Origin of the sequence: Allokutzneria multivorans, from assembly GCF_039537405.1 — a bacterium.
In the GTDB taxonomy this organism is placed as follows: Bacteria; Actinomycetota; Actinomycetes; order Mycobacteriales; family Pseudonocardiaceae; genus Allokutzneria; species Allokutzneria multivorans.
The window spans coordinates 692,913-803,672 of record NZ_BAABAL010000018.1 but is presented as its reverse complement, the minus strand read 5'-3'; the positions used below and the strand labels follow the sequence as shown (position 1 = coordinate 803,672).

Sequence of the window (110,760 nt, the reverse complement as noted above, 5' to 3'; positions counted from 1 at the left end):
TCGGCGTCAGCGCGATGTCGCCCTACCGGCACGTCGACGGCAAGGACGAGCTGGTGCTGCTGATGGTGGACGCCACCTACGGCACGTTGGCGCCACCCGATCCGAAGATCACGAGCTGGCGGGCCCGCGCCGAGGCCGGCTCGCGCGGGCTGTGGGCGCTCTACCGGCGGCACCCGTGGCTCGCGCAGTACACGACGCTGACCCGCCCGGTGATGCTGCCCAACCTCGCCGTGCACGCCGAATGGATGATCACCGCGCTCAGCGCGCCCGGCCGCACGCCGACGCAGGTGATGAACCTGCACGTGCTGCTGTTCAGCTACGTGCAGGGCCTCGCGGTGAACCTGGAGCGCGAGGCGAGCGCGCGGGCCGCGACCGGGCTCACCGAGGAGGAGTGGCTGGAGACGCAGGCCGAGCAGTACCGCTTCTACGTGGAGTCCGGCCGCTTCCCCGCCTTCAGCGGACTCATGCGCTCCTTCGACTCCGACGGCTACGACCTGGACCTGGACCTCATCTTCGAACTCGGTCTGGCCGCCCTCCTGGACGGCATCCGCTAGCCCCTCATCCGCCCCGCTAGCGCCTGTCCTGTTCCGGTCACGGTGTCGCTGGGGAGTTGGGGTGTCTTCAAGACCAGCAAACCCTCCTGTTGATCATCGTTAACCGCCGCAAACCCAGCAGCTTGATGAGGTTTGCCGTCGTTGGAGACCGCTGGGGCGGGGGTTTGTGGGTCTTGAAGACTGCCGAACCCGGTGACCTACAGGACAGGCCCTAGCCCAACGTGCCCGGCTGCGGTCTAGACCTCTGTCGGGGTTGAGCGGGGTGCCGGGGGCTATCGGGCCGTGTGCGCGAGGACGGCAGCGGCGAGTTCGGCGTGGATCTCGGGCGGGAGGGTGTGGCCCATGCCCTCGATCTCCAGGTACTCCGAGCCCGGGATCGCCGCCGCGATCAGCTTGCCGTGGCCGGGTTTCGCGGGTTCCTCGCTGCCCTCCACGACCAGTGTGGGCACGGTGATCTCGCCGAGCCGGCCAACGGGCTCGAAGTCCGGGTCGGCCGCCCACGCCTTCTGGTGGTTGGCCACGGTCGCCGGATCGCGGTCCCGCTCGCGCAGCCGCTCCTCCACCTCCCGCTGCGCGTCGGCGTCGAAGGGCAGCACCGTGCCGTGCAGCATCCGCGCCACGTCGACCGCGAAGTCCTCCCCGGGCGGCGAGGTGAGCACCCGCACGAACTCCGGCTTCGGCTCGGGCAAGCTCCCCGGGGGTTGCGGCTGCCCGCTCAGCGCCCGCATCACCACCACGCCCTCGCCGCCGCCGAGCGGGGAGGACCCGATCGCGGTCAGGCTGGCGATGCGCGAAGGGTGCTCCAGCGCGATCCACTGGCCGAGCAGCCCACCAGCGGAGTGCCCGACCAGGTGCGCCCGCTCGATGCCGAGCGCGTCCAGCACGCCGAGAACGTCGTCCTTGATCGCGGCCCAGGTGTAGGGCCGCTCCTCGAAGTTCAGCGCGCTGGAGCGGCCGGTGTCGCGGTGGTCGTACCGGATGACACGGCGCCCACCTGCGGCGATCCGCCCCACCAGCTCGTCCGGCCACAGGTGGCCCTGGGACATCGACCCCATGACGAGCAGCACGGCAGGATGGGTCGGGTCGCCGAACTCCTCGACCCACAGTTCCACGTCGTTGACCTCGATGATTGGCATGCCACCAACTCTCGTCGCCGTGGTACCCGGTGCCATCCGTAGGACCACTGGTGATTACTGGGCCAGTAGCCGCGCGAGTTCTGTGCGGGAGCTGACACCGAGCTTCGGATAGATCTTGTACAGGTGGTACTCGACCGTGCGCGGGCTGAGGAAGAGCCGCTCGGCGACGTCCTTGTTCGACACGCCCTCGGCCACGAGCTGGGCGATCCGCAGCTCCTGCGGGGTCAGCACCGACGGCTCGGCCAGCTCCCGCGACTCGCCCGCCGCGCGCAGCTCGCCCAGCGCGCGCCGCTCCCACGGCCGTGCGCCGAGCCTGCCGAAGACCTCCGCCGCGGCTCGCAGGTGCGGCCGGGCCTCGCTGACCTTGCGGTCCCGCCGCAGCCGCTCGCCCAGCAGCAACGCGGTCCGCGCGCGCTCGTAGTCGGAGTCGGTCTCCAACGCCTGTTCGAGCAGCGGCACCGCGTCGTCCTCGACCAGCGCGCGGCAGCGGGCGACCAGCGCTCGGGCTCGCGCGGTCGTCGCGTTCACCGACCACTGCGTGATGAACTCGACGCTTTCCCTTGCCACGTCGAGGTTTCCGGTCGCCACGGCGGCTTCGACGCGGTCGGCCGTCGAGCCCCAGACCGCGATCGGATGCCCCGCGCCCGGCCCCGCCGTGGTCATCGCGGAGAGCCGCTCGTGCGCCTCCTGGAAGCGGCCCGCGCCGAGGTCGAGCAGCGCCAGCGCGTAGTGCGCGACGCCCACGCGCAGGCCGACGCGGTGGGGGATCGCGATCGCCAGCGCCTCGTTCGCGAAGCCCCGGCAGTCGTCCTCGCGGCCCTGGATCGCCGCGACCATCGCGAGGTTGGCCAGGTGCGCCGCCGCGCAGTTGACGTATCCGGCCTCCTTGGCCAGCGCCAGGCCTTCTTCGGAGAGCGCGGCGCTGTGCGCGAGGTTGCCGTTCATCCGCTCAGCGGTCGCGGCGAACTCCAGCACCACGGGCAGCGTGCCCACCATTCCCGACACGCGCGCCACCCGCCCGGCCCGCGCGGCGAAGTCGGCCGCCGCGTCGCCCTCGCCAAGGTGGCTCGCCGCCGCTGCCGCCCAGAGCAGCTCGCTCGCGTCCTCCTTCGGCTTCGCGTTGCGCAGGATCGCCGTTCCCTTGGCGGTGTCCCCGGCTTGCAGTGCGGCCGTTCCGACGAGCACGTCGCGGAGGAAGCTGGGTTCCAGGTGCTCAGCCCGCCTGCCCGCTTCGATCGCCACGGCGGTGTCCCCGACGTAGGAGGCGGCTTCAGCGGCGTCCGCGAGCAGCTCTATCCGGTCGCCCGCCGCGTCCAGGAAGATCCGCATCGCCTCGGCCGCGTCCCCGGAGTTCAGCTCGAACCGCCCGCGAAGCTGCTCCAGCTCCGGCGTGTCGTTCAAGGCCTTCGCTCTGGCCAGCAGGCTCCGCGCCTGCCCAGGTTTTCCGCCCAACCAAGCCGATTCCGCCGCCGCCGTGAGGCGTTCTGCCTGTCGTGGGGTGTCTGGCGTGAGCGCTGCGGCGCGGGCCAGTACGTTCGCCGCGTCGGCGTACCCGCCGCGTTCTCGCGCCCTCCGCGCCGAGTCCGTCAGCGCTTGTGCGACGGCTTCGTCCGGGCCGAGCGCGGCTTCCGCCTGGTGGTGCGCTCGGCGGTCCGCGTCGTCGACGGCTTCGGCGAGCTTTTCGTGCACCTGGCGCCTTTGCGTCGACGTGGCCGCTGTTGTCGACGCTGAACGGATGAGGGGATGGCGAAAGCGGATCGTCGCGCCATCAAGGGTGATGAGCCCGCTCTCTTCGGCTGCTTGGAGCGCCGTCGCGCCTGCGCGCAGCACGACGCCGAGGTCGCCACGGCCTTCGAGCGCCGCGATCAGCAACGCGTGCCTCGCGTCCTCCGGCAGGCGCGCGACCTGCTCCCCGAAGACGTCGCCCACCGGGAGGGGATCGGGCAAGGGCGCCGCTCCCGACAGCTGGTCCGGTGTCAACAGCTCAGCGACCTCGCGCAGTGCGAGCGGATTTCCGTTGGTGAGCCTGGTGATCTCGGCGATCGGCGCCGCCTCCGGCAGCAGCTTCGCGGCGCTCTCCTCGTCGAGCCCGTTGAGCCGGAGCTGCCGAACTCCGCGCAGCGCGTGCCGGACCTCCGCCGTGTCTCGCGCCGCGATGAGCAGGCGGACCTTCTCCCCGCGCAGGCGGCGTGCCGCGAAGAGCAACGCGTCCGCCGATGCTTGGTCGAGCCACTGGAAGTCGTCGACCACGCACAGCAGGCCGTCCGGCTCAGCCGCTTCGATCAGCAACGAGAGCACCGCCGCCGACACCAGGAAGCGGTCCTCCGTCCGCGACTCCGCCAGGCCGAGCGCGGCCTTGATCGCGTCCCGTTGAGCTTCCGGTAGCGCGTCCGCGAGATGTGCCACCGGCCGCAGAAGTTGGTGCAGCGCAGCGAACGCGAGCCCTGACTCCGGCTCGGCGCCCGTCGCCCACAACGCTTTTGGAGCGCTTTCCGTGAGCAAGGCCGACTTGCCCGCGCCGGGTTCGCCGAGCACTGCGAGCGCGCTTTGGTCGCCCTTCAGGAACTCGTCGATCTCGGCCAGTTCCGCTTCGCGTCCGATGAGTGTCATGGCAGCGTGCGTGTCTCCCCGATGGCCAGTGCCCACAGGTCCGCCGGGTCGCGCCCAGCCTCCGCCCACGCCTTCTTGATCAGGCGCAGCGGCTCGTCCATCGGCTCCTTCGTCAGCGCGAACGTGCCCCAGTGCATTGCCGCGAGCCGTTGCGCGCCAACGTCTTCGAGCGCTTTCACGGCTTCTTCGGGGTTGATGTGCACCGGCTTCATGAACCACCGCGGCTCGTAGGCACCGATCGGCAGCATCGCCACGCCGATGCCCGGGTAGCGCTCACCGATCTCCGCGAACCACTTGCCGTAGCCCGAATCGCCCGCGTGGTAGGTCCTCGTGCCGTCCGGCGCCGTGATCACCCAGCCGCCCCACAGCGTCGAGCACGTGTCGAACGGGCCTCGGCGGCTCCAGTGGTGCGCCGGGACGAAGCTGAACTCCAAGCCCGCCACCGTCGTCGACTCCCACCAGTCCAGCTCGGTCACGTTGCGGAACCCGCGCTTGAGGAACCAGGACTTCAGCCCGAGGCCCACCATGATCGGCGTGTCCCTCGGCAGCCGCTTGATCGTCGGCGAGTCCAGGTGGTCGTAGTGGTCGTGGCTGATCACCACCGCGTCGATCTTCGGCAGCTCGCCCCACGCCAGCCCCGGCGGCGTCCGCCTGCGCGCCCCGCCCGGAATCCGCGCCGCCCACACCGGGTCGGTCAGCACCGCGACCCCGTTGAGCCGCACCAGGTAGGTCGAGTGCCCCACCCACGTCCAGCTCGTCTCCGCCGGGGGTAGCCCGTTGCGGGCGATCGGCACCAGGTCCGCGTTCTCCCCGTTCCCGCCGAAACCCCCGTTCTCACGCAGTATCCGGACCAGGTCGCCGATCCTGGGCAGCGGCGAGGTCAGGCGGTTTCGGAAGTTCTGGCGAGGCATGCCGCCAGTCTGCCACCGCGCTACGACAACGGGCGGACGGTGAGGATCTGCTGCGCGTACCCGACCGGCCCGGCGAGGTCGTGCAGCACCGTGCTCGTCACGCCCTGGCCCGTCGGGCCGAACGTCACCGTCGTGTCGAGCCCGGTCCAGCGCCCCTCCGGCCGGCGGTGCAGGTGCACGGTCAGGTCGACGTTCGGGAACATCCACTCGGTCGGCGGCTGCCGCACCGCGATCCCGTTCGCCGTGTCGACCAGCGCGACGTACGAGGCGAGCGCGCTGACCTCCTCTCCCGCGATGAGTTCGTGCGGCGTGGACACCCAGACCGTCGCGCGCCCGGGCTTGGACGGAGCGAGCGGGCGCACGTCCAGGCTGGCGATGTAGCCGCCTGGCCAGACGTCGGTCAGCGGCCAGGTGCTGATCGCGTCCGGGGGAGCGAGCCTTGTCGTGTCTCCGCCCGCCACCGCTGTCGTATCCGTGCAGCTCAGCGCCCATGCGCGCGCTCGCACGACCTCGCGGCCCGCGATCAGCGCCACTGCTTCGACGAGCTCGATCGTGCGGCCCGGGCGGATCGTCTCCACGTGGATCTCGCACTCCTCCAGCGCGAGGCGGCCGAGGATGTCGAAGGAGATCCTGGAGAGGGCGGGGCCTGCGGGCAAGTGCTGCTCGATCGCGTGCGTGATGAGCCCGCCCAGTGGGCTGAAGTGCTGCTCCGCCGGGTCCCACGCGCCGCCCGCGTGCTCGGTCGGCTTGTAGCGGCCCTCGCCGACCAGCTGGAAGTAGCTGCTCATCACTCCAACCTAATCAGCCCGGCCGGGGTCGGCCGGAAACCGCAGCTGTCGAAGTAGAACTCGCGCAGGTGCTCGTCGAAGTCCACGTGCAGCCATTCGCACCCGGCGACCTTGGCGTGCTCGGTCGCCGTGGCGATGAGCTTCGTGCCCACACCGCGCCTCTGCACCTTCTTCGCCGCCAAGGTGTCCAGCACGAACGCGTGCACTCCGCCGTCCCAGGCCACGTTCACGAAGCCCACCAGCTCGCCCCGCTCACGCGCGCACACCCAGCCCAGGCTGTGCCCGTTCACCTGGCCCCACCAGTCGTCATCCCGCAGCCCCCCGCCGAAGCCCTCCGCGTGCAGCCCGTTGACCTCGGCGTTGTCGAACTTCCCACGCCATTCGTAGTTGATCATCCCGCCAGCTCCACAAGCATCTTCGCTGCCACCATCGCCCCGTCGCCTCGAACTCTGCTGGCTACATCTTTCGCTCGGGTACCGAGCGTCAACGCCGTGCCGAGCGCGGCCGTCAGCGACTCGACGGTCGGCCTCCTGCCCTCGTGCGCCACGCCGATGCCCAGCTCAGCGACTCGGCGCGCCCAATGCGGCTGGTCCGCGATCTGCGGCACGATCACCTGCGGCGCTCCCGCCCGCGCCGCCGCCGTCGTCGTGCCCGCGCCGCCGTGGTGCACCACCGCCGCCACCCTCGGGAACAGCGCCTGCTGGTTGACGTCGCCGACCACGAAGCAGTCGTCCATGTCGTCGATCGCGGCCAGCCCCGCCCAACCGCTCGCGAGCACCACGCGGCGACCGTGCGCGCGGCTCACTTCGATGGCCACCTGCGCGATGTCCTTCGGCGCGTGTGCCGCCATGCTGCCCAAGCCCACGTACACCGGCGGCGCGCCCGCTTCGAGGAACGCGTCCAACCCCTCCGGCAGCGCGCGGTCGTCCGGCAAGATCCACGCTCCGGTCTGCACGACGTCGAGGTCTGTCAGGCCCTCCGCCGGGCACAGCGTCGCGTCCGCCGCCAACCACGGCTGATCGGTCAGGACGTGATCGCGGACGTTGTCCACCGGCGGCAGCCCGATCGCTTTGCGGTGCTTGTTGAGCGTCTCCCCGTACAGCCCGTTGACGCGCTCCGCGTCCTGCTGCCACAACACTTTGTGGTCCGTCTCGTCCTCCGATGACGGTGTGCCCGGCCGCCTCCCCGGCCGGAAGTGCTGCGACGGCAATCCGATGATGTGGAAGCACGCCAACACGTACGGGATGCCCAGCTTCTCCGCCACATCCCGCGCTCCGGCTGGCATCAGGCCCGTCGCCACCACCGCGTCGCACCCCTTCGTCGCTTCGCCCAACGTCTCGAAGCGTGCTTTCACCAGCTCCGGCGCCAACCTGAACGCTTCCTGGCTCGTCGGCGGGTTCGGGTTCGCCACCACCGAGCGCACCGTCGGCCCCAGCGGCACCAACTCCACGCCCACGCGGTTGAGCAACTCCGCGAACTCTTCGTCCGGCGGCGCGCACACCCGTGCTTCCGCGCCCAGCCCCCGCAACGCCACCGCCAGCCCCGCCAACGGCTCCACATCCCCGCGCGATCCCCACGTGGTCAACGCAAAACGCACTCTCGATCCCCATTTCCCCAGGTCCTGGCCTCAGGCCGGAGATTCTGCGCCAGCACGGGGGTCTTGCCGCAAGCCCCCCAACCCGCTATACGTTGAAGTGGGGGAAGCGCTCCCTGCACCGCGCCCCCGCTCGCGCAGCGGCTAGGCCGCAACCGGGTTCGCCGGTCTTCAAGTCCCACAAACCCCCCCTCCCAGCGGTCTTCAACGACGGCAAACCCTCCGGCGCGAACCCACGGCTTGACCTGAAGTCGCGTTGAGGTTGTTGGGTGAAGTCAACGACCTCGACGAGATGGTGGTGTGGGCATGCGAGCGGTACGGGTGAACGGGTTCGGCGGGCCGGAGGTGCTGGAGCTGGCGGAGGTGCCGGAGCCGGTGCCGGGCCCGGGCGAAGTGCTGGTCGAAGTGTCCACAGTGGACGTGCTGTTCCTCGACGCGAGCCTGCGGAGGGGGTGGGGCGCGGAGTACTTCGGGCTGGAGCCGCCGTACGTCCCGGGCAACGGGATCGCGGGGCGGGTCACGGCGGCGGGGGAGGGAGCCGAAGCCTGGGTGGGGGCGCGGGTTGCGGCGAGGACGCCGGGGGCCTACGCGGAGCGGGTGGTGGTCGGGGTGAAGGACCTGGCCAACGTGCCTGAAAAGCTCAGAGACCAGACGGCGGCGGCGTTGGTGCACGATGGGGCGACGACGCTGGGGGTGTTCGACAACGCGCAGGTCAAGCCGGGGGAGCGCGTGCTAGTGACGGCTGCGGCGGGCGGGCTGGGCATCTTGCTGGTGCAGTTGGCGAGCGCGGCGGGGGCGACGGTGGTCGCGGCGGCGCGCGGGGAGAAGAAGCTGGAGCTGGCGCGCGAGTACGGGGCCAGCGAAGTGGTGGATTACACCGAACTGGGCTGGGCGGAGCGGGTCGGCAGCGCGGACGTGGTGTTCGATGGCGCGGGCGGCGAGATCGGCCGGGCGGCGTTGGGGATCACGAAGCGCTGGTTCTCCGGGCACGGCACTTCGAGCGGCTCGTTCGCGACGGGTGAGGCACCGGCCGTGACTGTGAAGGGGATCGAGCAGGCGCAGTTCACGCCGGAGCAGGCGGTGCGGCTGATCGAGAGGGCGCTGGGCGAAGCGGTGGCGGGGAGGCTCACACCTGTTGTGGGGCAGACGTTTCCGCTCGCGGAGGCGGCGAAGGCGCACGAGGCGCTGGAAGCGCGGGCGGCGTTGGGCAAGACGTTGCTGATCGTTTGACGGCGCTGAACGTCGTGGCGACCTGGTGCGGGAGAGTGCACCAGGTCGCCACAAGAATGATCATCGTCAACCGCCATGAACCTCGACGCGGTCGAGGGTTTGTGGTGGTTGAAGACCGTGGGGACGGGGGTTTGGGGGTCTTGAAGACCGCCAAACCCCCGCGCGGGCTAGGCCTTGGACTTGGAGTGGGCGATGCCCTCGGCGACGCCGATGAGGGCGACGGAGGCCACGACGGCGATGATGAAGCCGAGGGTGTTGAGCTCCCAGATGTCGCCGGTGCCGAGGAGATTGGCGATGGTGCCGCCGATCACGGAGCCGACCAGGCCGAGCAGCAGTGTGGCCAGGACGCTGAGCCGTTGCCTGCCCGGCGTGATCAGCCGGGCGAGAGCGCCGATGATGAGTCCCGCGACGATGAACCCGATCATGTGAGCCTCCTTGCTCGTGGTGAGGCCGAAAACCCGGCGACCACACCGGGCCTGCGATCAGTATGCGGTGATCAGCATCGCGGGAGACCACCAGTACGACATCAGGGGCATAACGTCCACCTGCGCGAACCCGGCGTCGAGGAGTTGCCCGCGCCACGCGGAGATCGGCTGCTCCCACGTGGAGCGCACGGCGCCGGGCACGATCTGGCCGAGCAGCACGGGCAGTAGGAAACCTTGCGCCACAAGGGAATCGTGGTACTCCGCGACGCCGAGTTCGTAGCGCGACACCAGCCATGCGAGGTCATCGGAGCCAACGGGCACGTCGAACTCGGCGATAACGAGGCGGTCAACGTGCGGGCGGAGGCGGCGGAGCACGGACAGCCGCTCCGAAGGTTCCAAGGCGTGCAAGGAGAAAGTCGCCTGCGCGGCGGACCACCGCTGCGAGAGGTCGAGCGTGAACTCCTGCGCGGTCGTGTTCCACGTGTGCGCCGACGGAACGTTCTGCCGCGCGAGGTCGAGCAGCGCGGCGGAGGGCTCGACGAGGTCGATGCGGTCGAAAGCGTGCGAAGCGACGGCGGGAGCGACCGCGAGGCCGTCGCCGCAACCGATGTCGAGCAAGGACGAAGGCTGGTGCGCGGAGTAGGAATCGGCCAGGGCCTGGCTCAGCCGCGAGTACAGCTCGACGTTGCCGCCGCCGCGCACGAACGCGCGGAACGCGGCGGGCTGGTCGTAGACGCGGCCGTCGGCTTCGCTCTTCCAGTACGACGCCAACTCGTCACCGAGCCGCGTGCCGGCCGCCGACGCGAGTGCGCGCGCGGTGTCCCGATCTCCGTTTCGCCAAGCCTCAAGTGCTTCGACAACTGTGCTCATACGGTCAGTGGAACACGTCGTAAATGGTTCCCACCAACCAGATCAGGCCTGCGCACATCAAAGCTCCGAGGATGACGGTGAACACCAGTCGTGCGTTGCCGCCGCGCGGCGCGGGAGCAGGGGCGGGAGCGTGCGCAACGCGAACAGGCGGCGGAGGCGGAGGCGGAGCGGGCGCGGGCTCGACCGGCGTGTAGATCGTCTCCGGGAAGCCGTGCTGGTAGAGGTCGAGCACGCTCGGCACCTGGTCGCTCAGCTTCAGCGCCCGCGCCACGGCCGCGACGGTGTTGGCGTCCCACACCTTCTCGCTCTTGCACAGCGCGTGGAAGTACTGCCGCAGCGGCTTCTGGTGCGGCGCGAGCACGACCTGGACGTCGCCGGAGGACTCGGCCGCAAGCTCCACCGAAGCACCCGTGGTCGGCAGCAGCACGACGAGCCCCAGCACCGCGCCGGTGGTGATCCCGGCGGAGTCCAGGGCCGCGCGCACGGCAGTGACATTGGCGCTGACCTGCTGGAGAGGGTTCATCGAGTGCAGCGCCGCAGGCTGACCGTCGACCTCCCACACGCCCTCGGCCGGGGTGCGCAGCGCGCCGTCCTGCCGCCGCGTGAAGCCGTCGATCTCCAGCACCAGGCAGCCGTAGGGCGACAGCACCACCGCGTCGGCCATCCCGACGGGCGTGGCGGCGTTGAACACCGCGACCCCCGGCAGGCCGAAGTCGCCGGTCCACGACCGCATCCACTGCGCGACCTTGGCTTCGGCCCCGACCAGGCCGTCACCGCGCGCACCCTCGCTGTGCTGCACCGCCACCAGCATGCGGCCGAGTCTAGGTTGATCTCCGCGGTGCTGCGAGCGCCGCCAGGTCCAACCCCGTTCCGTCGTAACCGCGCGTGAGGTCGTTGAGCGCGGTCACGATCCGGCGCTCCTCGTAGCTGAAGTGCGATTCCATGATCGCGGCGAGCCCGTCCAGCTCGGAGCGCACGCGTGCTGCGTCGGCTGGATCGGCGCCCGCGACCAGGGTTTCGAGCTTGGCGAGGATGCCGGACACGAGGTAGTGGTCCTCGCGCAGCTTGTCCAGCGTCGGCGCCAGCTCGGGGAACTCCTCGGCCAGCGCGGGGAACGCGTGGTCGTCCTCGCCGGTGTGGTGCCTGCTCAGCGCGGTGCAGAAGGTCATGCAGTGCGCCAGCAGATCCTTCGGTCGTCCGCCCTCGCCGTCCAGGTAGGCGTCCATGTCCTCGCGGAGGCGGGAAAGCTCCGTGCGGAGCCAGTCGTGCACGGTGATCAGTTGCGTACCGAAGGCCCTGAGGCGTTCGTCAGGCGTGTTCATGGCCGAAATCCCATGATCCGGCGCCTCCATGCCCACGACGGTCTCTTGGCCGGGTGCACGCGACGCTGTCGGGATCAGATCAGCTCGCGATGGCCGCGTCAAGCCGAGCGTGGATCGGCCCGCTCAGCGCCGACAACGGCCGCCCGGAGCCGCCCCGGTGGCAGGCGACGATCTCCGCGGCGATGGACAGCGCGGTCTCCTCAGGCGTCCGCCCGCCGAGGTCGAGCCCGATGGGCGAGCGCAGCCGAGCCAGCTCCTCCGCGCCAACACCGTTGGCGCGCAACAACTCCAGCCGCTCGGCGTGTGCTCGCCGCGAGCCGAGCGCGCCGACGTAGCCGACCGGCAGGCGCAGCGCGCGGGTGAGCACGGGCACGTCGAACTTCGGGTCGTGGGTGAGCACGCAGATCGCGGTCCGACTGTCTACAGTGGTCTGATCGAGGTAGCGGTGCGGCCAGTCCACGACCACGTCCGCGCCGGGAAAGCGTTCCGGAGTGGCGAAAACCGGGCGGGCGTCGCACACGGTGACGCGATAGCCGAGGAACACGCCGATCGTGGTCAGCGCGGCGGCGAAGTCCAGCGCTCCGAAGATCAGCAGGCGAGGCGGCGGCGGAGCGACCTCCGGAACGGGGACCGGCGACGGCTGGACCAGCACCTCGATCACGCCGCCGCACGTCAGGCCCACGGCGAAGGCGGACTCGTCCGAATAGCCGAACGTGTGCGTGCTGGACTCGCCGCTCACGATGGCCTCGCGGCACAGCTCGTACACCGCGCCGTCCACGCAGCCGCCCGAGACGTTGCCGATCACCGAGCCCTCGGAGTCCACCGCCATGGACGTGCCGACCGGGCGGGGCGCGCTGCCCGAGGTCGCGGTGACCGTGGCCACCGCGAACGCTCGCCCGGCCCGCTCCCACGCACGCAACGAATCGGCGATCTCCACCACCGGCTCACACCACCTTGTCGAGCGTGATCGGCAGGTCGCGGACGCGCTTGCCCGTGGCGTGGAAGATCGCGTTGGCCACGGCGGCGGCGGCGCCGGTCACGCCGACCTCGCCGACGCCGAGCACTCCGGCGGGCATCGTGGGATCGGGCTCGTCGAGCCAGTGCACGTCGATCCGCGGCACGTCCGCGTGCACCGGCAGGTGGTACTCGGCGAGGCCGGGGTTCATGATCCGCCCGGTGCGGGGGTCGACCAGGGTCTCCTCGGAGAGCGCCGTGCCGATGCCGAGCACGATCCCGCCGCGCAGCTGGCTGGCCGCCGTCTTCGGGTTGATCACGGTGCCGCAGTCGAAGGCGCCGACCCACCGCGAGACCCGGATCTCCCCGGTGTCGGCGTCGACCCGGACTTCGCAGAACTGGGCGCCGGTCGTGGCGCGCACCCAGTTCCGCTTGTCGCGCAGGAACTTCGACACGAGCCGGACCTGGTTGCCCATCCGGCCGAAGCCGACCGACACCTCAACGTGGGACTTTCCCTTGCGCGCCAAGGCGGCCACGGAGACCTCGCCGCCGAGTGCGCGCCGGAGCTTCGCGGCGGCGGCGGTCACGGCACCGGCGACGGTCGCGGTCTGGTTGGAGCCGCCCGCCATCGGGCCGACGGGCAGGCGCGAGTCGCCGTACTCGACGCGGACGGCCTCGAACGGAATCCCGAGCGCGTCAGCGGTGATCTGCGCCTGAGCGGTCGCAGCGCCCATGCCCATCTCGTGGAAAGCGCACCGCAGCAGGGCGGTGCCGTCCGCGCTGAAGCGCAGGGTCGCGTTGGCGACGAGGTGCACGGGTGGGTGGAACGCGGTCGCCACGCCCCAGCCGACGAGCCACTGGCCGTCGCGCATCGAGCGCGGCTGCGGAGTGCGCTGCTCCCAGCCGAACTCCTTGGCGCCGAGTTCGTAGGCAGCACGCAGGTTCCGCCGGGTGAAGGGCTTGTCGCCGATCGGGTCGCGGGTCGGCTCGTTGCGCATGCGGAGCTCGATCGGGTCCATGCCGAGCTCGTGCGCGAGTTCGTCCACTGTGGACTCCAGGGCGAACGTGCCGATCGCCTCGCCCGGCGCGCGCATGGCGGTGTTGGCCACGAGGTCGAGTTCGACGACGTTCTGCTGCAACAGGATGTTCTGCGCGTCGTAGAGGTGGCCCGACTGGACCGTGACGGCCTCCGGGCTTCCGCCGGTGCGGCCGAGCCTGGTCGCCGAAGTGTGGATCAGTGAGGTCATCCGGCCGTCGTGGTCCGCGCCGATCGCCACGCGCTGAACGGACGGAGTACGGCCGCCGACCGTGCGGTAGACGGCTTCGCGGGAGAGCATCAGTCGCACGGGGCGACCGGTCACGCGGGCCGCGAGCACGGCGAGGAGCGTGCCCGGCCACACCTGGAACTTCCCGCCGAAGCCGCCGCCGACGTGTTCGGCGCGCACGTGGATGTTGTCCAGCGCGACGCCGAACGCGGAGGACAACGTGGTCCGCACGCCGTCGATGTTCTGCGTGGAGTCGTGCACGGTCAGCCGGTCGCCGTCCCAGAGCGCGGTCGTGGTGTGCGGCTCGATCGCGTTGTGGTTCTGCGGGGGAGTGCTGTACTCGCGGTCGACCGACACCGGAGCGCTTGCCAGGGCGGCAACCGCATCCCCCTTGCGGGCCGATCCGGACTGGACCATCGAGCTCTTCTGCGGCGTCGCGTCGGCCGCCACGAACTCCACTGTGGACGGTAGTTGCTCGTACGCGACGTGGACGCGCGCGGCGGCCGCACGAGCGGCCTCCTGCGTGTCCGCGACGACCAGTGCCACCGGCTGGCCGTCCCAGTGCACCTCATCGGTGTTGAGGCAGCGGACGGATCCTCCGGTGACCGCAGGGCCGAGCCGCGAGGTCGGGAGCTTCATCTTCGGCGCGTTGTGGTGGGTGATCACCGCGAGCACGCCTGGAACCTTCGTCGCGTCCGTGGTGTTGATCTCAACAATTCGACCGCGCGCGATCGAGGCGTGGGTGAGGGCCGCGTGTGCCAGGCCGGGGTAGAGCTGGTCGCCGGAGAACTTGGCCGCGCCGGTGGTCTTGATGACACCGTCCATGCGGTCGAACGCCTTGCCGATCGCGGTCATGCCAACCCCCGGAGCACTGCGACGACGGTGCGCTCAGCAAGATCGACCTTGAACGCGTTGTGCGGCAACGAGACCGCAGGTGCAAGCTCGGCGCGCGCCGCCGCGCGGAAGCTGTCCTCGGTCGCGGGTGCTCCGAGCAGAACGCGCTCTGCTTCGTAAGCGCGCCAAGGCTTTGTCCCGACGCCGCCGAGTGCGAGGCGAACAGCGGAAACGCTCCCGTCAACGACGTCGAGGCAGGCTGCGACGGACACAAGGGCGAACGCGTAGGACGCGCGGTCGCGGACCTTGCGGTACTGGGAACAGCCCGAAGGCGGCGGAGGAAGCTCGACAGCGGTGATCAACTCATCGGAGGCGAGAACGGTCTCGATCTCCGGAGAGGAGGCGGGAAGCCGGTGGAAGTCCACGAGTGGAATCCGGCGGGTGCCGCGTGAACTGCGGACCTCAACGACCGCGTCCAGTGCCGCCAACGCCACGCACAGGTCCGAAGGATGCGTCGCGGCGCAGCTCGACGAGGTGCCCAAGACCGCGTTGCCGCGCGAAAATCCGCCGATCGCAGCGCAACCGCTGCCGGGCGAGCGCTTGTTGCAGGCCGCCGCGTCGTCGTAGAAGTACAGGCACCGTGTGCGCTGCATGAGGTTGCCGCCGACCGTGGCCATGTTCCGCAGCTGTCCCGAAGCTCCGGACAGCAAAGCCTGTGACACCAACGGATACCGCGACTGGATCACCGGGTTCGCCGCGAGGTGGCTGTTGCGCGCCATCGCGCCGATCCGCACACTGCCGTCCGGCAGCTCATCGACCTCGGCGAGCGGGAGGCGGGTGACGTCGACGACCGTGTCCGGCCGTTCGATGTCCTCGCGCATGAGGTCGACGAGGTTCGTGCCGCCGCCGAGGAACTTCGCGTTCGGCTCCTCGGTGATCGCGCGCAGCGCAGCGTCGACGTCCTCCGCGCGGACGTAGGAGAACGTCCTCACCGCGCCACCCCTTCGATCGCGTCGACGATGCCGTTGTAGGCACCGCAGCGGCACAGGTTGCCGCTCATGCCCTCGCGGATCTCCTCACGAGTCGGAGCGGATTCGCGCTCGGCGAGCATCCCGAGCGCGGAGCAGATCTGGCCGGAAGTGCAGAAGCCGCACTGGAATCCGTCGCGCTTGATGAACTCGCGCTGGAGCTCCGCGCCTCCTGGCAGGTTCGCGACGCCCTCCACCGTGGTGATCTCGCGGCCGTCGTACTGCACGGCCAGCGCCAGGCAGGAGACGATCCGCTCGCCGTCGGCCAGCACGGTGCACGCCCCGCAGGCGCCCTGGTCGCAGCCCTTCTTCGGGCCGGTGAGACCCAGTCGGTCGCGCAGCCCGTCGAGTAGGCTGACCTGCGGTGGAACGTCCAGCACCACGGGCTCGCCGTTCACCAGCATCTTCGTCTCCGCCATGGCGCCAAGTTAACAGTACGTCGTTCTCTTAACAAGAGTACGGCGTTCTCCTAACGTGCGCGGTAAGGTCACCCCGCGATGACCGAACCAGCGTTCGTGCGGGCCAGGAGCCCGGAGCACAAGCAGCAGCGGCGCGCGGCGATCTTGAAAGCCGCCCGCGAGCTGGCGACGAAGGACGGCGTCCGCTCGGTCAGCCTCGGCGGGGTGGCGGCGGAGGTCGGCTTCGCCAAATCCGCGGTCGCGCGCTACTTCGGCACCCGCGAGGAGATCTACCTCGAACTCGCCGCCGAGTGCTGGCGGGAGTGGGAGGCCGAGGCGCTCGCGCGCATGCCCGAGGCCGGGCCGATCGACGCGCTGGTGGACCCGCTGACCGAGCGCCCGCTGTTCTGCGACCTGCTCAGCCAGGTGACGACCACGTTGGAGCACAACATCTCCGTGCCCGCCGCGCGCCGGTTCAAGCACGAGATGCACGAGATCATCCGCTCGGTGGGCGCCGCCGTCGCCGAGCACTCCGAGTTGACCGAGTCCGAGGGCATCGAGCTGGTGACCGCCGCCGGCGCGCTGGCCGGGGTCCTCTACGCGGCGGCCACCCCGTCGGCGACGCTGCGCGAGCTGTACGAGCGGGAGCCGGAGATCGCGGTGATGGTGCCGCCCTTCGAGGCGACGCTGAAGCGGGCGCTGGCCGCGCTCATCGCGGGGATTCCCACGCTGCGAGCGTGACGGCGGAAAGGCGCCAGAACCGGCGACGTCCGCGCAGCAGGCTTGGGGCATGACTGATTTCCGCGTCCACGCGCTGCTGCCCGCCCTGCTCGCCCAGGTCCGCGCGACCGGGCTGGACACCTCGGGCAATCCGGTCCAACGCCTGACCGGGATCACCGGTCCGCTGCGGTGCTGCCTGCGCAGCGCCCGCGAGGACGAGGACGTGATCCTGTTCGGCCACGAGCCCGTGCTGCCGGGTTCGGGCAGCCCGTACCGCGAGGTCGGCGCCGTCTACGCGCACGCCGAGCACTGCGACGGCCCGGACGGCGAGGACTACCCCGCGCAGTGGCTCGACCGCCCGCAGGTTCTGCGCGCCTACGACGCGCGCGGCTGGATCCACCCGGCGACGCGCACGCACGACGGCTCCGACCCGCTCGGCGAGATCGCTTCGATCCTGGCCGAACCGGACGTCGTGGAGATCCACAGCCGCAACATCGCTTACGGCTGCTACATGTTCTCCATCACTCGGGCCTGAGCCCGCCAGCGTGCCAGGATGGACCACCGTGTCCTCCCGTGTGGATCCCGTGACCGGGGTCGTCCTGGCCGTCGCGGTGCTCGCCGTCTCCTCATCGGGGCCGCTGACCGCGTTCGCCGCCGCGCCCGCGCTGGCGATCGCCTTCTGGCGCAACGCGATCGCAGTCGCCGCTCTCACCCCGTTCGCCGCCGCCAGGCGAGGTGAGGAGTTCCGGGGGCTCGTGCGCGGCGAGCACCGCGCCGCCGGGTGGTTCAGCGTGGCGGCCGGGGTGGCGCTCGCGGTGCACTTCTCGACGTGGATGCCCTCCGTCCAGCTGACCTCGGTGGCCACCGCGACCGCGCTCGTCGCGACTCAGCCGGTGTGGCAGTGCGCGATCGCGTCGTTGCAGGGCAAACGTCTGCCTGTCACCACGTGGATCGGCATCTCCCTCGCGGTGATCGGCGCGGTGATCGCCACCGGAGCCGACTTCGAGGTGTCCGCGACGGCGCTCACCGGCGATCTCCTCGCGTTGGCGGGCGGGCTGATGGCGGCGGTCTACACCGCGCTCGGCGAGCGGGCGCGCGTCACGATCAGCACGACCACCTACACCTCCGTCTGCTACTCGGTGTGCGGCGTGCTGCTGCTCGGCGTGTGCCTGGTCGGCGGGGTGCCGCTGATCGGCTTCGACGGGGCGACGTGGCTGGCGATCCTGGGGCTCGTGGCCGGAGCGCAGCTGCTCGGGCACTCGATGTTCAGCTTCGCGCTGCGCAAGGTCTCCGCGACCACGGTCAGCCTGATGATCTTGCTGGAGGTGCCGGGAGCCGCGCTGATCGCGTGGATCTGGCTCGGTCAGGTGCCCCGCGCGAGCGCGCTGCCGGGGCTCGCGCTGCTGATGCTCGGGGTGGCGGTGGTGATCGTCGCGGGGACGCGGAGCCGCGATGTCACACCCGCGCGGGCTGCCTCGTCCTAAGACCGTGGAGACGGAGTTCCAGCGTGCTCGGCCGAGGTTGGTCGGGATCGCGTACGGGATCATCGGCGACCTCGGCGAGGCCGAGGACGTCGTGCAGGAGGCGTGGCTGCGGCTGAGCCGCACCGAAGGCGTCGTCGACGTGACGGGATGGCTGGTCGTGGCCACCTCCCGGCTCGCGCTCGACGTGATGCGCTCGGCGCGCAAACGTCGTGAGGACTACGTCGGTCCCTGGCTGCCGGAGCCCGTGGTCAGCACCGAGGAGGGGCCCGAGGACCGGGTCACGCTCGCCGACTCGGTGAACATGGCGATGCTGGTCGTGCTGGAGACGCTGTCCCCGGCCGAGCGCACCGCGTTCGTGCTGCACGAGGTCTTCGGGATGCCGTTCACCGAGATCGCCGAGGTCGTCGGGCGCACGCCCGCGTCCGTGCGGCAGCTCGCCTCGCGGGCCCGCAAGCACGTGCGCGAGCGCTCACCGCGCTTCGACGCCGACCCCGCACGGCAGCGGGAGGTGGCCACCGCGTTCCTCGCCGCGTGCGACGGCGGGGACGTCGAGGTCATGCTCCGGCTGCTCGACCCCGACGTCGTGCTGCTCAGCGACGGCGGCGGGATCGTGCGCGCGGCTCGGCGGCCGGTCGTCGGCGCCGACAAGGTGGCGCGCTTCCTCGCGGGGATTCGCGCGAAGTGGCCGACGCGCGAGCTGCGCCCGGTCGTGGTCAACGGCTTCAGCGGCTTCGTGATGGTGCACGGCGACAACCTGGTCGCCGTCTACTCCCTCACCGTTGCCGACGGCCGCGTCACCGCGATCAACGCCGTCCTCCACCCCACCAAGCTCGCCCGCGCGAGCACCCTGATCATCAAGGAGAAGTAGCCATGCGCCTCACCGGCGACCTCAGCACCACCCCCATCTACGAGGCGATGAGCCAGATCGAGGCGTTCCTGGCGTCGAGCCCGCTGCCGAAGACGATCCTGGAGCTGGTCAAGCTGCGGGTCAGCCAGGTCAACGGCTGCGCGTTCTGCGTCGACATGCACTCCCACGACCTGAAGAAGCACGGCGAGGCCGACGAGCGCCTGTGGGCCGTCGCGGTGTGGCGCGAGGCGCCGTTCTTCACCGAGCAGGAGCGCGCCGCCCTCGACCTCGCCGAGGCCGCCACCCGCCTGGACGAGCACGGTGTTCCCGACGAGGTCTGGGAGGTCGCCGCGAAGCACTTCGACGAGGAGACCCTGTTCGCGCTCGTGGCGGCGATCGCGCAGATCAACGCCTGGAACCGGTACGGCGTCACGCTTCAGCTGGTCCCCGGCCCGGGACGCAGCCGCCGCTGAGCCATCGTTCGCTATATTCAGAAAATGCTGAATATGGTGATGTGGGGAGTGGGCGGCGGGGAGCTGCGGTTCGGTGATCTCGCCGGGCCGCGGTGTCCCGTCGTCCTCACGCACGGCGCCGGTATGGACCACCGGATGTTCGAGGCGCAGGCGCGTGCCCTGCACGAGGCCGGGCACCGGGTGATCGTCTGGGACCAGGCCGGGCACGGCGGGTCGAGCCTCGCGCCGGGTGCGCGGTTCACCTCGGCCCTCGCCCTGGACTGCCTGATCGCCCTCCTCGACCACCTCGGCCTGGACCGTCCGATCCTGGTCGGGCACTCGCTCGGCGGGAACCTCTCCCAAGCGCTCGTTCGCCGTTGTCCTTCACGGGTTTCCGGCCTCATCGTGGTGGATTCCGCGTGGAACGCCGGTCCGCTGACCGCTCTGGACCGGTTCCTGCTGAAGCTCGCGGGGCCATCGCTGGCGCTCGTCCCCGCTTCGTGGCTGCCGGGCGTGATGGCTCGCGCCTCGGCCGTGACGCCGGAGGGCATCGCCGAGTCCGAGGCGACGTTCGCGCGCATGCCGAAACGCGTCTTCCTGGACGTCTGGCGGGCCACAGTGTCCTTTGTGGACTCCGATCCCGGCTACCGCACGCCCGTTCCGCTCGGTCTCATTCGCGGCGAGCGCGACCGCACCGGCAACATCGCCTCCGCCATGCCTCGCTGGGCGCGCGCCGAAGGTGTGGCCGAGCACGTGATCCCCGGCGCCGGCCACGTCGTCACCCTCGACGCCGCGGAGGCGACGACCGCGGCCATCCTGGAGATCATCAACAGCTGGCCTTGAGCGAGAGGAGCAGCACGGTCACCACCACCGTGCTGACGCCCGCCGTGAGCAGCGCGTGCGGTAGCCCATCGGCCAACTTCGGCCCAGCCGTCGCGATCAGGCCCAGCAGCGCGACCCCGACGGCTGTCCCGGTCTGCCTCGTCGCGGTGACCGTCGCCGACGCGATCCCCGACTGGCGCGGCGGTACCAGGCCCACCGCGAGGGCGTTGGAGGGGACGCCGGAGGTGCTCACGCCGAGCCCGAGCCCCGCGAAGAGCACTGCCACGTAAGGGTAAGGCGTCTCAGTGTCTACTGTGGACAGTGCGAGCAGGCTCGCCGCGATCAGTGCCTGTCCCGCCAGCAACGGTGGTTTCGCGCCGAGGCTTTGCACGAGGCGGCCCGCGACGGTGGACCCGACCGTGCCGCCCAGGACGTACGGCAGCAGCTGCAATCCCGCCTCTGTCGGGCTCGCGCCGCGTGTGCTCTGGAGGTAGGCCGAGAGCAGGAAGAAGCTGCCGAAGGCCGCGAAGCCGGTCATGAAGGAGGCCAGGTTGACCAGCCCGAACCCGCGCTCGCCGAGGAGTCTGATCGGGAACATCGGCCGTGGCTGCCGCAGTTCCACCACGATGAACAACGCCAACGTCACCGCCGCGACCCCGAGTGCGACCGAGGACACCTCGATCAACGCGTAGGCCAGCGAGCTGATCCACGCGATCGCCAGCACTTGGCCGAGCGGGTCCGGCGAGGAACCGTCCGGGTCCGCCGACTCCGTCAGGAACCGCGCTCCCAGCGCCAACGCGAGCCCACCCAACGGCAGGTTGATCAGGAACACGCTGCGCCAACCGAAAAGGTCCGTCAACGGCCCGCCCAACACCGGCCCCAACAGGAACGCCAGGCTGATCACCGTGCTCCACGTGCCGATCACCCGCGCCCGCGCCCCCGGTTCCGGGAAGGCGTGCACGATCAGCGACAGTGCTCCCGGCGCCAGCACCGAAGCTCCCACCCCCTGCACCGCTCTCGCCGCGATCAACCACGCCGCGCCCGGCGCCATCGCGCAGGCCACCGAGGCCCCCGTGAACACCGCCAGGCCGATCAGGAACACCCGCTTCCGCCCCCACCGATCGGCCAGTGCTCCGCAGGACAACATCGTCGAGGCCAGCGCGACTGTGTACGCGTCGATCACCCACTGCGCCCCCGCGAAGGTCGTGCGCAGGTCCTCCGTGATCGCCGTCTGCGCGATGACGACCACACTGACGTCGAGCAGTGCCATGAAGGTCGCCAGGTACAGCGACGCGAGTGCCCAGGTCTGTTTCACGAGGGCACTTTGCGTCCTCAAGTCGACTTGAGCGCAAGCGTCAGAAGGGTGCCGGTTCGGCGATCGGCTCCAGTTCGGTGTCGTAGGTGCGCTTGGCCGGTGTGGTCCAGGTGTGGGTGCCGTCTTCCCGGTTTTCGCACCGCCAGTTGGAGTGGGTCTTCATGGTGTGGTGATGCCTGCATTTCGGTCGCAGGTTCTTGATCGTGGTGTTGGTGCCGTCGAACGGGCAGCAGTGGTCGAGGTCGCAGCGGTGTGACGGCTGCTGGCATCCGATCGCGGTGCACCTGGGGTAGCGGGCGTTGATGAGTTCTCGCTGTTTCGGCGACGGCCGGTAGGTGTCGCTGACCTCTTCTGCCATGCCGGTGGCGGGGTCGGTGAGGATGCGTTTCCAGATGCCGCCCTTGGCGATGTCTTGGGCGACGTTCGTGGGGATCGGTCCGTATCCCGCGAGCATGCCGGGGTCATCGGTGAGGCCCAGGAGTGCGGTGATCGGCATCGTCAGGTAGACCATGGTCTGGCCCTGCGGCGCCGGAGTGTCCAGGCCTAGCAACAGATCCCGCGCGACATCCGCCCGCTTCTGATCCAGGGTCCGGTCGTCCTTGGGCAGGGATTTCGCGATCCGGTCGATGTGATCGAAGGCCATCGCCGTGTCATGCGCGGTCATCGTGTGACGCAGCTCGGCCATCCCGTCGTCGAGGTTGATCTTCTCCACCAACCTGCGCTTGCGCTTCTCCTCATGACGGAGATCGGCCGCTTTCGGGTCGAGTTTGTGGATCAACGTCTGAGCACGCCGCCGGATCGAGGTGTAGGTCCGGGTGGGGGCGTACTCCAGCAGGTTCGCCTCGGCGATGGAGGTCTGGGGTTCTTTCAGGATGCGGATCTGATCGACGATGAGCAGGGCTTTGCTCTCATCGATCAACCCGGCGGACAGGGCCGCAAGCACCCGGGGACGCTCGGTCAACTCCGAGGCGTTGGACAGGATGCGATCCGCGCCATGTCGGGAGATGTGCAGGGCGCAGGCGATCTCATTCTGCACGAACCGATAGTCGCGATCGTCGGCGGCGGTGTGGAATGTGATCAAGGCTGTGGCGAGTTCCGCTTTCGCATGACACAGAGCGGCCTGTTTCGCCTCAACCTCAACAAGAAGGTCGTCGAGGGTCATGCCCCTAATAATACCCGCAAATGATAGTGGATCATGGCTCTAAAGAATGAATTCCCAGGCGCCAAAGAACCCGAAACACCCCACGCTGGAACGCAAGGCGCACAACAGAACCGAGGCTTTACCTGGGGTGCGCGTGCCATACGCTTCCGCGAGGGCCGGGTGTTCTATCCCGTGCCCCTGTAAGGCCCAGGGGCACGCGCAAGGGGCCCCCAGGTCAAGCCGACCCCACGCTGGCACCGGCGCAGGCTGGAAGCCCAACCGTACCCGACCTGAAAACCCAGCCGTACCCGACCTGAAAACCCAACCGCACCCAGCACCCAAAGAGCTAAAAAAGAAAGGACCGGCCCAAAATGGACCGGCCCTCCCGAACTCAACTCACCCCAACGTCACAGCATAAACAGACACCCGAGGATCATTCGGCAACGAAACAGACCGAACCCCCTTCCCTGGCAACGAAAAAGAAGCCGAGAACAACTTCACAGGCGGCCCGTCCACCCCACTCCCGGCCTTGATCCGATGCGGCATGGCCAAAGCCACTTCGCTCCCGGCAGGCGTGGCCCCCGCCCAATCGCCCACCGTCACCGCGACCTCAGCGCTCGTCCCATCAACAAAGTGCACGGTCACCGCCCCAGACGCCGGACCGCTGTGCGCCGCGGAAACCACGCTCAGCTTCTTGTAAGTCCCCGCGGGCAACAGCAGCGTCTGACCCCGAGCCTCGACGAAGTTCGGCGAGGTCCCGTTCGGGTCCGGCGTCGCATAGGTGACACCACCCCAGACGATCGTCCCGCGAGCAGGCAACAGCGCCGCGTCGTAGCTCCAGCCGCTGCCGTCGAAGTCACCCTGCGACGACTGCGCGACGGTGGCCGTGCCGTCGTGGTTGAGGTCGCGGGTCAGATCGACCGCGCAAGCGCCGGAAAAACCGGAAACGCACGTTGGTGCTGGTCGCAGTTCGACGGAGACCGTGCGGGTGACCGGTGGAGTGCCGGGCGCGGAAACCTTGACCTGCAAGGGGTATGAGCCCTCCTTGGTGCCTGCCGGAATCCGCAGCTTGAGCGGCACGGTTTCCTGGCGGGGCAACGTGAAGGATCTCAGGATCAGCGGTGGCTGGTGCGCGACCTGCCACCCGGCGGGCACGGTCGGCTGCACGAGGACGGGCAGCACGCCGGGGGACTGGCCGAGCACGTCGACGTTGACCGTCAGCTCCGTCGAACCAAGAGGAGCGGCGATAGCGGAGTCGCGCAGTGAAGCGTCGAGGTGCCAACGGGAATCGCGTTGTGCACGGTTCACCGAAGGAGGCTCGGCGCCGGGAGTGGTGCCCCACTGGGACGGCACGGTGTCGAGCGTGTGCGCGAGGGTGCCGCCGCGCGCGATCTTGCTCCAGTCGACCCAGGTCTGCCGGACGTCGCGGCCGTTCAGCGAAACACTGCGGATGTAGCGCTTCGCGTCGCTCGCCCTCGGCGCGGTGATCGACAGCGTTCCGCCCTGCGAGCCGCCGAACTGTCCGATTCGGACGGTCGCGGACTCGAACTGCGGGCTGGACACCGCGAGGAACGTCGCACCGTTCATCGTCGGGTACAGGCCGAGCGAGGAGAACACGTACCACGCCGACATGGTGCCGAGGTCGTCGTTGCCGGTCATGCCGTCCGGGCCCGTGGTGAACAACGTCATCGCCGCGCGCACGACCGTCGCGGTCTTCGCCGGAGCGCCCGCCCACAGGTACATGTACGGCGCATGCAGGTCGGGCTCGTTGTTCGGGTTGTAGGTCGGCTTGCCGTAGTAGTCGTAGGGCTGCGTGATCCAGTCCTTGCGCACGGTGCCCGACGGGTCCGCCAACAGCTTGTCGTAGGCGAAGAAGCCGTCGAGTCGCTTTTCCGTCGCCTTGCGCCCACCCATGAGCTCGACGAGCCCGGCGGGGTCCTGCGGGACGAGCCACTGGTACTGGTGCGCGCCGCCCTCGTGGAACTGGTGTCCCGCGTCGACGGGGTTGTACGGCGTCATCCAGGTGCCGTCCACAGTGCGCGGGCGGAACTGGCCGATCGAGGAGTCCCACAGGTTGCGGTACCACTGGCCGCGCTCGGCGAACATGCGCGCGTCTGCTCGGTGACCGAGCTTCTCCGCCATCAGCGCGAGCGACGCGTCGGCCGCCGCGTACTCCATCGTCGCCGAAGCAGGGTGCTTGCAGTCGTTGTCGCCGCCCTTGTGCGCGCAGTCCGTTCCGAGCTTGAGGCCGGACGGGATGTAACCGCGCTTCTTGTAGTACTCCACGCCCGAACGCCCGTTGTACGGCGAGTCGGCTGGGGGAGTGCTCGTGGCGTTGGTCTTCATCAACGCGTACGCCTCGGCCTCGTGACCGGCGAGCAGTCCCTTCGACCACGCTTCCACCAAGAACGGCACCACGGGGTCACCGGTCATGATGTTGGTTTCGCTGCCTGCGAGCGCCCAGCGCGGCAGCCAGCCACCGTCGCGACCGATCGCGATGACGGACAACGCGACGTCGCGCGCCACCTGTGGCTCGATCACCTGCAACAGCTGGTTCTGCGGCCTATAGGTGTCCCACAACGAGAAGTTCTGGTACGGCGTGTAGCCCGACGCCGTGTGCACCTTGTTGTCGAAGCCGATGTAGCGGCCGTCCACGTCACCGGCGACGTTCGGGTGCATCTGCGCGTGGTAAAGCGAGGTGTAGAACGCGCGCTGTCGCTCCGTGGTGCCACCGGTGACCTTGATGGCGCCGAGCTTCTCCACCCACGCCTGGCGCAGTTTCGCGCGCGTGGCGTCGAAGTCGTATGAGTCGGCGGTCTCCGCAGTGAGGTTCTTCCGCGCGCCTTCAAGGCCCGTGTAGGACAGGCCGACCTTCACCACGACGTCGCGGTCGGTCTTCGCGTCGAAGCTCACCCAGCCGCCGTTGCCACCGCTGCCCGCCGCGTCGCGACTGCCCGGCGTGATCGTCGAGCCGCGCCACGTGCCGTGCGCGGTGAACGGCCGGTCGAAGGTCGCGGTGAAGTGCACGGTGTGCTTGTCGCGCCCCGCGCAGAAACCGCCCGCGAGCACACGGCCCTCGATGGTGCGGTCGCCGACGATGTGGATCTCGGAGTCGTAGACGTTCTGGTTCGCCTTGCCCGTGTTGAACAGGACGTTCGCCTCGCCCGTCGCGGGGAACGTGTAGCGCTGCCAGCCGGTGCGCGGCGTCGCGGTCAGCTCCGCGTTCACGCCGTACTTCGCCAGCCCCACGCGGTAGTAGCCCGGCGTGGACTCCTCGTCGGAGTGCGAGTACTTCGACTTGTAGGCGTTGTGGTCGACCGTGTTCACCGCGCCGGTGGTGGGCATCATCGGCAGCTCGCCCATGACGCCGCAGCCCACGCCGGACAGGTGCGTCTGGCTGAAGCCGTAGATCGAGTCCTGCTGGTAGTCGTAGCCGCCTTGGCCGCCCGTGTCCGGGCTGACCTGCACCATGCCGAACGGCGCGCTCGCGCCCGGGAAGGTGTTGCCGAAGTTCTGCGTGCCGATGAAGGGGTTGACCAGCTCCACCCCGTCGACCGGCGGAGCGGCGTGCGCGGTCGCTGACAGCAGCCCGGCGAGCAGCATGCCCGCCGCCGCCCCGGCCACGCCCCGCCTACGGGAAGCCCACATGCAAGCGCACCTCCTTGATGACAACGTTGTCCAAAGGTGACTGGACTTCACCAAGGAGCCCCATGGGTGTCAATGCCTTACAGGCACCCTGTCCGGTCTTGTCCGGTTCAGCCGCATCTGAAGCTCCGGCACGCGACACCTCCGCTGTGCCATGGTGGAGTGCATGCCTGATCACTCCACAGTTGTTGAAGACGCTGTCGAGAACGCGGTCGAGAACGACTACGACTCCTTCGGCGAGGCTTACGCGAGGGAGAACGAGCGCAGCCTCATCAACAACTACTACGCGCGGCCCGCGATCCTGAACCTCGCGGGCGAGGTGGCCGGACGGCGGATCCTCGACGCGGGCTGCGGCGCCGGCCCCATCATGGCCTCCCTGCGCGAGCGCGGCGCAGAGGTCTCCGGCTTCGACTTCAGCTCCACGATGGTGCGCCTGGCCCGCGAGCGCCTCGGCGACGACGTCGACCTGCGGGTCGCTGACCTGACCGAGCCGCTGCCGTACGCCGACGGCGAGTTCGACGACGTCGTCGCGGCGCTGGTGCTGCACTACTTCGAGGACTGGGACGCGCCGCTGGCCGAGCTGCGTCGGGTGCTCAAGCCCGGTGGGCGGCTGATCCTGGCCGTGAACCACCCGACCGTCTACAAGTTCGTCCGCCCCGACGGCAACTACTTCGAGGTCGAGAAGTGGGTCGACGAGTACGTCTTCGACGGGCAGAAGGCCATGCTGACGTGCTGGCACCGCCCGCTGCACGCCATGACCGACGCCTTCACCGCGGCCGGTTTCCGGACGTCGGTCATCAGTGAACCGCACCCGGCCCCCGAGGCCTACGAGCTGTTCCCCGAAGACTTCAAGAACCGCAAGGCGTTCCTCTGCTTCCTCTTCTTCGTCCTGGAAGCCGCCTAGCGGCGGGGTTTGTTCAAGCGGAGCAGGCCTCGTTCGAGTGCGACGGTGACGGCGGCGGTGCGGTCGTCCACACCGAGCTTGGTGAACGCGTGCACCAGGTGCGTCTTCACCGTCGCCTCGGAGATCGAGAGTTCGCGGCCGATCGCGCGGTTGGTGTTGCCCTTCGCCACGAGGGCCAGGACCTCGATCTCGCGCTCGGTCAGCGACTCCTGCTTCGGTGCGCGCAACCGGCCGAACAGCTTCGCGGTCAGCTCAGGTGCGAGCACGGACTCCCCGCGCGCGGCGGCACGCACAGCGCGGAACAGCACTTCGCGCGGCGCGTCCTTGAGCAGGCAGCCCGTGGCCCCGGCCTCGACCGCGCGCACGATCTCGGTGTCCGCGTCGTAGGTGGTCAGCACGAGCACCTGCACTGACGGATGCGTGGACTGGAGCCGTTCGATCGCGCTGACCCCGTCGAGCACGGGCATGCGGAGGTCCATCAGCACCACGTCGGGCACCTCGCGGGCCACGACGTCCAGTGCGACCCTGCCGTTCTCCGCCTCGCCGACGACGTCGAAGTCTGCTTGTCCCGCAAGCATTCCGCGCAGTCCGTCGCGCACTACGGGGTGGTCGTCCACCACCACGACCCGGATCACGACGGCACCGACGCGGCGATGGTGGTGCCCTGTCCTGGCTCGCTCTCGATCGTCAGCTCGCCGCCCACGCCCTCGATGCGTTCGCGCATGCCCACCAAGCCGAATCCGCCCTCTCGCACGGAAGTGATGCCCGCGCCGTCGTCGTCCACGTCCAAGGTCACTGTGTCTCCGAGGTAGGACAGTGACACGATCACTCGGTTCGCGCCCGCGTGCCGCGCCACGTTGGTCAATGCCTCCTGGGTGATCCGCAGGAGCGCGGTCTCGGTTTCGGGGTGAAGCGCGGTGACGGAGCCGGTCGTCCGTAGCTCCGCGCGCACTCCGGATGTCGCCGACCACCGCGTGAGTGTGCGTTCGAGCGCCTGTGGCAACGAACGGTCCTCCAACAAATCCGGCCGCAGTGCCTGTACGGAGCGACGGACCTCGTCGAGCCCTTCGCGGGCCGTGCTGCGCGCGGTGAGGACGTGCTCGCGCGCGTCCTCAGCGCGGTCGTCGAACGCTTGGTCGGCGGCTTCGAGGTGCGTGACGATGCTGGTGAAGCTCTGCGCCACGGTGTCGTGCAGTTCGCGCGCGAGGCGTTCGCGCTCTTCAAGGACTCCGGCATGCCGCGAAGCGACGGCGAGCTCAGCGCGGGTGTCTCGCAGCTTCTCGTGCTGGCGCAGCAACGCGTTCACGAACAGCGCGATCAGCAACGCGACGGCCGTGGAGCTGAGCACGCTCAGCAGCACTCCGCGCGGCGCGGACGGCCCGGCGAGCAGCCAAGCGACCGCGCCGGTGACGCCGGCGACGGGCAGCAGTCCCCACCAGTCCAGCGTCACGAACATCAAGGGGTACAAGGCGTACAGCACGACGGAATAGCTCTGGTGCACCGACACCATGCCCAGCACCAGACCAGTCGCGCCGGTCCAGTACACGGTCATCGGCAGCACGCGGGTCCACCACTCCGGATGGCGCGCCACCATCAGCCAGTGCCACAGCAACGCCACGGCGGACAGGCCGAGCACGAGCACCTGGTCCGAACCGGACACGCGTGTGTCGGACAGCGTGATCACGGCCGCCACGACCATCATCGCGACGAGCAGGGCGTGCAGGACGCCGACCCGTTCCCACAGGCGCTCTTCCACCTACCGTGACTCCCACCTGAACGTGCGCAGCGCGATGACCGTACCGATCACTGCGGTTCCCAGCAGCACGACGAGCGCGGTGCCGTCGAGCACTCCGTGCGCCCACGCTGCCCTGATCCCGTTCACAGCGTAGGTGACCGGTATGACGTCGCCGATCTGCCGCGCGAACTCCGGCAGCGCCTCGCGCGGTAGCAACACGCCGGATACAAAGATCGACGGAAAGTACAGCGCAGCCGCCACAGCCTGCGTCATGCGCACGGTGGGGAGCACGGAGCCCAGCAGGAACCCGAGCGCCAGAATGCAGCACGCGGCCGCCGCCGACACCAGTAGTACCAAGGGAATCGACGCAGGCCGTGACAATCCGAAGAACGTCGAAGCGACTGCGATCAACAGCGCCGCGCCTAGCACACTTATAAGCAAGTTCATCAGCGCGTGCGAGCCCAGGATCTGCCACGGGCGCAACGGGCTCACGCGCATGCGGCGCAGAATTCCCTTGTCCCGGTAGTCCGCGAGCGTCTCGGCCAAGCCCATGACCCCAGAGGTCGTCAGTACGTACACGAGGTACCCGGCGATGATCGCGTCGATGTACTGACGGTTGCCCGTGGCGCCGTTGAGGGACAGCAGCGCCAACGGCATCGCGATAGTGAAGAACACGGCTGCGGGCTCGCGGAGGAACAACGCGCACTCCACGCGCGTAAGCACGAACAGAGGACGCATCCTCACGCGGCCTCCTCAGTCAGTGACAGGTAGGCGGACTCCATGTTGGGGTGAGCGCCGCGCAGCTCCGCAGGGGTGCCCGCGGCGACCACGCGACCGCCCGCGATCACGACGAGCCGATCGCACAGCTGCTCGGCCTCGTCCATCGCGTGCGTCACGAGCAGCACGGACACGCCTCGCGCTTGCAATGTCCTTACCAAGGACCACGTTTCTCGCCGCGCGGCCGGATCGAGCCCCGTGGTCAGCTCGTCCAGCACGACCACCTCCGGCTCGCCGAGCAACGCCAACGCGATGAACAACCGCTGCTTCTGCCCGCCGGAGAGCGCGGCGAACGCGGTGCCGTGGTGCTTGGCCAGCCCCCAATCGGCCAGCAGCGTCTCGGTGTCCGCGTGCCGGGGATAGGCGGACGCGAACATCTGCATCGCTTCGCGCACCTTCATGCGGCTCGGCAGTACGGCGTGCTGGAGCTGCACACCGACCCGGTGTCGCACAGACGGATCGGTAGCGGGATTGCGCCCGAGCACGCGCACGGTGCCGCTGTCGGGCTCGCGCAGACCAGCCGCGCACTCGACGGTTGTGCTCTTCCCAGCGCCGTTCGGGCCGAGCACACCAAAGACCTCACCGCGCACCACATCGAACGAGATTCCGTCCACGGCGACCTTCCTGCCGTACGCCTTGCGGAGGTCCCTGACCGAGACCACGACGTCCTTCTTCATGTCGATCAGCGTCGTGCGCGGACCGGTGCGCGGACATCGTGCGAGCGCTGGGGTCCGCATCCATCGTTCGGTTGAGATCACGGGGAGCTTGTCAGGGCAGCCCTGACGTGTCAGGCTGGACCTGACACGCGAGGAGGTCACTGTGGAAACCCGTTGTTCGTTCTGCGCCAAGCACCACACCGAGGTCAACAAGGTCGTCGCCGGGCCGGGGGTGTTCATCTGCGACGGCTGCGTGGGCATGTGCGTGGAGATCATCGCCAGCTCGGCGGAGGCGCCGGTTGAGTGGCCCGACTCGACGCAGATGACCGACGAGGAGATGCTGGAGGCGCTGCCGCGCGTGGCCGCCGTGGAGAAGCAGGTCGACGCCGCACTGCGGATCTGGGTGACGAGGCTGCGCGAGCGCGGCGTGGCTTGGGGCCGCATCGGCGAGGCGCTCGGTGTCACGCGGCAGACCGCGTGGGGCCGGTTCTCCGGAGAGGAATGACCAGGTGGAGATCCTGACAGCGCGGGACGTCCCGCTCGGCGGACCGCGCGCGATGACAGTGCGCCGCACGTTGCCGCAGCGCCACAGGTCGCTGATCGGCGCGTGGTGCTTCGTCGACCACTACGGCCCCGGCGAGGTCAGCATGGACGTCGCGCCGCACCCGCACACCGGGCTCCAGACGGTGAGCTGGCTGTTCAGCGGCGAGATCGAGCACCGTGACAGCCTCGGCAGCCACGCGCTGATCCGCCCCGGCCAGCTGAACCTGATGACCAGCGGCGACGGCATCTGCCACTCCGAGGTCTCCACAGCCTCCACGGCGGTGCCGCTGCACGGTGTCCAACTGTGGGTCGCGCTACCGGAAGCGCATCGCCACACCGCGCGCGACTTCGTCAGCTACATCGCGGAGCCAGTGCGGTACGAGAGCGCGTCGCTGCGCGTCTTCCTGGGCAGCCTTGCGGGGAGCACGTCACCGGTCACCACGTTCACGCCTCTCGTCGGCGCGGAGATCGTCCTGGACGCGCGCGCCCGCGTGGAGCTACCGGTCGACCCGGACTTCGAGCACGGAGTTCTGCTGGACTCCGGCCGCGTCTCGGTCGCGGGAACTGAGCTGAACCTGAATGACCTTGCTTATTTGCCAACGGGTTCGTCACAGTGCGAGCTGGTGAACCACGGCGCGGAGCCCGCGCGTCTGCTGCTGATCGGCGGAGAGCCGTTCCAGGAGCAGATCCTCATGTGGTGGAACTTCGTCGGCCGTACGCACGAGGAGATCGTCGCATTTCGTGAAGCGTGGCAGGGAGAGTCCGAGCAGTTTGGCAGCGTCGACGGCTACACGGGCGTGGTCCAGCGACTGCCCGCGCCCGCGCTGCCCGGAGTGACCCTCAAACCGCGCGCCCTTCCGAAGGAGAGCTTGTAGTGCCCGAACTGACAGCTGACCTGATCGTCGACGGCAAGGTGCCGAGGAACCCGGTGATCTCGCCGGACGGTCGTTGGGTGGTCTACCCCGCGCACCCGCTGAGCAAGGCGGGGGAGCACCCGGTCAGCGCGTTGTGGGTGGTGGCGGCCGACGGCAGCGCGCCGCCGCGCCGGCTGACCGCCGGGACCGCCGCCGACACCGCGCCCAAGTGGTCGGCGGACTCGCGGACCGTCTACTTCCTCTCCGACCGCGCCGAGTGGGGAAAGCGGCAGCTGCACCGCATCCGGATCGACGGCGGCGAGGCCGAGGCGCTGACCACGTGGAAGAGCGGGATCAGCGACCACCTGCCGCTCGCGGACTCCGCGACGGTCGCGTTGACGGCGGTGGACGAGCCGACCGAGGAGGACGAGCGACGCGAACGCGAGCGCGACGACGCCCGCGTGTACGGAGAGCGCGTCCGCAACGCCCGGCTCCGACTGCTCTCCTTGGCGGACAAGGAGGTCAGCACTCCGGTCGGCCTGCCGGACCGGCACGTGACCCACCTGGCGCAGCGCCACGACGGCGGAGCGCTCGCCCTGCTGACCCAGGTCGATCCCGAGGTCTCCTCCGCGTTCCGCGACACCCGGGTGCACCTGTTCGATCTTGAGACCGGCGAGGCGCGAGAGCTGGGCGGCACCCCGGCCTCGCCGTCGGCGCTGACCTGGTGGCGCTCCGGGGACGAGTGGCGGATCGCGCTGCTCGCCACCACGCCGCCCACCCTCGTCGGCGGCGAGGCCGTCATCTCCTTGGACCTCTCCGGCGAGATGCGCAACCTCAGCGCGGGGATGCCGGTGTGCCCGCAGTCCCTCGCCGCGCCCGCCACCGGCGGACTGCTCGCGCTGTTCGCGGACGGGCTGGACACCGCGCTGTACCGGCTCTCCGGCGGCGAGTTCACCGAAGTGTCCACTGTGGACGGATTCGCGAACTCGCTGACGACCAGCTCCTCCGGCGAGGTCGTCGCGGCGGTGATGAGCACGAGCTACCAGCCGATCGAGGTCCACGCGGGACCGCAGGCCGGGCCGTACGCGCGCCTCACCGACATGCGTCCCGAGCTGGCGGGGATCACCTGGGGACGCCAGGAGCGCTTGGCGTACAAGGCATCCGACGGGCTCGCCCTGGACGGCCTGCTCGTCCTCCCGCCGGGCAAGACCCGTGCCGACGGGCCGTTCCCGCTGGTCACGATCGTGCACGGCGGCCCGTACTACCGCCAGGCCGACGAGCTGACCGTGCACTGGGTCCCGACCGGACAATGGCTCGCGGCCGCCGGCTTCGCGGTGTTCATGCCCAACCCGCGCGGTGGCTCCGGGCACGGGCACGAGTTCGCCGCCAGCGTCGCGGGCGCGGTCGGGATCGACGACTGGACCGACATCGTCACCGGGATCGACCTGCTGGTGGCCGAAGGCGTCGCCGACCCAGAGCGGCTCGGCATCGGAGGCGGCAGTCAGGGCGGCTTCATGACGGCGTGGGCGGTCGGGCAGACCGACCGCTTCCGCGCGGGCGTGATGCTCGCGGGCATCAGCGACTGGGGCCAGATGATCGGCGCCGGTGAGATGGCCGAGTACGACGGCACGCTGGGCGGCAGCACCGGCTGGGAAGGCGTTGGCCCGCACCGGCACGACGCGCTGAGCCCGGTCTCGCACGCGTCGAAAGTGACCACCCCGGTGCTCATCCTGCACGGCGAGGTCGACCCGAATGTCCCACTGGCGCAAGGGGAGTACTTCCACCGAGCACTGCTGGCGCACGGTGTCGAACATGAGTACGTGATCTATCCAAGGGAGCCGCACAGCATCGCCGAACGAGCGCACCAGCTCGACGTGCTGCGGCGGAGTCGCGGGTGGTTCACCCGGTGGTTGCAGTGATCGCAAACGATCCGACATCGGTCGGATAACTCAACGTAAAAGAGCAGTTCCTCACCGTCACTTCGCGCGTATGTTCGATGTGGAGAGAGGGAGAGGGGGGCGTCATGTCCGCCTACGACGAGATACGCGAACACCGCCGGTTCGGGCCGCTGTGCCTCGCGCTGACCCTCCGGTTGCTCAGCGAGGAGGTGCGGAGGTTTCCGGCGCTCACCCCGGAGCAGGGCTGGCAGCCCGCCGAGCTGGAGGACCTGCTCGGTGAGTTCCTGGTCGACCGGATCAAGCCCGTCACCGCCAACCTGCTGGCGCTGGCCACCGACGAGGACTCGCTCGGCAAGCTGCTGCGGACCTCCATCCGGCGGTGGCTGGTCGACCGCGCGCGCACGACGGCGGTCGGCGCGCTGCGCCGCGCACTGGAGAAGGTCCTCTCCACCACCTCCGACTTCGAACAGGTGCCCGCGACCGAGCCGGGAGCGGGCAGGTGGCGGCTGGCGGGCAGCGGTGGCGCTCCGTGGGGAGGGAAGTTCGAGCACCTGGTCGAGGCCGCGCGCGGGGTGCCGAACGTGAAGATCCCCAAGTGGTCCAGCGAGACCCGCAGGGCCCCGGTCGCCGACTCCGCCTCGATCGCCGCCGTTGCCAAGGCGGTGCTCGCCGCGGCGGGGGGCAGCCTGGAACTGGGCCAGCTCGTCGTGGTCTTCCTGGCGCGCTTCCCGGTCGTGCTCGACCCGGTGGTGATCTCGCTGGACGAGGACGCCGGAACCCCGGTCGACCTCGGCGACGAGCTGACCCCGGAGGAGCAGGTCGTCGCGGCCGAGCAGGAGCTGGAGGCCGCGGTCGTGGCCGCCGAGATCGTGGGCATGCTCGCGCCGAGGGAGCGCAAGATCGTGCCCTACCTGGACAACCCCAGGGCGATCCAGGCGCTGCTGGGAATCGGCCGAAGCCAGGCCTACCAGCGGGCGAAGCGGCTCAAGGAGAAGCTCGCCCAGCTCATCGGCGACAGCGGCGACGCCAGCGCCGTGGCCCGCGAGGTGATCTGGCTCTGCAAGAACGGACGGTGAACACCGGATACCGGACGAATGACGAGTTGTGCCGTCAGTCAGGGATGCCAGACCCCGAATGGCCGACCAGGACGGGAGTGCACCATGAGTGACCCGGGATTGCCGCAGCGTTTTCTCGACCTGCTCCAGCAGGCGGGAGGGCCGGCGAACTCCTTCGGCGGACACGCCGGGAACGAGATCGAGACCGGTCAGCTGTGGCGGGCCAGATGGGACGGGGACCGCGTCCTCGTCCTCATCCTGAGCGTGGAGGGCCGGGACGTCATCGGCGCCCCGGTCACCCTCGACCCACCGGCGGAGGACGACCTCTGCCTGGTCGTGGACGAGTCCCGGAACGGTTCCGGAGTGCCCGCGACGCTGTGGGCCGGGCTGACCGGCCCCGTCCCCATCCGCGTGCTGGACCAGCCCGTGGAGCGGTGGGGACAGGACATCGTGCACTGGGCGGCGACGGCCGTCCCGGTGCCCGCCGAGGAGGTGCCCCCCGGCACCCGCCGAGGCCGCGCCATCGACTCGGCGCTGGAGCCCGCCGCCGACGTGCGCGCGGAGCTGGACGACACCCTCGACCGGCTGCGGCTGGCCCCGGCGCTGCCCGTGGTCAAGCCCGGCGACGCCCCGATCACCCTGGCCGCGCTGCTGGGCAAGGGGCCGAAGATCGACCTGCTGCGCACCGCGCTCGGCCTGCCGCAGCACGAGGTGATGAAGCTGCTCAGCGGTACCCGGCCGCTCACCTCCGACCTCGCGGCGGTGGTGGCGGCGGAGACCGGACTGTCCACCGAGGACGTCACGCAGGCGGTGCTCGCGCTGCCCCCGGAGCTGGTCTCCGAGGTCGAGCACCCGCGCTGGCGCACGACGTGGACCGAGGTGGCCGGGCGCGACGGCGTCGACGAGGCCACTGCCCGGCTCACGGCGAGCTACGGCACGTTCGCGCTGGCCGGAAGGCAGACCGGGACAGCCGCACCCGACTGGCGCGGGCGGGTGCGGCAGTTCCTCAACCGACCGGCCGACCCCGAACCCCCGAGGGAGGACTACTGACCCGATCGCTGGTGTCCGCGCAGGTCCGGGCCATGCTCGCGGTCCTCGACCGCAGGTGGCCCGGAGCCGCGCGGCGGCTGCGCCCCCATCCGATCGTGGAGCTGGCCTCGTGGCCGGAGATCCGCGTGCGGCTCGTCGAGGAACAGCTCGGCGAGTCCGGGTGCGCGGTGTCCGGCAGCTACCACCCGGAGCTGACCCCGCCGACGCTGCTCATCGGCCGCTCGCTGTCGCACCGGCGACGCGCGTTCACCGCGCTGCACGAGTTGGGCCACCACCTCCAGCAGACCGATGTCGCGCTCGGCGAGCGCACGTTCGAGGCCGCGAACCCGTTGCTGTTCCAGGAAAAGGCCTGCGACGCGTTCGCCGCCGCAGTGCTGCTGTCCTCGTTGGCTCGCCCTTGTTCCGCTCAGGACGTCGTTTCCGCCTATTTCAGTTCGGCCGCCTCTCGGGAAGCGTGTTGCGTCTGGGCTTCGCGGCACATTCGCGGGACCGTGGCGTTGCTGGATGCTTCTGGGAAGGTGCTTTTCGCTTCGCACCAGGGATTTTCGGCGAGTGCGCTCGTTCGCTCCGCGTTGCGCTCCCGTTCCGCCGTCTCGGATGCGACCGGCGACGCCGCGTGGTGCGACGGCTACCTCATCGTTGTTCTTCGCGTAGCTTCGTCTGCGTGACCTTGTCTGCGCGCATTGCCGACTACGGCTCAGTGTCCACCGCTTTGACCCTGCTCAGCGATTCTCGGCTGGCTTCGATGGTGGAGGCGGCCTCGGTGCTGAGCGTGGGGATCGGTGGCACCGCTTCGCTGATGGAGGTCGAGGGCGTCCGTGTCTTCGTGAAGCGCATTCCGGTCACCGATGCGGAGCGCTCGAACGTGCTGTCCACCGCGAATCTCGACGGCATTCCGCCGTATTTGCAGTACGGGGTGGGGACTCCGAACTCCACTGTCGGGTCTTCGGGTTTCAACGTGTGGCGCGAGGTCGCCGCGAACACCATGACGACGAACTGGGTGCTCGGCGGTTCGCGGGAGAACTTTCCGCTGATGTACCACTGGCGGCTGTTGCCTTTGTCGGCTACGCCGTCCGCTGTGGACGCTGTGGACGAGACCGTGGAGTTCTGGCACGGCTCTTCCGCTGTGCGTTCCCGGATCGAGGCCAAGGCGCGTGCTTCGGTGAGCGTCGTGCTGTTCCAGGAGTACCTTCCCGGTGACTTCGCCACGTGGCTTTCGAAGCAGGACCCTGCGGTTGTGGAGTCCCAGCTGCGCTCCACGGCGGCGTTCATGAACTCGCGCGGGCTCTACCACTTCGACGCGCACTTCGGGAACATGTTGACCGACGGGCATTCGGTGTACTTCGCCGACCTCGGCCTGGCCACGTCAACGCGTTTCGAGCTGTCGGCTGAGGAGGAGGCCTTTCTCCGGTTGAACGCCAGCCATGACGAGGTGTACGTGACGATGCGCCTGGTGAACTGGCTCGTGTCCTCCTACACCGGTCTTGAGCCCGCTTCGCGCAACGCCTACATCCGCCGCTGCGCTGAGGGGGAGCTGCCCGCTGAGCTACCCCCGGCCGCTGCGGAGATCGTCATGCGCAACGCGCCGGTCGTGGCGGTCATGAACGAGTTCTACTGGGGGTTGTTCACCGAGAGCCGGTTGACGCCGTATCCGGCTTCGGCGGTGGAGCAGGCTGGTTTCACCCCAACGCATCCGGGGTGAGCGGGGGCGGGAGGGGCCGCCGGGGTTGGGGTGTCTTCAAGACCAGCGAACCTGCCTGTTGATCATCGTTAACCGCTGCGAACCCTGGCGTTGGTGTCTTTTAGCTCTTTCCAGCCGGGTGCGGCTTGGCTTCCTGTTGGGGACGGCTGGGTTTCCTGGTCGGGGGACGGCTGGGCTTCCAGCGGGGTGCGGCTGCGTTTCCGGGTCGGGTACCGCTGGGCTTCCAGGTCGGGTACGGCTGGGGTTCCAGGATGGGAACGGCTGGGCTTCCGGGGCGGGGACGGCTGGGCTTCCAGCTGGGGAACGGCTGGAGCTTTTAGCTCTTTCCGGCGGGGTGCGGCTGCGCTTCCAGGTTGAGTTGGGTGCGTGGAGCGCGGGGGTTCCTGCGCGGGGGTCGGCTTGACCTGGGGCCCCTTGCGCGTGCCGTCATGGGCCGGGCGGGCACGGTGAAGGATCACCGGCCCACGCCAGCAAGCGTATGGCACGCGCTCCCCAGGTAAAGCCGACCGTTTCGCGGGCGCCTGGCGGTTTCGTTGTGGGTGGCTGTTTGTGGGGTGATGTCGACGGAGTCGACGGGCGGAAACTGTTGTGGCTCAACGTGATTCACTCTATGGGGACAGGATCTCGATCTTCGAATTTGAGACAATAGAGAGGAGGGGTGAGGGGGAGAAAGTTGTTTGATACCAACGCAATGATCGAGTCCTTGAAGGTGCATCTGGGGCAGCGGGATGCGTATCGGTTGACCGGTGATGCACTGCTGGACCACCTACGGAAGCACGAGACGATCCTGAACCTGGTGACTGCTTCGGCGATCGAGGTCGCTGCTGAGGCGGAGTCTCAGGGGTTGCCTGCGCGGGAAGGGTGTAAGGATCTGGCGGTGTTGTTGCGTGCCGCGTTGAAGATCGCGCCGGAGGATGCGAGTCGGCGTAGTCGGTTGGTGAAGCAACTGCCGTCGTTGGAGAGGGTGAGGGAGAAGTTGCATGCGGGGGTGATCAGTGCCCGGCATGCGCAGATCATCGCCGATACGGTGGCGAAGGTGCCTGTGAAGAAGGCGGAGGCGGTGGAGAGGGAGCTGTGTCGTCACGCGCCCCGCCTCAACCCCCGGCAGTTGATGTATGCGGCGAAGGTGACCCGGGCCCACTGCGACCCCGAAGGCACTTATCGGGATGAGAAGGAAGGTGTGGCGCAGCGGTCGGTGAAGATGGGCACCAACGAACACGGCCATCTGCACCTGATCGGCAGCTTCGACACGCTGACGGGGCAGAAGATCCAGGCCCTGATGCATGCCCTGGCCAAGAAACGTCCTGGCGATGACCGTACGACGGAGCAGCGGTATGCGGATGCTTTCGCGGAGGTGATCGATTTGGCGTTGGCGACGAAGGTGTTGCCGACCAACGGGGGCGAACGACCGCAGGTGATCGTCACGATCTCCTACGCCGATCTGATGGCCAGCCTCGGCACCGGCTACACCGCCTGGGGCGACCCCATCACCGCGCGCCTCGTGCGGCAGATCGCTTGCGATGCCAACATCCTCCCGGTCCTCCTCGGCGGAGAAGGCAGACCACTCGACGTCGGACGCAACCATCGCACCGCGACCCCAGCCATGCGCAAAGCGTTGGCGGTGCGAGACAAAGGATGCGCCTTCCCTGGTTGTGATCGGCCTCCGGCGTGGACGGAAGCTCATCACGTAGTGCACTGGCTTCATGGCGGCGACACGAAGATCGACAACCTGGTGTCGTTGTGTTCGCATCACCATCACGTGATGCACGACGAAGGCTGGAAGATCACCTTCCAACGCGGCATCCCGACCTTCATCCCGCCGCGTTGGGTCGATCCTGATCAGAAGCCGATGCGCAACATCCGTGTTGACGGGGCGGGAGACGTCCACTGTGGACGAACAAGTCGCGGCGAAGTTGCTGCTTACGGGTGAAGGATTGCCTACGTGGCAAACTCGATCCGTTCGTATTTTTCGGACTGTGCAGCCCACGAACCAGCCGACCAACGCGGACCTCGTCTCCGTCGCACTGCCCGCCATGCGCCTGCACCCGTCCCCCGGGCGACCGGGAACGGGACAGAGCCACATCGGCGGACCCCTGCTGTGGCCAGCCGATGAGCCGTGGCCGAGTCCGGCCTACAGCGAGCTCCAGCTCTACCGCAAGGACTTCCCGAGCCTGCCCTTCCCCAGGGGCACCGACCTGCTCCAGGTGCTCGTCTGCCCGGGCGGGACCCTGGACGGGCCGGGCGCGCAGGTCATCTGGCGGGCCTCCAAGGACGTCACCGACGTGACGGCGGAGCCACCGCCGCGCCCGCTCTACGACGACGACCACTTCCACGCCAAGCCCTGCGTGCTCGACCCGTGCCGGATCGACGAACACCCGCTCTCGGCCACCTTCGCGCAAGGGTGCAAGGTCGGCGGGTGGACCACCTGGTACGGCGGGGAACCGCACCACCTGCTGCGCTGCCCCCAGTGCTCCGAGGTGCGGCGGCCGCTGATCGGGCTGGACACCTACGAGTTCCCGCACGGCACGTGCTCCCACCAGCCGAAAACGGTCAACCCGGTCGGCTGGAAGTTCGGCAGCCTCGGCGCCCTCTACGTCTTCGCCTGCTCGCGGGACCCGAGACACCCGGTGATCACCTACGAGGACTGACCGGCACAGTCGAACAGGAAACAACACCGAACCGCTCGCCATTGGGCCGATCGGCGGTGTGGGTGTTCAAAGTTGATGAAAGCTGATCGAAGGCGTTGACACCTGTTCGTCCACGACTGTGGAATGGGCTCCGGTCGATGCCCCAGCCGCCTGCATCCGCCTGTTGGTCCTCCTGAGAAGGGTGTTCGACAGTGCTGTCATCCCGAAGAGCGGTTCCGCGGTTCCTGACCACCGCGGCCGCGTTAGCCTCTGCCCTGCTGATGACCACCTCCGCGGCGACGGCCGCTGCGCCGCAGTGGTCACCGGCCAAGCCCCGCATGGTCACCCCGTGGACCCACCAGGTGGGACCGGACAACGCCCTCCCCGAGTACCCGCGACCCCAGCTCGTCCGCAAGGACTGGCAGAACCTCAACGGCCTCTGGGAGTTCGCGGGCGCCGCGCCGGGGCAGGCGCCGCCGGTCGGCAAGCCGCTCGCCGAGCGCATCCTGGTGCCCTACCCCACGGAGTCGGCGCTCTCCGGCATCCAGCGGCACGAGGACAACATGTTCTACCGCCGCACCTTCACCGTTCCCCGGAACTGGAAGATCGGGGAGAACCGGCTGAAGCTGAACTTCGGCGCGGTCGACTACAAGGCCGTGGTGTGGGTCAACGGCAAGCAGGTGGCCACGCACCAAGGCGGCTACGGCGCGTTCTCCGCCGACGTCACCTCGGCGCTGACCGCGTCCGGGCCGCAGGAACTGATCGTCGGGGTCGAAGACCGGGCCGACGCGACCTGGCAGCCGGTCGGCAAACAGCGCCTCGTCCCGGACCGGGGCATCTTCTACGAGGGTGCCTCCGGGATCTGGCAGACCGTCTGGATGGAGCCCGTCGCTCCCGCCCGCGCGGAAACGCTGGAGATGGTGCCGGACCTGCGGACCGGCAGCCTCAAGCTCACGGTCGACACCGGAGGCTCCGCCGCAGGTCACACCGTGGAAGCCGTGGTGCGCGACGGTCGCCGGGTGGTCAGCAGGACCGAGGGCCGGGCCGACCAGCCGATGAGCTTGCCAGTACCGCAAACGAAGCTCTGGACGCCTGACACACCGTTCCTCTACGACCTGGATGTCGTGGTCAAGGACCGAAATCGGCCCGTCGACCGCTTTTCCTCCTACTTCGGAATGCGCGAGATCGGCAGCACGCGCGGCAAGGACGGCAAGCTCAGGCTGACCCTCAACGGGAAGATCCTCTTCCAGATGTCCACGCTCGACCAGGGCTACTGGCCGGACGGCATCTACACCGCGCCCACCGACGCCGCGCTGCGCTTCGACCTCGAACAGCACAAGGTCCTCGGGTTCAACACCGTGCGCAAGCACATCAAGACCGAGCCGGACCGCTGGTACCACCACGCCGACAAGCTCGGCCTGCTCGTCTGGCAGGACATGCCGTCGATGAAGACCGGCGGCCGTCCTCCCGCCGACGCGCAGCAGCAGTTCGAGCGCGAACTCCAGGAACTGGTGCGGCAGAAGAAGAACTGGACCTCCGTCATCGGCTGGATCCCGTTCAACGAGGGCTGGGGCGAATGGGACCGGCAGGCCACCGGCCGCATCGCCGACGCCGTCCGCGCACAGGACCCGAGCCGTCCGGTGAACGCGCACAGCGGGGTCAACTGCTGCGACTCGCTCGGCGACTCCGGCAAGGGCCAGGTGCTCGACTGGCACGCCTACCCCGGGCCCGCCAAGCCCATGCCGGACGCCACCCGCGCCGCCATCGACGGCGAGCACGGCGGCTACGGCCTGGAGGTCGAGGGCCACATGTGGTTCGGCGAAGGCCACGCCTACGAGATGGTGAAGGACAAGGACACCCTCACCAAGCGCTACGTGCAGAACCAGAAGGACGTGCTGGCGGCCGCGCGCGGCTGCGCCATCAGCGGGGCGATCTACACCCAGATCACCGATGTGGAGCACGAGGTCAACGGCTTCTTCACCTACGACAGACAGGTGAAGAAGATGGACTTCGGCCAGGTGCGCGCGGTCAACGAGGAGGTCATCCGGGGCGCGGACGGCAGCGGGGGCGGGCAACCCGAACCCGGGCCGGGCACTCCGGGGCTCAACGGGGTGCACGCCTACAAGTTCGACGAGGGCGGCGGCACCACGGCCACCGACGCGGTCGGCAAGGCGCACGCGGCGCTGACCAACGCGACCTGGACGGGCGGGGTGACCGGCGGCGCCGTGTCCTTCGCGGGCAACGGCCATGCCGACACGGGCACCACCCAGGTCGACACCTCCAGCAGCTACTCGGTGTCGGCGTGGGTCAAGCTCGACGAGGCCGGGGGCGCGTTCCAGACCGTCGTCAGCCAGGACACCGGACGCGACAGCGCCTTCTTCCTCCAGTACTCCGGCCAGGAACAGCGCTGGGCGATGAGCTTCGTCGGCCTGCGCGCGCTGTCGCCGACCAAGCCGGAGGTGGGGAAGTGGTACCACCTCACCGGGGTCCGCGACGCCAAGGCGGGCACGCTGTCGCTGTACGTGGACGGGGCCAAGGCCGCCGAGCAGAACGCGTGCATGGTCGCGAAGTCCACCGGTAACACCGTGATCGGCCGGGGCCAGTACGGCGGCAACCAGGTCGACCACCTCAAGGGAGCCGTCGACGACGTCCGCGTCTTCGACCGGGCCCTCAGCCCGGCCGAGATCGCCACCCTCGCCCGGAAGTGAGTCGGCGCCGGGCCCCGTTTTGTAGGCTGGACAGCATGTCCGGAGAGCAGAGCGGGGTCCGGCTCCACCCGATGACCGAGGCGGAGTACGAGCCGTACCGCCGCCGCTCGATCGAGAACTACGCCGCGATCAACGTCGAAGCCGGGAACTGGGGAGCCGAGCGCGCCCAGGAACTCGCCGAAGCCGAGTACGCGGAACTCCTCCCGCAAGGCCGCACCACACCGGGACACCACCACTTCACCGCCCGCGACGGAGACTCCGTCGTCGGCACGCTCTGGATCGCCGAACGCGACGAGCGCACCGGCCGCTTCGCCTACGTCTACGACATCCACGTCGACGAGGGAGCACGCGGAAAGGGCCACGGCGAAGCGATCATGCGAGCCGCCGAGGCCGAAGCCCGCGCGCTCTGCGTGGACGCGATCAAGCTCAACGTGCACGGACACAACGTGGCCGCGCGCTCGCTCTACGCGAAACTCGGCTACGGCGAGGTGAACATCCTGATGACGAAGCGGCTCACCTGAGCCGTTTCCGCTGGCGATCATCCCGGCGCGCTCTTAGCTTGTGCGCGTGCCGCTGTTCCTGACCAGACTCCTCACGCGCTTCGCCGTGCTCAGCAGCTGGCTGACGCCCGTCGTGGTGATCGCGTTCGTCTTCACGACCAGCTGGCCGCTGATGACGCTCGCCGAGCCCGGCAGCGAGCTGGTCCAACCCGCGCAGTACTGGTGGTACTTCGTGGTCACGGCGGCCACGGTCGGCTACGGCGACCTCTACCCGAAGACCGGGTTCGGCCACGTGGTCGGCGCCTACGTCATCGTCGGCGGGATCGCCGCGCTGACAACGGTCTTCACCAAGCTCACATCGGTGCTGGAGCGATCGAGGGGACGCCGCATGCAGGGCACGAACACCGTCACCGCCTCCGGGCACATCGTCGTCCTCGGCTACGAACCCGGCCGGACCGAGCGCATCATCGCGCAGCTCCTCGCCGAAGCCGAAGGCTCGCACCGCATCGTGCTGTGCGCTTGGGACGAGGTCGCAACACACCCGATGCCCGCGCAGGACATCGACTTCGTGCGCGGCGAGCTGACCGAGGAGGACGTGCTGCGCAGGGCCGGTGTGCACCGCGCGGCGGCCGTGCTCGTCGACGCCCGTGACGACAACGAAGCCCTGTCGATAGCGGTTGGAGTCGATCACCTGAACACCGAAGCGCACGTCGTGGTCGCCTTGCGGGACATGGAGCGCGCGACGCTGCTGCACTACGTGGACGCGGAGATCCACTGCGTGCCGTGGCACACGCCGCGCATGATCACCGAGGAGCTGACCTCGCCGGGCATCGCGGAGGTCTACGCGGACCTGATGACCCACGGCGGCGCGAACACCTACTCCGTGCGCCTGCCCGACTCGCTGGGCGCGGTGTCGGTCGAGCACTGCCAGACCGCGTTGGGGCGCAAGCACGGCGCGCTCGTGCTGGCGGTCAGGGACGCGGACGGAGCGCTCGTGGTCAACCCGAGCTGGGCTTCACACCTGGCGGCGGGCGCGATGCTCTACTACGTCAGCGAGCGCAGGCTCACCACCCACGAAGTGGTGGAAGCACTGAGCTGATCGGCCGGGGCGCAGTCGAATCGCGTGGAAGTCCGGCACGATCGGCGCGATGAGCACGCGTGCGGTAGTGATCGGTGGCGGACTGGCAGGCACTCTCGTGGCGGCGGCCCTCAACAGCCGCTTCGACGAAATCATTGTCCTGGAACGAGATGCGCTTCCCGCAGGCGCCGAGCTGCGCAAGTGCGTGCCGCAGGCCAAGCACGCGCACCTGCTCCTCTCCGGCGGAGCGCGGGTGATCGACGCGTTGATCCCGGGTTTCCTGGCGCGCGTCTACGCGGAGGGCGCGCACGATCTCAACGCCCCGGGCGACCTCGTCGCGATGACGACGGCGGGATGGATGCCGAGGCGCACCGGCGCGCAGTTCCTGGTCGGAGCCTCGCGCCCGCTGATCGACTGGGTCGCACGCGACATCGTGGCGAAGGACCCGCGCGTGCAGGTGCGGGACGAAAGCCCGGTCACCGAGCTGATCGGCGACGCGAAGCGGGTTCGCGGAGTGCGCGGGCCGGACGGCGTCATCGAGGCGGACCTCGTCGTCGACGCGGCCGGACGGGGTACGCGCGCGCCGAAGTGGCTCGCCGAGCTGGGCGCAGGCGCAGTTCGGACCGAAGTGATCGACTCGGGCCTTGCTTACGCCACAAGGATCTTCCAAGCCCCGGCTGCCGCGCGACGCGACTTCCCGGTGATCACCATGCAGGCCGACTCGCGAGGACCCGGACCGGGCAGGGGCGGAGCGGTGCAGCCGATCGAGGGCGGGCGCTGGATCGTCACCGTCTCCGGGACCCGAGGCGGCGAGCCACCGACCACAGTGGACGGTTACACCGATTTCGTGCGCTCCGGGCCGCGCCACCCGATCCTGGGTGATCTGATCGAACACGCCGAGCCGCTCACGGAGATCTACACCAGCCGCTCCACGGCGAACCAGCGTCACCGCTACGACGAGCTGGAGCTGCCGGAAGGCTTTGTGGCACTGGGAGATTCGGTCGCCGCGTTCAATCCGGTGTACGGGCACGGGATGTCCGTCGCCGCGCACGGCGCGCACGTGCTGCGCTCGGTGCTCGCCGCCGGTGGGTCGACGCGTCGAGCGCAGCGCGTGATCTGCGGGATCGGCGTCGGGGCTTGGGACATGGCTGCCGGGCAGGACGTGCACTTCCCGGGCGTTCGAGGAGCCAGCCCTACCCGCCGCGACCTCGCGCGCCGCGCCTTCGTCGACCGGATGAGCAGGACGGCGGTCAGCCGGACGCGGGTCTACGACGCGATGGTCGGGGCCTTCATGCTGGCGAAGCCGATGAGTTCGCTGATGGCTCCGGGCGTGCTGCTCGACGTGCTGCGCGGGCCGATCGCCCCGGCGCTCACCGAACCTCCGCTGACGGCCGACGAGCGCCGGAGGGCGGGTCTCTGAACGACCTTCGGACGTTGACAGGGGATTGGCGCGCGGTCACGATGAGAGCGCTCTCGCATCGGGTGGGAGCTGCCGCCTCGTGTGCCCGACCCCTCACTCAACGAGGAGTGACCCTTGCGAACGAGACTGTTCTCGTGGCTGGCGGCGATCGCGGTCCTGCTTGGTCTGACCGCGGTCCCGGCCCAGGCCGCGCCGAGCCTGCTGCCGCTGACCGTGACCAACAACTCCGGCCGCGCCGACCAGGTCCACCTCTACGTCTTCGGTGTCTTCAACGGCCGTCTCGGCCACGTCAACGCGGCGGGCGCGTTCACGCCGTGGTCCGGTGGCGGGAACCCGCCGGTGCCCGCGCCGGACGTGTCGATCGCCGGACCCGGCCAGGGCGGGTCGAAGACGCTCAACATCCCGATCAACCTCGCAGGCGGTCGGCTGTACATGTCCTTCGGGGAGAAGCTGAAGTTCTTCCTGACCCCGGACGGCCTCGTCCAGCCCGCGCCGTGGAACCCCAGTGACCCCAACCGGAACATCCTCTTCGACTGGAGCGAGTTCACCTACAACAACGGCGGTCTCTGGCTGAACTCCTCGCAGGTGGACATGTTCAGCGTGCCGCACGCGGTGGAGGTGACCGCGAGCACCGGCCAGGTGAAGAAGACCGGCGAGCTGGTTTCAGGAGGCCGCAACAAGATTCTCGACGGTCTGCGCAACCAGAGCGGTGACTGGGGCAAGCTCGTGCACACGCGCCCCGACGGCACGCGGGTCCGCGCGCTGGCGCCGAGGCTGGGCATCGAGTCCGGGATCTTCGGCGCGAACTACTTCGACAGCTACACGCAGAGCGCCTGGAACACCTACCGCAACACCGATCTGACCGTGGTGCCCTACGAGAACGAGCCGGGCAGGAAGTTCATCGGCCGCACCGACGGCGGCGGCGTCATGCACTTCACCAACACCGCCGGGGCGCGCGTGGCGTCCTTCCAGCAGCCGACCTCCAAGGACATCTTCGGCTGCGACGGCCGGCTCGCGGCGCCGAACAACGACATCGGTGCCATCGCCCGCACGCTGTGCGCGGCGCTGCACCGCTCCACCCTGGGCTTCCTGCACACGCAGCCCACGGTGAACCCGTCGGAGTTCTACACCCGCGCGATCACCGACCACTACTCGAAGATCATTCACGCGAACATGGTGGACGGCAAGGCCTACGGCTTCGCCTTCGACGACGTCGGCCACTTCGAGTCGCTGGTGCACGACGGGAACCCGCGTTCCGCCAGCGTGATCCTGGGGCCGTTCTAGAGCACGAACATCTGGAGGACCATCAGCACGACCAAGGCCGCCGTCCCGCCGATCAGCACGCCGATCCACAGTCGGTGCGCGCTCGGGCGGGGCGGCGGTTCCTCGTGGTGCGACAGACCGGAAACGCCGCTCTCCGCCGGAGGCATCTCGCCGGGCCTGCTCATGACCGGGCCTTCGCGGTCTTGCGGTCGTTGGCCTTCTGCAACGCCTCGACCAACTCGTCCTTGGTCATCTTGGAGCGTCCCGGCACGTCGAGCTTCTTCGCCTGCTCGTAGAGGTGCTGCTTGCTGGCGTTGGCATCCACGCCACCGGCCGTCTTGCCCTTGCGGCCCCCGGAGTGGCGCGCGGCCTGCTCGTCCGACGGCCCCTTGTGGTCCTTGGCTTCCCAGTGATCGCCGACCTTCTCGTGCGTGTGCTTCAACGCCGAGTACGCGACGCGGTGCGAACGCTCGCCCTCGCCGTAGCTCTCCACCGCCGAGTCGTGCGACTTGACCCATGTGCGCTGAGCCTTCTTCGACGAACGCTTCAGCGTTGAGGGCATGGCTTCCTTACCGGGCATGGCGCTCACCTCCTGCGCGTCGGATTCCCGGGGACAGTGCGTCCAAACAAGCGGCCAGCACGTCATCGACGTCCACCGCGAGCAGGGCCGGGTCGGGTTCCTGGCCGAACGCGTCGCCCCTGCGCAGCTCGGCGGCGGTGAGCACGACGTGCGGAGTCCCCGGCGGAGGACCCCACTGCCACGCCGGCGCCGGACCGAACAACACGACCGAGGGAGTTCCGAAGGCGTAGCTCAGGTGCGCGGTCCCCGTGTCTCCGCAGATCACCAGCGATGCGTCGGCGATGAGCGCGCACAGCTCCGGCAGGCTCGTCCGGCCCGCCGCACACACTCCGTGACCGGCGCGGTCGACGACCTCCTGGACGAGAGCGTCCTCGCCGGGGCCGCCGGTGACCACGACCTCGTGGCCTTGGCGGGCGAGCGCGGTTCCCACCTGCGCGAACCGACTCGGCGGCCAGCGCTTGCTGCCGTACGCCGCGCCGGGGTGGAGCACCACCGCGCCGAGGTGACCACTGGGGTCGTTGGGAGCGTTGAGACGGAAGTCGTCGGCGTCCGAGGGGATGCCGTGCGCGGTCAGCATCGCGCACCACCTCTCGCGCTCGTGGACGTCTTCGCGCCACTCCGGACCACCCGGTCCGTGCCCGATCCTGAGCTGGGGCTCCAGTGCGTCGAGCACACGGTTGCTCTCCGGTCCCGCACCGTGCAGGTTCACCGCCACGTGCGGGCGAAAAGCTTTGGCGGACAAGGGCTCTAGCCTCGGAGTCGGGAGCAGTTCGTCAATGCAGCCGGTCAGCTCGGCCAAGGGGCTCAGCCAGCCGGGACCGGCGTAGTGCAGGCGCTCCTCCGGCCAGTGACGCTTCAGCGCGCGCAAAGCCGGTACCGCGACGAGGAAATCGCCGAGCTTCAGCGCGCGCAACGCGATGATCATCTTGTACTCCTGGGAGGAGGGGGGAAGAAGCGGGCACGGAGAGTAGTAGTTCCGCCCTCTGCGTTTACCCCGCACCGCTGGGGCAACCACCGACACTATGGAAATCGCCGCCGTTCTCTTCGATCGCGACGGCACTCTGGTGGAAGACGTTCCCTACAACGGGAATCCGTTGTTGGTGCTCCCGGTGCCCGGTGCTGTCGGCGCGGTCGCCGCCGTGCGTTCGCGCGGCCTGGCGCTCGGCGTGGTCAGCAATCAGTCCGGCATCGGGAGGGGACTGCTGACCTGGGACGAGGTCGACGCGGTCAACGCGAGGGTGGAGGAGGTCTTCGGCGGGTTCGACAGCTGGCAGCTCTGCCCGCACGCGCCGGAGCAGGGGTGCCAGTGCCGCAAACCGGAACCCGGGATGGTGTTGGCCGCCTGCTCCGAGCTGGGTGTGCTGCCGGAGCGGACTGTGGTCGTCGGCGACATCGGTGCCGACGTTGAGGCCGCCGAGCGCGCCGGAGCGCGTTCCGTCCTCGTCCCCACCCCGAGGACCTTGCCCGATGAGGTGCGGCGCGCTCCCGTTGTCGCTGATGACCTGGCTGAAGCCGTTCGGCTCGTGCTGTCATGAGCACCCGGGTGCTCGTTGCGCGGTTGGACAGCGATGGCGATGTGCTGTTGGCAGGGCCCGCGATCCGGGCTGCTGCCGCGAGCGGTGAGGTCACGCTCCTGTGCGGCCCTCACGGCAGGCAGGCCGCCGAACTTCTGCCCGGCGTCTCGGAGATCATCGAGTGGACGTGCCCGTGGGTGGTGCCCGATCCGCCGCAGCTCGATCCGGCCGATGTGCACGACCTCGTCGACCACGTTGCCGCGCAACGATGTGATGTCGCGCTCGTCCTCACCTCGTTCCACCAGTCGCCGTTGCCGCTCGCGCTGTTGTTGCGCCTTGCCGGATTGCCTCGGATCGCGGCCACGTCAGTGGACTACGCGGGATCGTTGCTGGACATCAGGTTGCGCGAAGATGAAGACATTCCCGAGGCAGTTCGGGCGCTGAACGTCGCGCAGGCGGCTGGTTTCGCGCTTCCGATCGATGACGACGGCCTGCTCCGCGTGAAGGTGCCGCCGAAGTTCGACGGGCCGCACGGATATGTCGTGGTGCACCCCGGAGCCTCAGTCCCCGCACGGGCCTGGGCGCCCTCGCTGTGTGCGGAAACCGTTGTCGCGCTGGTGGAAGCTGGACACCACGTGTTCGTGACCGGAGGGCCGGGGGAGCGCGAGCTGACCGCGCGGGTGGCGGGTGATCACGGAGTCGACCTCGGTGGTCTGACGAGCTTCGCCGAACTCGCCGGAGTGCTGGCGGGCGCGGAGGCCGTCGTCGTCGGCAACACCGGACCCGCGCATTTGGCCGCAGCGGTGGGAACTCCGGTGGTGTCGCTGTTCTCGCCCGTCGTCCCGGCGAGCCGGTGGGCGCCGTACGGTGTCGAGGTCCGGCTCTTCGGCGACCAGTGGGCGGAGTGCCGGGGCACGCGAGCCCGCGAGTGCCCGGTTCCCGGACATCCTTGCCTGAACACGATTTCCCCGGACGCGGTCGTCGCGGCGGTCGACGAGCTCCAGGTGGTGGCGTCGTGAGAATCCTTGTCTGGCACGTGCACGGCGGCTGGATGAACTCCTTCGTCCGGGGACCGCACGAGTACCTGCTGCCGACGTTGCCCGAGGGCGGGCCGTTCGGCGCGGGACGGCTCGGCCGCGACTGGCCGGAGTCCGCCCGCGAGGTTGACGCGGCGCAGCTGACCGCATCCGACGTCGATGTCGTTGTGCTGCAAAGGATCGAGGAGCTGGCGCTGGCGGAGCGGTGGCTCGGGCCGCGCGTGCCGAAGATCTTCGTGGAGCACAACACCCCCAAGGTCGAACGCCATCCGCTCGCTGACCGCGACGACGTGCTCATCGCGCACGTCACGCACTTCAACGCGTTGATGTGGGACTGCGGGTCCACGCCGACGACCGTGATCGAACACGGTGTGGTCGATCCGGGGGAGCGCTACACCGGAGAGCTCGCCAGGGCCGGAGTGGTGATCAACGAGCCGGTGCGGCGGTGGCGGGTGACCGGAACGGATCTGGTGCCGCGCTTCGCCGAAGCCGCTCCGCTGGACGTCTTCGGCATGGGCCTGGACGGGCTCGTGGAGAAGCTGGGGTGCGACCGCGTCACACCCGTCGGCGACCTGCCGACCGAGCGGCTGCACACCGAACTGGCGCGCCGCCGCGCATATGTGCACACGCCGCGCTGGACCTCGCTCGGCCTGTCGCTGATCGAGGCGATGCACCTGGGCATGCCGGTGGTCGCCCTGGGCACCACCGAGGCCGCGAGGGCGGTTTCCACCGAGGCGGGATTCGTCTCCACCGACGTGGACGAGCTGGTTGCCGCTGTGGAACTGCTGATGGCCGAACCGGAGCTGGCGGCACGGCTCGGCCGGGGAGCGAGGAAGTTCGCGCTGGCGCACTACGGGCTGGACGCGTTCGTCGAGAACTGGGGCCGGCTGCTCGACCGAGTCGCCGGGTGAACACCTTGAGGAGGTGACGAGATGAGAGTTGCCATGATCTCCGAGCACGCCAGTCCGCTGGCCGCGCTCGGGGGCATCGACGCAGGAGGCCAGAACCTTCACGTCGCGGAGCTGTCCGCGGCGCTGACCAGGCTCGGCCACGAGACAACGGTCTACACGCGCCGAGATGACCCGGATCTGCCGGAGGTGGTGCGCGCTCCGCAGGGCTACGACGTCGTGCACGTGGAGGCCGGACCGGCGAAGTTCGTGCCCAAGGACGAGCTGCTGCCGTACATGGGCGAGTTCGGCGACGTGCTCCGGCGGCACTGGACGCGCGAGCGGCCCGACGTGGCGCACGCGCACTTCTGGATGTCCGGGCTGGCAACGCTGCTCGCCACCCGGGACCTCGGCGTGCCGTTCGTGCAGACCTTCCACGCGCTCGGTGTGGTGAAGCACCGGTACCAGGGCTCCGCCGACACCAGTCCGAGCGAGCGGCTCGCGGTGGAGCGCCTGCTCTGCCGCACTGCGGACCGGATCGTCGCGACGTGCACCGACGAGGTTTTCGAGCTGGTTCGGATGGGCATCTCGCGCAACCGCGTGTCGGTGGTGCCGTGCGGGGTGGATCTGTCGACGTTCTCGCCGACCGGCCCCGTCGCCGATCGCGGTCAGGAGCACCGCGTCGTCACCGTGGGGCGGCTGGTCCCGCGCAAGGGCGTGGACACCGCGATCTCCGCGCTCGCCCGTGTGTCGGACACCGAACTCGTCGTCGCGGGTGGGCCTCGCCAGGAGGACTTGAAGAGAGATCGTGAAGTTCGCCGCCTGCTCGCACACGCGAAGCGGCTCGGCGTCCGGGACCGGGTTTCCTTTCTGGGCCAGGTTTCCCGTGCGGACATGCCCGCGCTCCTGCGTTCGGCCGACGCGGTGGTGTGCACGCCGTGGTACGAGCCGTTCGGCATCGTGCCGTTGGAGGCGATGGCCTGCGGAGTGCCGGTGATCGCCAGCGCGGTCGGCGGTTTGGTCGACACCGTCGTCGACGGGGTGACCGGCACGCTCGTTCCGCCCCGCGACCCGGCGGCGCTGGCTCAGGCGATGCGTTCCTGCGTCAACGATCCGGTGTGCCGCGAGGAGTTCGGCACAGCCGGACGCGATCGAGCGGAGTGCCGCTACTCGTGGGACCGCGTCGCCTCGGAGACGGTGCGTGGCTACGAGCGCGTCGTTCCCGTCGACCTCGGCGAGCATCGGACGGCGGGGGAGCGACGATGACGCGAATGCTGCCCGACCCGCTCGCCCGTGATCACATCGACGCGCTGACGGTGACGTTGTCCTCGCTGCGCAAGCAATCCAGCACGCTCAGCCGATGGGGCCGCGTGCTCGCCGATCGCCTCAGCGCGGGTGCGCGGTTGCTCGTCGCGGGCAACGGTGGCTCAGCGGCGGAGGCCCAGCACCTCACCGCTGAGCTGGTCGGGCGGTTCCAGGACGATCGGCGCCCGTTCTCCGCGCTCGCGCTGCACGCGGAGACATCGAGCATGACCGCGATCGGCAACGACTACGGCTACGACCAGGTCTTCGCGCGGCAGGTCACCGCACACGCCCGCCCCGGCGACGTCCTGCTGCTGTTGTCCACCTCGGGCAAGAGCCCGAACCTGTTGCGCGCCAGTGGCGCTGGGCGCGAAGCCGGGGCTGTGGTGTGGGCGTTGACCGGAGCCGCGCCGAACCCGTTGCACGACGCGGTCGACGATGCCGTGGCGCTGCCGGGCTCCACCAGCTCCGTGCAGGAGGCGCAGTTGGTCGCCGTGCACGTGCTGTGCGTGGCTTTCGAGGCTGCATTGTCCGAAGTGGACGAACAGCGGAGGGTGTCGTGAAGCTCGTCGTAGTGGGTGACACGCTGCTCGATGTCGACCTCGTCGGCACGGTGAACCGCGTCTGCCCCGACGCTCCCGCGCCCGTCCTGGACCTCGCCGATCGTCGGTACCGACCGGGCGGCGCGGGCTTGGCGGCACTGCTCGCGGCGCGCGATGGCACTGACGTCACGCTGGTCACGGCGCTGGCCGAAGATGAGGCGGGACAACGACTTCGGCGTGAGCTGAGCGGCTTGGAGGTCGTGGCCGGGCCTGCCGGAGCGGCGACCTCGGTGAAGACGCGAGTGCGGTGCGCAGGGCAGTCACTGGCACGCATTGACGAGGGCGAGCCGGGCGCGGCACCCACCGCGACCGGCGAGATGCTCGCCGCAGTGCGTGGAGCCGACGCCGTGCTGGTCTCCGACTACGGCCGAGGACTGTTGTGGGACGGGAGGTTGCGCGCGTGTCTGACCGAGGTTGCGGAGCGCGTTGTGTGGGACCCGCACCCGCGCGGCCCGAAACCGGTGCCGGGCTGCGCGCTGGTCACACCCAATGCCAGCGAGGCCGATCTCACCGGCACGGGGATCGCTGCGGCGCAACGAGCCGCGCGGCGATTGCGGGAGCGGTGGTCGGTGCGCGCGGTGGTGGTGACCCTGGGAGCGGCGGGTGCCGTGCTCGACCAACGTGGCCTGCCGTTGGCGGTGCCCGCCCCGGACGTCCCGGTCAGTGATCCGTGCGGGGCAGGGGACCGGTTCGCGGTCACCGCCGCGACCAGGCTGCTCGCGGGTGACACGCCGGAGGACGCGGTGACTTCGGCGGTTCAGGCCGCCGCGCGTTTCCTCGCCGAGGGCGGAGCGGCCTCCGTCGGCGCGACCACGATGTCCTTTGTGGACGGAGGGGACGCGCGCCGAGTGGCCGAGGAAGTGCGGGCTCGAGGTGGCACCGTTGTGGCGACAGGAGGGTGCTTCGACCTGCTGCACGCCGGGCACACCAGAACCCTCGCGGCGGCAAGGGCGTTGGGCGACTGCCTCATCGTGTGCCTGAACTCCGACGCCTCTGTGCGCAGGCTCAAGGGCGCCGACCGGCCGATCAACCCCGAGCGCGAGCGCGTCGAGCTGCTGGAGTCGCTGACGTGCGTGGACGCGGTCGCGGTCTTCGACGAGGACACGCCAGAGTCCATTGTGGACGTTCTACGACCCGACATCTGGGTGAAGGGCGGTGACTACCGCGCGGAGGAACTGCCCGAGGCGGAGCTGCTGCGCCAGTGGGGTGGCTGCGCTGTCGCGGTCCCGTACCACCCAGGACATTCCACCTCCCGGCTGGCCGTCGCGCTGGCCGAGGCGGGCTGAGGCTGAAAGGACACGTTGTGCGAGTTGTGGTGACAGGAGGAGCCGCCGGGCTTGGCGCGGCGGTCGCGTCGGCCGTGCGCGAGGCGGGCGGACGCGCGTTCGTGCTGGACAAGGCCGCGCCGAGCGACGACACCGACTTCGTGCCGGTCGACCTCTCGGACAGCGGTGCTGCCGAGGAGGCGGTTGCGGAGGCAGCGGCGCGAGCGGGCGGGCTCGACGCCGTGGTGACCGCCGCCGGGATCGACAGCTGCGGGCCGCTCGGCGGAGTGTCCACATCGGACTGGGAACGCGTCGTCCAGGTCAACCTCTTCGGCACGGTTGCGGTCGTGCGCGCGGCGCTGCCCCACCTGGAAGCCAGTCGCGGCAAGGTGATCACGATCGCCTCCACCCTGGGACTGCGCGCGTTGCCCGAGGCGACCGCCTACTGCGCGTCGAAGTTCGGCGTGGTCGGGTTCACCAGGTCGCTCGCGTCGGAGCTGGCCGGGCGCGTCGGGGTGACCCTGGTGGTCCCGGGCGGTATGCGGACGCGGTTCTTCGACGAGCGCGACGAGAAGTACCGCCCGCCGGACGAGAGCAAGCTCAACCCGCCGGAGAACGTCGCGGCGGCGGTGCTGAACGTCCTCGGCCAGCCGCCGGGCTGCGAGATCCGCGAGCTGGTCATCGCCCACGCGGAGGAGCCGTCCTGGCCCTGAACTACTGTGCGGGCATGGGCTTTCACGTGGTTGTCGGAGCCGGTCCGGTGGGCTCGTCCGTGGCGCGCAGGCTCGCCGAGGCGGGGGAGCGGGTGCGCCTGCTCAGCCGTCACGGCGGCGGTCCCGACCACGCGGGGATCGAGCTGATCGCGGCCGACGCGACCAAGGACCTCGGCGGGCACGTGAAGGACGCCGTCGCGCTCTACAGCTGCGCGGGTCCGGCCTACCACCGCTGGCCCACCGACTGGCCGCCGCTCGGAGCAGCCCTGGTCGACGCGGCTGAGGCGAGCGGCGCGGTGCTCGTCACCACCGGGAACCTCTACGGCTACGGCCAGGTCGACGTGCCGATGACCGAAGACCTGCCGCTGCGGCCGAACTCCGTCAAGGGCGAGGTTCGGGCGTCGCTGTGGAAGGCGCAGCTCGCCGCGCACGAGGCCGGTCGCATCCGCACGGCCGAAGTGCGCGGCTCGGACTACTTGGGCGCGGGCGCGCTCTCCCCGTTCAGCGCCCTCGTGCTGCCCAAGGTCGTCGCGGGCCGCCGCGCGTCGATCCCGGCTGATCTGGACGCTCCGCACAGCTGGACCTACGTCGGCGACGTCGCTCGCACGCTGATCGCCGTCGCGGCCGAGCCCGATGCGTGGGGGCGGCCGTGGCACGTGCCCACCGCGCCGCCGGTGTCCGTGCGAGCCCTCGCCGCTCGCACTGCCGAACTCGCCGGAGCACCCGCCGCGCGCGTCGCGAAGATGCCCGGCTTCGCGCTCCGGCTGGCCGGTCTGGTCAACCCCACCGCGCGCGAGATGCCCGAGGTGCAGTACCAGTTCCAACGCCCGTTCGTCCTCGACTCCACCGCCGCCACCGCAACGTTCGGGATCGACCCCACGCCCACCGACACCGCACTCCGCGACATGATCTAGGTCGTCACAAGCGGGACAGGGTGTCGGTAAGGACGTCAGCGACGGGGACGTCTGCGACCAGTGACGCGTCGTGCTCGCACCGGCCGAGGTCGTGGCGCGTGCAGTCCGCACCGCAGACGGGGCACCGCGCGGTCCACGAGATGTGCACGCCGTGCCGCGCTCGCCCTGCGGGACCGGCGTGGATCACGTTGCCCATCCAGTAGATCGACACCGTCTGCGTGCCCACGGCCTGAGCCAGGTGCCGGGGGCCGCTGTCGTTGGCGACCACTACGGCACTGCTCGCGAGGACCCCGACGAGGCCGGACATGCTCAGCCCGCTCAGCACGCGCCCCGGAAGTCCTTGCAGCAGTGCGCCTTCCGACTCCGTGCCGACCACGACGACGCTCGCGCGGTCACCGATGCCGGTGATCAGCTCGGCGAAGTGCGGCCAGCGGCGGCGCGGGTCGGTGGCTCCGGGGTGGACGGTCACGATGGGCCGGGGCAACCCGGACAACGCGGCCGAGGCCTCGCGCAGATCGGCCTCGGTCACTGCCAGGGACGGCTCCAAGGTCGCCACCGGCGCGCCCGCGAAACCCGCCACCTCCAGCCACCGCACCGTCTCGTTCTGGAAGTACGCGAACGGAACCGGCCGATCGAGGGCGACCGCGTCAGGGGTGTTCGGCCCGACAGTGACCCGCGCGCCGAGCTGCCGCAGGAACGGATTGGACCACCGCCCACCGCCGTGCAGCTGAACGGCCAGGTCGAAGGCGGGCGGCTCGGCGAGGTCAGGCAGCACGAGCACCTCGCTGACCGGGCCGGGACGGCCTGAAAGGAGGTCGCGGTGCACCGACGTGCCGATGAGGGTGATCTCCGCGCCGGGGTAGGCCAGCGCGAGCGACTCGATCGCGGGCAGCGCGAAGAACAGGTCGCCGAGACCACCACCGCGCAGCACGGCGATCCGCCGGACGTCGGGGACGGGCGCGCACAGCGGTCCGATCGAGAAGGCGGGCATCTTGTCGGCTTCCCGCGGTGAACGACGGCAAACGAAGTGTTCACCGGGAATCGCGGGGTATTCCGGCGGCATGAGCGCCAGGACGATCGAGATCCGCAGCCCTGAGGACGGCACGCCCGTGTGGGAGCTGCCGACGGCCTCTGACAAGGACGTTCTGGACGCCCGTGAGGCCGTGCGGAAGGCGCTGCCGGAATGGGCGCGCACTCCTGCCGCTGAACGCGCGGCGGCACTGCACGCCGCCGCGTCGAGCCTGCGGGAGCGTGCGGACGAGCTGGCCAGGCTCAACCACGAGGAGACGGGCCGCGATCTGGCCGAAGCCCGCGAAGGGGTGCTGGCCGGAGCCGCCACGCTCGTCCAGTACGCCGAGCTGGGGCCGCTGCACCGAGGCCGCAGCCTGCTCGGCGCCCACGAAGCGGTCGACATGATGGTGCCGGAGCCGCGCGGAGTCGTCGTCGCGCTCACGCCGTGGAACGACCCCGTCGCGGTGTCCTGCGGCCTCATCGCCGCCGCGCTCGTCACGGGCAACGTGGTGATCCACAAACCCAGCGAGCGGTGTCCGCGCACGGGCTCCGTGCTCGGCGAGGTCCTCGGAGAGCACCTGCCGCCCAACGTGTTGATCACGCTCGTCGGCGACGGTGAGGTCGGCGCGCGGCTCGCGATCAGCTCCGACGTGGACGTGATCGCCCACGTCGGCAGCACGGCCACGGGCCGCGAGATCGCCGGGGCCGCCGCGCGCACCGGGGCGAAGACCTTGCTGGAGAACGGTGGCAATGATCCGCTGCTCATCGATTCCGACGTCGACCCGGAGTGGGCGGCGGAGCAGGCCGCGCTCGGCGCGTTCGCCAACTGCGGCCAGATCTGCACCTCCGTCGAGCGGATCTACGTCCACCAGGACATCGCGCGGCCGTTCCTCGCCGCGCTCAGCCGGATCGCAACCGGCACGACCTTGCCGCCCTTGGTGGATCGGCGGCACCGCGACCACGTGCACGGCCACGTGCTGGAAGCCTTGGCGCGCGGAGCTGAGCGCGTCGCCGGCGGCGAGATGCCCTCCGGCCCGGGCGCGCACTACCCGGCGACGGTGCTCTCGGACTGCGACCCCGGCATGGCGGTGCTCGCGGAAGAGACCTTCGGCCCGGTAGCGCCGGTGCGCGTCGTGCGCGACTTCGAACAGGGGCTCGCCGAGGCGGCCTCGGGAAGGTACGGGCTCGCGGCGACCGTGCTCACCGACTCCAGCTCGCACGCCCAGCGCGCGTGGCGGGAACTCCCGGTCGGCACCGTCAAGGTGAACGCCGTCTTCGGTGGCGCGCCGGGAGGAGCCGCCCAGCCGCGCGGAGCGAGCGGGACCGGCTACGGCTACGGGCCCGAACTGCTCGACGAGATGACCACGACCAAGGTGCTGCACCTGGCAACGGCGGAAGGCCGCAGATGAGCGATCTCCGAGCTCTCACACCGGAACTGCCGCGTTCACTCGCGGCGAGGCGGCCCAGGATCGCGGTGATCGGCGACGCCCTGCTCGACGGGTGGATGACCGGCACCTGCGACCGGCTCTGCCGAGAGGCGCCCGCGCCGGTCGTCGATGTGTCCACAGTGGACCACGTGCCGGGCGGCGCGGCGAACACGGCGGTGAACTTGGCGGCGCTCGGGGCGGAGAGCGTGGTGGTGACCGCCGTCGGTGACGACGTCGCCGGTGACCAGCTCGTCGCGGCGCTGCGTGGCGAGGGCGTGCGCACCGAGCAGGTGGTCCGTGCGACGGGGAGGCGCACCATCACCAAACGCCGGATCATCGCCGGAGACCAGTTGGTGGTGCGCGTCGACGACGGCGATCGCGGCCCGCTCGCACCCGATGTCTCCGCTCGCTTGGCCTACGCGGTGAGCCGCTCGCTGATCGGAGCCGACGCCGTGCTGGTGTGCGACTACGGGACCGGAGTGCTCGGGCCCGAGGTCGTGGAGGCCATCAAGGCCGTGCGCGAGGACATCCCGCTGCTCGTCGTCGACGCGCACTCGCTGGCGCGGTGGCGGGAGCTGAGCCCGGATGTGGTCGCGCCCAACGCGAACGAGCTAGCGGAGCTGCTCGGGGGCCCGCTGCCCTCCGATGCGCGGAGCCGGGTGGAAGTGCTCGAACGAGAACGCGGTGCGCTCGCCGAACTCACCGGGGCGCGCGCCGTGATGGCCACACTCGACCGCGACGGCGCCCTGCTCCTCGACGGTGAGGAGCCGCCGCACCGCACCTGGGCTCGCCCCGCTCCGGAGACCTTCACCGCTGGTGCGGGTGACACTTTCGTCGCGGCGCTGACGATCGCGGTTGCCGCGGGGACACCGTTGAGCACCGCCGCCGAACTCGCTCAGGCCGCCGCCGACGTCGTGGTGCACCGTCCGGGAACGGCGGTCTGCACGTGGGCCGAACTCGCTGAACGCCTCGGGAGCGACCAAGAAGCGCTGTCCGAACCCGATCGCCTGGTCAAGGCCGTCGAGGAGCACCGCGCGGCGGGCCAGCGGATCGTGTTCACCAACGGTTGCTTCGACGTGCTGCACCGCGGCCACGTCGCCTATCTCAACCAGGCCAAGCGATTGGGCGACGTGCTCGTCGTCGCGCTCAACTCCGACAAGGGAGTCCGGCGCCTCAAAGGCCCTGAGCGCCCGGTGAACACCGAGTCCGACCGCGCGGCCGTGCTCGCCGGACTGTCCTGTGTGGACCACGTCGTGCTCTTCGACGACGACACTCCGGCGGAACTGCTGCGGGCACTGCGCCCCGAGGTCTACGCGAAGGGCGGCGACTACACCCCGGAGATGCTGCCGGAGACCCCGATCGTGCACGCGCTCGGTGGCGAGGTGCGCATCCTTGACTACCTCTCCGACCACTCCACCACGGCCGTGATCGACCGCATCCGCACCGGGCCGTCGTGACCCGGATCGACGTCCTCATCCCCACCCGCGACCGCCCCGCCGAGCTGGCCACGACGCTCGCCGGGCTGGCCGCACAGGAGGGGCCGGACTTCGCGGTGACCATCAGCGACCAGTCCGACGGCGCCCCGGACTACGCCTGCCCTGCCGCAGCGAGCATGGTCAGAGTATTGCGCCACAAGGGAAAGCACGTGTCCCTGGTGCGGAATCTGCCGCGTCGCGGTCTTGCCCAGCAGCGCGCCTTCCTGCTCGCGGGCGGCCGTGCTCCGCACGTACTGTTCCTCGATGACGACGTGTGGCTGGAGCCGGGGACGCTGGCCAGGCTGCACAAGGCGATCACCCTGCTGCGGTGCGGGTTCGTCGGCAGCGCTGTACAAGGACTGTCCTATGTGGACGACGTGCGGCCCGGTGAGCTGGAGCCCTACGAGGAGTGGGCCGGTCCGCCCGTTCCCGAGCTCGTGGAGCCGGGCTCGGCGGAGTGGGAGCGGTGGACCCTGCACAACGCGGCCAACCCGACGCACCTCGCCCAGCGATTGGATCTCCGGCAAGGGGACTGGCGCGCGTACAAGGTCGCGTGGGTCGGCGGGTGCGTCCTGTTCGACCGCGCGCGGCTGGAGGAGGTGGGCGGGTTCGACTTCTGGGCCGAGCTGCCCGAGGAGCACAGCGGCGAGGACGTGCTCGTGCAGCGGCGCGTCATGGCGAGAGCGGGCGGCGCGGGCATCCTGCCCAGCGGGGCCGTGCACCTGGAGGCGCCGACCACCGTGCCCGGCCGCGAGGTCGACGCCGCCCGCTCGAACCTCCGTGCTCAGCCCAGCGCCAGTGCCACCAGGCGGTCGTAGCCGCCGTTGAAGGAGTTCTGGTCGATCGGCGTCGACGAGTACTGCCAGATGGTGTAGACCCGCCACGCGTGCGGCAGGACGCCGGTGGTGGCGGCGTAGCGCGCGACCCACAGCGGGTTGTTGTTGCTGAAGTCGCCCGCGTGCCACCCGGTGCACATGGCCCACCAACTGGTGCTGGTGTAGATCACCGGCCACCGGCCCGTGCGGTGGTGGTAGGTGTCGGAGAAGTCCTTGAGCCACCGCGTCATCGTCGGCTGGTCGAGCCCGTAGCACTTGTTCTCGCCGTACGGGTTGTACTCGATGTCCAGCGCTCCGGGCAGCGTCCTGCCGTCCCGCGACCAGCCGCCGCCGTTGTTGACGAAGTAGTTCGCCTGGTCGGCGCCGGAGGAGCGGTCCGGCAGCGCGAAGTGGTACGAGCCGCGGATCATGCCGACGTTGAACGAGCCGTTGTACTGCTGGCCGAAGTGCGGGTTGACGTAGCCCGTGCCCTCGGTCGCCTTGACGTAGGCGAAGCGCACCCCGTTGTCCCAGTGCAGGCGCCAGTCCACGTCGCCCTGCCAGCGGCTCACGTCGATGCCGGGAACGGCCACCCCGGTCGCCGGGTCGACGGGGGGACCGAAGTCGCGTCCGGTCCCCTCCGCCACACCCTCGTGCTTGGCGATCTGCGAGCCCATCTGGGTATCGCCGGGCACCGGGTCGGCCAGGGCCGCAGGACTACTGAGCGTCGCGGATGCCAGCAGCACCGCTGTGAGTAAAATTCGCGTCGAGACCGCCATCTGCACTCCCGTCGGTCGTCAGGGTACGCGGAAGGCCAGCATCACCCCATTCCGATCGTCACGCAGAGTTGCTCACTCGAACCGGTTACCGTGGCCGTGTCCCGGCGCGGCGCGGGCCGGAGGGGAGCCTAGGATCTCCGGCCCAAGGCCCACTGGTGCGCGCTGCCTCTGTGCACTGCCGCGTAGACCCGGTCCCGGAGCTCGTTCGCCTCAGCGTCGGAGAGCGTGCGATCCAGTCGCCGCAGCACGATTCGGACGAGAAGATTCTTCTGATCCTCCCGTGCTCCGAGCCTTTCCCGCGCCCGTGGCGGCAGCTCCGCGCAGGGCGTCTCGGACACGATCTCCACCGACTCCACGCAGTCGTCGCCCACCGCGTCGCGCACCCGGTCGCCCAGATCCTCGACGAGGTCGTCGTCCTCCACCGCGACGGAGAGGTCCCGGGTGATCGACGGCATCGCGGAGACCGGGCGGTAGGGGAGCAGGTCCAGCAGCTGCGGATCGTCGGAGCGCAGGATGCGGATGTCCGGGATTCCTTTGCGCAGCATGAGGATTCGGTCGAGGCCGAGTCCCATCGCCAGCCCGCTCCACGACGCGTCCAGTCCGGCTCGCGCCAGGACTTCGGGGTGCGCGAGCCCGCATTCGCCGATCTCCACCCACTCGCCGCCGTGGCGGAGGTCCACCTGGAGACCGTCCACTGTGTACGGATGGACGCGCGGCTCGACGCGGTGTTCGGCGCCGCCGACCACGGCAACGATCATGTCCTCCAGCGGCCCCAACGGTTTCCGGCTGATCCGCCACAGGTCGAGCTGGTGCGGTGTCCCGGTGTGCAGGCGGTCGATCGAATCGCGGCGGTAGACGATCCCCGGGCACACCACCAGCACGTCGTCGACGGGATCGGCGGCGAGTGCGCGCAGTGCTGCCGGGACCATCGCGCTGGAATGACTGCGCAGCATGCGATTCGCGTCCACGTAACGGGTGTAGCGCGCGTCGCGGGTCACCGCCGCGGAGTCGTAGCCGAGGTTGTCGTAGTTGTCGGCGATACTGACCACGCGATCGCTTCTGCACCAACGGACTTCGCAGCCCCACAGCCGTGCGAGCGTGTCGACGAGGTCGTTCAGGATGAGCTGGACGGCGTGCGAACCCGTTGCGGGATCAGTGAGATCGCGAACGGCGAGATCGCGGGCGAGCTGTTCTGGGGTGAGCACGAAGGCCCCTTCCGGGAAGGAGTGAGCGGGTGGGCGACTCCCCCTGACCCGCGGGCTCCTGCGAAGGGCTCCGTCAGCGCGGCACGGCGGCGCCGGCCCCACGACGCCCGTTCGGGGTCAGGGGGCCGGTAAATCGGCGCGCGAGCACGGTCACCGGGCCAGCCTAGCGTCGCCTGTTCGGACGAGGCCAATGGTTTGTACCTTTGCGAGCCGCGCAACGCTATGAATGGTCGAATGGGTGTCTCGACCATTCATGGCGTTGCTGCGCGACACCGCCTGGCCGAACGCGCCGCCGTGCTGGTGCCGCCCGGCCGCGTGACCGTGGCGACGACCGGCGGAGCCGCGACCGCCGCCGTTCGCGCGCTCCTGGCACGGCGCCGTGGCCTCACGCTCGTCACCACCGCGCTCACCCCGGTCCTCGCGATCCGAGGCGGCGCGAAGGTCGTGCTCACCGGCGGAGCCGTCCGCGACCCCGCGCAGGGCTGTGTCGGCGAGGCGGCCGAAGCCGCGCTCCGCGCTCGGCCGATCGACATCGCGGTGGTGTCCGTCGACGGCGTCGACCACGACGGCCTCAGCGCCGCTGACCCCGAGCAGGCCAGCCTCATCCGCACGCTCGTCCACCACGCCCGCCGAGTCGTCGCGCTCGCCGATCACTCCGCCCTCGGCCGCGCCGAGGCCGCGCGCATCGCGCCCCTGACTTCGGTGCACGACATCGTCACCGACGCCTGTGCACTGCCGCCGACCTTCACCGACCCCTGTCCGCGCTTCCACTTGGCCGCGACAGGGTTGCGGTCGTGACTGGTCAGGAGCAGCGGAGCACGACGGGGGAGTGGCGGTTGTTGGGCGAGTGCGAGTAGTAGCCCGCAACGGTGCCGTCGTCGCCTGCCTTGCCCAGGTACAGCTGCTCAGCGGTGCGCACGACTGACTCGACGGTGGTGCCGCGCCACAGGATCGGTACGGCTCCCGCGTCGATCACGCCGACGACGAGCCCGGCGCGGTTGAGGCTTTCCGCGCGGTTGCCCTGCGGTAGCGCCTGCGGGGTGCCCGCCGCGTCCCACAGACCGGCGCGCCTGCTGTCGTCCTGGTAGACGAAGGTGCCGGAGACCCTGCCCGCCGCGATCCCCGTCGCGATGGTGCTCTTCGCCCCGGACGGCTTGCGCAGCGCGGTCGCGACGCCGTCACGCCACTTGTAGGAGGTGGAGTTGAACTGGTCGTCGGAGGAGCGGACCAGGACGGTGCCGTCATCGTCGATGTCGACCGCCTCGACGAAGCCGGTGGGCAGGCCGTCCAGCACGACCACCGTGTCGGGGCGGTCGGCGGGCCACAGCAGGGCCCTGCGCGTGCGGTCGGGCAGCACCGCCCAGCCGACGGCGTCACCGCGCTCGTTGACCGCGTTCGCGCGGCTGGAACCGGCTCCGGCGGGCAGCGGCAGCTTGGCGAGCGTGGTGCCGGTTGATCGGAAAGCCACCCACGAGACCAGTTGGGTGGCGCTGCCGACCACGACTCCGGCACGGTTGACATCGCGTGCGTACAGGCCGTTCGGGAAGGACCCGGGAACGCGGCCGTAGTCGGTGATCGACGAGCCCGTCCAGCGCACGACGTGCTGTTCGTTGTTGGCGAACTCGGCCGTGCCGACGTAGCCGCCGAGTCCGTCCGCCGCTGAGGCTTCGGCCTGGACGGCTCCGGCGGGCAGCGGAAGGGCGGTGGGTTTCCAGGCGCACGCCCCGGCTTCGGCGGTGCCGGGAACGGCGAACAGCGCCGTTGTCGCGGTGATGGCCACCATCATTCGGGTGAAAGTCACGAAAGCCCCCTCAGGCATCATGGAGGGCAGACGCTAGTGAACGCTCCGACCTGCGGGTATGCGTAGAAACATGAGAACGTCTCAGCAAAATGCCTGAGCGAGCGCCCGCGCCGAGGAGGTCCACACGCGCTCCTCGACCGAGCCGGGTTTGAGAACGTGCTGCTGGGCCAGCCCTCGCATGAGCGCGGTGAGCGCCACCGCCATCCGCCGCGCCCGTTCCTCGTCGAGCACTCCGGAGTCCGTGCGGCGCTTGGCCAGCAGGTGAACGACGTCCTCCGAACGGGTCAGGTCGCGTTCGGTGACGCGCTCCCGCATCCGCTCGTCGCGCAGGGTCAGCGCGAGCGCCTCCAGTTCGAGCCGGAGCACGCGCTGCCCGTCCAGCGAGGACACGATGCCCCGGTAGGCCGTGGCGTAGCCCTCCAGCACCTCCTCGGCGCTCAGCTCGGAGTCGCGCTCCAACGGCCGCACCGCCGCGCCGAGCTGGTCGAAGACCTCGTCCAGCACGGCCAGCAGCAGCCCGTGCTTCGCGCCGAAGATCGAGTAGATCGCCCCGGTGGTCAGGCCCGCTTCCTCGGCGATCGCCTCGATGCCGACGGCCTCGTAGCCGTGCTCGGTGAACAGCCCGCGCGCCGCGCTCACGAGTGCGTCGGTGTTGCGCCTGCGGTTCTCGGCGCGCTTGCCAGTCATCCGGCGAACCTACACCGCTTGTGGCGCAACGTCTTTCCGTGACACCGTCGCAGGGTGAGCATCAAGGAGCTGTCCGGAACCGTCGCGCTGGTCACCGGCGCCTCCAGCGGCATCGGCGAGGCCGTCGCCCACGACCTGGCCCAGCGCGGCGCGACGGTGGTGGTCGTCGCCCGGCGCCGCGAGCGGCTGGCGCGGGTGGTCGCCGAGATCGAGGGCAAGGGCGGGCGGGCCTTCGCCGTGCCCGCCGACCTCACCGACCGCGACCAGGCGACGGGTGCGGTGGCCGAGGCGGTGAAGGTGAGCGGGCGGCTGGACATCCTGGTCAACAACGCCGGGATCGGTTTCGTCGAGCACGCGCTGGACGCCGACCTCGACCGCTGGCGGCAGACCGTGGAGATCAACCTGCTCGCGGTGCTCGCCTGCACCCACGCGGCGCTGCCGCACCTGGTCGCCGCCGCCGAGGGCCCGCGCGGGATCGCCGACGTGGTCACCGTCAGCTCGGTGGCCGGGCGGGTCACCGCACCGGGCTACAGCGTCTACGCGGCGACGAAGCACGCGGTCGGCGCGTTCAGCGACTCCATCCGCAAGGAGCTGGTCGGCCGCGTGCGCGTGGGCCTGGTCGAGCCGGGCGCGGTGGACACGGAGCTGACCGACGCCAGCAAGGCCGAGTTCGAATGGCTCCAGCCCCAGGACGTCGCCGACGCCGTCGCCTACCTCGTCACCCGACCCAAGCGCGCCGCCGTGTCCGAGCTGCTGCTGCGCCCCTCGGCGCAGGAACGCTGAGGCCCCGCTCCGCACCCGTGAGCGCGGAGCGGGGATGTACGGCGAATTAGCGCCAGGAGTAAACCGACGACGCCTTGTCGTGCTCACGAGGAACCAGGTTGAACGGCTTGTCAGTCCAGTTCATGTTGTGCTGCTCGCCGTATCCGTCCTTGTCGAAGTACCAGTACCAGGTCTTGCTGGTCTTGTTGACGAACGACGACATCTGGTCGTTGAACGAGCCACCGCACGAATCGCAGCGGACCTTGGAGAAGTCGTCGTGCCCGTTGCGACCGCTGCCCGGGTCCTCCAGGATGAAGGCCGCGCCACCGCCGTTCTCGTGCTGGTACATGCAGAGAAAGTCGACGGGGCACGAGAACGCGGCCTTGGCCTGGAGCGCTGCGCTCTTCGCCTTGGCGTAGTCGGGTTCCGTGCTGGTGGTGACCTTGCCGTCGCCGTAGTACTTCGTGACGGTGCGGGTCGGCAGGCTCGCCTCCTCGGAAGCCTGCGCCGGAACGGCCGCGAACAAGGTGCTGGCGAGTGCGCCCCCGACCGCGAGCACCTTGGCGACGTTCCCCATGCGCCGTGCCAGTGAACTCTTCGTAGACATGTGTTTCCCCCTCGTGGTGAACAGTGCCCCTTCACGTTATTTCCGCGTGGGCGGGCCGATGTCCACCGGTCGACTGATGACTTCCTCAGCCGTGTGCACGCTTCGCCGAATGTCGCAATGTTGCGCCGGTTCGGCGGAAACCTTTGTGTGAAAGGGGTTTCCGCCGATCAGGGCCGATTCGGTGTTGCGGGGCGGTGGGGTGCAAGCGGGAGTGGGGGTCAGCTGAAAAGGGTTGGGCGGTTCCTGGGCAGCGTGGGGGCGGTCATGGGTGCCGCGTCGGTGATGGGGGTTGCCTTGGCGCACAAGCGTTGTACGGCCTCGGGGGCCACGCATCGGGCGGGGAAGACGGCTGAGGCCGCGCGGCGGGTGAGGGTCTGCACCGGCAGCGGCTCGGCCGAGGCCATGAGCACGACGTTGTCGAAGCGGCGTCCGCGCAGCACGCGTGGCTCGGCGAGCAGCAGCACGTGCTCGAAGGCGGTGAGCAGCGTCGCGGACACGCGCTTGGTGAACTCCAGGCCGGGGCCGTCGAAGATGTTCGCGACGAGGCTGCCATCGGGGCGCAGCACCCGCGCCACCTCCGCGAAGAACTCCACTGTGGACAGAGCGGACGGCACGGCGTCGCGCTCGAAGGCGTCCAGCACGACGAGGTCGGCCGAGTCGTCGGCCTGCGCGGACAGCTCCGCGCGACCGTCGCCCGCGCGCAGGCTCAGGCCGTCGACCTCGTGCAGGCGGAACTGCGACCACACCAGCTCGACCAGGTCGCCGTCGGCCTCCACGACGAGCTGCCGCGAGCCGGGCCGCGTCGCCGCGACGTAGCGGGGCAGCGTGCATCCCGCCCCGCCGATGTGCACGGCGTCCAGGGGCGCTTCGGGTTCGCCGAGGCAGTCGATCACGTCGCCGATCCGGCGCACGTAGTCGAACTCCAGGTGCGTCGGATCGTCGAGGTCGACGTAGGACTGGGCGACCCCGCCGACGGAGAGCAGCCAGCCGTCGGGCCGGTCGAGGTCGTTGAGCAGCTCGGCCGTGCCGAAGCGCACGGGGTGGCTGCCAGGGGTCGGGCTCATCGCCGCGAATCCTAGGACGCGCCCTCGCGGCTGCTCCGCCGAGGTTTGAGCGTCTTCAAGACCACCGAACCCCCGTTTCGATCATCGTCAACCGTCCCCTACCCAGCCGTGGCCCGATGGTGTGCCGCCGTTGAAGACCGCTGGGGCGGGGGTTGGTGGGTCTTGAAGACCGGCGAACCCGAGCGGGAACAGGGCGGAGTCCAGCGTGTCCACGATTCGGGAAGCCGGGCCGATCGCTTCGCCGCAGCCGTTGTGGCGCTTAGTGTTCGAGCATGGATCACGTGCTCGCCTTCACCCTCGCCGCGTTCGTGGTGGTCATCATTCCCGGCCCCTCGGTGCTCTTCGTGATCAGCCGCGCCATCGCCTACGGCCGCACCGCCGCCCTGCTGACCGTGCTCGGCGGCGCCATCGGCAGCTTCGTCCTGGCCGCCACCGTGGCCGCCGGGCTCGGCGCGATCATCCAGACCTCGGCCGTGCTGTTCACCGTTGTCAAGCTCGTGGGTGCGGCCTACCTCGTCTACCTGGGCGTCAAGGCGTTCCGGCAGCGCCGCGAGATGCGCGCCGCCTTCGAGGCCGGGGCGGGCAACCCGATCAGCGGGCGCCGCACGCTCGTGGAGGGCTTCGTGGTCGCCGTGACCAACCCGAAGTCGGGCGTGTTCTTCGCCGCCGTGCTGCCGCAGTTCGTCGACCCGGTCGGCAACGTCGCTGGTCAGATGCTGGTGTTCGGCGCGATCTTCGCCGTCCTCGCGCTGACGTTGGACGGCGCGTGGGGCGTGCTCGCGGGCGCCGCGCGATCGTGGTTCGGCCGGTCCTCGCGCAGGCTGGACGTGATGGGCGGCGCGGCCGGGCTGACCATGGTCGGACTCGGCATCGGCCTGGCCGTCACCGGCCGCAAGGACTAGGCCCTAACGCCGCTGGGTTGGGGTGTCTTCAAGACCACCAAACCCCTTGGTTGATCATCGTTAACCGCCGCAAACCCCGCGGTCTTGCGGGGGGTTTGCTGTCGTTGGAGACGGCTGGGGCGGGGGTTGGGTGGTCTTGAAGACCTGCAAACCTGACGCGGCCTGCTGAGTGGTTGAGATGAGGCCCGTTGCCAGGGCGCCCGCGCGGTGAGGGTTTGCTGTCGTTGAAGACCGTTGGGGCGGGGGTTCGTGGGTCTTGAAGACTGGTGAACCCGGCGGTTGCGGGAGCAGGCCGATCGGGACGGTCATGCCGAGGAACAGCGCGAGCCGTGCCGCTCGGCGGTCTCGACGCCTCCCCGTGGCCGCCGGTGGTGGTGCGGCAGGAAGACGTGCGGGAACCAGGCCAAAGCGGCACGCTTCCGCTCACGTGATCAGAAAGCCTGCTCAGCGGCCTCGGGGTAGGTGAAACCGTTGCGGCGTGCGACATCGCGGGCCAGCTCGGTGAAGAGCGCGCCGGTCGCGGAGGCGGCACGCAGAACGTCCTCCGGGACGAAGCCGGAGAACAGCGCGTCCACGCGGTCCCACACACCGGGCGCGGCCCACTCGCGCATGCGGACGCCGTTGTGCCAGACGTCGTGATCGAGGCCGAAGTGGCTCAGCGCATGCCACTCGATCATGGTCAGCAGCAGTTCCTTGGTGCCCGCGTCACGTAGCTTCGCCACCCACAGCTCACCGCGAGCGACGTAGCGGGGGATGTGGCCCAGCTCGAACCAGAACTCCTCGCAGTGCTCGCGGAACTCCCGCTCGTCGGGCAGTTCGTTCTCGGGCGCACCGGAGGCGGCGGGCAGGCGCGCGGCGGTGCCGTCGAGGTCGAGCAGGACCTCGTAGCCGCGTTCGTGCAGGTCGTCCAACTCGTCGGTCAGCTCGTGCAGCCGCGCGACGGGCACGACCTGGAAGTCGACCTTCGCGCCGCCCTCGAAGATCACCAGGCGCGCGGGGTTGTCCCACGGGCCGTCCAGGCCGACCCCGGCGAGCACGGGGCCGAGGCCGTCCAGCCAGTCGCTGTCGCGGTAGGGCTCGGGATCGGTGCTGTACAGCTCGATGTCGTGGTCGGACCACTGGTCGGCCTCGCCCCGAGCCCGTGACCCGGTGCGCAGCACGGCCCGGATGTCGGGCCGTGCGCGCACCCAGTCCAGCAGTCGCGGAATGACCAGCTCGCCGTTCTCGAAGATCACTTCCGCAGCGTAGCGACGCGGCGGTGCTCAGGTCTGGCGATTGCGGATCTGCTCCTTGAGAGCGTCGCCACCCTTCTGCACGTGCTCGGCGTGCTTGCCGCCGGTCTTCTCGTTGGCGAACTCCGAAGCCTTGTCCACGCCCTGCTCGGCCTTGTCGCCGTGCTTGCCGAGCTGGTCCAGCGCCTTGTCCTTGAGCTCGTTGAGCTTGTCGCCGAGGCCCACGGGACTCTCCTTCTCTGCCGGGAACGGTCAAGGCTGCGGTTACCCGGGCCGGAGCCGGGAACACGTCGGCTCCCCGAACGAGGGACCAACTGTACCGTCCAGACGGTACAGTCTTTGGCATGACCGAGACCCGCACCCGGCTGCTGGACGCCGCGTCCGACATCGTGGTCCGCGACGGCGCCCAGCACCTGACCCTGGACGCCGTCGCCGAGCGCGCCGGCGTGAGCAAGGGCGGCCTGCTCTACCACTTCCGCAGCAAGAACGCCCTGGTCGAAGCAATGGTGCAACGGGTGGTCGCCGAGTTCGACATCGCGATGGAGGCCACGCCCGGCCAGCCGCGCGCCGTCACCCGCGCCTACCTGACCGCCACGATCGGCCGGGAGTGGAGCCCCAGCGGCGACTCCGACTCCGACCGCCTGGTGTCCGCGCTGTTCGCCGCGACGCTGGTCGAGCCGAGCGCGCTGGAACCGTTGCGCGCCATGTACGCGCGCTGGCAGGAGCGGCTGGAGGAGGACGGCATCGACCCGGCCGTCGCCACGCTCGTGCGCATGGCCGTCGACGGCTGGTGGCTGTCGCGGCTGGTCGGGCTCGCCCCGCCAGGACCGGACCTGCACCCCCAGGTCTTCGCGCTGCTGTCGGAGCTGATCGACCGGGAGGACTCGTGATCGCCTGGATCGCCCTCGCGTCCGCCGTGGCGCTGGAGACCGTCGCGACGCTCACCCTGCGCGTGGTCTCCCGCGAGTTCCGCCTGCTGCCGATGATCGTGGTCGTTCTCGGCTACGCGGCGGCGTTCGCGCTGATGACCGTGTCGCTGCGCTCGCTCAACGTCGGCGTCGTCTACGCGATCTGGTCCGGCGTCGGCACGGCGGCCGTCGCGGTGATCGCCGCCGTCGCCTTCAAGGAAACCCTGACCCCGGCCGCCATCGTCGGCATCGTGCTGATCATCACCGGAGTCGTCCTGCTCTCGCTCAACGGAGCCGGACATGCCTGACCCTTGGATCAAACGCTCGATGCTGGCCACCGACGTCGGGTTCCTGGCCTACTGGCTCGCGACGGCGGTCCAGCTCATCCCGCCGTACCCGGAGCGCGTGCTGGTCGACTGGAACTGGTCGTTCCTCGTGCTGGACGTGTTCGCCAGCGTCCTGGGCCTGATGGCCTTGTGGTGCTTGAGAACCGGGGCGCCGGGCGCGGAGCAGCTGACCCTGCTCTCGCTGGCGCTCACCCACGCCGCTGGGCTCAACGCCCTCGTGTTCTGGTCACTGCGCTGCGAGTTCGACGTGATGTGGTGGGCGCCGAACCTGTGGCTGACGATCTTCCCCGTCGTCGCCGCGCTGGCCGTGCTGCGGCCGCGCCTCACCCGAGACGCGGCCGCAGCCATCCGCTAGAGCGTCCGCTCCAAGCGGTCTGCGAGCACGCGGATGAACTTCGTCGGGTCGGCGAGGTCGCCGCCCTCGGCCAGCACGGCCATGCCCAGCAGCAGCTCGGCGGTCTCCGCCAGCCCGGCCTCCTCGGGGCGCTCCTCGTGCGCCTTGCGCAGGCCGGTCACCAGCGGGTGCCCGGGGTTGAGCTCCAGGATGCGCTTGACCTTGGGCACCTCGTGACCCATCGCGCGGTACATCTTCTCCAGGTTCGGCGCGAGGTCGTGGGTGTCGCCGACCACGCACGCCGGGGAGGTGGTGAGCCTGTTGGACAGGCGCACCTCCTTGACGCTCTCGCCGAGGTGCTCGGTCATCCAGCCCAGCAGCCCGGCGAAGTCCTTGGCCTGCTCCTCGCGGTCGGTGCCGGAGTCGGCGTCCAGCTCGACCTCGCCCTTGGCGATGGACTTCAGCGGCTTGCCGTCGAACTCGGTGACCGCGTCGACCCACATCTCGTCGATCGGGTCGGTGAGCACCAGGACCTCGTACCCCTTGGCCTGGAAGGCTTCCAGGTGCGGGGAGTTCTCGATGACCGAGCGCGAGTCGCCGGTCATGAAGTAGATGTCCTGCTGCCCGTCCTTCATCCGCTCCACGTACTCGCGCAGCGTGGTCTGCTTCGCTGTGTCTGTGTCTCCGACGGACACAGTGGACTCGAAGGAGCAGATCTCCAGGACGGCGTCGCGGTTGTCCGGGTCGGCGACCAGGCCCTCCTTGACCGCCTTGCCGAACTCGCCCCAGAACTTGGCGTACTTGTCGGCATCGCCCGCCTGGAGGTCCTTCACCGTGGCGAGGATCTTCTTCACCAGGCGCTTGCGGATCAGCTGGATCTGGCGGTCCTGCTGCAAGGTCTCGCGGGAGACGTTGAGCGAGAGGTCCTGCGCGTCAACGACACCCTTGACGAAGCGCAGGTACTCCGGGATCAGCGACTCGCAGTCGTCCATGATGAACACGCGCTTGACGTAGAGCTGGATACCGCGCTTGCCGTCGCGCATGAACAGGTCCAGCGGCGCGTGCGAGGGGATGAACAGCAGCGCCTGGTACTCGAAGGTGCCCTCCGCGCGCAGCCGGATCGTCTCCAGCGGCTCGGCCCAGTCGTGCGCGATGTGCTTGTAGAACTCGGTGAGCTCGGCCTCGGTCGTCTCCTCCTTCGGGCGCGCCCAGAGCGCCTTCATGGAGTTGACGGTCTCGACCTCGGGCGCGGCGCCCTCCTCGACCTGGCCCTGCTTGACCATGCGGATCGGCCAGGTGATGAAGTCGGAGTACCGCTTGACGATCTCGCGGACCTTCCACGGCGAGGTGTAGTCGGCGGTCTGCTCGTCGGCGTCGGCGGGCTTGAGGTGCAGCGTCACCGACGTGCCCTGCGGGGCGTCCGCGACGGCCTCGATCGTGTAGGTGCCGGCGCCGCCGGACTCCCACTTCGTCCCGGTGTCCTCGCCAGCGCGGCGGGTCACCAGCGTGACCTGGTCGGCCACCATGAAGCTCGCGTAGAAGCCGACGCCGAACTGACCGATCAGCTCCTGCGCGCCCGCGGCGTCCTTGGCTTCCTTCAACTGCTTGAGGAACTCGGCCGTGCCGGACTTGGCGATGGTGCCGATGAGCTGCACGACCTCATCGCGCGACATGCCGATGCCGTTGTCCCGCACGGTCAGCGTGCGCGCTTCGGCATCGAGGTCGACCGCGATGTGCAGGTCCTCGGTGTCCACGGCGAGGTCCTTGTCCCTGAACGACTCCAGCCGCAGCTTGTCCAGCGCGTCGGAGGCGTTGGAGACCAGTTCCCGCAGGAACGCGTCCTTGTTCGAATAGATCGAGTGGATCACCAGCTGGAGCAGCTGGCGCACCTCGGCCTGGAACTCGAACGTTTCCACCTGGGCGTTCACGGGGCTCCTTCCACGAGAAGTGACGACCCCCCATTATGGACGGTGCGTTCGCTCAGGCAGTTGCCGGAGCCCGCTTGTGCCGATGCCTACCATGATCGGGGTGACCGAGCCCGCGCACCGCCCCCGCAGTGTGGAGGCCGCCGTGCTCGCCTGGGCCGCCGTCGGCGTGCTTGCTCTGCTGTTCCTCGTCGTCAACCTGTTCTCCGGCGTCGATCCGGCCGCGCCCGCGAACAGTGCGGCGCTCTTCGGCGGGCTCACCGTGCTGTGGTGCGCGAACAACCTCCGCTCCGGCTGGCGCGGCCCGAGGATCTACCTGGCACTGGCCGCTCCGGTGCTGGCCTACCTCGTGATCACCGCGCTGGTGTCCTCGCCCGCGCTTTCCTTGCCCGCGCTGGTGTTTCTTCCCGCTGGTCCGCTGGCCGTCACGGGGGCCGTGCTCATGTTCCTGCCCGAGGCCAACGCCTATGTGCGCGAGATGACCCGGCGCTAGGGTCAGCACCCGTGACCGTCATCGACAAGATCGGCTGGGTGCTGCTGGAGGACGGCCGCCTCCTGTGCGCGCGCTCCTACGGCAAGCAGCGCTTCTACGTGCCCGGTGGCAAGCGCGATCCCGGTGAGAGCGACGTGCAGGCGCTCGTGCGGGAGATCGCCGAGGAGCTGGCCGTCGCCATCGCGCCGGAGACCGCCCGGCACATCGGCACCTTCCAGGCGCAGGCGGATGCGAAGGCGGACGGTGTGCTGGTCACGGTGGCCTGCTACACCGCAGAGCACTCCGGCACCCCCGCGCCCACCAGCGAGATCGAGGAGATCCGCTGGTTGGGCTACGCGGAGCGGGAGCTGATGTCGAGCACCGGACAGCTGATCTTCGACGCGCTGCACGAGCGCGGCGAGCTGCGCTGAGGCGGCTCAGCTGCCCGCGTCGGCGCGCTTGTAGACGTCGTAGGCGATCTTGCCGAGCAGTGACCCGTTCATCTGCGTCGACCCGCCGGTGGAGTTCGTCGACACCAGGTAGCCGACGCCCTTGACGTCGTCGAAGCGGGTGTACCAGGGACCGCCGGAGGAGCCCGGGGTCATCTTGCACGGGATGGTGAAGGTGTTGTTGCGGTTGGCCGTCCAGGTCGGCGAGGAGCAGCTGCGCATCTGGGTCCCGTCGAACGGCGGCGCGCTGGGGTAGCCGAGCGAGCGGATGCTCTCCGAGGCCGCGTCGAAGGCCTGGCCCTGGCCGCCGAGCGCGTCCTCGATGTTCTTGCCGCCCACCGGGCGCATGCGCAGGTAGGCGATGTCGTAGGACCAGCCCTCGCCGATGGTGCCGCCGCTGGCGTTGATCTTCGCCTTCTGCTGGAACTCCACCGGCGCGTAGATGGCCTCCGCGGTCCACCGGCCGTACGGGGCCTGCCCGGCGGTGTCGCCGGGGATGAACAGGACGTTCTCCGCCCAGCTGCTGTTGCGCTTGCCGGAGTAGTCCCAGATGCAGTGCGCCGCGGTGGCCACGATGACCCCGGAGCCGGAGTTCACCACCGAGGCCGAGCAGAGCCCGTTGTAGCCGCCGGGGTAGGACATGTACAGGCGGCCCATCGTGGTGGCGGTGAGCCCCGCCCTCGTCCAGACGTCCCCGCTGTCGTCCCTGGGCAGCGGCTTGGTCGGCCCGACCGGGCCCGAGGTCGGGTGGATGATCACGCCGACCGGCTCGTCCTTGGGCACGTCGGTGACCTGGCCCGGCTGCGGCTGGCGCGGCTGGGCCGAACGCATCCGCTCCGCCGACCAGTAGTCGTTGACCTGCTGCGGAGTGCTGGTGAACACCTTGCGCAGGTCGCTCTCCTTGGTACCGGCCAGCTCCTCCTCGACGTTCCTGGTCGACGGCCCGGCCTTCGGCGTGCCCGGCAGGGCGGTGGTGCACGCGCCGAGCGCGGTCACCGCCATCAGGACCGCAAGGGCAGTGCGCAGGTGTCGCATGTCGGTTTCCCCCACTTTTCGCTGGTGCGAGGGGATGCTAAGCCACCGTCGCCGCCGCGTTTGTACTGGCCGTGTATGCGCCCTTGTTTCACTTCGCGCGGGCGGACACGACGAGCACGGCGAGTGGTGGGTGCATTGATTCGACTGCACGTGAGTCCGGCGGTCTTCCAGACGACGCGCTTCTCAGACGGGCCGCTCCCGCTCGTCGAGCTGGTCGGCGCCCTGATGCGCCTTCGCTCGCCCGCCGCCCGGCGGCACCCGCCCGAGGCGGTCCGCCCGCTGTTCGACCTGTTCTCCGACAAGGGAGAAGTGCCGGACTTCCTGCTCTCGCGGCGCACGGAGATCGGTGCCGCCCTTGAGGAGCTCGCGACGACACCCGTGAGCCGGCTGCGCTGCGAGCTGATGTCCGCGTTCCAGGGCAGGCCGCGCGCCGCGTGGCTGCACGGGCTCGCTTCGGGGGAGCGCTCCGCCCGCGCCGTCCTGACGCGCTGTGTCGAGGCCGGTTACCGCGCGCTCGTCGAGCCCAACTGGACCGACATCGCGGCCACCGCGCACACCGACCTCGCCCATCGCGGGCGCATCCTGTTGCGCGAGGGCCTTGCGAAGGCGATCGCGTCACTGCCGTCCACCATCGGCCACCACGGGCAGACCGTCGACGTCGACAACCCCGTCGACCGAGGGGTGCCCGTCGAGCACGGGCTGATCTTCGCCCCGTCGTGCCTGCTCCCCGGAACCTTGGTGATCACCGGTGGCCGGGGGGAGCCCGTCACCGTCGTCTACCCCGCTCCGCTCGCCCCCGTTCGCGGGCGCGTGGGCCGCTCCGACAGCCTGTCCGCGCTGCTCGGTACCCGGAGGGCCGCCGTCCTGCGCGCCGCCGCCGTGCCGCGCGGGACCACCGAGCTGGCCGCGCAGGCCGGGATCAGCCTCTCCTCGGCGTCCGAGCACGCCAGCGCGCTGCGCAACGCCGGGCTGATCATGACCACGCGCGCCGGGCGGAAGGTCCTGCACACCGCGACCGAACTCGCCGACTCCCTGCTCACCGCGTGCGCTCCACCTCTTCCAGTGGCGGTGGCCGCGTCGTCAAGACCCGCATGGGGCGGTCGCTGACCCCGCGTGCTTGGGCCAGGCGGACGGCTGGCCCACCCCCGCTCGCGTGGGGTTTGGGTTGGTGGAGGGCCTGGGCCGCGTTCTGTCAGCCACCGGGTTCGCCAGTCTTCAAGACCCGCGAACCCCGGTCCCAGCGGTCTTCAACCACCGCAAACCCTCACGGAACGCTGGGTTTGAGGTGGTTAACGATGATCGGCAAGGGGGTTGGGTGGTCTTGAAGACCGGCGAACCCCGGCGAGCAGGTTCACGTTGCTGGTCGACGAAGGGGGCGCCAAGGGCTTCCTGGAGAGTCCACTTAGGACGGTCGAGTCGGCGGACGCGGTGGTTTCACAGGGGCTGTACGCGGGCTGATTAGCGTGTGCGCGTGCTCATGTCGACGGTCTTCCTCGCGACGATCCCCAGCCCGCCGCAAGGGGTGTGGGAGATCGGCCCGCTTCCGATCCGCGCGTACGCGGTGTTCACCATCCTCGGGATCGCCGTCGCCATCTGGTGGGGCGACAAGCGCCTGGTCGCCAGGGGTGGCCCGGCCGGAATGGTGGGCGACGTGGCGGTGTGGGCGGTGCCGTTCGGGATCGTGGGCGGGCGGATCTACCACGTGATCACCGACAACCACCTGTACTTCGGCGAGGGCAAGGACCCGGTCCGCGCGCTCTACGTCTGGGAAGGCGGGCTCGGCATCTGGGGCGCGATCGCCCTGGGAGCGGTCGGCGCGTGGATCGGGTGCCGGCGCAGGGGTGTGCCGCTGCCGGTGTTCGCCGACGCGGTGGCGCCGGGCATCGCGGTCGCGCACGCGATCGCCAGGATCGGCAACTACTTCAACCAGGAGCTGTACGGCTCGCACACCACGCTGCCGTGGGGCCTGGAGATCTACCAGCGCGTCAACGCCAACGGTCAGCTCGACCAGCTCAACGGCGTCTCCAACGGCATCCCGCTGCCGGAGAGCCCGGTGCACCCGACGTTCCTCTACGAGCTGCTGTGGAACCTCGGTGTGGCGGCGCTGGTGGTGTACGCGGACCGCAAGCTGCGCCTGGGCCACGGCCGCGCGTTCGCCCTCTACGTGGCTGCTTACACGGTCGGGCGGACGTGGATCGAGCTGATGCGCACCGACCCGGCGACGCTCGTCTTCGGGGTCCGGGTGAACGTGTGGGTGTCGGTGCTGGTGTGCGCAGGCGCGCTGGCCTACTTCTTCTGGGCCCGCCGAAAGGGCTCGCGCGAGCACCTCGGCGCTTCCGAGAAGGAGGCCGAGGTCCTGCCGCCCTAGGGCGTGTTTCATAGGTCTCGTTCGATGAGAGTCGGGATCGAGGTCGTTCCTGGCAAGACGGCGGGGAGTCCGCGTACCGGTGTTGTACGTGGGCTTTCCGGCGGCGCGGCCAGGGGCGGGCTCGGCCCGGCTATCGCGAACACGGACCTGTGAAACACGCCCTAGCTCAGAAGCTCTTGCGCCGCTCGGGTTTCGCCGTGGTGTCCGCGACGTCGGCGTCGTGCCGCTGCGCGATCAGCTTGCCGTCCCACGTCGCACCGACGCAGAACTGGGCGTAGCCGGTGATCGGCGTCTCGACGATGTCTGGTGCGTTGGCCTTCTCGGGCTGGTTGTTGGCGAAGGAGTCCCGGTAGTGGGTGATGTTGAGGACGCGCCCGGTGCCCGTCGGCGGCGTGTACGCGAGCACCCCGATGAACTCCGTGATCATGTAGAGCTGGTCCTCGTCGGAGGACTCGCCGGGCGCGTCGGTGTTGGACGCGGTCGTGTCCTTGACCGTCAAACCCGCGCGCGGTCCGTCGTAGGCCCACTTCGCGGTGCCGAACGCGGCGGCGACCCCGCCGAGGCCGGTGGTGTGGGCCGTGGTGCCACGGTCGAAGTAGACGTAGCCCGGACCGGTCGACTGCGTGGTGAAACCCTTGTCGGTAGCGGTTTTCCCGGCTTTCGCGGCGCGGACGAACCGGACGTAGCGGACGTGTGCGGGGTCGATCTCGCCGAGGTCGAAGGCGATCTCGTGCACCGGCTGCACGGCCTTGGTCCTGCGCTTGTGCGTGAAGTCGGTGACCGAGCGGCTGGTGTTCACCCGCGCCGCGCGGTGCAGCGTCATCGTCGCCGCCACCTCCTGCTTCAGCTTGGCGCGCTCGGTCAGCGCGTCGGCCTGGCGGGCGGTGAGCGTCCACGCCTTGTTCGGGGAGGCGTGCAGCAGCTCGCCCTTGCTCGTGGGCAGCGTGGCGAACAGCGCCAGGATCTCTTTGTCGTCAACGGGTGTGGTGATCACGGGCTGGCTCATGCTCCCTGACTAGCAGGGCGCCCGTGGCCGGGCTCAGCACCCGGCGCGAACCGTGATGCCCGCGCCGGGTGATCGTGATCCAATCGGTTGTGTTCTATGGAGAGCGCAAACCCTTGTACAGCAACGAGTTCAGAGCTTGCCCGCGCTGTCGTGCAGTGCCCGGACCGCGTCGGTGAAGGCCGCTCCGCTGAGGTCGGTCGTGACGCCCTCCTCGTTCACCGTGCCCCTGCTGGTGACCGCGAAGATCGTCCCCTTGCCCGTCGCCGGGTCGAAGCCGCGCAGCCACGGGCCGCCGCTCGCCCCGCCCGCGAGGTCGCAGTCGGTCTCCCAGGCCGCGAAGACCGAGTTGGTCCTCAACGTCGCGGGTCGCGCGCACGACACCAGCGCCTCGCCCCGGTTCAGCTCCGAGACGGGGTAGCCGAGCGCGGTCGAGTCCACGGGCGAGGCCACCTCGTCGAAGGAGATGGCCTGCGAGCCCGCGACGTCCTCGACGTGTTTGCCGTCGACCGGGTCGAAGGCGACGACCGCGTCGTCGTCCTCGCCGCTGGACGGCCCCCGGTAGGTGTCCGACCACGCGAACGCGCGCGCCGCGAAGACGCCGTGCGGGCGCTCGCCCCTGTCGTAGCCGGGCGCGAACACCACGTTCACGATCGTGATCGGGTTCTCCCAGCGGTCGGTACCGCCGTTGAGGCAGTGCCCGGCGGTGATCGCCACGTCCTTGGTCGCGCTCGGCACCACCGTGGCCGTGCACGAGAGGTCCTCGCCCTTCGAGGTCGACAGGAACAACCGCCCGACCCCGGCTGGCTTCACCCCCGCGTAGGGCTTGGCGATCTTCTCGGCCGGGGCCACCTCGCCCTCGCCGACGGCCTTCATCCTGGCGGGCGTCCAGTGCGCAAGCGCGGCGGCTCTGCCCGCTTCCGGCACCTTCGTCACCACCTGCCCGGCTTCGGCCGCGTGGACGGGGGTCGTCGCGGCCAGTGCCGCACCGAGGACGGCGACGGTCAGGCTGAGTGCTCTCCACGTCATGAAAGGGGGACGCCTCAGGCTGAGAAAGGTTCAGTCCCGGTCGTATGTCCACTGTGGACAAGTCAGGTGCATGCCTGACCGACGCGCGGGGCAAACGCCCACATCGGCGCCGGACACGCCCCGACACACCCGGCCGCGTGGGCGAAAAGCACTGCGCGCGTTGAGGATGAGGTGTCAACAGCCCTGCTACTCCAGGAGTCCACAATGGACCAGACAGCACTCGCCACCCGGCAGATCCGGGCGTTCGACCCGCCGAGCGGGCGGTGGCTGGTCGAGCCGGGCTCCGGCGGCGTCGCCGTCCCCGCGCTCGCCGGGGAGCTCATCCGGCCCGCCACGGGCGAGGAGTCCGCCGGGGACCTCGGCAACACGATCACCGCGTCCCCGTCGGCCGTCCTGCGCCCCGCTTCGGCGAAGGACGTCGCCGCGCTCGTCCGGTTCTGCCACCGCTTCGGGATCACCGTTGCCGCGCGCGGCCACCACCACACCACGCACGGCCAGTCGCTCGCGCCCGGCGGGGTCGCGATCGAGATGACGGCGCTCGACCGCGTCCACGGCGTCTCCGACGGCCTGCTGCACGCCGACGCGGGAGCCAGTTGGCGCGCGGTCCTCGCGTGCGCGGTCGAGCACGGGATGCGCCCGGCAGGGCTGCCCGGCTACCTGGAGCTCAGCCTCGGCGGAACGCTGTCGGTGGGCGGGATCGGCCAGGAGCACCGCGAGGGCGGGTTCGTCGATCGGGTCGTGGAGCTGGAGATCGTGACCGGGACCGGCGCGCTCGTGCGCTGCTCGCGGACCCGCGACGCCGAGCTGTTCGCCGCCGCGCTCGGAGGCCTCGGGCAGGTCGGGATCATCACCGCCGTCGTCCTGGAACTGCTGCCCGCGCCGGAGAGCGCGCTGGCGATCAGCTTGCCCTACACCGACTGCGGCGAGGCGTTCACCGCGGTGCGCGCGCTGGCCGAGCGCGAGGAGATCGACGGCGTGTTCTGCCTCGTGGTGCCGCCGACCACCACCACACCGCCGGTGTTCCAGGTCCTCGCGCACCAGTGGTTCACGGGCTCCGCACCGGACCCCGCCGCCGCGCTGGGCGCTGTTCCGGTGCCGATCGCCGAGCCGCAGGTGCAGGCTCGGTCCTATGTGGAGCACGTGACGCGCTTCGACCGGCTCATCGAGGACATGCGCCGCACCACCACCTGGGACGCGGAGATCAAGCCCTGGTTCGACGTGTTCCTGCCCGACAGCTCGGCGGAGTCCTTTGTGGACGGTGCCGTCGCGGGGCTGACGCAGGACGACTGGGCCGCGCCGCTGGGGTTCGTGCTCGTGCACGTCCACCGCCGCGACGCGTTCACGTGCCCGCGCCTGCGGGTGCCGGAGGACACCGAGTGGGTGTGGCTCTTCGACGTCCTCACCACCTCCCGCCCCGGCCACGCCCCAGACTTCGCCGCGCGGATGCTGGAGCGCAACGCTCGTCTGTGGGCGACTGCCGAAGCGCTGGGCGGCGTGCTGTACCCGATCGGCTCGCAGGAGCTCGACGGCGAGCACTGGCGGCGGCACTACGGGGACACGTGGCCGGAGGTCCTGGCGACCAAGCGCCGCTACGACCCGGCGGGCATCCTCACGCCGGGTGCGCGGACGGGCTGGTGATCACCGCTCTCGGCGCAGCAGCGCCGCCTCCTCGAACGACAGGTGGAACTGGAACTCCGAGCCGTCGCGCCAGCGGATGCGCTGCCTCGGCATGATCACCTTGGGCGCCAGTGGCGCGGTCTCGTGCCACAACACCGTGGGCGGCGGGCCGGACGCGGGGTCGGCGAAGCTGTGGCCGGTGTCCACGACGGCGACGTGCGAGGCCGACACGACCAGCCACGGTGACTTCGCCGAGCGCGCGGCGTCGACGAGGCCGAGCGCCTGCGCGTTCTCCGGCCCGGTCACGCTGCCGTCCCTGCCGAACACGCTGCCCCACTCGCCGCTGCCCATGACGAGGAAGGCGTTGACCACGCCGCCGACGGTGCCCCTGGCGATGTTCCAGAAGAAGCGGCGGATCAGCTTGCGGCCCTTGAGGGTGCCGTCCTTGCGCCTGCCGGGCACGTCGAAGCCCGGCTTGACGTCGTCGAGGAAGGCCACGACCACCGGCTCCTGCCACCGGCCCTCGGTCAGCTCCCTGACCCGCTGACGGAACTCGGGTTTCGGTACCACCATGAGCGGCAGGGTAGGGCACGCGCCGGGCGGGGTCGTGACGGTGGGCGGTCTGATGGCCACGATCCGCCCGGCGCGCGTGGACGGCGTCTCCGCATGGGGACGGGAGACGCCGTCCTCCGGGACGGGCACCCGGAAACTGGGGGATCAGCAGCGCTTGCCGGTGTAGTACGGCGCGATCAGGATGTCGGGGCGGGTGCCTGCGTACCACTCCTCGCCCGGGCCGACGCACTTCTGCGCGATGATCGGGAAGGTGCCACCCCTGAGGTGGGCCTGGACGATCACGCGGCTGCCGTCGGTGGTGCAGTGCCGGTACCAGCTCTGGTCGTCCCTCGGGTCGCTGGTGCCCATGGACTTCCAGAAGGAGCCGCCCGCGCACGGCACCGCGGCGGTGGCGTCGGTGGCGCCGGGAGCCAGGACGAGCCCGCCCGCCAGGACGGCTCCGAGGACAGCGGACATCATGCTTTGGGACGAAGGCACGAGTTTCTCCTTGCGCGGCAACTGCTTACCCGCAGATCGAAGCAAGCGCCCAGGTGTTCGCCCATGGGTCGAAGGGGGTAGATCAGCGCCGAGAAGTCCACTTCGGACGGTCGTGTCCCAGAAAACCGTGACGTGGTACAGGTTCCGGGGGGTGCTCCGCCAGCCGCGCGGGTGGCCGGGCCATGACCGGTGCCCTCGCCGCCGGGGGCTAGAGATCCAGGCGCATGGAGACGTAGGCGGTGAAGCCGGCGCGAGCGGTGTGCTTCTGCGGGACGCGGCGGTATTCGGAGAAGCCGAGCTTGCGGTAGAGCGAGAGCGCGCCTTCGTTGGTGTCCTTGATCTGCTCCAGCACGAATGTGCGAAAGCCCGGCGTCGCGATGAGCTGGCGCAGCAGTGCGGTCGCCGCACCGCGCCGTTGGTGTTCGGGGGCGGTTGCGACGAAGCCGATCTCTGCCGCGCCCTCGGGCACGGTGGTGGAGACAGCCATGAAGTGCTTGCGCACCACGAAGTAGCAGATGGTGCCGCGCAGCAGGCCCAGATGCCTGCGCAGCGGAGCCCATTTCGGCGCGAGGCACTGCTCGGCGCCGGAGGTGAGCGTGGCGACCGCGGCGGGCTCGCCGTCGACGCGGGCGACGTGGAACCGATCGAGCACCAGCATGTGCGCGAACGCATCGGTGAGCGCGCCGACGTCCTTGGAGAAGAAGGAGAAGTCCTCGGCGAAGCCGCTCGCGAACACCTCGGTGACGCGCCGCCGCGCACCTTCGCCGAGGGTGTCGGCCCTGGTCACGGTGATCATCGGCTGCTCCCGTCCAGCAGGCGGAGCACCACGGCGGCCGAAGGAACGGCCGAGGGGCCCGACGCCATGCGCATCGTCACGGCTCCGGACAACAACGACAGCAGGACCGCGACCAGGGATTCGGTGTCCTCGGCGGGAAAGCGCTCAGCCCGGGTGACGGCGGTTTCCAGTGCTTGCCGGAAAGCGCCGTGGCTGGCGAGGAGGCGTTCGCGCGCACCGGCGGGTTCGTCGCTGAGAAACGCCTGGTTGACCACCACGGAGAACTCCGCGGCGCCGTCGACGGCGATGATCCCGTCGAGGTAGAGCTCCAGGAACCGCGCGAGGGCCGCGTGGCCGTCCGGGTCCGCCGCGAGCTCGCGCGCGGTCTGGTCGAGCCCGGTGGCCGCGCGGTCGAGCACGTCCGCGAACAGCTCGTCCTTCGTCGCGTAGTGCCGGTAGATGAGGCCGACGCTGACTCCGGCTTCGGCGGCGACGTCGCGGATGCTCGCGGCCGCGTAACCGCGCCGGGCGAAGACCCGCACCGCGTGGGTGAACACCGTCTCCCGGCTCGCGCTGCGCAGCGCCTCGTTCTGCTCGGCCGTCCTCGGCACGCCGCCTCCACGTTTTGAATGAACTTTCGTTCACTCTACATGGAGTCGCACAGGACAGGCGCTAGCGCCTGTCCTGTAAGTGGTTGCGCTGTGTGTTCCGGTCACGGTGCCGCCGGGGGTTGGGGTGTCTTCAAGACCACCAAACCCCGCTGCTGATCATCGCTAACCGCCGCAAACCCTGCGGTGTTGCGGGGTTTGCTGTCGTTGAAGACGGCTGGGCGGGGGTTGGGTGGTCTTGAAGACCGGCGAACCTGATGACTTGCAGGACAGCGCCTAGGTGGCTGAGGGCTCGCCGTCTCTCCGTCACAGATCGCGGTGCCCGAGCTCCGCGACGATCCGCCCGCTCCGCAACTCCAGCTCGGGCGCCTGCCGCACGTCGATCCGCGCGAGCAACCGCAGCGCCATCACGCGAAACCGCAACAACCCGGCGTCACCGGCATGATCGACCGCCGCACTCGCGTGCCGAAGAGCACGATCGTGCTCACCGAGCTTCCACCAGCAGTACGCCAGCCCGTGCTCCCGCCGGAACAGGGCGAATGCGGCCGGGCTGTCAGCACTGATCGACTCGTAGAGCTGGGTGGCGCTCTCCAGATCCGGTCGCGGCCCGGCGTGGATCAGGCGGTAGGCGCGCTGATCCGCCCAGCGCGCCTGATAGCAGTCCCGCTCACCACCGACGGGCAGCGCTTCAATCTGGTTGTGCGCCAACGCGAGCGCTTCTTCAGCGTGGCTCGCTCGCCCGTCGTCCATGCCAAGCCGCGCGTCGAGCAGCGCCGACTCGACCTGCGCGGCCGGATCTGTCGTGTCGCGGGCGCGGTCGAGCCGCGCGTGTGCGCCGGAGAGGTCGTGCCTGCGCAGGGCCACGGAGGCAAGGCCGAGCTCGATCCAGCACGCCGACGGGGACTCGGAGATCGGCGGCCGGTCCCACAGCAGCAGCTGCGCTTCGCACAGCGACAGCGGCATGTCGGCGAAACGCCCGTGGTACTGACCCATCCACCGGGCGGTGTCCTCCAGTGGGCGTGGCACGCCGAAGTGCTGGAGCAGCCAGTCACCGTACTGCCCACCAGGCGCGTTGCCCCGGGTCCTGAGGCGGCGCAGTCCGCGCTCGATCGTCCCCGGATCGACCGGAAGGCCCGCGTGCGGACCGGCGCGCTGGACGAGCAGGCGGGTCAGCGCGGTCCACCCGCCGTGCTCCTCGACGAGGTGTTCGAGGTAGCGCTGCCACGTGCAGCCCAAGGGGGAGTCGGTCATGTCCGGAATCGTGTCCTGTCGGGCTCGGGGCGCTGAACCCTACCGTGACCAGCATGAAGATCGCGTTCATCGGAGATGTGCACGGCCGGGTGCTGCACACTCTAGGAGCATTGGCAGCACTGCAAAATCATCGCGGCATCCGGCTCGACGCCGCGATCCAGGTCGGCGACCTCGGCGCCTATCCCACACCGGAACGGATGGACGCGCCGAGTCGTCGCTTCGCCGCGGAGAACCCGTCGGAGAACGACCTCTTCCGCCTGCTCGACCCCTCGCCGCGGCTGGCCGACGCGGTGCGCGGCGCCCTCGAGCAGCTGCCGCCGGTGCACTTCGTCAGCGGCAACCACGAGGACTTCGACTGGCTGGCCGGACTGCACGAGGAAACCGGCTCCGGCGTCGTCGCGGTGGACCCGCTGGGCGCCTTCCGCCACGTCGCGTGCGGGCAGCAGATCGTCCTTGCCGGACAACGGATCGCGTTCCTGGGCAAGATCGAGGAGCCCGGGCACATGGACCTCGACGAGGACGCCCGCGCGAGTCTGCTCGCCGCCGAGCCGGGCAGCGTCGACATCCTCATCACCCACGACGGCCCGTTCGGGATGTGCCGGAACTGGCGCGGTGAGCTTGAGGGATCGCCGAAGCTGGCCGGGCTCATCGAGCACCTGCGACCGCGTCTGCACGTCAGCGGGCACTACCACCACGAGAACGGGCCGCGCCACTACGGCCGCACGGACTCCTACGCCCTCGCGGAACTGGTCTACCCCAAGACGAATCGGCGACGCCCCGAGCGCGCCAACCCCGAGCAGCGCGTGGCGGAGGGAAGCATCGGCCTGCTGGACACCGACACCGGAACCTTCGAGTACGTCCACGACGACTGGCTGGCCGACGTGTGCGGCGACGACCTCGACCTCAGCCGCTTCGTCACTTCTTCATGAGCCGGGCGACGGCCGCTTCGGCGATGTCCCGGATCGGTTTCGCGGCGTCACGGGAATCGATGGTCAGCACGCCGATGTCCGGTCCGGAGGCGATCGACATGATGTCGCTGGCGAGGCTCGCCCGGTAGCCGGAGACCGGCTCGGTCCTGTTCTTGTCGCCGACCCAGTCGTTGAGCTGCTTGTTGTCGAAGGAGACGGTCAGCAGGCGGGTTCCGGACGGTCCGGCGGACTTCCACACGCAGCTGCTGAAGGCGTTCTCCGGCCCGCTGTTCTTCACCTGGGCCGACACGGTGCCCACGCCGTACTCCAGGATCTGCTCGGGGGTGAACACCTCGCAGACCTTCGAGCCGTCCAGGACGAGGAGCTTGTCCGCCCCGCCTGAGGAGCAGGCCCCGGCCATCGCCAGGACGGCTGACACCCCGGCCAGCCGCCACGCGACACCGCTTCGCAACCAAGATCGAGCCACGGCCGAAGCCTACCCACTTCTCGCCGAGCGACGCCCGGTAGACCTTCCTCGCCGGTGGCACTGAGCACCACTGCGGAGCAGCACCGAGTACCGGGGGAGGCGAACGCCCCCGCGCCGGGCGGGGGCGTTCGTCAGGGAAGCGTCACTGAATACCGCCGAAGGCCAGGTACTTCAGCTCGACGAACTCGTCGATGCCGTGGTGGGAGCCCTCGCGGCCGATGCCGGACTGCTTGACCCCGCCGAAGGGCGCGATCTCCACCGACAGCATCGCCGAGTTGATCCCGACCATGCCGGTCTCCAGCTGCTCGGCCACCCGCCACACCCGGCCGATGTCGCGCGTGTAGAAGTAGCCGCCCAGCCCGTACTCGGTGTCGTTGGCCAGCTGGATCGCCTCGGCCTCCTCGCCGAAGCGGAACAGCGCCGCGACCGGGCCGAAGGTCTCCTCGGTCGCCAGGCGCATGCCGGTGGTCGCCTCGCCCAGCACCGTCGGCGCGTAGAAGGTGCCGCCGAGGTGCTCGCCGCCGGTGAGCAGCTTCGCGCCGTTGTCCAGCGCGTCGGCGACGTGCGCCTGCACCTTGCCGAGCGCGCGATCGTCGATCAACGGCCCGACCTGCACGCCGTCCAGCATGCCGTTGCCGACGGTCAGCTGGGCGACGCGGCTGGTGAAGCGCTCGGTGAACGCGTCGTAGATCCCGTCCTGGACGAGGAACCTGTTGGTGCACACGCAGGTCTGCCCGGAGTGCCGGTACTTCGACAGCACCGCGCCCTCGACCGCCGCGTCCAGGTCGGCGTCGTCGAACACGATGAACGGCGCGTTTCCGCCCAGCTCCAGCGAAAGCTTCTTCACCGTCGGCGCGCACTGCGCTGACAGCAGCCTGCCCACATCCGTCGAGCCGGTGAAGGACAGCGCGCGGACCGCCGGGCTGGCGCACAGTTCGGCGCCGATGGCCTGCGGCCCGCCGGTCACGATGTTGAGCACTCCGGCGGGCATCCCGGCCCGCTCGGCCAAGGCGGCCAGCGCCAGCGCGGACAGCGGCGTCAGCTCGGCGGGCTTCATCACCACCGCGCACCCGGCCGCGATCGCCGGAGCCGCCTTGCGCGTGATCATCGCCGCAGGGAAGTTCCACGGCGTGATGCACGCGGCGACGCCGATCGGTTGGCGCAGAACGACGATTCGCGTGTCGGCGCTCGCGGACGGGATCGTCTCACCGCGAATGCGACGAGCTTCCTCGCCGTAGAAGCGGAGGAAGGACGCGGCGTAGCCGATCTCGCCGCGCGCCTCCGCGAAGGGCTTGCCCTGCTCCAAGGTCAGCAGCCGGGCGAGTGCGTCCTGGTTCTCCAGAACCAGATCCCGCCACCTGAACAGCACTTCCGCGCGCTCGCTCGCGGTGCGCGCGGCCCACAGCCGCTGTGCGCGCTCCGCCGCCTCGATCGCCACCGAGGTCTCGGGCGCGCCCATGTCGGGCACGCGGGCGAGGACCTCGCCGGAAGCGGGGTTGGTGACCTCGAACTCGGCCCCGGTGTCGGCGGCCGTCCAGACGCCGTCGATGAGGCCGCGGTCGCGCAGCAGCTCGGCGGGAACCCAGTCCTCAAGGGTGTTCGACATCGTCGCTCTCTCTCGCGTTTCTCGTGCGCTCACGCGCCGGGGGAGTTGACGTCGACGCCGCGCTCCACGAGGACTTCCTCCGCCGCGCGGAAGGCCTCCATCGCGGCGGGCACCCCGCAGTAGATGCTCGCCTGCAACAGCACCTCCTGGATCTCCACGGGGGTCACGCCGTTGTTGAGCGCGCCCCTGAGGTGCAGCTTCAGCTCCGGGGTGCGGTTGAGCGCGGTGAGCATGCCGAGGTTGAGCAGGCTGCGGGCGCGGCGGTCCAGGCCGGGGCGCGACCACACCGTCCCCCAGCAGTACTCGCCGACGAGCTCCTGCATGGGGCGGGTGAACTCGCTGGTCCGGGCCAGCGTGCGGTCGACGAACTCGGCGCCGAGCACGGCCCTGCGGATCTCGGTGCCCTCGCGCAGCAGCGTCCGTTCGGTCATCGGAGGTCCTTCCCTCGTGGATTGTCAGACGATCGTACAGCCTTTATTGTACGACAATCATACGAGGCCGGTCGCGATCAACGGCGACCGTGAAGGGGAGGACATCCACATGACCACGGTTCTACGTGCGAGAACGCGCTGGATCGCGCTCCTCGCGCTGACGGCCACCCTCGCCGGGTGCGGCCAGGCGAACAGTCCTCAGCCGGGCGGAGCGGCCGAGGTCCGGGTGGCTTACGTGCCGGTCGCGACCTACCTGCCCGCCCTCGTCGCCGAGGACACCGGGATCTTCGCGCGCAACCGGCTGGAGGTGGAACTGACGCCCACCCAGAACCTCTCCGCGACGCCGGGGACCCTGGGGCGGCAGTTCGACATCGCCTCGGCCACCCCGACCGACCTGATCAAGGCCGTCGGCCAGGGCATCGGGATCTCCGCCGTCGCGACCAGCTCGGTGGAGACGCCGGAGGTCGCGACGGCGCAGGTCGTGGTGGCCAAGGACTCGCCGGTCCGGACCGTGCGCGACCTCGCGGGCAAGCGCGTCGGCGCGCCGACGATCGGCGCCGCCTTCCACAACTCGCTGCTGAACTGGATCTCCGAGGAGGGCGGCGACCCGGCGTCGATCACCGGGGTGGAGATGCCGTTCTCCACCATGCCCGACCAGCTCAAGGCCGGGCGCGTGGACGCGGTCGAGGCCATCCAGCCGGTGCTGGGGACGATGCTGGCGCAGGGCGCGCGCTCGATCGGCAGCCCGTTCCTGTCGGTCGGTGAGTCACCGGTTCTGGTGACGCTGTGGACGGCGCAGCGCCAGTGGGCCGAGACCAACGGCTCCACCGTGCAGCGGTGGCGGCAGTCGCTGGCCGAGGCCGAGCGGCTGATCAAGGACGACCCGAAGACCGCGCGGGAGGTCCTGCGCAAGTACACCCAGCTCTCCGCCGAACTCGCCGACTCGGTGCAGTTGCCGGTCTACGGCGGGGGCATGGCCGCCTCCGAGCTGCGGACCCGGCTTGAACCGTGGCAGGAGGCCCTGCGGCGCTCCGGCCAGTTCAACGGCACCGTCGCCGCCGACGAGCTCGTCGTGCGGGCGGGCTCGTGAAGGCGGCCGGGTACACCTGCCGCGATCTGTCGGTCACCCTCTCGGGACCAGCGGGGGAAAGGTCCATTTTGGACGGTGTCACCCTCGACATCGCGCAGGGCGAGATCATTGTGATCGTCGGGCGATCCGGCACGGGCAAGACGACGCTGTTGCGGGCGCTCGGCGGGCTCGTGCTGCCGAGCTCGGGCACGTTGCAGCTCGGCGGCCGCGACATCGACGGGCCGCCGACCGAGGTCGTCATGGTGTTCCAGGACTACGCGCACGCCCTGCTTCCGTGGCGGACCGTGCGCCGCAACGTCGCGCTCGGCCTTGAAGGCAGCAACAAGCACACGCGGGCTGAACGGGACGAGCTGGTCGACTCCGCACTGGAGGTCGTCGGTCTCAGTGCCCGCGCCGAAGACCGGCCCTGGCAGCTCTCCGGCGGCATGCAGCAACGGGTGCAGATCGCGCGAGCGCTCGCGCTGCAACCGCGCGTGCTGCTCATGGACGAGCCGTTCGGCGCGCTCGACGCGATGACGAAGGCTTCCCTTCAGGACGAACTCCTTGCCGTACAAGGGCGAACGTCCGCGACGATCGTGTTCATCACCCACGACATCGAGGAGGCGATCTACCTCGCGGACCGCGTGATGGTGATCGACGGGGCGCCCGGGCGCATCACCTACGACATCGTGGTGGACCTGCCCCGGCCGCGCGATCAGCTGAAGACCAAGGAGCTTCCCCGCTACCTGGCGCTGAGACGGCTGGTTCACGAGGCGGTCACCGGAGGGCTGGATGACTAGCCCCCGCCAACGGCTCAACCTCAGCGGTCTGCTGACCGTCGCCGCGCTTCTCCTTCTGTGGCAAGGGATCGTGGCCGCCCGAGTCATCGAGCTCCAGTACCTCCCCGCTCCGACGGAGATCGCGACGGCCGCGCTGTCGCTGCTGGCCGACGGTCAGCTCCTGGACGCGACCGCGCACACGCTCTCCGCCACCGTGGTCGGCTGGCTGCTCGCGCTGGTGGTCGGCGGCGCGCTCGGCGTGGTGCTCGGTACGTGGCGCCCGGCGCGGGCGCTCGTCGCGCCGACCGTGGACGTCCTGCGGACGCTGCCCGTGGTCGCGCTCGTGCCGATCGCCGTACTGCTGCTGGGTTTCTCCACCACCATGGAGATCACCGTCGCGGCGTGGGCCGCCGCGTGGCCGATCGTGGTCAACACGATGGGCGGGGTCGCGGCGGTCCACCCGAGGCTGCGCGAGGTCGCCGCGACGCTGCACTTCACCCCGGCGCGCAGGATCTGGTCGATCGTGCTGCCCGCGGCGGCTCCGCTCGTCGTGGTCGGCGCGCGGCTCGGGCTGAGCATCTCGCTCATCGTCACGGTCATCGCGGAGATGATCGGCAATCCGATGGGGCTCGGCCACGAGCTCGTCCAGATGCAGCAAGCACTTCGGCCCGACGCCATGTTCGCCGCGATGCTCGTGATCGGGATGCTCGGCGTGCTGCTGAACTCCGCGCTGCTCTCGGTGTCCGCGCGCGTCGGCGTCAGGGGGCGCTCGTGAGGAGGCTGATCGGAGTGCTGCCGCTGGCGGCGCTGCTGGTGATCTGGCAGCTCGTGGGTTCGGCGGGCTCGCCCTACCTGCCGCCGCCGTCGACGTGGTGGACGGCCGTGCGAGGCCTGCACGCCCAAGGTTCCCTGCTGCCCGCTGTGGTGGTGACGATCGAGACCTTCGCCATGGCTCTGACGGCGGCGATCGTGCTCGGTTCCGCCGTCGGCCTGGCGATCGGGGCCGCTCCGCGCGTCCGTCGCGCCGCCGGGCCGCTGCTGGAGTTCTGCCGCGCGATGCCACCGCCCGCCGTGGTGCCCGTCGCGGTGCTGCTGATCGGGTTCGGGCAGACCGTGGCGGTGGTGGTGGTCGTGTTCACCGCCATGTGGCCGATCGTGCTCAACACCGCCGAGGCCGTGCGGTCCTTGCACCCCGTGCTGCTGGAGTCCAACCGCTCCCTGCACCTGCCCGTGGGTGTGCGGCTGCGCAAGGTCTACGCGCCCGCCGTGCTGCCCGGGATCCTGCTCGGTGTGCGCGTGGCGGCTCCGGTCTGCGTGATCGTCACGTTGCTGGTGGAGATGCTCACCGCGGCCGACGGCATCGGGATGCTGCTGTTGCAGGCTCAGCGGAACTTCGTGTCAGCACAGGCTTTCGCGCTGCTGGCGGTGGTCGGCTCCTTCGGGTTCCTGGTCAACGCCGGTGTGGTGCTCGTGGAGCGCCGCGTGATGCGGTCGTGGCCGCCCCGGGGCGCTGACTTGTAGTATTGTCATACAAACGGGCAGTCGTGAGAATGGGGACACGGGCGTGGATGACTTGTCGGTTCAGGTGAACCGGGTGGCGGCACCGGTGCGGGACCAGGTGCTCGACCAGTTGCGGCAGGCGATCGTCCAGACGCGGCTGCGTCCGGGGCAGCGCCTGGTGGAGCGGGAGCTGATCGAGCAGACCGGTGTCTCGCGCACGACCATCCGCGAGGTGCTGCGCCAGCTGGCGGCCGAGGGTCTGGTCACCACGGTGCCGCACAAGGGGACCGTGGTCACGTCTGTGAGCCCCAAGCAGGCGGCCGAGTTGTACGAGGTCCGCGCCGTGCTGGAAGGCATGGCCGGGCGGCTGTTCGCCCAGCGGGCGACGGAGAAGCAGCTGCGTGAGATCCGCAAGGCCTTCGAGGAGATCGAGAAGTGCGCGACGGCCGTCAAGCCGAAGGTGACGATGCTCGCCGCGAAGAGCCGCTTCTACGGTGCGCTCTTCGACGGCGCGGGCAATGACGTGGCTCAGGAGGTCATCGAGGGCCTTCAGGCGCGGGTGACCTCGCTGAGGTCGCTGTCGCTCGCCCAGGAGGGTCGCACCGCCGTGGCGGTCGAAGAGCTGCGCGAGATCGTCGAGGCGGCGGAGGCGCGCGACGCGGACCGCACGGAAGCCGCCTGCGTGCACCACGTCAACCAGGCCGCAGCAACCGTGCTCGCGGCCATGGTGGACTGATCACCGGATCGTTCCTGTTCTCCTTCCGGTGAGTTTGTCGTCATTACCTACCTGGGGAGAAGTCTGTGCAAAACGAACGCGGATTATCTAGGCGAAGAGTTCTTGGAACTGCGGGGATCGGCGCCGCGGCTGCGATTTCCGTCGGAAGTTCTCCGGCTCATTCGGCGCCCGGTGCCGCTCCGGGATTCGTGCCGGTTCCAGAGCGTGCGAAAGCTCCGCTGATTCCAGAGAAGGGTTATCTGCTCGACCACTTCGGCGGTGGGATGTACGGCGTCAGGAATGCGTCTTTCCAGTCGGCGTTCTTGGTCACGAGCAGGGGAGTCGTGGTCATCGACGCGCCTCCCTCGCTCGGTGAGAAACTGCTGCACGCGATTGCCGAGGTGACTTCTCGGCCGGTGACGCACGTCGTGTACAGCCACGCTCACTCCGATCACATCGGCGCCGCGAACCTGTTCCCCGGCAAGGTGCAGTACGTCGCGCACGAGCTGACCGGCGACCTGCTCCGCCGCGCGGGCGACCCTCGCCGCCCGCTGCCGACGAGGACGTTCCCCGGTGCCCACCACGTCCTCAACGTCGGTGGTCAGCGGCTGGTCCTGGACTACCACGGCAACAACCACGTGGCCGGCAACCTGTTCGTCCACGCCCCCGAGCACCGGGTCCTCGTGCTCGTGGACGTCCTCATCCCGCGCTGGGCGCCGTTCTTCCGGCTGGCCCTCTCGCCCAATGTCCCCAATTACTTGGACACGGTCGATGTGCTGCGGCGTTATGAATTCACGACGCTGGTCACCGGGCACTTCGGCCATTACGGTGATCGGGAGAGCGTTGACGAGCACGCGGAGTTCCTGCGGGATTTGCGCTCCGCGAGCGCGGAAGCACTCCGGGTGACCGACTTCGCCGAAGCGGTCCGGGGTGTCGACCCGGCGAACACCCAGGCCCAGATCAAGGTTTACACCGGAACAATGGTCGGCAGGACCGTTGAGCTGATGGGTGACAAATGGCTCAGCAGGATCGGCGGAGCGGACGTTTTCCTGCCCGACCACGCCAGCGCCATGCTCACCAGCCTGATGATCGACTGAACTTCCCCCTTTCTTTTCGTTGCAGGAGTTGATTCACCATGCCTTACGCAGATGTGACCGGCGGGCGTTTGTTCTACCAGGAGAACGGGGAGGGCGAGCCGCTGGTCCTCATTCCGGGACTGGGACTGGACCACAGCTACTACGACCTGGGCGTGCCGAAGCTGTCCGCCGCGCTGCGCACCATTTCCGTCGACCTGCGCGGGGTCGGCAAGTCGACCAAGCGCGATGACGCGGACTACTCGGTGCAGGCGTGGGCCGACGACATCGCGGACCTGATCGCCGCGCTCGGCCTCGACGACGCGCACGTGCTCGGCACCTCGCTGGGCGGTTCGATCGCGCTCGCGCTGGCCGTCCGCCACCCCGCCCGCGTGCGCTCGCTGACCGCCGTCGGCGCGTTCTCCGAGCTGAACCAGTCCGTCGAGCTGAACTACGCGCTGCGCAAGCGGCTGATCGCCAAGATCGGCATGGGCGAGGAGATGGCCGACTTCATCGCGCTGTGGATCATGACGCCGCAGTTCCTGGAGTCCGAGCAGGGCGGCGCGGTCGCGGCGAACATCCGCGCGGGCGTGCGGACCAACTCACCCGTGGTGTACACGGCGTTCCTGGACGCGATCCTGCGGCTGGGCAGGCGCACCCCGGGGGCGGCGGCGCCCGCGCTGACCGAGTCGCTGTCGGCGATCACCGCGCCGACCCTGGTGGCCTGCGCCGACAACGACCACTTCATCCCGGCCGAGCTGAGCCGGATCATCCACAAGGGCATCCCGCAGTCGCGCTACACCGAGATCCCCGGCGGCGGGCACATCCCGTTCATCGAGGCGCCCGACCTGATCACCGACGCGGTGATCGACTTCATCCGCTCGCTCGACCCGGACCGCGCGCGGTGAGCACCCTCGCCCACGAGGTGACCGGCTCTGGGCAGCCGGTGGTGCTGCTGCACCCCGTCGGGCTGGACCACACGTGGTTCGCCCCGCACGCGGCCGCGCTCGCGGAAAACTACCAGGTCATTAGTGTTGATCTACCGAATCGCGTCGCCCTCGATCGTGCGGCCGACGCCGTCGCGGCCGTGCTGAGCCAGCACACCGACCAGCCCGCACACGTCATCGGCGTCTCGATGGGCGGCATGGTCGCCCAGTACCTCGCGTTGTGCCACGGACACCGGGTGGCGTCGCTGATCCTGTGCGCCACGGCTGGCGGCTTCGACCCGCAGGCCCGGCCCATGCTGCGCGAGCGGGGACGGTCCGCGCTGCGCGAGGGCATGGCGTCGGTCGTCGAGCCGACGTTGACTCGCTGGTTCTCCTCTGCCGCAAAGGATTCTCCGCTCGGCAGGCGCTGTTCGGAGCGGCTGCTCGCCACCGACCCCGCCGACTGGGCGGCGGCGTGGGAGGCCATCTCGCGGCTGGACACGGTGCGGCACTTGCACACTCTCGCGGTGCCCGCGCTCGTGATCACCGGCTCCCTCGACACCGCGACGCCGCCCGCCGCTGCCGCCGAGCTCGCCCGCGCACTGCCCTCCGCGCTGCTGGAGATCGTTCCCGGAGCGCACCACCTCGGGGTTTTCGAGGAGCCCCGACCATTTCTCGACGCATTCGCCCGCTTTCTCCGCGCGCGGACGCCCACGTCCCGAAAGGACTCTGACACATGAAGAAGCGCGTACTCGGAGAGCTGCCGGTCTCGGAGATCGGCATCGGCTGCATGGGCATGTCCGCGCTGTACGGCGCCACCGACGAGGGCGAGGCGCTCGCCACGATCCACCGCTCGCTCGACCTCGGCTGCACCTTCGTCGACACCGCGGCCATGTACGGTCGCGGCGCGAACGAAACCCTTGTCGGCAGGGCGATCGCGGGCCGCCGCGACGAGGTCGTGCTCGCCACCAAGTTCGGCATCCGCTTCGCGCCCACCGCCGAGGACCCGTCCAACCGCGTGCTCGACGCTTCGCCCGCCAGCGTGGCGTGGTCGGTCGAGGAGTCGCTCAACCGGCTCGGCACCGACCACATCGACCTCTACTACCTGCACCGCGTCGACCCCGAGGTGCCCATCGAGGACACCGTCGGCGCCATGGCCGAGCTCGTGGAGGCGGGCAAGGTGCGCCACCTGGGCCTGAGCGAGGCTTCCGCCGAGACCCTCCGCCGCGCGCACGCCGTGCACCCCATCACCGCGCTCCAGGCCGAGTACTCCCTCTGGACCCGCGAGGCCGACACCGACGTGCTGCCCACCTGCCGTTCGCTCGGCGTCGGTTTCGTGCCGTGTTCCCCGCTCGGCCGCGGTTTCCTCGCCGGCCGCTTCACCTCGCCCGAGCAGCTCGACAAGGACGACTTCCGCCGCCACATCCCGCGCTTCCAGGGCGATGCGCTCGCGCAGAACCTCAAGCTCGTGGAGAAGGTCAAGGAGCTGGCCGCCGAGAAGAACTGCACGCCCGGCCAGTTCGCGCTCGCGTGGGTGCTCGCGCAGGGCTCCGACATCGTGCCGATCCCCGGCATGGAGCGCCGCGCCTACCTGGAGGAGAACCTCGTCGCCGCCGAGCTCTCCCTGACGCCCCAGGACCTCGCCCGCGTCGCCGCCGAACTCCCCGACGTCGCGGGCGACCGCTACGACGGCCAGGGCATGACCACCCTCAACCGCTGACCACCCGGCGCCCGCCCCCGCACACCCCGGGGGCGAGCGCGTCGTCATCAGATGAGGTCCTCGAAATTGGCGAGGACCTCGACCCGAACGCCTGCGCGCATCCGCGACAGTTCCGCCGTCAGCGCTCGCGCGAACTCCACTTGCTGCTCTTCGGTCACCGAGGAAAGCGGAGTCGACTCGATGCTCCACTGGTAGTGCAGGTATCCACTTTCGCTCTCCGTGGCGAGCACCTCGTCCGCGCGGTCGTTCGCCGACAGCTCGATGTGGTTGCCGTTGGCCTCGAACACCTCTCGCGCCTTCTGGTTCCAGTCGGGCAGGCTTGCGAGGAAGTCCACCAGCTCGGCCTTCTCGGGGACTCCGTCGAGCATGACCACGAACTCCAGGCTTTCCATCGTGTTCGCATCCTAGTTGATTCGGCGATACGGCGGGGTGTCAAGGCGCCCGCCAATTCGCAGGACTGAGAACTGGATCTTGTGGGGGAACTCGGATTCTAGCAGCTTCTGTCGGAGTTCGATGAACTCCGGTCCCAGGTCGAATGATGAGATCTGCCCGTTGTGGCGAATCCTGTCGAGCCGCCGCTGGCGCAGCTTCGTGCCGGGGCGAGTTCTGTCGAGCACTCTTTCGGCGGTCTCGAAGAACTTCTCGTCGTTGACCCGGAGTGCGATGTCGATGTCGGAGTCCGTGCGCGCGGTCCGCTTCACGCGACTGCCCTGGATCACCAGTTCGCCGTCTGGCAGCGAGAAGTGCTTGACGAGCTGCCGTGTCCGGCGGGCGAACTCCTTGAATCTCCTGCTGGTGAATCCTTGTGGAGTTTCCGTGCGGTAGTCGCCATGTGGGGCGTTGATCGTGATCGGCGGCGGGTCGGTGAACATCTCACCGGGGCCGAGTTTGTTCGAGAAGTCCTCTATTTTTCTCTCTAGGAGCGTGGCTGTGCGCATGGCGAACTCAAGGTTCCCCTGTGCGACGACGAGAATTTCTGAAATCTCCACAGGGGCGTGGTCGGAGGTTCCCGTTGTCGCGCCGTCGAAGTGTGTTCTTGTGTTCGCGAGGCAGGTCAGGGCGAGGTCTGCGCTCGCGTATGCCGTGCGCACTTCCTGCTTCGCGACGGCCAGAACGCGGATTATGTCCCCAATGCTCAACTTCTCTCCAGGTAACTGCTCGGAAGTTTTGGGGTGCAGTGATGTCGACTGTACTCGGCGAGGGAAGAGGCGATGCTTTCGAGTTGTGTTTCCGGCGCGACGCGACTTCGCCTGCATCCGGTGCGGTGCACCTGATGGCGGTCCGGTTGGACGGTGCGATCGGGGGTAGCCGTCGAGCATGGCTGACCGGATCTCGAACATCTGGGACGCGCGCACGCCGCACGGCAAGGACACGCCGTGGCCGGTGCTAGTGGATCTGCGCATGGAGCCGGGGCTGGCGGAGCCGGACGTGGACCGGTGGGTGCAGTCGGCGTGCGTGCTGTGCAGCAACGGTTGCGCCAGCCTCACCGACATCACGTGGACCGTCGTCGGTCAGGCGGCCCAAGGACTGCGCGACCACGGACTGCTGGACGTCGTGAACTCCTGCGAACGGGAGACCGCTGCGTACCGGCATCAAGCAGGCAGCGCCGCAGGCGCTCATCGCGGCGGCCTGACCGCACAAGAGGAGAAACCCATGGGAGACAACAAGTTCCGCAAGGGCGACGACGTCAGCTGGTCCAGTCACGGCCAGAAAGTGCACGGCGAGGTCGTCGAGAAGATCACCGAGGACACCGAAGCCGCTGGCCGCCAGGTCCGCGCCTCCAAGGAGGAACCCCAGTACCGCGTGCGCAGCGACAAGAGCGGCAAGGACGCGGTGCACAAGCCGTCCGCCCTGGACGAGGACTGAAGGCGCGCTCACGCCAGGAGCAACGTCGCGAGGGCGGGACCGACGGCGAAGCCGAGCAGGTAGCAGGAGTTGAACAGGCCGAGCGCGGCGCTGCGGTGGTGCTCCGGAACCGTTGCGGCGGCACGCATTCCGAGGATTCCCTGGCCCGAAGCGGCGGTGATCGAACCGGCGAAGACGCCGAGCAGGGTCAGCCACGGCGAACCCGCGAACAGCACCAGTGCCAGTGCGAGCGCGCCGCCGCACACCAGCAGCGCGGTCATCAAGCGGGCGCCGACCCGGGCGGAGGCGGCGACGACGAGCCAGGACAGCGCGCCGCCGAACAGCAGCGGCCAGAACAACGCGCTGCCGATGGACGCCGTGCTCCACCCGGCACGGGCGGTGATGAGCGCGGGCGCGGCGTAGATCAAGCCGAAGTTGATCACCGCGAAGACCGTGGCAAGAGCTGAGGCGAGCAGGAAGCGGGGGCGGCGCACGACCTCGGCGGGCACGAGACCCGACGGCCGGACGCGGATCCGCCAGAGCAGCGCGAGCAGGCCCAGCACCACGGCGGCTCCGCCCCAGAGCGGTTGGTGCGGAACGAGCACGATGGCGCCCACGAGCACGAGCAGCACTCCTGCCCCGACGACGTCGAACGAGGTGCCCGCACCCCTCGCACGGGCGCTCCGCAGGACGACCGGAGCGGCGAGCAGGCTCAGCAGCGGCAACGCGAACGCCGCCTGCCACGACACGGCCGAGCCGATCACCGAGCCGACGACAGGGCCGGTGGCGCCGACGACGGCGAGGCCGGAGGTGATCACACCCATCTGCGCGGGAGTGCTCGCCAGGTCCATCGCGACGACGAGCATCGCGGCCGAGCCCAAGGCCTGCACGGCGCTCGCGGCCGCGAGTACCGGAAGCGACGGAACGGCCAGCAGCACAACGGAACCGGCCACGATCAAGGCTGAGGCGATGAGCGCCGTCGAGCGCTGTCCGCGAGACGCGAGCACGGCGGCGGCCAGCGGAGTGCCCACGGTGATGCCCCAGCCGAACATCGTCACGATCCAGGTCGCGGCGGCCACGGACACGCCGAGCTGGCTCGCCGCGACGGGCAGCAGCAAGGTCGGCGCCGCCATGCCGAAGGACATCGGCCCCGCGAGCAGCCCGAGCCAGCCCGTGCGGATCACGACGCCACCTCGGCCCGGCGCTGGAGCAGGCCGCGCAGGTCGACGACGAGGTCGCGCAGCTGCCCGGCGGTCGCGGCGTCGGCCATCCGCCCTTCGCCGTTGACGAGGGAGTCCGCGCGCGGCACGCACAGCTTGGTCTCCAGCACGTCGGCTCCCGCCGCCGACAGCACCTTGCGCAGCGCCTGCTGGGACCAGTCGGCACCGTAGTCGCTGGGACTGACACCGATCACCGCGACGGGCTTACCGGTCAGCACGCTCTCGCCGTAGGGGCGCGACGCCCAGTCGAGCGCGTTCTTGAGCTGGCCGGGGATGCCCGCGTTGTACTCCGGCGTGGCGATCACCAGACCGTCCGCGGCGGCGATGACCTCGATCATCGCGGTGACGGCGGGAGCCGGGTCCTGCTCGTGGTCCTCGTTGAACGGCGGCACCGTGGCGAGGTCGGGCCACAGCGCCAGTGACGCGTCGGCGGGGGCGACGTCGCTCGCGGCGCGCAGGACGGCGGTGCTGAAGGCGGCGGCGCGGAGGCTGCCGGAGATGCCTACCAGGGAGAAGCTCACGGTCGTTCCTTCCGTTCGGAGGTGCTGGAAGGACACTGCGCGCGGGTGGTTACCGACTTCTTCCCATCGGCTGATCACCCCTGACGAGCCGCCTATGCTCAGCCGGTGCGCTTCGGGGTGCTGGGCCCGCTGGCCGTGTGGACCGAGCTGGGCGAGCCCGTGCGGGTCCCCGGCGCCAAGGTCCGCGCCCTGCTGGCCGATCTGCTGGTGCACGCGGGCGAGCCGGTGACGGCGGATCGGCTCATCGAGGACCTGTGGGGCGACGCCGCGCCCAAGGACGCCTCCGGCGCACTGCACGTGAAGGTCTCTCAGCTCCGGCGCGCGTTGGCCGACGATCGCGATCTGCTCGTGTCACAGCCCGCTGGTTACACGCTGCGCGTCGCGGAGGAAGCCGTTGACGCGGGGCGCTTCGGCGCGCTCGTTCGCGCGGCGCGCGCGGCGTCGCAGCCTGCGGAGTCGGCCGCACTGCTGGGCGAGGCGTTGTCGTTGTGGCGCGGAGAGCCCTTCGCGGAGTTCGCCGAGGAGGACTTCGCGCGTGCCGAGGCGGAACGGCTGCGCGAGCTGCGGTTGACCGCGATCGAGGACCACGCCGAAGCGCGCTTGGCGGTCGGCGAACACGCCTCGCTCATCGACGAGCTGCGCGCGCTCGTTGACCAGCACCCGCTGCGCGAACGGCTGCGAGCCGCCCAGATGCGCGCGCTCTACCGCGCCGGGCGACAGGCCGAGGCGCTGGACAGCTACGACAGGCTGCGCACGGAGCTGGCTGAGGAACTCGGCCTCGATCCAGGCCCGGCGATCGTGCGACTGCGGCAGGAGATCCTGACCCAAGACCCGGCTCTGGACAACGCGCAGCGGGTGACCGCGACCAACCTCCCGGCGCAGGTCAGCGAGCTGGTCGGCAGAGCGGGCGCCCTCACGGCAGCTCGCGCGGCGCTGGCGGACGCGCGCCTGGTCACGCTCGTCGGACCTGGCGGAGTCGGCAAGACCAGGCTCGCGGTGGAGACGGCAAGAGCGAGCCTCGACGAGGGCTTGGACGGCGTGTGGCTGGTCGAACTCGCCGATGTGACGCGGAGCGCCGACGCGAACGTCGTCGCGGAGAAGATCGCCGCCGCTGGCGGAGTGCGGGATGACACGCGCGAAGACGGGCTGGCCACGGCGTTGCGCGCGCAGCGGGCGTTGCTGGTCCTGGACAACTGCGAGCACGTCATCGACTCGGCGGCTCGGGTCGCGGAATCCCTGCTCACCGCCGCACCCGAGCTGCGCGTGCTCGCCACGAGCCGTGAACCCCTTGGTATCACAGGAGAACAGCTCGTCGCGGTGCCACCGCTGGAGCTGCCCGACCCCGACGACATCGATCCGGAGAGCGCCGGGCGCTTGGGCTCGGTCGAGTTGTTCGTGCGGCGGGCGAGCGCCGCGAGCCCCGGATTCGCGTTGCGGCTGGACAACATCAAGGTGATCGCGAGCATCTGCCGCGCGCTCGACGGGCTTCCGCTGGCGATCGAGCTGGCGGCGGGTCGCGTGCGCGCGCTCGGCGTGCACGACCTCGCCGTCCGGCTGGACGACCGCTTCCGGGTGCTCACCACGGGATCGCGCACCGCGCCCGCTCGGCAGAGGACCCTGCGCTCGATGATCGACTGGAGCTGGGACCTGCTCTCCCCGGCCGAGCGGGCGGTGCTGCGCAGGCTCGCTGCGCATCCCGGCAGCCTCAGCCTGGCTTCGGTCGAAGCCGTGTGCGCTGGTGACCCGGTGGTCGGGCACGACGTGCTGGATGTGGTGGCGCAGCTGGTGGATCGGTCGCTGGTGACGGTCACGACCGACGGGGAGCGGACGCGTTACCGGCTGCTGGAGAGCATCAGGGCCTACGGCGCCGAACGCCTGGAGGAGGCGGGGGAGACCTCGGCGACGCAGCTTCGGCACGCACGGCACTTCCGCGATCTGGTGATCACCGCCAACTCCCATCTGCGAGGCCCTGGCCAGCGCGAACACCTGCGCCTGCTCGATGAGGAGGCGGCCAACGTCCACGCCGCAGTGCACAGCGCGGTGGAACTCGGCGAGACCGCGCTCGGGCTGGACCTCGTCACCGGTATGGCCTGGTACTGGTACCTGCGCGGCACGCTCCAGGTCGGTCACCGCCTGCTCAGCGTGGTCGTTGAGCAGGCCGAGCCCGCCGCCGGTGCTCGCGCGAGCGCTTGGCGGCTCGGCTTCGGCTTCCTGCTCGGCTGTGAGCCCGACCCGCTCGGCCAAGGTGAGGCACTGCTGCGGCGCGGTGCCGAGCCGGACGTCCTCGCCTGGACGCGGTGCTGGCTGGGCTTCGCCGGGCGCAGCCGGGAGCCCGCCGCCGCGCGCGAGCTGCTCGACCAGGCGCGGGTGGAGTACGAGCGGCTCGGTGATCGCTGGCACCTGGCCGTCACGTTGATGTTCACCTCGGAGAACTCGCTGACCAGGGGAGATCCCGCGGCTGCCGCAGCGGAGTCCGAGCGGGCAGCCGCGCTGTTCGCCGAGCTCGGCGACGGCTGGGGCCAGGTGCAGACCGCCGAGGTGCTCACCGCCGTCGCCGACATCGAGGGCGACCACGAGCGCTCGGCCCGGCTGTGCGAGCACGCGTTGGGCGCGGCCGAGGAACTGCGGCTGTGGCCCGCCGTCGCCCAGCTCCTGGGCCGCCGCGCCAGAGTCGCGGTGCTGCAAGGTGATTACCCGGCCGCGATGGAGTTCGGCCAGCGCGCGCTCCAGGTGGCGACGGAGCGCTCCATCGCGCCGCAGGTCGGCTTCGCCAGGGGCGGCATCGCCCTGGCCGCGCGCCGCATGGGACTGTTCGACACCGCTGAGGCGCACTTGCTGTCCACATTGGACTGGGAGCGCAGCATCCGCTACGCCACCGGGATGGCGTTCATCCTGGCGCAGCTGGGCTTCGTCGCCGAGCAACGCGGTGATGCCGAGGCGGCCTTCGCTTGGCACCGCAAGGGTTTGGCGGCTGCCCGGCAGGCCGAGGACCCGCGCGCGGTGGCGTTGTCGCTGGAAGGTTTCGCCGGAGCACGGGTACTCGTGGGCGATCCCGTCGCCGCCGCGCGGCTGCTCGGAGCGGCGGAGGCGATCCGCGAGTCCGCCGGTTTCCCGCTGCCGCCCGCTGAGCGCGACGACGTCGACCGCATCGCCCGCTCCGGCGAACAGGCACTGACGTCTTTTGCAGAGGAGTTCCTGCGGGGCAAGGGAATTCCGCTCGGCGAGATTCTGTCTACTGTGGAGTGACGAGCGCGCGCAGCAGGGCGCTGACGATCTGCATGATCTCCTCGCGCGCGGAGGCCCGGTCGGCGGCGTCGTTGAGGTAGAGCGCGGCCTCGTCGGCGACGGCCAGCAGGACGTGCCCGAGCGGCTTCACCGGCAACGGCGGCATCCCGCCGTCCGCCGCGGCCTGCGCGAGCGCCGCCTGGATGAGGCCGAGGACGTGCGGCTGGCAGATCGCGCGCCACCGCGCCCACCCGAGCACTGAAGGGCCGTCGATCAGCACGATCCGCTGGATCTCCGGGTTCTCGCAGGCGTCGAGCCACGCCTCCAGCGCGCTGGTCATGACGGTCACGAGGTCGCCGTCGACAGGAACCGCCGCGACCAGGCTCTGCGTCACCGTGCCCTCGACATCGGCCAGGACCTCGGCGAACAGCTCGGTCTTGTCGCCGAACTGGTGGTAGAGGGCGCCCCTGCTGACCCCGGCCTCGCGGACCAGGGTCTCGGTGCCGACCCCCGCGAACCCGTGCTCGGCGAAGAGCTTCCTGCCCGCCGCGACCAGGGCGGCGCGCGTGGCGGCAGTCCGGTCCGCTTGTGTCCGCCGTGCCACTTTCATACACTCCGTCCGTAAGTTACGTGCAGGCTGTATGTAACCTTGCCGGGCGAAGGAGCCGCATGCCGACGATCAATCTTCCCAGTGGTGCGGTCGCTTACCGGGACGCCGGGCCGGAGCGCTCCGAAGCGCCACCCGTCGTGTTCGTGCACCCGTTCCTGACCAACGGCGCGGTGTGGACACGCGTCGCCGACCTCCTGGCTGAGCGCGGCATCCGCTCCTACGCGCCCGACTGGCCGCTGGGCTCGCACCGCACGCCGATGAACCCCGGCGCCGACCTGTCACCGCGTGGCGTCGCCCGCCACATCCTGGACTTCCTTGAGGCGCTTGACCTGCGCGAGGTCGTGCTGGTCGGCAACGACACCGGCGGCGCGCTCGTCCAGTTCGTGCTCGACACCGACACCAGTCGCGTCGGGCGCGCAGTACTGCTGAACTGCGACGCGTTCGAGAACTTCCCGCCGTTCCCGTTCAACGTGATCTTCCGGTTGATCAAGGGGCCGCGCCGGATGAAGGCGGGCCTGTACCCGATGCGCAGCCTGCTGGTTCGCCGCTCGCCGCTGGGCTTCGGGCTGCTCGGGCGTTCGCTGGACGCCTCGCTGACGCGGTCGTGGATCGAGCCCGCGCTCACCTCTCCGGGAGTCCGCGACGACGCCGTGCGCTTCCTCCGCGCCATCGATCCGCGGGAGCTGCTCGACGTGTCGACCCGGCTGAAGTCCTTTGCGGGCCCCGTTCGCATCGTGTGGGGGACGGCCGACCGCGCGTTCACACCCGCGCTCGGCCGTCGCCTCCAGTCTGCTTTTCGCAACGCCGAGTTCGTCGAAGTCCCCGGCGCCAGGACCCTGGTTCAGCAGGACGCCCCCGACGTCCTAGCCGCCCAGATCGCCGACTTCACCGCAGTGCCGCGTTAGGTTCGGTGGATCAGCACAGACGCACGGCGTCAGCGCGGTCATTGGCCCAGGACTCCAGATTCTTGCTGGCGAAGCGCGAAGGCGGAATCGTGATGTCGCTGAGCTGGATCTCGCGGCCGGTGGAGTAGTCGATCAGACAGGCTCTCGTGCCCGGATTGCCCGTGAAACTCCAGCTGGACACCTTGTCGTGCGCCGAAGACGCCAAGTCGAAGTAGCTCTTGTTGCAGAATCCATCGCCCTGAACAGGTCGCTGGAGGTTGGCGTCGATGTAGAGGGCGACGTACGGTTCGCACCCCGCTGGTGCCGCCTGTGCCGCGATCGGTGCTGCCAGCCCTCCGGCCAGGGCCAGCCCGGTGGCGATGACCGGAAGAACACGTCGAGCACGCATGTGCGATCTCCTTCGACTCCTGATGGGTGGAACGCATCGCCCGCGAGGCCGTCACTTCCGGCCCCTGCGAGCTGCCGACGTGGGAACATAAGGAATCCTGTGCGGCTCGAACACCGGTTTCAACCACAGGAGAAACGTGAATCCCGCTGGTCGGCGGGGAAACCCGAGCAGGCGGCCACCCCACCACCGGTCGCGGTGTTGCCGGGGGCTTGGGTGTCTTCAAGACCGGCAAACCCTGCTGTTGATCATCGTTGACCGCCGCTAACCCTGTGGTCTTGTGGGGTTTGCTGTCGTTGGAGACGGTGGGGGTGGGGGTTGGGTGGTCTTGAAGACCGGCGAACCTGATGACGTGCAGGACAGGCTCTGGACCGCCCAACCCCCAGGGGTCAGAAGGGGAAGGGCGTGCGGACGACGTCGAGCTGGCTCGGGTCGATCACCGGCGCGGCGCCGTCGAGCCTGACGTCGGAGCCCGCCCAGCGGCGCAGGATGTCGGTCGCGGCGGTGCGGTCGGCTCCGGAGAGCGCGGCGATCTTCGCGCCGTGGTTGGAACCGGGCGCGGTGAAGCTGTGCGAGTCGTGCGGGCTCGGCGTGAACCTCTCGGCACCCCAAGGGTCGTTCTGCCCGTTGATGAACAGGATTCGTTGCCCCTGCGTGCGAACCCAGTTGTGCACGTCGAGCATCGCCATGGGGCGGTGCGGCCGGTGCAGTTCCTTCGGGACGTTGGAGTAGATGGTCGAGGAGTCCGGGTACTTCAGGTAGCCGCTGATGTGCGCCTGCTTCTGCCGCGGCCAGCCGAGTTCGCTCATGGCCTGGAAGTAGTACGGCACCATCTGGATCAGGTTCTGGTCGGCGAAGGAGCCGAAGTCGACGTTGGCCTGCACGTAGTCGTAGATCTGCGAGGTGCTCGCCTTGGTCGTGGGCACCTTGTCGCAGTGCTGCTGGCCGGAGTACTGCCAGAACGCCCAGCTGAGCACCATGATTGACTTCTCGAACGCCTTGTCCAGGTTGCCGACGATCTTGTCGTAGGTCCAGTTCTCCTTGGCCGAGTGCTCGGTCAGCATCGCGACCAGCTCCGGGCGCCGCTTGAACGCCTCCACCTGGAGATCGGCGAGGGCGGTGCGGCACGCGGCGTCGCCCACGGTGGCGAAGAAGCGGTCGTAGGCGCTGTCCTCGTCGTTGACGTGGTCGCTCGGCGCCACGTACGCGACGACGCCGTCGACGTCACGCGGGTAGAACCTGCTGTGGTAGACCGAGGTCATACCGCCCTTGCTCGCGCCGGAGGCCAGCCACTTCTTCGGGTAGAGCGGCTTGAGCGCGGCCACCAGCCGGTGGTGGTCGGTCGCGGCCTGCCAGATGTTCAGGTGGTCCCAGGTCGCCGGTTGCGGTTGCGACGGCGGGAAGAACCGGTGCTCGGTGGAGATCTGGTTGCCGTCCACCAGCTGCGTCGGCTCGCTGCGGAACGAGGTCGGGTACAGGTTGTAGCCCGTCGTGTGCAGGACCGTCGGCCGCGCCGCCGACTTGTGCACCAGCTGGAAACGCTGCTGGAACGTGGCTCCGCCGGGCTGCCGGTGGTCGACCGGCTGCGTGTAGCCGAGCACGAAGTACCGGGTGTCCGGGGTCGGCGGTGGCCCCTCGGAAAGCACTGCCAGCCCAGGGATTCGCTTGAGCTGGTCGAGAATGTCCTCCTGCGGTGCGGCACCCGCCGTGCCCGCCGCCGCGACCACCGCGACGGCGCTCGCGGCGACGACCCCGCGCAACTTCGTGAACAACCCGGTTCCCCCTTGATTAGGTGACGATCAAGAGCGTGGCGGGCTCCGCCGCCGCTGTCGCGGGGTTTCAGCGTTGTCTTACTCCGCCAGGAGACCGCTTTTCACCGTGCTGAGGAGGCGCCGCGACCAAGCCCGTTGCCCGTTGCCGCAGAACGAAACGCGACGCGAGTCTTCGGTGCGGACGTCAGCTACTTCGTGCTCGACGGGAGCTCTGCACGTGCGCGGCCGGATCGACGTCGGGCCGCTCAACGGGACTCACGAGATACTCGACGTGGCGACGGCGATACGCCTACCCGGTGGCCAGCAGGTGTTCGCGGCCCCACTTCCCCAGGGGTTCCAACGCCTCGTTGAGCGAGCACCCCAGTGGGGTCAGCGAGTACTCGACGCGGGGCGGTACCTCGTCGTGGGCCTCGCGGTGGACGAGGCCGCCGCTCTCCATCTCGCGCAGGTGCGCGGCGAGGACCTTCTCCGTGATGCCCGGCAACGCCCGGCGCAGCTCACCGAAACGGGCGGAGCGCTGGGCCAGCACCCACAGCAGCGACACCTTCCACTTCCCGCCGATGAGGTCCATCGTCGCCTCCGTGCCGCACTCGTGCGCCCCCGGCCTCGGCACCACGACCACCTCCGCATCCGCTTGACCTGCACGCTCACCTCGGCGAAAGCGCGCACTCCGAAGTGCGTACTTGTCCGGTGCGAGCCTCGTCGCCGAGCCTAACCACCATGACCGACAACGCCGCTTCGCCGACCGGGCTCACGCTGCTCGGGCTGGGCGCGATGGGCACCGCGCTCGCCTCCGCCTGGCTCGACTCGGGCCACGACCTCACCGTCTGGAACCGCACGCCCACCCGTGCCGAACCCCTCGCCGCGCGCGGTGCGACGGCGGCGGCCAGCGTCGCATCGGCCGTCGCCGCCAACGATCTCGTGGTGCTGTGCCTGCTCGACGACGCCTCGGTTCGCTCGACGCTCGACGGCGTGGATCTCACTGGAAAGGATCTGGTCAACCTCACGACCGGCACGCCGGGTGGCGCTCGCGCGCTGGCGGAGTGGGCCGCCGCTCGCGGAGCGCGCTTCGTCGACGGCGGGATCATGGCTGTGCCACAGATGATCGGCGTGCCAGGCTCCGGCGCGTACGTGTTCTACAGCGGTTCGGCCGCCGCTTTCGAGGCGCACCGCGACGTGCTCGCCGTCCCCGCGGGCACGACCTACGTCGGCGAGGACCCGGGCTTCGCGGCGCTGCACGACGTAGCTCTGCTGAGCGCGATGACAGGCATGTTCGCCGGCGTGACGCACGCGTTCGCGTTGACCCGCAAGGAAAACATCGCACCACACGAGCTGGCCGAGCTGCTGTCCGGCTGGCTGACCGCGATGTCCGGCTACGCGCGCGGCATCGCCGAGCACCTCGCCAGCGGTGACTACACCACGGGCGTGACGTCCAACCTGGCGATGATGGCCGAGGGCAACGCGACTTTGCTCGCCACCGCTGAGGAGCAAGGCGTCAGCCCGGAACTGCTGCTGCCGTTCATGCGGCTGATGCGGCAGCTGGTGGACGACGGTCGCGGCGACGAGGACACGACCGGCGTGGTCGACCTGCTGCTCGGGTCGCGGGTGTAGCGCTGTTGCCCAGCGTGGGGGGCGGCCGTTTTTTTGAACCCAATGTGGCATTTGTTTCGCGAGACGTAACCAATGCCACATTGGGTTCATCAGTCCGCGCTGAGAACGTTGAGGCCGTGCGCTTCGCGTTTGGCAGCCTGAGTCGATCGCGGTCCCCGGTTGAGGCCGTGGCTGGGTGACAGTGGGCGTTCGCCGGTCTTCAAGTACACCGAACCCCCCTTGCGGAGGTCTCAAACCGTTGCAAACCGGGGGGGCAAGGGACGTTGCGCTCCCTGCACGGGGTGTTGGTTCGTTCGGAGCGGAGCGGTCGCCAACCTCGGCGCCGACCCCGATCGCACGGTAATCGTGCACCGCCCGCGACCTTGACCGCAGCTCAGCCAGCAGGACGAACGGGCGCGGCACTGGCGCATCGCCACGGCACCATGACGAAATCGGTTCGGGAAGCGGATCGTCCGCGATGAGACCTACGGTGGCGCCATGACCGACGACGCCACCCCGTGGGAACCTCCGCTGGCAAGTACCGAGGCTGAGCATCTGGTCGGGGCGCTGGAACGTCTGCGCGCCACGTTCCGATGGAAGGCCGACGACCTCGACTCCGGTGGTCTGCGCACCCGCGTGGGCGCCAGCTCGCTCAGCCTCGGCGGCCTGCTCAAGCACCTCGCTTTGGTGGAGGAGCAGGCGTTCACCGCCAAGCTTTCTGGAACGCCGCTCGGTGCGCCGTGGAAAACGGTCGACTGGGCCGCCGAGCCCGACTGGGACTTCACGTCAGCGGCGGGGGACTCGCCCGACGCGCTCTACGCGCTGTGGGACGGCGCCGTCCAGCAATCGAGGCAGAGGCTGGCCGCCGCGCTCGCCGACGGTGGGCTGGGCCAGCCCATCCACCTCGCGTGGTCCGACGGCCGCCACGCCAGTCTGCGCCGCCTCGTCTACGACCTGGTTGAGGAGTACGGCAGGCACACCGGTCACGCCGACCTGCTCCGCGAGGCCGTTGACGGGCGCGTCGGCGAGGACCCGCCACCCGGGTGGCAGCCTCGTTCAGCCGGTCAGACTCCGTAGCCGGACTGTGCCGTCATCGCGCGCTTCGGCCAGGACGCGTCCGTCGGGGCTTCGCGCCGTGCTCATGAGGAGAGGCGGCGTCGGCGCGTCAACGAGCTGGCGGGTCGCGACGTCCCAAAGCCATGTGGTGCCGCCTTCGTCGGTCGCGGAGAGCAGCGTCGCGTCGAGGCTGAAGGCGGCACTCGTGATCTCCTCGCCGTGCCCGGCCAGGAAAGGCGGGCCGTCCGTCGAGCCGCTCCGCACATCGATCAGGCTGACGGCGTTGACGGGGTCGCCGTCGTGCAGGACTCCGTGTTCGTCGTAGAACTCGTAGCTACCGCCAACGGCCACGAACGCGCTGTCGGGGCTGAACGCCGCGCAGTTCACCCAGGCGATGTGCTGGGGTTGTCGGGTTCGGTTGCCCTGCCGCTTCTTCCGGCCGCTCGTGGGGCGGCGCTCGGGAACCAGTGGCTCACGGCGGATCGCGTCCCACAGGTGCAACCGCCGACCGGCGACGGCGGCCAGGAAACGGCCGTCCGGGCTGAACACCGCGCTCACCACCGGCTTGCCCTCGTCGATGAGCAGCACATCGAGAAGTTCCCCCTGACCCACCACGATCTCCTTCCCGCCGGAGGCTGCCGCGATCATGCAGGAGTGTCGGTCCTTTGCCGACGCACTGCTCGTGCGCCTGGCCGGTGGTGATGTCCGCCGCACTGCTGTGGTGAGGACGGACCACCCCCGCTCGCGCGGGGAGACCACGCCGTCGCTAGTCCGAACACACCGCCGAGCGGACCACCCCCGCTCGCGCGGGGAAGACGGAGGTCGTCGAGTCCGTGACGACCGGGTCCGAGGATCACCCCCGCTTGCGCGGGGAAGACGGGGTGCTGGTTTCCACCAGTGGGCGGGGAACGGGACCATCCCCGCTCACGCGGGGAAGACGCTTCGCGGCCGAAGAAGTACGTGTTGTACTGGGGACCATCCCCGCTCACGCGGGGAAGACGAGCCCGGGATGACGACGTATCCGGCGTGGCTCGGACCATCCCCGCTCGCGCGGGGAAGACACTTCCTGACCTGCAGGTATGTGTGCGGACGTCGTTGTTCTGCATGGGTTTCGTCTGGCGTGTTCGAGGCCTGGAAGGCTAGCCAGAGCTGAGCCTAGGGCCGCGCCTGGCCAGCCGAGCACGCCGGTGCCGCCGAAGTTGGGGTGTCTTCAAGACCACCGAACCCCCTTCTCGATCATCGTTAACCGCGTCCTACTCCCACGTGGTCGAGGGTTTGTCGTCGTTGAAGACTGCTGGGGCGGGGGTTTGGTGGTCTTGAAGACTGGCGAACTCGGCGGCTTGCCGGGCAGGGCGGCACGTGAGGAGGGGCGTGCGCGTGTTTTAGGGTTGTGCCGATGGCAAGATCGAGTAGCGACGCAGGTGTGCGGGAAGCGTTCAGCGCGGCGGGGCTCACGCGCCGTCAACAGAGCTTGCTGCACGCGGTGTTGCGCGCACTGGACGGCGGATCGGCGCTCGGCTTCCACGCGGCGACGAGCGACAGCGCGCTGG

At 69.8% G+C, this 110,760-nt stretch carries 118 protein-coding genes (2 of these 118 running past the window's edge); 64 read left to right on the top strand and 54 right to left on the bottom strand.

Going from position 1 to position 110,760, the window contains the following annotated elements:
• Positions 1-554: the 3' portion of a GntR family transcriptional regulator gene (locus ABD798_RS27780; protein WP_344880880.1), read on the top strand. Its footprint begins 352 nt before the window's first position; the window shows 554 of its 906 coding nt (coding positions 353-906); its start codon lies off the left edge, out of view; its stop codon occupies positions 552-554.
• Between the two features lie 272 nt (positions 555-826).
• On the opposite strand, the gene ABD798_RS27775 is transcribed toward ABD798_RS27780, so the two are convergent.
• The 6 genes from ABD798_RS27775 to ABD798_RS27750 are packed head-to-tail and all read right to left on the bottom strand — an operon-like array spanning position 827 to position 7,596.
• Complete coding sequence (locus tag ABD798_RS27775; RefSeq protein WP_344880877.1) at positions 827-1,690, bottom strand: alpha/beta fold hydrolase; 864 nt, start codon at positions 1,688-1,690, stop codon at positions 827-829.
• Positions 1,691-1,744: 54 nt separating this feature from the next.
• Positions 1,745-4,300 (bottom strand): helix-turn-helix transcriptional regulator, encoded by a 2,556-nt coding sequence (locus tag ABD798_RS27770; protein WP_344880874.1) that lies wholly within the window; start codon positions 4,298-4,300, stop codon positions 1,745-1,747.
• Positions 4,297-5,211, bottom strand: a complete 915-nt coding sequence (locus ABD798_RS27765; RefSeq protein WP_344880871.1) for an MBL fold metallo-hydrolase — start codon at positions 5,209-5,211, stop codon at positions 4,297-4,299. The genes ABD798_RS27770 and ABD798_RS27765 overlap by 4 nt, the downstream gene beginning before the upstream one ends.
• Before the next feature lie 20 nt (positions 5,212-5,231).
• Positions 5,232-5,999 (bottom strand): thioesterase family protein, encoded by a 768-nt coding sequence (locus tag ABD798_RS27760; protein WP_344880869.1) that lies wholly within the window; start codon positions 5,997-5,999, stop codon positions 5,232-5,234.
• On the bottom strand, positions 5,999-6,394 hold the full coding sequence (locus ABD798_RS27755; protein ID WP_344880867.1) for a GNAT family N-acetyltransferase: 396 nt from the start codon (positions 6,392-6,394) through the stop codon (positions 5,999-6,001). Before ABD798_RS27755 ends, ABD798_RS27760 begins: the two co-directional genes overlap by 1 nt.
• Positions 6,391-7,596 carry a glycosyltransferase gene (locus ABD798_RS27750; protein WP_344880864.1) on the bottom strand — a complete coding sequence of 402 codons (1,206 nt, stop codon included), beginning with the start codon at positions 7,594-7,596 and terminating at the stop codon, positions 6,391-6,393. The genes ABD798_RS27755 and ABD798_RS27750 overlap by 4 nt, the downstream gene beginning before the upstream one ends.
• A 303-nt stretch (positions 7,597-7,899) precedes the next feature.
• On the opposite strand from ABD798_RS27750, the gene ABD798_RS27745 reads away from it, so the two are divergent.
• Positions 7,900-8,823: a zinc-binding dehydrogenase gene (locus tag ABD798_RS27745; RefSeq protein WP_344880861.1), complete on the top strand. Its 924-nt coding sequence runs from the start codon at positions 7,900-7,902 to the stop codon at positions 8,821-8,823.
• Between the two features lie 167 nt (positions 8,824-8,990).
• Here ABD798_RS27745 and ABD798_RS27740 read toward each other — a convergent pair whose 3' ends face one another.
• From ABD798_RS27740 to ABD798_RS27705, 8 genes are all read right to left on the bottom strand, one after another.
• The gene (locus ABD798_RS27740) at positions 8,991-9,248 is read right to left on the bottom strand and encodes a GlsB/YeaQ/YmgE family stress response membrane protein (RefSeq protein WP_344880857.1); all 258 of its coding nucleotides are present in this window, start codon (positions 9,246-9,248) and stop codon (positions 8,991-8,993) included.
• A gap of 57 nt (positions 9,249-9,305) precedes the next feature.
• Positions 9,306-10,118, bottom strand: a complete 813-nt coding sequence (locus tag ABD798_RS27735) for a class I SAM-dependent methyltransferase (protein ID WP_344880855.1) — start codon at positions 10,116-10,118, stop codon at positions 9,306-9,308.
• A 4-nt stretch (positions 10,119-10,122) separates the two neighbouring features.
• Positions 10,123-10,929 carry a nuclease-related domain-containing protein gene (locus tag ABD798_RS27730; protein WP_344880852.1) on the bottom strand — a complete coding sequence of 269 codons (807 nt, stop codon included), beginning with the start codon at positions 10,927-10,929 and terminating at the stop codon, positions 10,123-10,125.
• A 10-nt stretch (positions 10,930-10,939) separates the two neighbouring features.
• Complete coding sequence (locus ABD798_RS27725) at positions 10,940-11,440, bottom strand: hemerythrin domain-containing protein (protein ID WP_344880849.1); 501 nt, start codon at positions 11,438-11,440, stop codon at positions 10,940-10,942.
• A 79-nt stretch (positions 11,441-11,519) separates the two neighbouring features.
• Positions 11,520-12,380, bottom strand: coding sequence for an XdhC family protein (locus tag ABD798_RS27720; protein ID WP_344880846.1), 861 nt, complete (start codon positions 12,378-12,380; stop codon positions 11,520-11,522).
• Positions 12,381-12,384: 4 nt separating this feature from the next.
• Positions 12,385-14,514 carry a xanthine dehydrogenase family protein molybdopterin-binding subunit gene (locus tag ABD798_RS27715; protein ID WP_344880843.1) on the bottom strand — a complete coding sequence of 710 codons (2,130 nt, stop codon included), beginning with the start codon at positions 14,512-14,514 and terminating at the stop codon, positions 12,385-12,387.
• Positions 14,511-15,485 carry an FAD binding domain-containing protein gene (locus ABD798_RS27710; protein ID WP_344880839.1) on the bottom strand — a complete coding sequence of 325 codons (975 nt, stop codon included), beginning with the start codon at positions 15,483-15,485 and terminating at the stop codon, positions 14,511-14,513. Before ABD798_RS27710 ends, ABD798_RS27715 begins: the two co-directional genes overlap by 4 nt.
• Positions 15,482-15,940, bottom strand: a complete 459-nt coding sequence (locus tag ABD798_RS27705) for a (2Fe-2S)-binding protein (RefSeq protein WP_344880837.1) — start codon at positions 15,938-15,940, stop codon at positions 15,482-15,484. Before ABD798_RS27705 ends, ABD798_RS27710 begins: the two co-directional genes overlap by 4 nt.
• 78 nt (positions 15,941-16,018) lie before the next feature.
• Between ABD798_RS27705 and ABD798_RS27700 the strand changes: the two genes are divergently transcribed.
• The 6 genes from ABD798_RS27700 to ABD798_RS27675 are packed head-to-tail and all read left to right on the top strand — an operon-like array spanning position 16,019 to position 20,265.
• Positions 16,019-16,660: a TetR/AcrR family transcriptional regulator gene (locus tag ABD798_RS27700; protein WP_344880834.1), complete on the top strand. Its 642-nt coding sequence runs from the start codon at positions 16,019-16,021 to the stop codon at positions 16,658-16,660.
• A gap of 49 nt (positions 16,661-16,709) precedes the next feature.
• Positions 16,710-17,174, top strand: coding sequence for a DUF1203 domain-containing protein (locus tag ABD798_RS27695; RefSeq protein ID WP_344880831.1), 465 nt, complete (start codon positions 16,710-16,712; stop codon positions 17,172-17,174).
• A 28-nt stretch (positions 17,175-17,202) separates the two neighbouring features.
• Positions 17,203-18,123: a DMT family transporter gene (locus ABD798_RS27690; RefSeq protein ID WP_344880828.1), complete on the top strand. Its 921-nt coding sequence runs from the start codon at positions 17,203-17,205 to the stop codon at positions 18,121-18,123.
• Positions 18,092-18,991: an RNA polymerase sigma factor SigJ gene (sigJ, locus tag ABD798_RS27685; RefSeq protein ID WP_344880826.1), complete on the top strand. Its 900-nt coding sequence runs from the start codon at positions 18,092-18,094 to the stop codon at positions 18,989-18,991. The genes ABD798_RS27690 and sigJ overlap by 32 nt, the downstream gene beginning before the upstream one ends.
• A 2-nt stretch (positions 18,992-18,993) precedes the next feature.
• The gene (locus tag ABD798_RS27680) at positions 18,994-19,443 is read left to right on the top strand and encodes a carboxymuconolactone decarboxylase family protein (protein WP_344880823.1); all 450 of its coding nucleotides are present in this window, start codon (positions 18,994-18,996) and stop codon (positions 19,441-19,443) included.
• Between the two features lie 24 nt (positions 19,444-19,467).
• Complete coding sequence (locus tag ABD798_RS27675; RefSeq protein ID WP_344880820.1) at positions 19,468-20,265, top strand: alpha/beta fold hydrolase; 798 nt, start codon at positions 19,468-19,470, stop codon at positions 20,263-20,265.
• On the opposite strand, the gene ABD798_RS27670 is transcribed toward ABD798_RS27675, so the two are convergent.
• The 3 genes from ABD798_RS27670 to ABD798_RS27660 all read right to left on the bottom strand — a co-directional run bounded on the left by ABD798_RS27670 (position 20,249) and on the right by ABD798_RS27660 (position 26,348).
• Positions 20,249-21,559: an MFS transporter gene (locus ABD798_RS27670; RefSeq protein ID WP_344880818.1), complete on the bottom strand. Its 1,311-nt coding sequence runs from the start codon at positions 21,557-21,559 to the stop codon at positions 20,249-20,251. The two genes, ABD798_RS27675 and ABD798_RS27670, sit on opposite strands and share 17 nt — an antisense overlap.
• Positions 21,560-21,599: 40 nt before the next feature.
• Complete coding sequence (locus ABD798_RS27665) at positions 21,600-22,721, bottom strand: HNH endonuclease signature motif containing protein (protein ID WP_344880814.1); 1,122 nt, start codon at positions 22,719-22,721, stop codon at positions 21,600-21,602.
• 375 nt (positions 22,722-23,096) lie between these two features.
• Positions 23,097-26,348 carry a GH92 family glycosyl hydrolase gene (locus ABD798_RS27660; protein ID WP_344880811.1) on the bottom strand — a complete coding sequence of 1,084 codons (3,252 nt, stop codon included), beginning with the start codon at positions 26,346-26,348 and terminating at the stop codon, positions 23,097-23,099.
• Positions 26,349-26,511: 163 nt separating this feature from the next.
• Between ABD798_RS27660 and ABD798_RS27655 the strand changes: the two genes are divergently transcribed.
• Entirely contained in the window at positions 26,512-27,249 is a 738-nt protein-coding gene (locus tag ABD798_RS27655) for a class I SAM-dependent methyltransferase (protein WP_344880808.1), read from the top strand.
• Here ABD798_RS27655 and ABD798_RS27650 read toward each other — a convergent pair.
• From ABD798_RS27650 to ABD798_RS27635, 4 genes are read right to left on the bottom strand one after another with little or no spacing between them, the layout of a single operon-like run.
• Entirely contained in the window at positions 27,246-27,884 is a 639-nt protein-coding gene (locus tag ABD798_RS27650; protein WP_344880805.1) for a response regulator, read from the bottom strand. The genes ABD798_RS27655 and ABD798_RS27650 overlap by 4 nt on opposite strands.
• Positions 27,881-29,005 (bottom strand): sensor histidine kinase, encoded by a 1,125-nt coding sequence (locus ABD798_RS27645; RefSeq protein ID WP_344880802.1) that lies wholly within the window; start codon positions 29,003-29,005, stop codon positions 27,881-27,883. Before ABD798_RS27645 ends, ABD798_RS27650 begins: the two co-directional genes overlap by 4 nt.
• The gene (locus ABD798_RS27640) at positions 29,006-29,722 is read right to left on the bottom strand and encodes an ABC transporter permease (protein WP_344881009.1); all 717 of its coding nucleotides are present in this window, start codon (positions 29,720-29,722) and stop codon (positions 29,006-29,008) included.
• Between the two features lie 2 nt (positions 29,723-29,724).
• Positions 29,725-30,438, bottom strand: coding sequence for an ABC transporter ATP-binding protein (locus ABD798_RS27635; RefSeq protein ID WP_344880798.1), 714 nt, complete (start codon positions 30,436-30,438; stop codon positions 29,725-29,727).
• A gap of 142 nt (positions 30,439-30,580) precedes the next feature.
• Here ABD798_RS27635 and ABD798_RS27630 point away from each other — a divergent pair, with 142 nt between their 5' ends.
• From ABD798_RS27630 to ABD798_RS27565, 14 genes are all read left to right on the top strand, one after another.
• Positions 30,581-30,922: a ClpX C4-type zinc finger protein gene (locus tag ABD798_RS27630; RefSeq protein ID WP_344880795.1), complete on the top strand. Its 342-nt coding sequence runs from the start codon at positions 30,581-30,583 to the stop codon at positions 30,920-30,922.
• Between the two features lie 52 nt (positions 30,923-30,974).
• Positions 30,975-31,835 carry a pirin family protein gene (locus tag ABD798_RS27625; RefSeq protein WP_425549277.1) on the top strand — a complete coding sequence of 287 codons (861 nt, stop codon included), beginning with the start codon at positions 30,975-30,977 and terminating at the stop codon, positions 31,833-31,835.
• A complete protein-coding gene (locus tag ABD798_RS27620; RefSeq protein ID WP_344880789.1) occupies positions 31,835-33,733 on the top strand; it encodes a S9 family peptidase in 1,899 nt (632 codons plus the stop codon). The genes ABD798_RS27625 and ABD798_RS27620 overlap by 1 nt, the downstream gene beginning before the upstream one ends.
• A 104-nt stretch (positions 33,734-33,837) precedes the next feature.
• Positions 33,838-34,788: a hypothetical protein gene (locus ABD798_RS27615; protein ID WP_344880786.1), complete on the top strand. Its 951-nt coding sequence runs from the start codon at positions 33,838-33,840 to the stop codon at positions 34,786-34,788.
• 84 nt (positions 34,789-34,872) lie between these two features.
• Complete coding sequence (locus ABD798_RS27610; protein ID WP_344880783.1) at positions 34,873-35,817, top strand: hypothetical protein; 945 nt, start codon at positions 34,873-34,875, stop codon at positions 35,815-35,817.
• A gap of 11 nt (positions 35,818-35,828) precedes the next feature.
• Entirely contained in the window at positions 35,829-36,485 is a 657-nt protein-coding gene (locus tag ABD798_RS27605; protein ID WP_344880779.1) for an ImmA/IrrE family metallo-endopeptidase, read from the top strand.
• A complete protein-coding gene (locus tag ABD798_RS27600) occupies positions 36,482-37,519 on the top strand; it encodes a BUD32 family EKC/KEOPS complex subunit (RefSeq protein WP_344880776.1) in 1,038 nt (345 codons plus the stop codon). Before ABD798_RS27605 ends, ABD798_RS27600 begins: the two co-directional genes overlap by 4 nt.
• Positions 37,520-38,210: 691 nt before the next feature.
• Positions 38,211-39,449 carry an HNH endonuclease signature motif containing protein gene (locus tag ABD798_RS27595; RefSeq protein ID WP_344880773.1) on the top strand — a complete coding sequence of 413 codons (1,239 nt, stop codon included), beginning with the start codon at positions 38,211-38,213 and terminating at the stop codon, positions 39,447-39,449.
• 46 nt (positions 39,450-39,495) lie between these two features.
• Positions 39,496-40,167: a hypothetical protein gene (locus ABD798_RS27590; RefSeq protein WP_344880770.1), complete on the top strand. Its 672-nt coding sequence runs from the start codon at positions 39,496-39,498 to the stop codon at positions 40,165-40,167.
• Positions 40,168-40,427: 260 nt separating this feature from the next.
• Positions 40,428-42,854: a LamG-like jellyroll fold domain-containing protein gene (locus tag ABD798_RS27585; RefSeq protein ID WP_344880767.1), complete on the top strand. Its 2,427-nt coding sequence runs from the start codon at positions 40,428-40,430 to the stop codon at positions 42,852-42,854.
• 35 nt (positions 42,855-42,889) lie between these two features.
• On the top strand, positions 42,890-43,375 hold the full coding sequence (locus ABD798_RS27580) for a GNAT family N-acetyltransferase (RefSeq protein ID WP_344880765.1): 486 nt from the start codon (positions 42,890-42,892) through the stop codon (positions 43,373-43,375).
• Between the two features lie 46 nt (positions 43,376-43,421).
• Positions 43,422-44,453 carry an NAD-binding protein gene (locus ABD798_RS27575; protein WP_344880763.1) on the top strand — a complete coding sequence of 344 codons (1,032 nt, stop codon included), beginning with the start codon at positions 43,422-43,424 and terminating at the stop codon, positions 44,451-44,453.
• Between the two features lie 49 nt (positions 44,454-44,502).
• Positions 44,503-45,852 (top strand): NAD(P)/FAD-dependent oxidoreductase, encoded by a 1,350-nt coding sequence (locus ABD798_RS27570; protein WP_344880760.1) that lies wholly within the window; start codon positions 44,503-44,505, stop codon positions 45,850-45,852.
• Positions 45,853-45,966: 114 nt separating this feature from the next.
• The gene (locus ABD798_RS27565; protein ID WP_344880757.1) at positions 45,967-47,136 is read left to right on the top strand and encodes a beta-1,3-glucanase family protein; all 1,170 of its coding nucleotides are present in this window, start codon (positions 45,967-45,969) and stop codon (positions 47,134-47,136) included.
• Here ABD798_RS27565 and ABD798_RS27560 read toward each other — a convergent pair.
• The 3 genes from ABD798_RS27560 to ABD798_RS27550 are packed head-to-tail and all read right to left on the bottom strand — an operon-like array spanning position 47,133 to position 48,620.
• Positions 47,133-47,300 (bottom strand): DUF6480 family protein, encoded by a 168-nt coding sequence (locus ABD798_RS27560; RefSeq protein WP_344880754.1) that lies wholly within the window; start codon positions 47,298-47,300, stop codon positions 47,133-47,135. The two genes, ABD798_RS27565 and ABD798_RS27560, sit on opposite strands and share 4 nt — an antisense overlap.
• Positions 47,297-47,695 carry a ChaB family protein gene (locus ABD798_RS27555; protein WP_344880752.1) on the bottom strand — a complete coding sequence of 133 codons (399 nt, stop codon included), beginning with the start codon at positions 47,693-47,695 and terminating at the stop codon, positions 47,297-47,299. Before ABD798_RS27555 ends, ABD798_RS27560 begins: the two co-directional genes overlap by 4 nt.
• Positions 47,685-48,620: a glycosyltransferase family 9 protein gene (locus tag ABD798_RS27550; RefSeq protein ID WP_344880749.1), complete on the bottom strand. Its 936-nt coding sequence runs from the start codon at positions 48,618-48,620 to the stop codon at positions 47,685-47,687. Before ABD798_RS27550 ends, ABD798_RS27555 begins: the two co-directional genes overlap by 11 nt.
• A gap of 97 nt (positions 48,621-48,717) precedes the next feature.
• Between ABD798_RS27550 and ABD798_RS27545 the strand changes: the two genes are divergently transcribed.
• Genes ABD798_RS27545 through ABD798_RS27510 form a run of 8 tightly spaced genes read left to right on the top strand, consistent with a single transcriptional unit; the run spans position 48,718 to position 55,929 of the window.
• On the top strand, positions 48,718-49,230 hold the full coding sequence (locus tag ABD798_RS27545; protein ID WP_344880746.1) for a D-glycero-alpha-D-manno-heptose-1,7-bisphosphate 7-phosphatase: 513 nt from the start codon (positions 48,718-48,720) through the stop codon (positions 49,228-49,230).
• Positions 49,227-50,228 (top strand): glycosyltransferase family 9 protein, encoded by a 1,002-nt coding sequence (locus ABD798_RS27540; protein WP_344880743.1) that lies wholly within the window; start codon positions 49,227-49,229, stop codon positions 50,226-50,228. The genes ABD798_RS27545 and ABD798_RS27540 overlap by 4 nt, the downstream gene beginning before the upstream one ends.
• Positions 50,225-51,157 carry a glycosyltransferase gene (locus ABD798_RS27535; RefSeq protein ID WP_344880740.1) on the top strand — a complete coding sequence of 311 codons (933 nt, stop codon included), beginning with the start codon at positions 50,225-50,227 and terminating at the stop codon, positions 51,155-51,157. The genes ABD798_RS27540 and ABD798_RS27535 overlap by 4 nt, the downstream gene beginning before the upstream one ends.
• A gap of 21 nt (positions 51,158-51,178) precedes the next feature.
• Positions 51,179-52,399, top strand: coding sequence for a glycosyltransferase (locus ABD798_RS27530; RefSeq protein WP_344880737.1), 1,221 nt, complete (start codon positions 51,179-51,181; stop codon positions 52,397-52,399).
• Entirely contained in the window at positions 52,396-52,998 is a 603-nt protein-coding gene (locus tag ABD798_RS27525; RefSeq protein ID WP_425549272.1) for a D-sedoheptulose-7-phosphate isomerase, read from the top strand. The genes ABD798_RS27530 and ABD798_RS27525 overlap by 4 nt, the downstream gene beginning before the upstream one ends.
• Positions 52,995-54,323 carry a D-glycero-beta-D-manno-heptose 1-phosphate adenylyltransferase gene (rfaE2, locus tag ABD798_RS27520; RefSeq protein ID WP_344880734.1) on the top strand — a complete coding sequence of 443 codons (1,329 nt, stop codon included), beginning with the start codon at positions 52,995-52,997 and terminating at the stop codon, positions 54,321-54,323. The genes ABD798_RS27525 and rfaE2 (ABD798_RS27520) overlap by 4 nt, the downstream gene beginning before the upstream one ends.
• 17 nt (positions 54,324-54,340) lie before the next feature.
• The gene (locus ABD798_RS27515) at positions 54,341-55,015 is read left to right on the top strand and encodes an SDR family oxidoreductase (protein ID WP_344880731.1); all 675 of its coding nucleotides are present in this window, start codon (positions 54,341-54,343) and stop codon (positions 55,013-55,015) included.
• A 14-nt stretch (positions 55,016-55,029) separates the two neighbouring features.
• Positions 55,030-55,929 (top strand): NAD-dependent epimerase/dehydratase family protein, encoded by a 900-nt coding sequence (locus ABD798_RS27510; RefSeq protein WP_344880729.1) that lies wholly within the window; start codon positions 55,030-55,032, stop codon positions 55,927-55,929.
• A gap of 4 nt (positions 55,930-55,933) precedes the next feature.
• Here the strand turns inward: ABD798_RS27510 and ABD798_RS27505 are convergent, their stop codons facing one another.
• Positions 55,934-56,920, bottom strand: coding sequence for a glycosyltransferase family 9 protein (locus ABD798_RS27505; protein WP_344880726.1), 987 nt, complete (start codon positions 56,918-56,920; stop codon positions 55,934-55,936).
• 70 nt (positions 56,921-56,990) lie between these two features.
• On the opposite strand from ABD798_RS27505, the gene ABD798_RS27500 reads away from it, so the two are divergent.
• Genes ABD798_RS27500 through ABD798_RS27490 form a run of 3 tightly spaced genes read left to right on the top strand, consistent with a single transcriptional unit; the run spans position 56,991 to position 60,660 of the window.
• Positions 56,991-58,349 carry an aldehyde dehydrogenase family protein gene (locus ABD798_RS27500; protein WP_344880723.1) on the top strand — a complete coding sequence of 453 codons (1,359 nt, stop codon included), beginning with the start codon at positions 56,991-56,993 and terminating at the stop codon, positions 58,347-58,349.
• Positions 58,346-59,824 (top strand): D-glycero-beta-D-manno-heptose 1-phosphate adenylyltransferase, encoded by a 1,479-nt coding sequence (rfaE2, locus tag ABD798_RS27495; RefSeq protein WP_344880720.1) that lies wholly within the window; start codon positions 58,346-58,348, stop codon positions 59,822-59,824. Before ABD798_RS27500 ends, rfaE2 (ABD798_RS27495) begins: the two co-directional genes overlap by 4 nt.
• Positions 59,821-60,660 (top strand): glycosyltransferase, encoded by an 840-nt coding sequence (locus ABD798_RS27490; protein ID WP_344880718.1) that lies wholly within the window; start codon positions 59,821-59,823, stop codon positions 60,658-60,660. Before rfaE2 (ABD798_RS27495) ends, ABD798_RS27490 begins: the two co-directional genes overlap by 4 nt.
• On the opposite strand, the gene ABD798_RS27485 is transcribed toward ABD798_RS27490, so the two are convergent.
• Both ABD798_RS27485 and srmL read right to left on the bottom strand, forming a co-directional pair.
• A complete protein-coding gene (locus tag ABD798_RS27485; RefSeq protein WP_344880715.1) occupies positions 60,627-61,436 on the bottom strand; it encodes a lysozyme in 810 nt (269 codons plus the stop codon). The two genes, ABD798_RS27490 and ABD798_RS27485, sit on opposite strands and share 34 nt — an antisense overlap.
• Positions 61,437-61,564: 128 nt before the next feature.
• Entirely contained in the window at positions 61,565-62,641 is a 1,077-nt protein-coding gene (gene srmL, locus ABD798_RS27480; protein WP_344880712.1) for a PheS-related mystery ligase SrmL, read from the bottom strand.
• 234 nt (positions 62,642-62,875) lie between these two features.
• Here srmL and ABD798_RS27475 point away from each other — a divergent pair, with 234 nt between their 5' ends.
• A complete protein-coding gene (locus ABD798_RS27475) occupies positions 62,876-63,439 on the top strand; it encodes a DeoR/GlpR family DNA-binding transcription regulator (protein ID WP_344880709.1) in 564 nt (187 codons plus the stop codon).
• Between the two features lie 4 nt (positions 63,440-63,443).
• On the opposite strand, the gene ABD798_RS27470 is transcribed toward ABD798_RS27475, so the two are convergent.
• A complete protein-coding gene (locus ABD798_RS27470; protein ID WP_344880706.1) occupies positions 63,444-64,442 on the bottom strand; it encodes a hypothetical protein in 999 nt (332 codons plus the stop codon).
• A gap of 81 nt (positions 64,443-64,523) precedes the next feature.
• A complete protein-coding gene (locus ABD798_RS27465; protein WP_344880704.1) occupies positions 64,524-65,129 on the bottom strand; it encodes a TetR/AcrR family transcriptional regulator in 606 nt (201 codons plus the stop codon).
• Between the two features lie 54 nt (positions 65,130-65,183).
• Between ABD798_RS27465 and ABD798_RS27460 the strand changes: the two genes are divergently transcribed.
• The gene (locus ABD798_RS27460) at positions 65,184-65,912 is read left to right on the top strand and encodes an SDR family oxidoreductase (RefSeq protein WP_344880701.1); all 729 of its coding nucleotides are present in this window, start codon (positions 65,184-65,186) and stop codon (positions 65,910-65,912) included.
• A 46-nt stretch (positions 65,913-65,958) separates the two neighbouring features.
• On the opposite strand, the gene ABD798_RS27455 is transcribed toward ABD798_RS27460, so the two are convergent.
• Both ABD798_RS27455 and ABD798_RS27450 read right to left on the bottom strand, forming a co-directional pair.
• Complete coding sequence (locus ABD798_RS27455; RefSeq protein ID WP_344880699.1) at positions 65,959-66,498, bottom strand: peptidase inhibitor family I36 protein; 540 nt, start codon at positions 66,496-66,498, stop codon at positions 65,959-65,961.
• 218 nt (positions 66,499-66,716) lie between these two features.
• The gene (locus tag ABD798_RS27450; RefSeq protein WP_344880696.1) at positions 66,717-67,562 is read right to left on the bottom strand and encodes a spermidine synthase; all 846 of its coding nucleotides are present in this window, start codon (positions 67,560-67,562) and stop codon (positions 66,717-66,719) included.
• 272 nt (positions 67,563-67,834) lie between these two features.
• Here ABD798_RS27450 and ABD798_RS27445 point away from each other — a divergent pair, with 272 nt between their 5' ends.
• Positions 67,835-68,464, top strand: coding sequence for a LysE family translocator (locus ABD798_RS27445; protein WP_344880693.1), 630 nt, complete (start codon positions 67,835-67,837; stop codon positions 68,462-68,464).
• Between the two features lie 279 nt (positions 68,465-68,743).
• Complete coding sequence (locus tag ABD798_RS37265; RefSeq protein ID WP_425549271.1) at positions 68,744-68,926, top strand: CGNR zinc finger domain-containing protein; 183 nt, start codon at positions 68,744-68,746, stop codon at positions 68,924-68,926.
• Here the strand turns inward: ABD798_RS37265 and ABD798_RS27440 are convergent.
• Positions 68,896-69,699, bottom strand: coding sequence for an aminoglycoside 6-adenylyltransferase (locus ABD798_RS27440; RefSeq protein ID WP_344880690.1), 804 nt, complete (start codon positions 69,697-69,699; stop codon positions 68,896-68,898). The two genes, ABD798_RS37265 and ABD798_RS27440, sit on opposite strands and share 31 nt — an antisense overlap.
• Positions 69,700-69,726: 27 nt before the next feature.
• Positions 69,727-69,921: an antitoxin gene (locus tag ABD798_RS27435; protein WP_344880687.1), complete on the bottom strand. Its 195-nt coding sequence runs from the start codon at positions 69,919-69,921 to the stop codon at positions 69,727-69,729.
• Positions 69,922-70,040: 119 nt separating this feature from the next.
• On the opposite strand from ABD798_RS27435, the gene ABD798_RS27430 reads away from it, so the two are divergent.
• Genes ABD798_RS27430 through ABD798_RS27420 form a run of 3 tightly spaced genes read left to right on the top strand, consistent with a single transcriptional unit; the run spans position 70,041 to position 71,306 of the window.
• Entirely contained in the window at positions 70,041-70,586 is a 546-nt protein-coding gene (locus tag ABD798_RS27430; protein ID WP_344880683.1) for a TetR/AcrR family transcriptional regulator, read from the top strand.
• Complete coding sequence (locus ABD798_RS27425) at positions 70,583-70,912, top strand: DMT family transporter (RefSeq protein ID WP_344880680.1); 330 nt, start codon at positions 70,583-70,585, stop codon at positions 70,910-70,912. Before ABD798_RS27430 ends, ABD798_RS27425 begins: the two co-directional genes overlap by 4 nt.
• Entirely contained in the window at positions 70,905-71,306 is a 402-nt protein-coding gene (locus tag ABD798_RS27420; protein WP_344880677.1) for a DUF5360 family protein, read from the top strand. The genes ABD798_RS27425 and ABD798_RS27420 overlap by 8 nt, the downstream gene beginning before the upstream one ends.
• On the opposite strand, the gene htpG is transcribed toward ABD798_RS27420, so the two are convergent.
• Complete coding sequence (gene htpG, locus ABD798_RS27415) at positions 71,303-73,213, bottom strand: molecular chaperone HtpG (RefSeq protein WP_344880674.1); 1,911 nt, start codon at positions 73,211-73,213, stop codon at positions 71,303-71,305. The genes ABD798_RS27420 and htpG overlap by 4 nt on opposite strands.
• Positions 73,214-73,313: 100 nt before the next feature.
• On the opposite strand from htpG, the gene ABD798_RS27410 reads away from it, so the two are divergent.
• Entirely contained in the window at positions 73,314-73,703 is a 390-nt protein-coding gene (locus tag ABD798_RS27410) for a hypothetical protein (RefSeq protein WP_344880672.1), read from the top strand.
• Positions 73,704-73,714: 11 nt separating this feature from the next.
• Complete coding sequence (locus ABD798_RS27405; RefSeq protein WP_344880669.1) at positions 73,715-74,113, top strand: NUDIX hydrolase; 399 nt, start codon at positions 73,715-73,717, stop codon at positions 74,111-74,113.
• Positions 74,114-74,119: 6 nt separating this feature from the next.
• Here the strand turns inward: ABD798_RS27405 and ABD798_RS27400 are convergent, their stop codons facing one another.
• Positions 74,120-75,166 carry a trypsin-like serine peptidase gene (locus ABD798_RS27400; RefSeq protein ID WP_344880666.1) on the bottom strand — a complete coding sequence of 349 codons (1,047 nt, stop codon included), beginning with the start codon at positions 75,164-75,166 and terminating at the stop codon, positions 74,120-74,122.
• 150 nt (positions 75,167-75,316) lie between these two features.
• Here ABD798_RS27400 and ABD798_RS27395 point away from each other — a divergent pair, with 150 nt between their 5' ends.
• The 3 genes from ABD798_RS27395 to ABD798_RS27385 all read left to right on the top strand — a co-directional run bounded on the left by ABD798_RS27395 (position 75,317) and on the right by ABD798_RS27385 (position 77,687).
• On the top strand, positions 75,317-76,273 hold the full coding sequence (locus ABD798_RS27395; RefSeq protein WP_344880663.1) for an ArsR/SmtB family transcription factor: 957 nt from the start codon (positions 75,317-75,319) through the stop codon (positions 76,271-76,273).
• A 370-nt stretch (positions 76,274-76,643) separates the two neighbouring features.
• Positions 76,644-77,534 carry a prolipoprotein diacylglyceryl transferase gene (gene lgt / locus ABD798_RS27390; protein ID WP_344881003.1) on the top strand — a complete coding sequence of 297 codons (891 nt, stop codon included), beginning with the start codon at positions 76,644-76,646 and terminating at the stop codon, positions 77,532-77,534.
• 24 nt (positions 77,535-77,558) lie between these two features.
• Positions 77,559-77,687 carry a hypothetical protein gene (locus tag ABD798_RS27385; protein ID WP_344871985.1) on the top strand — a complete coding sequence of 43 codons (129 nt, stop codon included), beginning with the start codon at positions 77,559-77,561 and terminating at the stop codon, positions 77,685-77,687.
• A 13-nt stretch (positions 77,688-77,700) separates the two neighbouring features.
• On the opposite strand, the gene ABD798_RS27380 is transcribed toward ABD798_RS27385, so the two are convergent.
• Both ABD798_RS27380 and ABD798_RS27375 read right to left on the bottom strand, forming a co-directional pair.
• Complete coding sequence (locus ABD798_RS27380; RefSeq protein WP_344880660.1) at positions 77,701-78,540, bottom strand: hypothetical protein; 840 nt, start codon at positions 78,538-78,540, stop codon at positions 77,701-77,703.
• A gap of 129 nt (positions 78,541-78,669) precedes the next feature.
• Positions 78,670-79,566, bottom strand: coding sequence for a trypsin-like serine peptidase (locus ABD798_RS27375; protein WP_344880657.1), 897 nt, complete (start codon positions 79,564-79,566; stop codon positions 78,670-78,672).
• A gap of 204 nt (positions 79,567-79,770) precedes the next feature.
• On the opposite strand from ABD798_RS27375, the gene ABD798_RS27370 reads away from it, so the two are divergent.
• On the top strand, positions 79,771-81,204 hold the full coding sequence (locus ABD798_RS27370; protein WP_344880655.1) for an FAD-binding protein: 1,434 nt from the start codon (positions 79,771-79,773) through the stop codon (positions 81,202-81,204).
• Here ABD798_RS27370 and ABD798_RS27365 read toward each other — a convergent pair whose 3' ends face one another.
• Positions 81,205-81,756, bottom strand: coding sequence for a hypothetical protein (locus ABD798_RS27365; RefSeq protein ID WP_344880652.1), 552 nt, complete (start codon positions 81,754-81,756; stop codon positions 81,205-81,207).
• Between ABD798_RS27365 and ABD798_RS27360 the strand changes: the two genes are divergently transcribed.
• Positions 81,755-81,922: a hypothetical protein gene (locus ABD798_RS27360; RefSeq protein WP_344880649.1), complete on the top strand. Its 168-nt coding sequence runs from the start codon at positions 81,755-81,757 to the stop codon at positions 81,920-81,922. The two genes, ABD798_RS27365 and ABD798_RS27360, sit on opposite strands and share 2 nt — an antisense overlap.
• On the opposite strand, the gene ABD798_RS27355 is transcribed toward ABD798_RS27360, so the two are convergent.
• From ABD798_RS27355 to ABD798_RS27340, 4 genes are all read right to left on the bottom strand, one after another.
• Positions 81,901-82,233 carry a DUF6355 family natural product biosynthesis protein gene (locus ABD798_RS27355; protein ID WP_344880647.1) on the bottom strand — a complete coding sequence of 111 codons (333 nt, stop codon included), beginning with the start codon at positions 82,231-82,233 and terminating at the stop codon, positions 81,901-81,903. The genes ABD798_RS27360 and ABD798_RS27355 overlap by 22 nt on opposite strands.
• Before the next feature lie 208 nt (positions 82,234-82,441).
• Complete coding sequence (locus ABD798_RS27350) at positions 82,442-83,029, bottom strand: GNAT family N-acetyltransferase (RefSeq protein ID WP_344880645.1); 588 nt, start codon at positions 83,027-83,029, stop codon at positions 82,442-82,444.
• The gene (locus tag ABD798_RS27345; protein WP_344880642.1) at positions 83,026-83,619 is read right to left on the bottom strand and encodes a TetR/AcrR family transcriptional regulator; all 594 of its coding nucleotides are present in this window, start codon (positions 83,617-83,619) and stop codon (positions 83,026-83,028) included. Before ABD798_RS27345 ends, ABD798_RS27350 begins: the two co-directional genes overlap by 4 nt.
• Before the next feature lie 303 nt (positions 83,620-83,922).
• Positions 83,923-84,867, bottom strand: coding sequence for a hypothetical protein (locus ABD798_RS27340; protein WP_344880639.1), 945 nt, complete (start codon positions 84,865-84,867; stop codon positions 83,923-83,925).
• A 53-nt stretch (positions 84,868-84,920) separates the two neighbouring features.
• Between ABD798_RS27340 and ABD798_RS27335 the strand changes: the two genes are divergently transcribed.
• Complete coding sequence (locus tag ABD798_RS27335; RefSeq protein ID WP_344880635.1) at positions 84,921-85,796, top strand: metallophosphoesterase family protein; 876 nt, start codon at positions 84,921-84,923, stop codon at positions 85,794-85,796.
• Here the strand turns inward: ABD798_RS27335 and ABD798_RS27330 are convergent.
• The 3 genes from ABD798_RS27330 to ABD798_RS27320 all read right to left on the bottom strand — a co-directional run bounded on the left by ABD798_RS27330 (position 85,783) and on the right by ABD798_RS27320 (position 88,299).
• On the bottom strand, positions 85,783-86,262 hold the full coding sequence (locus tag ABD798_RS27330) for a DUF3558 domain-containing protein (protein ID WP_344880631.1): 480 nt from the start codon (positions 86,260-86,262) through the stop codon (positions 85,783-85,785). The two genes, ABD798_RS27335 and ABD798_RS27330, sit on opposite strands and share 14 nt — an antisense overlap.
• Before the next feature lie 142 nt (positions 86,263-86,404).
• Positions 86,405-87,868 (bottom strand): NAD-dependent succinate-semialdehyde dehydrogenase, encoded by a 1,464-nt coding sequence (locus ABD798_RS27325; protein WP_344880628.1) that lies wholly within the window; start codon positions 87,866-87,868, stop codon positions 86,405-86,407.
• A 29-nt stretch (positions 87,869-87,897) separates the two neighbouring features.
• Positions 87,898-88,299 (bottom strand): carboxymuconolactone decarboxylase family protein, encoded by a 402-nt coding sequence (locus ABD798_RS27320; RefSeq protein WP_344880625.1) that lies wholly within the window; start codon positions 88,297-88,299, stop codon positions 87,898-87,900.
• A 109-nt stretch (positions 88,300-88,408) separates the two neighbouring features.
• Here ABD798_RS27320 and ABD798_RS27315 point away from each other — a divergent pair, with 109 nt between their 5' ends.
• The 9 genes from ABD798_RS27315 to ABD798_RS27275 all read left to right on the top strand — a co-directional run bounded on the left by ABD798_RS27315 (position 88,409) and on the right by ABD798_RS27275 (position 96,081).
• On the top strand, positions 88,409-89,389 hold the full coding sequence (locus ABD798_RS27315) for an ABC transporter substrate-binding protein (protein WP_344880621.1): 981 nt from the start codon (positions 88,409-88,411) through the stop codon (positions 89,387-89,389).
• Positions 89,390-89,457: 68 nt separating this feature from the next.
• Positions 89,458-90,168 (top strand): ABC transporter ATP-binding protein, encoded by a 711-nt coding sequence (locus tag ABD798_RS27310; RefSeq protein ID WP_344880618.1) that lies wholly within the window; start codon positions 89,458-89,460, stop codon positions 90,166-90,168.
• On the top strand, positions 90,161-90,922 hold the full coding sequence (locus ABD798_RS27305; RefSeq protein ID WP_344880615.1) for an ABC transporter permease: 762 nt from the start codon (positions 90,161-90,163) through the stop codon (positions 90,920-90,922). The genes ABD798_RS27310 and ABD798_RS27305 overlap by 8 nt, the downstream gene beginning before the upstream one ends.
• Positions 90,919-91,668 carry an ABC transporter permease gene (locus tag ABD798_RS27300; RefSeq protein ID WP_344880611.1) on the top strand — a complete coding sequence of 250 codons (750 nt, stop codon included), beginning with the start codon at positions 90,919-90,921 and terminating at the stop codon, positions 91,666-91,668. The genes ABD798_RS27305 and ABD798_RS27300 overlap by 4 nt, the downstream gene beginning before the upstream one ends.
• A 43-nt stretch (positions 91,669-91,711) precedes the next feature.
• Positions 91,712-92,383, top strand: a complete 672-nt coding sequence (locus tag ABD798_RS27295; RefSeq protein WP_344880607.1) for a GntR family transcriptional regulator — start codon at positions 91,712-91,714, stop codon at positions 92,381-92,383.
• 323 nt (positions 92,384-92,706) lie between these two features.
• The gene (locus ABD798_RS27290; protein WP_344880604.1) at positions 92,707-93,459 is read left to right on the top strand and encodes an MBL fold metallo-hydrolase; all 753 of its coding nucleotides are present in this window, start codon (positions 92,707-92,709) and stop codon (positions 93,457-93,459) included.
• A gap of 38 nt (positions 93,460-93,497) precedes the next feature.
• Positions 93,498-94,343, top strand: coding sequence for an alpha/beta fold hydrolase (locus ABD798_RS27285; protein WP_344880601.1), 846 nt, complete (start codon positions 93,498-93,500; stop codon positions 94,341-94,343).
• Positions 94,340-95,101 (top strand): alpha/beta fold hydrolase, encoded by a 762-nt coding sequence (locus ABD798_RS27280; protein ID WP_344880598.1) that lies wholly within the window; start codon positions 94,340-94,342, stop codon positions 95,099-95,101. The genes ABD798_RS27285 and ABD798_RS27280 overlap by 4 nt, the downstream gene beginning before the upstream one ends.
• On the top strand, positions 95,098-96,081 hold the full coding sequence (locus tag ABD798_RS27275) for an aldo/keto reductase (protein WP_344880595.1): 984 nt from the start codon (positions 95,098-95,100) through the stop codon (positions 96,079-96,081). Before ABD798_RS27280 ends, ABD798_RS27275 begins: the two co-directional genes overlap by 4 nt.
• Positions 96,082-96,128: 47 nt before the next feature.
• Here the strand turns inward: ABD798_RS27275 and ABD798_RS27270 are convergent, their stop codons facing one another.
• A complete protein-coding gene (locus ABD798_RS27270) occupies positions 96,129-96,473 on the bottom strand; it encodes a hypothetical protein (protein ID WP_344880592.1) in 345 nt (114 codons plus the stop codon).
• Between the two features lie 12 nt (positions 96,474-96,485).
• Positions 96,486-97,220 (bottom strand): nucleotidyltransferase domain-containing protein, encoded by a 735-nt coding sequence (locus ABD798_RS27265; RefSeq protein WP_344880589.1) that lies wholly within the window; start codon positions 97,218-97,220, stop codon positions 96,486-96,488.
• A gap of 178 nt (positions 97,221-97,398) precedes the next feature.
• Here ABD798_RS27265 and ABD798_RS37260 point away from each other — a divergent pair, with 178 nt between their 5' ends.
• On the top strand, positions 97,399-97,947 hold the full coding sequence (locus tag ABD798_RS37260) for a hypervirulence associated TUDOR domain-containing protein (protein ID WP_425549270.1): 549 nt from the start codon (positions 97,399-97,401) through the stop codon (positions 97,945-97,947).
• 8 nt (positions 97,948-97,955) lie between these two features.
• Here the strand turns inward: ABD798_RS37260 and ABD798_RS27255 are convergent, their stop codons facing one another.
• Both ABD798_RS27255 and ABD798_RS27250 read right to left on the bottom strand, forming a co-directional pair.
• Complete coding sequence (locus ABD798_RS27255) at positions 97,956-99,110, bottom strand: MFS transporter (RefSeq protein WP_344880585.1); 1,155 nt, start codon at positions 99,108-99,110, stop codon at positions 97,956-97,958.
• Positions 99,107-99,667, bottom strand: coding sequence for an NADPH-dependent FMN reductase (locus ABD798_RS27250; RefSeq protein WP_344880582.1), 561 nt, complete (start codon positions 99,665-99,667; stop codon positions 99,107-99,109). The genes ABD798_RS27255 and ABD798_RS27250 overlap by 4 nt, the downstream gene beginning before the upstream one ends.
• Before the next feature lie 105 nt (positions 99,668-99,772).
• Here ABD798_RS27250 and ABD798_RS27245 point away from each other — a divergent pair, with 105 nt between their 5' ends.
• On the top strand, positions 99,773-102,913 hold the full coding sequence (locus tag ABD798_RS27245; RefSeq protein WP_344880578.1) for an ATP-binding protein: 3,141 nt from the start codon (positions 99,773-99,775) through the stop codon (positions 102,911-102,913).
• On the opposite strand, the gene ABD798_RS27240 is transcribed toward ABD798_RS27245, so the two are convergent.
• Positions 102,900-103,496 carry a TetR/AcrR family transcriptional regulator gene (locus ABD798_RS27240; RefSeq protein WP_344880575.1) on the bottom strand — a complete coding sequence of 199 codons (597 nt, stop codon included), beginning with the start codon at positions 103,494-103,496 and terminating at the stop codon, positions 102,900-102,902. The two genes, ABD798_RS27245 and ABD798_RS27240, sit on opposite strands and share 14 nt — an antisense overlap.
• Positions 103,497-103,561: 65 nt before the next feature.
• Here ABD798_RS27240 and ABD798_RS27235 point away from each other — a divergent pair, with 65 nt between their 5' ends.
• Positions 103,562-104,407, top strand: coding sequence for an alpha/beta fold hydrolase (locus tag ABD798_RS27235; RefSeq protein ID WP_344880572.1), 846 nt, complete (start codon positions 103,562-103,564; stop codon positions 104,405-104,407).
• Between the two features lie 10 nt (positions 104,408-104,417).
• Here the strand turns inward: ABD798_RS27235 and ABD798_RS27230 are convergent, their stop codons facing one another.
• From ABD798_RS27230 to ABD798_RS27220, 3 genes are all read right to left on the bottom strand, one after another.
• A complete protein-coding gene (locus ABD798_RS27230) occupies positions 104,418-104,795 on the bottom strand; it encodes a hypothetical protein (protein ID WP_344880569.1) in 378 nt (125 codons plus the stop codon).
• Between the two features lie 386 nt (positions 104,796-105,181).
• Positions 105,182-106,564: a S28 family serine protease gene (locus tag ABD798_RS27225; protein WP_344880566.1), complete on the bottom strand. Its 1,383-nt coding sequence runs from the start codon at positions 106,562-106,564 to the stop codon at positions 105,182-105,184.
• A gap of 289 nt (positions 106,565-106,853) precedes the next feature.
• Positions 106,854-107,135, bottom strand: coding sequence for a winged helix-turn-helix transcriptional regulator (locus tag ABD798_RS27220; RefSeq protein ID WP_344881000.1), 282 nt, complete (start codon positions 107,133-107,135; stop codon positions 106,854-106,856).
• A 149-nt stretch (positions 107,136-107,284) separates the two neighbouring features.
• On the opposite strand from ABD798_RS27220, the gene ABD798_RS27215 reads away from it, so the two are divergent.
• Both ABD798_RS27215 and ABD798_RS27210 read left to right on the top strand, forming a co-directional pair.
• Positions 107,285-108,175, top strand: coding sequence for an NAD(P)-dependent oxidoreductase (locus ABD798_RS27215; RefSeq protein WP_344880563.1), 891 nt, complete (start codon positions 107,285-107,287; stop codon positions 108,173-108,175).
• A gap of 477 nt (positions 108,176-108,652) precedes the next feature.
• Positions 108,653-109,231 (top strand): mycothiol transferase, encoded by a 579-nt coding sequence (locus tag ABD798_RS27210; protein ID WP_344880560.1) that lies wholly within the window; start codon positions 108,653-108,655, stop codon positions 109,229-109,231.
• Here ABD798_RS27210 and ABD798_RS27205 read toward each other — a convergent pair.
• Positions 109,211-109,858, bottom strand: coding sequence for a WD40 repeat domain-containing protein (locus ABD798_RS27205; RefSeq protein WP_344880557.1), 648 nt, complete (start codon positions 109,856-109,858; stop codon positions 109,211-109,213). The genes ABD798_RS27210 and ABD798_RS27205 overlap by 21 nt on opposite strands.
• Before the next feature lie 748 nt (positions 109,859-110,606).
• Between ABD798_RS27205 and ABD798_RS27200 the strand changes: the two genes are divergently transcribed.
• On the top strand, positions 110,607-110,760 hold the 5' end (the start) of the coding sequence (locus ABD798_RS27200) for a hypothetical protein (RefSeq protein ID WP_344880554.1). The gene runs 1,775 nt beyond the window's last position; the window shows 154 of its 1,929 coding nt (coding positions 1-154); it begins with the start codon at positions 110,607-110,609; its stop codon lies off the right edge, out of view.

Coding starts and splice junctions, on each gene's coding strand:
- ABD798_RS27775 (WP_344880877.1), bottom strand. CDS start 1,690: ATGCCAATCATCGAGGTCAACGACGTGGAACTGTGGGTCGAGGAGTTC.
- ABD798_RS27770 (WP_344880874.1), bottom strand. CDS start 4,300: ATGACACTCATCGGACGCGAAGCGGAACTGGCCGAGATCGACGAGTTC.
- ABD798_RS27765 (WP_344880871.1), bottom strand. CDS start 5,211: ATGCCTCGCCAGAACTTCCGAAACCGCCTGACCTCGCCGCTGCCCAGG.
- ABD798_RS27760 (WP_344880869.1), bottom strand. CDS start 5,999: ATGAGCAGCTACTTCCAGCTGGTCGGCGAGGGCCGCTACAAGCCGACC.
- ABD798_RS27755 (WP_344880867.1), bottom strand. CDS start 6,394: ATGATCAACTACGAATGGCGTGGGAAGTTCGACAACGCCGAGGTCAAC.
- ABD798_RS27745 (WP_344880861.1), top strand. CDS start 7,900: ATGCGAGCGGTACGGGTGAACGGGTTCGGCGGGCCGGAGGTGCTGGAG.
- ABD798_RS27740 (WP_344880857.1), bottom strand. CDS start 9,248: ATGATCGGGTTCATCGTCGCGGGACTCATCATCGGCGCTCTCGCCCGG.
- ABD798_RS27735 (WP_344880855.1), bottom strand. CDS start 10,118: ATGAGCACAGTTGTCGAAGCACTTGAGGCTTGGCGAAACGGAGATCGG.
- ABD798_RS27730 (WP_344880852.1), bottom strand. CDS start 10,929: ATGCTGGTGGCGGTGCAGCACAGCGAGGGTGCGCGCGGTGACGGCCTG.
- ABD798_RS27725 (WP_344880849.1), bottom strand. CDS start 11,440: ATGAACACGCCTGACGAACGCCTCAGGGCCTTCGGTACGCAACTGATC.
- ABD798_RS27715 (WP_344880843.1), bottom strand. CDS start 14,514: ATGACCGCGATCGGCAAGGCGTTCGACCGCATGGACGGTGTCATCAAG.
- ABD798_RS27705 (WP_344880837.1), bottom strand. CDS start 15,940: ATGGCGGAGACGAAGATGCTGGTGAACGGCGAGCCCGTGGTGCTGGAC.
- ABD798_RS27700 (WP_344880834.1), top strand. CDS start 16,019: ATGACCGAACCAGCGTTCGTGCGGGCCAGGAGCCCGGAGCACAAGCAG.
- ABD798_RS27695 (WP_344880831.1), top strand. CDS start 16,710: ATGACTGATTTCCGCGTCCACGCGCTGCTGCCCGCCCTGCTCGCCCAG.
- sigJ (WP_344880826.1), top strand. CDS start 18,092: ATGTCACACCCGCGCGGGCTGCCTCGTCCTAAGACCGTGGAGACGGAG.
- ABD798_RS27680 (WP_344880823.1), top strand. CDS start 18,994: ATGCGCCTCACCGGCGACCTCAGCACCACCCCCATCTACGAGGCGATG.
- ABD798_RS27675 (WP_344880820.1), top strand. CDS start 19,468: ATGCTGAATATGGTGATGTGGGGAGTGGGCGGCGGGGAGCTGCGGTTC.
- ABD798_RS27665 (WP_344880814.1), bottom strand. CDS start 22,721: ATGACCCTCGACGACCTTCTTGTTGAGGTTGAGGCGAAACAGGCCGCT.
- ABD798_RS27660 (WP_344880811.1), bottom strand. CDS start 26,348: ATGTGGGCTTCCCGTAGGCGGGGCGTGGCCGGGGCGGCGGCGGGCATG.
- ABD798_RS27655 (WP_344880808.1), top strand. CDS start 26,512: ATGCCTGATCACTCCACAGTTGTTGAAGACGCTGTCGAGAACGCGGTC.
- ABD798_RS27640 (WP_344881009.1), bottom strand. CDS start 29,722: ATGCGTCCTCTGTTCGTGCTTACGCGCGTGGAGTGCGCGTTGTTCCTC.
- ABD798_RS27635 (WP_344880798.1), bottom strand. CDS start 30,438: ATGAAGAAGGACGTCGTGGTCTCGGTCAGGGACCTCCGCAAGGCGTAC.
- ABD798_RS27625 (WP_425549277.1), top strand. CDS start 30,975: ATGACAGTGCGCCGCACGTTGCCGCAGCGCCACAGGTCGCTGATCGGC.
- ABD798_RS27615 (WP_344880786.1), top strand. CDS start 33,838: ATGTCCGCCTACGACGAGATACGCGAACACCGCCGGTTCGGGCCGCTG.
- ABD798_RS27610 (WP_344880783.1), top strand. CDS start 34,873: ATGAGTGACCCGGGATTGCCGCAGCGTTTTCTCGACCTGCTCCAGCAG.
- ABD798_RS27595 (WP_344880773.1), top strand. CDS start 38,211: ATGATCGAGTCCTTGAAGGTGCATCTGGGGCAGCGGGATGCGTATCGG.
- ABD798_RS27585 (WP_344880767.1), top strand. CDS start 40,428: ATGACCACCTCCGCGGCGACGGCCGCTGCGCCGCAGTGGTCACCGGCC.
- ABD798_RS27580 (WP_344880765.1), top strand. CDS start 42,890: ATGTCCGGAGAGCAGAGCGGGGTCCGGCTCCACCCGATGACCGAGGCG.
- ABD798_RS27570 (WP_344880760.1), top strand. CDS start 44,503: ATGAGCACGCGTGCGGTAGTGATCGGTGGCGGACTGGCAGGCACTCTC.
- ABD798_RS27560 (WP_344880754.1), bottom strand. CDS start 47,300: ATGAGCAGGCCCGGCGAGATGCCTCCGGCGGAGAGCGGCGTTTCCGGT.
- ABD798_RS27555 (WP_344880752.1), bottom strand. CDS start 47,695: ATGCCCGGTAAGGAAGCCATGCCCTCAACGCTGAAGCGTTCGTCGAAG.
- ABD798_RS27550 (WP_344880749.1), bottom strand. CDS start 48,620: ATGATCATCGCGTTGCGCGCGCTGAAGCTCGGCGATTTCCTCGTCGCG.
- ABD798_RS27545 (WP_344880746.1), top strand. CDS start 48,718: ATGGAAATCGCCGCCGTTCTCTTCGATCGCGACGGCACTCTGGTGGAA.
- ABD798_RS27540 (WP_344880743.1), top strand. CDS start 49,227: ATGAGCACCCGGGTGCTCGTTGCGCGGTTGGACAGCGATGGCGATGTG.
- ABD798_RS27530 (WP_344880737.1), top strand. CDS start 51,179: ATGAGAGTTGCCATGATCTCCGAGCACGCCAGTCCGCTGGCCGCGCTC.
- ABD798_RS27525 (WP_425549272.1), top strand. CDS start 52,396: ATGACGCGAATGCTGCCCGACCCGCTCGCCCGTGATCACATCGACGCG.
- ABD798_RS27510 (WP_344880729.1), top strand. CDS start 55,030: ATGGGCTTTCACGTGGTTGTCGGAGCCGGTCCGGTGGGCTCGTCCGTG.
- ABD798_RS27505 (WP_344880726.1), bottom strand. CDS start 56,920: ATGCCCGCCTTCTCGATCGGACCGCTGTGCGCGCCCGTCCCCGACGTC.
- ABD798_RS27500 (WP_344880723.1), top strand. CDS start 56,991: ATGAGCGCCAGGACGATCGAGATCCGCAGCCCTGAGGACGGCACGCCC.
- rfaE2 (WP_344880720.1), top strand. CDS start 58,346: ATGAGCGATCTCCGAGCTCTCACACCGGAACTGCCGCGTTCACTCGCG.
- ABD798_RS27485 (WP_344880715.1), bottom strand. CDS start 61,436: ATGGCGGTCTCGACGCGAATTTTACTCACAGCGGTGCTGCTGGCATCC.
- ABD798_RS27475 (WP_344880709.1), top strand. CDS start 62,876: ATGGGTGTCTCGACCATTCATGGCGTTGCTGCGCGACACCGCCTGGCC.
- ABD798_RS27465 (WP_344880704.1), bottom strand. CDS start 65,129: ATGACTGGCAAGCGCGCCGAGAACCGCAGGCGCAACACCGACGCACTC.
- ABD798_RS27455 (WP_344880699.1), bottom strand. CDS start 66,498: ATGTCTACGAAGAGTTCACTGGCACGGCGCATGGGGAACGTCGCCAAG.
- ABD798_RS27450 (WP_344880696.1), bottom strand. CDS start 67,562: ATGAGCCCGACCCCTGGCAGCCACCCCGTGCGCTTCGGCACGGCCGAG.
- ABD798_RS27445 (WP_344880693.1), top strand. CDS start 67,835: ATGGATCACGTGCTCGCCTTCACCCTCGCCGCGTTCGTGGTGGTCATC.
- ABD798_RS27430 (WP_344880683.1), top strand. CDS start 70,041: ATGACCGAGACCCGCACCCGGCTGCTGGACGCCGCGTCCGACATCGTG.
- ABD798_RS27420 (WP_344880677.1), top strand. CDS start 70,905: ATGCCTGACCCTTGGATCAAACGCTCGATGCTGGCCACCGACGTCGGG.
- ABD798_RS27400 (WP_344880666.1), bottom strand. CDS start 75,166: ATGCGACACCTGCGCACTGCCCTTGCGGTCCTGATGGCGGTGACCGCG.
- lgt (WP_344881003.1), top strand. CDS start 76,644: ATGTCGACGGTCTTCCTCGCGACGATCCCCAGCCCGCCGCAAGGGGTG.
- ABD798_RS27385 (WP_344871985.1), top strand. CDS start 77,559: ATGAGAGTCGGGATCGAGGTCGTTCCTGGCAAGACGGCGGGGAGTCCG.
- ABD798_RS27380 (WP_344880660.1), bottom strand. CDS start 78,540: ATGAGCCAGCCCGTGATCACCACACCCGTTGACGACAAAGAGATCCTG.
- ABD798_RS27375 (WP_344880657.1), bottom strand. CDS start 79,566: ATGACGTGGAGAGCACTCAGCCTGACCGTCGCCGTCCTCGGTGCGGCA.
- ABD798_RS27370 (WP_344880655.1), top strand. CDS start 79,771: ATGGACCAGACAGCACTCGCCACCCGGCAGATCCGGGCGTTCGACCCG.
- ABD798_RS27360 (WP_344880649.1), top strand. CDS start 81,755: ATGAGCGGCAGGGTAGGGCACGCGCCGGGCGGGGTCGTGACGGTGGGC.
- ABD798_RS27365 (WP_344880652.1), bottom strand. CDS start 81,756: ATGGTGGTACCGAAACCCGAGTTCCGTCAGCGGGTCAGGGAGCTGACC.
- ABD798_RS27350 (WP_344880645.1), bottom strand. CDS start 83,029: ATGATCACCGTGACCAGGGCCGACACCCTCGGCGAAGGTGCGCGGCGG.
- ABD798_RS27340 (WP_344880639.1), bottom strand. CDS start 84,867: ATGACCGACTCCCCCTTGGGCTGCACGTGGCAGCGCTACCTCGAACAC.
- ABD798_RS27335 (WP_344880635.1), top strand. CDS start 84,921: ATGAAGATCGCGTTCATCGGAGATGTGCACGGCCGGGTGCTGCACACT.
- ABD798_RS27325 (WP_344880628.1), bottom strand. CDS start 87,868: ATGTCGAACACCCTTGAGGACTGGGTTCCCGCCGAGCTGCTGCGCGAC.
- ABD798_RS27320 (WP_344880625.1), bottom strand. CDS start 88,299: ATGACCGAACGGACGCTGCTGCGCGAGGGCACCGAGATCCGCAGGGCC.
- ABD798_RS27315 (WP_344880621.1), top strand. CDS start 88,409: ATGACCACGGTTCTACGTGCGAGAACGCGCTGGATCGCGCTCCTCGCG.
- ABD798_RS27305 (WP_344880615.1), top strand. CDS start 90,161: ATGACTAGCCCCCGCCAACGGCTCAACCTCAGCGGTCTGCTGACCGTC.
- ABD798_RS27285 (WP_344880601.1), top strand. CDS start 93,498: ATGCCTTACGCAGATGTGACCGGCGGGCGTTTGTTCTACCAGGAGAAC.
- ABD798_RS27275 (WP_344880595.1), top strand. CDS start 95,098: ATGAAGAAGCGCGTACTCGGAGAGCTGCCGGTCTCGGAGATCGGCATC.
- ABD798_RS27270 (WP_344880592.1), bottom strand. CDS start 96,473: ATGGAAAGCCTGGAGTTCGTGGTCATGCTCGACGGAGTCCCCGAGAAG.
- ABD798_RS37260 (WP_425549270.1), top strand. CDS start 97,399: ATGGCTGACCGGATCTCGAACATCTGGGACGCGCGCACGCCGCACGGC.
- ABD798_RS27235 (WP_344880572.1), top strand. CDS start 103,562: ATGCCGACGATCAATCTTCCCAGTGGTGCGGTCGCTTACCGGGACGCC.
- ABD798_RS27230 (WP_344880569.1), bottom strand. CDS start 104,795: ATGCGTGCTCGACGTGTTCTTCCGGTCATCGCCACCGGGCTGGCCCTG.
- ABD798_RS27220 (WP_344881000.1), bottom strand. CDS start 107,135: ATGGACCTCATCGGCGGGAAGTGGAAGGTGTCGCTGCTGTGGGTGCTG.
- ABD798_RS27215 (WP_344880563.1), top strand. CDS start 107,285: ATGACCGACAACGCCGCTTCGCCGACCGGGCTCACGCTGCTCGGGCTG.
- ABD798_RS27210 (WP_344880560.1), top strand. CDS start 108,653: ATGACCGACGACGCCACCCCGTGGGAACCTCCGCTGGCAAGTACCGAG.
- ABD798_RS27205 (WP_344880557.1), bottom strand. CDS start 109,858: ATGATCGCGGCAGCCTCCGGCGGGAAGGAGATCGTGGTGGGTCAGGGG.